The sequence below is a fragment of the Mesotoga prima MesG1.Ag.4.2 genome, from assembly GCF_000147715.2.
Taxonomy (GTDB): domain Bacteria; phylum Thermotogota; class Thermotogae; order Petrotogales; family Kosmotogaceae; genus Mesotoga; species Mesotoga prima.
This window is the reverse complement of the sequence record NC_017934.1, coordinates 2,652,893-2,768,235: the sequence shown is the minus strand read 5'-3', so window position 1 is coordinate 2,768,235 and position 115,343 is coordinate 2,652,893. Positions and strand designations below refer to the sequence as shown.

98 protein-coding genes, 1 tRNA gene and 5 pseudogenes (2 of these 104 running past the window's edge) are annotated in these 115,343 nt (G+C 47.9%); 48 read left to right on the top strand and 56 right to left on the bottom strand.

The window, feature by feature from the left end:
• Positions 1-947 carry the 5' portion of a LacI family DNA-binding transcriptional regulator gene (locus THEBA_RS12695; protein WP_014731873.1) on the bottom strand. The gene continues 64 nt to the left of window position 1, outside the view, so only the first 947 of its 1,011 coding nucleotides appear in the window; it begins with the start codon at positions 945-947; its stop codon lies beyond the left edge, outside the window.
• A gap of 250 nt (positions 948-1,197) precedes the next feature.
• On the opposite strand from THEBA_RS12695, the gene deoC reads away from it, so the two are divergent.
• Genes deoC through THEBA_RS12680 form a run of 3 tightly spaced genes read left to right on the top strand, consistent with a single transcriptional unit; the run spans position 1,198 to position 4,140 of the window.
• Positions 1,198-1,896 carry a deoxyribose-phosphate aldolase gene (gene deoC, locus THEBA_RS12690; RefSeq protein ID WP_014731872.1) on the top strand — a complete coding sequence of 233 codons (699 nt, stop codon included), beginning with the start codon at positions 1,198-1,200 and terminating at the stop codon, positions 1,894-1,896.
• A 22-nt stretch (positions 1,897-1,918) separates the two neighbouring features.
• A complete protein-coding gene (locus tag THEBA_RS12685) occupies positions 1,919-2,587 on the top strand; it encodes a transaldolase family protein (RefSeq protein WP_014731871.1) in 669 nt (222 codons plus the stop codon).
• 32 nt (positions 2,588-2,619) lie between these two features.
• A complete protein-coding gene (locus THEBA_RS12680; protein WP_014731870.1) occupies positions 2,620-4,140 on the top strand; it encodes a xylulokinase in 1,521 nt (506 codons plus the stop codon).
• 653 nt (positions 4,141-4,793) lie between these two features.
• Here THEBA_RS12680 and THEBA_RS12675 read toward each other — a convergent pair.
• From THEBA_RS12675 to THEBA_RS12595, 17 genes and pseudogenes are all read right to left on the bottom strand, one after another.
• Positions 4,794-5,746 (bottom strand): annotated as a pseudogene (locus THEBA_RS12675) (linear amide C-N hydrolase).
• Positions 5,747-6,148: 402 nt separating this feature from the next.
• The gene (locus THEBA_RS12665; RefSeq protein WP_014731869.1) at positions 6,149-6,685 is read right to left on the bottom strand and encodes an HdeD family acid-resistance protein; all 537 of its coding nucleotides are present in this window, start codon (positions 6,683-6,685) and stop codon (positions 6,149-6,151) included.
• Between the two features lie 47 nt (positions 6,686-6,732).
• Entirely contained in the window at positions 6,733-6,987 is a 255-nt protein-coding gene (locus tag THEBA_RS12660) for a hypothetical protein (protein WP_041928314.1), read from the bottom strand.
• A gap of 19 nt (positions 6,988-7,006) precedes the next feature.
• Positions 7,007-8,218: a phytoene desaturase family protein gene (locus THEBA_RS12655; RefSeq protein WP_014731868.1), complete on the bottom strand. Its 1,212-nt coding sequence runs from the start codon at positions 8,216-8,218 to the stop codon at positions 7,007-7,009.
• Between the two features lie 185 nt (positions 8,219-8,403).
• Positions 8,404-8,703, bottom strand: a pseudogene (locus THEBA_RS15025) (fasciclin domain-containing protein); the annotation flags it as partial.
• A gap of 108 nt (positions 8,704-8,811) precedes the next feature.
• Positions 8,812-9,266: pseudogene (locus THEBA_RS15020) on the bottom strand (fasciclin domain-containing protein); the annotation flags it as partial.
• A 367-nt stretch (positions 9,267-9,633) separates the two neighbouring features.
• Positions 9,634-9,813, bottom strand: a complete 180-nt coding sequence (locus tag THEBA_RS12645; protein ID WP_041928313.1) for a hypothetical protein — start codon at positions 9,811-9,813, stop codon at positions 9,634-9,636.
• Between the two features lie 360 nt (positions 9,814-10,173).
• A complete protein-coding gene (locus THEBA_RS12640) occupies positions 10,174-11,298 on the bottom strand; it encodes an RHS repeat domain-containing protein (protein WP_236609165.1) in 1,125 nt (374 codons plus the stop codon).
• Positions 11,299-11,315: 17 nt separating this feature from the next.
• Positions 11,316-11,960, bottom strand: a complete 645-nt coding sequence (gene dhaL, locus THEBA_RS12635; RefSeq protein ID WP_014731866.1) for a dihydroxyacetone kinase subunit DhaL — start codon at positions 11,958-11,960, stop codon at positions 11,316-11,318.
• A 3-nt stretch (positions 11,961-11,963) separates the two neighbouring features.
• Complete coding sequence (dhaK, locus tag THEBA_RS12630) at positions 11,964-12,956, bottom strand: dihydroxyacetone kinase subunit DhaK (RefSeq protein ID WP_014731865.1); 993 nt, start codon at positions 12,954-12,956, stop codon at positions 11,964-11,966.
• Positions 12,957-12,980: 24 nt separating this feature from the next.
• Positions 12,981-14,525 carry a sugar ABC transporter ATP-binding protein gene (locus THEBA_RS12625; protein ID WP_014731864.1) on the bottom strand — a complete coding sequence of 515 codons (1,545 nt, stop codon included), beginning with the start codon at positions 14,523-14,525 and terminating at the stop codon, positions 12,981-12,983.
• Positions 14,526-14,570: 45 nt separating this feature from the next.
• Positions 14,571-15,530, bottom strand: a complete 960-nt coding sequence (locus THEBA_RS12620) for an ABC transporter permease (RefSeq protein WP_014731863.1) — start codon at positions 15,528-15,530, stop codon at positions 14,571-14,573.
• A gap of 15 nt (positions 15,531-15,545) precedes the next feature.
• Positions 15,546-16,529 (bottom strand): ABC transporter permease, encoded by a 984-nt coding sequence (locus THEBA_RS12615; protein WP_041928310.1) that lies wholly within the window; start codon positions 16,527-16,529, stop codon positions 15,546-15,548.
• An 85-nt stretch (positions 16,530-16,614) separates the two neighbouring features.
• Positions 16,615-17,967, bottom strand: coding sequence for a sugar ABC transporter substrate-binding protein (locus tag THEBA_RS12610; RefSeq protein WP_014731861.1), 1,353 nt, complete (start codon positions 17,965-17,967; stop codon positions 16,615-16,617).
• Positions 17,968-18,063: 96 nt separating this feature from the next.
• Positions 18,064-18,702 (bottom strand): ureidoglycolate lyase, encoded by a 639-nt coding sequence (locus THEBA_RS12605; protein WP_014731860.1) that lies wholly within the window; start codon positions 18,700-18,702, stop codon positions 18,064-18,066.
• Between the two features lie 331 nt (positions 18,703-19,033).
• Complete coding sequence (locus tag THEBA_RS12600; protein ID WP_014731859.1) at positions 19,034-19,627, bottom strand: ANTAR domain-containing response regulator; 594 nt, start codon at positions 19,625-19,627, stop codon at positions 19,034-19,036.
• A 52-nt stretch (positions 19,628-19,679) separates the two neighbouring features.
• Positions 19,680-21,542: an ATP-binding cassette domain-containing protein gene (locus THEBA_RS12595; RefSeq protein WP_014731858.1), complete on the bottom strand. Its 1,863-nt coding sequence runs from the start codon at positions 21,540-21,542 to the stop codon at positions 19,680-19,682.
• A gap of 459 nt (positions 21,543-22,001) precedes the next feature.
• On the opposite strand from THEBA_RS12595, the gene THEBA_RS12590 reads away from it, so the two are divergent.
• Together THEBA_RS12590 and THEBA_RS12585 are read left to right on the top strand one after the other, a co-directional pair.
• Positions 22,002-22,214: a hypothetical protein gene (locus THEBA_RS12590; protein WP_006489546.1), complete on the top strand. Its 213-nt coding sequence runs from the start codon at positions 22,002-22,004 to the stop codon at positions 22,212-22,214.
• A 164-nt stretch (positions 22,215-22,378) separates the two neighbouring features.
• On the top strand, positions 22,379-23,623 hold the full coding sequence (locus THEBA_RS12585) for a hypothetical protein (RefSeq protein WP_006489550.1): 1,245 nt from the start codon (positions 22,379-22,381) through the stop codon (positions 23,621-23,623).
• A gap of 56 nt (positions 23,624-23,679) precedes the next feature.
• Here the strand turns inward: THEBA_RS12585 and THEBA_RS12580 are convergent, their stop codons facing one another.
• From THEBA_RS12580 to THEBA_RS12560, 5 genes are all read right to left on the bottom strand, one after another.
• Entirely contained in the window at positions 23,680-23,865 is a 186-nt protein-coding gene (locus THEBA_RS12580) for a hypothetical protein (RefSeq protein WP_006489552.1), read from the bottom strand.
• A gap of 206 nt (positions 23,866-24,071) precedes the next feature.
• On the bottom strand, positions 24,072-24,512 hold the full coding sequence (locus THEBA_RS12575) for a hypothetical protein (RefSeq protein WP_006489554.1): 441 nt from the start codon (positions 24,510-24,512) through the stop codon (positions 24,072-24,074).
• Between the two features lie 94 nt (positions 24,513-24,606).
• Positions 24,607-24,993: a hypothetical protein gene (locus tag THEBA_RS12570; RefSeq protein WP_006489556.1), complete on the bottom strand. Its 387-nt coding sequence runs from the start codon at positions 24,991-24,993 to the stop codon at positions 24,607-24,609.
• A gap of 59 nt (positions 24,994-25,052) precedes the next feature.
• Positions 25,053-25,430: a hypothetical protein gene (locus tag THEBA_RS12565; RefSeq protein ID WP_158309315.1), complete on the bottom strand. Its 378-nt coding sequence runs from the start codon at positions 25,428-25,430 to the stop codon at positions 25,053-25,055.
• Positions 25,431-25,810: 380 nt separating this feature from the next.
• Positions 25,811-25,960: a hypothetical protein gene (locus THEBA_RS12560; protein WP_006489559.1), complete on the bottom strand. Its 150-nt coding sequence runs from the start codon at positions 25,958-25,960 to the stop codon at positions 25,811-25,813.
• Between the two features lie 303 nt (positions 25,961-26,263).
• Between THEBA_RS12560 and THEBA_RS12555 the strand changes: the two genes are divergently transcribed.
• On the top strand, positions 26,264-26,872 hold the full coding sequence (locus tag THEBA_RS12555) for a DUF6305 family protein (protein ID WP_236609164.1): 609 nt from the start codon (positions 26,264-26,266) through the stop codon (positions 26,870-26,872).
• Between the two features lie 343 nt (positions 26,873-27,215).
• A complete protein-coding gene (locus THEBA_RS12550; protein ID WP_014731857.1) occupies positions 27,216-27,677 on the top strand; it encodes a hypothetical protein in 462 nt (153 codons plus the stop codon).
• 104 nt (positions 27,678-27,781) lie between these two features.
• Here THEBA_RS12550 and THEBA_RS12545 read toward each other — a convergent pair whose 3' ends face one another.
• Positions 27,782-28,624 (bottom strand): formylglycine-generating enzyme family protein, encoded by an 843-nt coding sequence (locus THEBA_RS12545; protein WP_014731856.1) that lies wholly within the window; start codon positions 28,622-28,624, stop codon positions 27,782-27,784.
• Between the two features lie 99 nt (positions 28,625-28,723).
• On the opposite strand from THEBA_RS12545, the gene THEBA_RS12540 reads away from it, so the two are divergent.
• The 5 genes and pseudogenes from THEBA_RS12540 (at position 28,724) to THEBA_RS12515 (ending at position 33,167) form a co-directional block, all read left to right on the top strand.
• A complete protein-coding gene (locus THEBA_RS12540) occupies positions 28,724-29,023 on the top strand; it encodes a hypothetical protein (RefSeq protein WP_041928308.1) in 300 nt (99 codons plus the stop codon).
• 176 nt (positions 29,024-29,199) lie between these two features.
• Positions 29,200-30,558 (top strand): FGGY family carbohydrate kinase, encoded by a 1,359-nt coding sequence (locus THEBA_RS12535; protein ID WP_014731855.1) that lies wholly within the window; start codon positions 29,200-29,202, stop codon positions 30,556-30,558.
• Positions 30,559-31,105: 547 nt separating this feature from the next.
• Positions 31,106-31,309, top strand: a complete 204-nt coding sequence (locus THEBA_RS12530; RefSeq protein ID WP_006489575.1) for a hypothetical protein — start codon at positions 31,106-31,108, stop codon at positions 31,307-31,309.
• Positions 31,310-31,577: 268 nt separating this feature from the next.
• A pseudogene (locus tag THEBA_RS14755) lies at positions 31,578-32,471 on the top strand (carbohydrate kinase family protein).
• Positions 32,472-32,540: 69 nt separating this feature from the next.
• On the top strand, positions 32,541-33,167 hold the full coding sequence (locus THEBA_RS12515) for an SGNH/GDSL hydrolase family protein (RefSeq protein ID WP_014731854.1): 627 nt from the start codon (positions 32,541-32,543) through the stop codon (positions 33,165-33,167).
• 15 nt (positions 33,168-33,182) lie between these two features.
• On the opposite strand, the gene THEBA_RS12510 is transcribed toward THEBA_RS12515, so the two are convergent.
• From THEBA_RS12510 to THEBA_RS12435, 15 genes are all read right to left on the bottom strand, one after another.
• The gene (locus THEBA_RS12510; RefSeq protein WP_041928299.1) at positions 33,183-33,731 is read right to left on the bottom strand and encodes a peptide deformylase; all 549 of its coding nucleotides are present in this window, start codon (positions 33,729-33,731) and stop codon (positions 33,183-33,185) included.
• On the bottom strand, positions 33,721-34,350 hold the full coding sequence (locus tag THEBA_RS12505) for an NUDIX domain-containing protein (RefSeq protein WP_014731852.1): 630 nt from the start codon (positions 34,348-34,350) through the stop codon (positions 33,721-33,723). Before THEBA_RS12505 ends, THEBA_RS12510 begins: the two co-directional genes overlap by 11 nt.
• 114 nt (positions 34,351-34,464) lie before the next feature.
• Positions 34,465-36,081 carry a phytoene desaturase family protein gene (locus THEBA_RS12500; protein ID WP_014731851.1) on the bottom strand — a complete coding sequence of 539 codons (1,617 nt, stop codon included), beginning with the start codon at positions 36,079-36,081 and terminating at the stop codon, positions 34,465-34,467.
• Positions 36,065-37,036, bottom strand: coding sequence for an SDR family NAD(P)-dependent oxidoreductase (locus THEBA_RS12495; RefSeq protein ID WP_014731850.1), 972 nt, complete (start codon positions 37,034-37,036; stop codon positions 36,065-36,067). Before THEBA_RS12495 ends, THEBA_RS12500 begins: the two co-directional genes overlap by 17 nt.
• 9 nt (positions 37,037-37,045) lie before the next feature.
• Positions 37,046-37,489, bottom strand: coding sequence for a nuclear transport factor 2 family protein (locus THEBA_RS12490; RefSeq protein ID WP_014731849.1), 444 nt, complete (start codon positions 37,487-37,489; stop codon positions 37,046-37,048).
• A gap of 227 nt (positions 37,490-37,716) precedes the next feature.
• Entirely contained in the window at positions 37,717-38,574 is an 858-nt protein-coding gene (gene lipA / locus THEBA_RS12485; protein WP_014731848.1) for a lipoyl synthase, read from the bottom strand.
• Positions 38,549-39,256: a lipoyl(octanoyl) transferase LipB gene (gene lipB, locus THEBA_RS12480; protein WP_014731847.1), complete on the bottom strand. Its 708-nt coding sequence runs from the start codon at positions 39,254-39,256 to the stop codon at positions 38,549-38,551. The genes lipA and lipB overlap by 26 nt, the downstream gene beginning before the upstream one ends.
• 2 nt (positions 39,257-39,258) lie before the next feature.
• On the bottom strand, positions 39,259-40,500 hold the full coding sequence (locus THEBA_RS12475; protein WP_014731846.1) for a penicillin acylase family protein: 1,242 nt from the start codon (positions 40,498-40,500) through the stop codon (positions 39,259-39,261).
• A 381-nt stretch (positions 40,501-40,881) separates the two neighbouring features.
• Positions 40,882-42,909 carry a 5'-nucleotidase C-terminal domain-containing protein gene (locus tag THEBA_RS12470; RefSeq protein ID WP_014731845.1) on the bottom strand — a complete coding sequence of 676 codons (2,028 nt, stop codon included), beginning with the start codon at positions 42,907-42,909 and terminating at the stop codon, positions 40,882-40,884.
• Positions 42,910-43,945: 1,036 nt separating this feature from the next.
• Positions 43,946-45,346, bottom strand: coding sequence for a dipeptidase PepV (pepV, locus tag THEBA_RS12465; protein ID WP_041928297.1), 1,401 nt, complete (start codon positions 45,344-45,346; stop codon positions 43,946-43,948).
• Between the two features lie 11 nt (positions 45,347-45,357).
• The gene (locus THEBA_RS12460) at positions 45,358-46,569 is read right to left on the bottom strand and encodes a MalY/PatB family protein (protein ID WP_014731843.1); all 1,212 of its coding nucleotides are present in this window, start codon (positions 46,567-46,569) and stop codon (positions 45,358-45,360) included.
• A gap of 1 nt (position 46,570) precedes the next feature.
• Complete coding sequence (locus tag THEBA_RS12455) at positions 46,571-47,038, bottom strand: RidA family protein (RefSeq protein ID WP_014731842.1); 468 nt, start codon at positions 47,036-47,038, stop codon at positions 46,571-46,573.
• Positions 47,039-47,066: 28 nt separating this feature from the next.
• The gene (locus tag THEBA_RS12450; RefSeq protein WP_014731841.1) at positions 47,067-47,549 is read right to left on the bottom strand and encodes a helix-turn-helix domain-containing protein; all 483 of its coding nucleotides are present in this window, start codon (positions 47,547-47,549) and stop codon (positions 47,067-47,069) included.
• Positions 47,550-47,953: 404 nt separating this feature from the next.
• The gene (locus THEBA_RS12445; protein WP_014731840.1) at positions 47,954-48,661 is read right to left on the bottom strand and encodes an SGNH/GDSL hydrolase family protein; all 708 of its coding nucleotides are present in this window, start codon (positions 48,659-48,661) and stop codon (positions 47,954-47,956) included.
• Between the two features lie 320 nt (positions 48,662-48,981).
• The gene (locus THEBA_RS12435) at positions 48,982-50,208 is read right to left on the bottom strand and encodes a DUF5050 domain-containing protein (protein ID WP_014731839.1); all 1,227 of its coding nucleotides are present in this window, start codon (positions 50,206-50,208) and stop codon (positions 48,982-48,984) included.
• Between the two features lie 300 nt (positions 50,209-50,508).
• On the opposite strand from THEBA_RS12435, the gene THEBA_RS12430 reads away from it, so the two are divergent.
• Positions 50,509-52,494 carry a S9 family peptidase gene (locus tag THEBA_RS12430; RefSeq protein WP_014731838.1) on the top strand — a complete coding sequence of 662 codons (1,986 nt, stop codon included), beginning with the start codon at positions 50,509-50,511 and terminating at the stop codon, positions 52,492-52,494.
• A 153-nt stretch (positions 52,495-52,647) separates the two neighbouring features.
• Positions 52,648-54,468: an MGH1-like glycoside hydrolase domain-containing protein gene (locus tag THEBA_RS12425; protein WP_014731837.1), complete on the top strand. Its 1,821-nt coding sequence runs from the start codon at positions 52,648-52,650 to the stop codon at positions 54,466-54,468.
• 245 nt (positions 54,469-54,713) lie between these two features.
• On the opposite strand, the gene THEBA_RS12420 is transcribed toward THEBA_RS12425, so the two are convergent.
• Positions 54,714-55,022, bottom strand: coding sequence for a hypothetical protein (locus THEBA_RS12420; protein WP_014731836.1), 309 nt, complete (start codon positions 55,020-55,022; stop codon positions 54,714-54,716).
• A 999-nt stretch (positions 55,023-56,021) separates the two neighbouring features.
• On the opposite strand from THEBA_RS12420, the gene THEBA_RS12415 reads away from it, so the two are divergent.
• Complete coding sequence (locus THEBA_RS12415; protein ID WP_014731835.1) at positions 56,022-56,810, top strand: alpha/beta fold hydrolase; 789 nt, start codon at positions 56,022-56,024, stop codon at positions 56,808-56,810.
• Between the two features lie 21 nt (positions 56,811-56,831).
• Positions 56,832-56,996 carry an ATP-binding protein gene (locus THEBA_RS14185; protein WP_321162749.1) on the top strand — a complete coding sequence of 55 codons (165 nt, stop codon included), beginning with the start codon at positions 56,832-56,834 and terminating at the stop codon, positions 56,994-56,996.
• Positions 56,997-57,208: 212 nt separating this feature from the next.
• On the opposite strand, the gene THEBA_RS12410 is transcribed toward THEBA_RS14185, so the two are convergent.
• On the bottom strand, positions 57,209-58,984 hold the full coding sequence (locus THEBA_RS12410) for a transporter substrate-binding domain-containing protein (protein ID WP_014731834.1): 1,776 nt from the start codon (positions 58,982-58,984) through the stop codon (positions 57,209-57,211).
• Between the two features lie 240 nt (positions 58,985-59,224).
• Here THEBA_RS12410 and THEBA_RS14180 point away from each other — a divergent pair, with 240 nt between their 5' ends.
• Genes THEBA_RS14180 through THEBA_RS12400 form a run of 3 tightly spaced genes read left to right on the top strand, consistent with a single transcriptional unit; the run spans position 59,225 to position 60,854 of the window.
• Entirely contained in the window at positions 59,225-59,515 is a 291-nt protein-coding gene (locus THEBA_RS14180) for a DUF362 domain-containing protein (RefSeq protein ID WP_014731833.1), read from the top strand.
• Positions 59,516-59,533: 18 nt separating this feature from the next.
• Positions 59,534-60,493, top strand: a complete 960-nt coding sequence (locus THEBA_RS12405; protein ID WP_041928293.1) for a radical SAM protein — start codon at positions 59,534-59,536, stop codon at positions 60,491-60,493.
• 4 nt (positions 60,494-60,497) lie between these two features.
• The gene (locus tag THEBA_RS12400) at positions 60,498-60,854 is read left to right on the top strand and encodes a NifB/NifX family molybdenum-iron cluster-binding protein (RefSeq protein ID WP_014731831.1); all 357 of its coding nucleotides are present in this window, start codon (positions 60,498-60,500) and stop codon (positions 60,852-60,854) included.
• Between the two features lie 1,373 nt (positions 60,855-62,227).
• Here THEBA_RS12400 and THEBA_RS14915 read toward each other — a convergent pair.
• Positions 62,228-62,470 (bottom strand): annotated as a pseudogene (locus THEBA_RS14915) (FAD-binding oxidoreductase); the annotation flags it as partial.
• A gap of 10 nt (positions 62,471-62,480) precedes the next feature.
• On the bottom strand, positions 62,481-64,589 hold the full coding sequence (locus tag THEBA_RS12385; protein WP_014731830.1) for a beta-galactosidase: 2,109 nt from the start codon (positions 64,587-64,589) through the stop codon (positions 62,481-62,483).
• Positions 64,590-64,721: 132 nt separating this feature from the next.
• Here THEBA_RS12385 and THEBA_RS12380 point away from each other — a divergent pair, with 132 nt between their 5' ends.
• The 14 genes from THEBA_RS12380 (at position 64,722) to THEBA_RS12315 (ending at position 86,660) form a co-directional block, all read left to right on the top strand.
• Positions 64,722-65,738, top strand: coding sequence for a LacI family DNA-binding transcriptional regulator (locus THEBA_RS12380; protein WP_014731829.1), 1,017 nt, complete (start codon positions 64,722-64,724; stop codon positions 65,736-65,738).
• Positions 65,722-67,779 carry a glycoside hydrolase family 3 N-terminal domain-containing protein gene (locus tag THEBA_RS12375; protein ID WP_014731828.1) on the top strand — a complete coding sequence of 686 codons (2,058 nt, stop codon included), beginning with the start codon at positions 65,722-65,724 and terminating at the stop codon, positions 67,777-67,779. The genes THEBA_RS12380 and THEBA_RS12375 overlap by 17 nt, the downstream gene beginning before the upstream one ends.
• Before the next feature lie 149 nt (positions 67,780-67,928).
• Complete coding sequence (locus THEBA_RS12370) at positions 67,929-70,019, top strand: beta-galactosidase (RefSeq protein ID WP_014731827.1); 2,091 nt, start codon at positions 67,929-67,931, stop codon at positions 70,017-70,019.
• A 14-nt stretch (positions 70,020-70,033) separates the two neighbouring features.
• Positions 70,034-72,415 (top strand): GH36-type glycosyl hydrolase domain-containing protein, encoded by a 2,382-nt coding sequence (locus THEBA_RS12365; RefSeq protein ID WP_014731826.1) that lies wholly within the window; start codon positions 70,034-70,036, stop codon positions 72,413-72,415.
• A 20-nt stretch (positions 72,416-72,435) separates the two neighbouring features.
• The gene (locus tag THEBA_RS12360) at positions 72,436-73,746 is read left to right on the top strand and encodes an ABC transporter substrate-binding protein (RefSeq protein WP_014731825.1); all 1,311 of its coding nucleotides are present in this window, start codon (positions 72,436-72,438) and stop codon (positions 73,744-73,746) included.
• 65 nt (positions 73,747-73,811) lie between these two features.
• Positions 73,812-76,562, top strand: coding sequence for an extracellular solute-binding protein (locus THEBA_RS12355; RefSeq protein WP_014731824.1), 2,751 nt, complete (start codon positions 73,812-73,814; stop codon positions 76,560-76,562).
• A complete protein-coding gene (locus tag THEBA_RS12350) occupies positions 76,555-77,451 on the top strand; it encodes a carbohydrate ABC transporter permease (RefSeq protein ID WP_049794066.1) in 897 nt (298 codons plus the stop codon). Before THEBA_RS12355 ends, THEBA_RS12350 begins: the two co-directional genes overlap by 8 nt.
• 4 nt (positions 77,452-77,455) lie before the next feature.
• A complete protein-coding gene (locus tag THEBA_RS12345; protein ID WP_014731822.1) occupies positions 77,456-78,325 on the top strand; it encodes a carbohydrate ABC transporter permease in 870 nt (289 codons plus the stop codon).
• A gap of 8 nt (positions 78,326-78,333) precedes the next feature.
• Positions 78,334-80,316, top strand: a complete 1,983-nt coding sequence (locus THEBA_RS12340; RefSeq protein ID WP_014731821.1) for an NHL repeat-containing protein — start codon at positions 78,334-78,336, stop codon at positions 80,314-80,316.
• The gene (locus THEBA_RS12335) at positions 80,306-82,435 is read left to right on the top strand and encodes a DUF5696 domain-containing protein (RefSeq protein WP_014731820.1); all 2,130 of its coding nucleotides are present in this window, start codon (positions 80,306-80,308) and stop codon (positions 82,433-82,435) included. Before THEBA_RS12340 ends, THEBA_RS12335 begins: the two co-directional genes overlap by 11 nt.
• Complete coding sequence (locus tag THEBA_RS12330; protein WP_014731819.1) at positions 82,432-83,301, top strand: carbohydrate ABC transporter permease; 870 nt, start codon at positions 82,432-82,434, stop codon at positions 83,299-83,301. Before THEBA_RS12335 ends, THEBA_RS12330 begins: the two co-directional genes overlap by 4 nt.
• Positions 83,298-84,203, top strand: coding sequence for a carbohydrate ABC transporter permease (locus THEBA_RS12325; protein ID WP_014731818.1), 906 nt, complete (start codon positions 83,298-83,300; stop codon positions 84,201-84,203). Before THEBA_RS12330 ends, THEBA_RS12325 begins: the two co-directional genes overlap by 4 nt.
• Positions 84,204-84,207: 4 nt before the next feature.
• On the top strand, positions 84,208-85,464 hold the full coding sequence (locus THEBA_RS12320; protein WP_014731817.1) for a glucoamylase family protein: 1,257 nt from the start codon (positions 84,208-84,210) through the stop codon (positions 85,462-85,464).
• Complete coding sequence (locus THEBA_RS12315) at positions 85,461-86,660, top strand: glucoamylase family protein (RefSeq protein ID WP_014731816.1); 1,200 nt, start codon at positions 85,461-85,463, stop codon at positions 86,658-86,660. The genes THEBA_RS12320 and THEBA_RS12315 overlap by 4 nt, the downstream gene beginning before the upstream one ends.
• Before the next feature lie 1,561 nt (positions 86,661-88,221).
• Here THEBA_RS12315 and THEBA_RS12300 read toward each other — a convergent pair.
• Both THEBA_RS12300 and THEBA_RS12295 read right to left on the bottom strand, forming a co-directional pair.
• Positions 88,222-89,055: a mechanosensitive ion channel family protein gene (locus tag THEBA_RS12300; protein ID WP_014731814.1), complete on the bottom strand. Its 834-nt coding sequence runs from the start codon at positions 89,053-89,055 to the stop codon at positions 88,222-88,224.
• 165 nt (positions 89,056-89,220) lie between these two features.
• Positions 89,221-90,159, bottom strand: coding sequence for a 4Fe-4S dicluster domain-containing protein (locus tag THEBA_RS12295; protein ID WP_014731813.1), 939 nt, complete (start codon positions 90,157-90,159; stop codon positions 89,221-89,223).
• A gap of 475 nt (positions 90,160-90,634) precedes the next feature.
• On the opposite strand from THEBA_RS12295, the gene THEBA_RS12290 reads away from it, so the two are divergent.
• The 5 genes from THEBA_RS12290 (at position 90,635) to THEBA_RS12270 (ending at position 96,363) form a co-directional block, all read left to right on the top strand.
• Positions 90,635-92,032 carry a mercuric reductase gene (locus THEBA_RS12290; protein ID WP_014731812.1) on the top strand — a complete coding sequence of 466 codons (1,398 nt, stop codon included), beginning with the start codon at positions 90,635-90,637 and terminating at the stop codon, positions 92,030-92,032.
• Between the two features lie 421 nt (positions 92,033-92,453).
• Entirely contained in the window at positions 92,454-93,368 is a 915-nt protein-coding gene (gene osmF / locus THEBA_RS12285; RefSeq protein WP_041928283.1) for a glycine betaine ABC transporter substrate-binding protein OsmF, read from the top strand.
• A 59-nt stretch (positions 93,369-93,427) separates the two neighbouring features.
• Positions 93,428-94,549: an ABC transporter permease gene (locus THEBA_RS12280; protein WP_014731810.1), complete on the top strand. Its 1,122-nt coding sequence runs from the start codon at positions 93,428-93,430 to the stop codon at positions 94,547-94,549.
• Positions 94,542-95,636, top strand: a complete 1,095-nt coding sequence (locus tag THEBA_RS12275; protein WP_014731809.1) for an ABC transporter ATP-binding protein — start codon at positions 94,542-94,544, stop codon at positions 95,634-95,636. The genes THEBA_RS12280 and THEBA_RS12275 overlap by 8 nt, the downstream gene beginning before the upstream one ends.
• Positions 95,620-96,363 (top strand): ABC transporter permease, encoded by a 744-nt coding sequence (locus THEBA_RS12270; RefSeq protein WP_014731808.1) that lies wholly within the window; start codon positions 95,620-95,622, stop codon positions 96,361-96,363. Before THEBA_RS12275 ends, THEBA_RS12270 begins: the two co-directional genes overlap by 17 nt.
• An 18-nt stretch (positions 96,364-96,381) precedes the next feature.
• Here THEBA_RS12270 and THEBA_RS12265 read toward each other — a convergent pair whose 3' ends face one another.
• Positions 96,382-97,710: a mechanosensitive ion channel family protein gene (locus THEBA_RS12265; RefSeq protein ID WP_014731807.1), complete on the bottom strand. Its 1,329-nt coding sequence runs from the start codon at positions 97,708-97,710 to the stop codon at positions 96,382-96,384.
• Positions 97,711-97,885: 175 nt separating this feature from the next.
• Between THEBA_RS12265 and THEBA_RS12260 the strand changes: the two genes are divergently transcribed.
• From THEBA_RS12260 to THEBA_RS12250, 3 genes are read left to right on the top strand one after another with little or no spacing between them, the layout of a single operon-like run.
• Entirely contained in the window at positions 97,886-98,335 is a 450-nt protein-coding gene (locus THEBA_RS12260) for a hypothetical protein (RefSeq protein WP_014731806.1), read from the top strand.
• A complete protein-coding gene (locus THEBA_RS12255) occupies positions 98,328-99,590 on the top strand; it encodes a M48 family metallopeptidase (protein WP_014731805.1) in 1,263 nt (420 codons plus the stop codon). The genes THEBA_RS12260 and THEBA_RS12255 overlap by 8 nt, the downstream gene beginning before the upstream one ends.
• Positions 99,568-100,557: a 1-aminocyclopropane-1-carboxylate deaminase/D-cysteine desulfhydrase gene (locus THEBA_RS12250; RefSeq protein WP_049794065.1), complete on the top strand. Its 990-nt coding sequence runs from the start codon at positions 99,568-99,570 to the stop codon at positions 100,555-100,557. The genes THEBA_RS12255 and THEBA_RS12250 overlap by 23 nt, the downstream gene beginning before the upstream one ends.
• A 19-nt stretch (positions 100,558-100,576) precedes the next feature.
• Here THEBA_RS12250 and THEBA_RS12245 read toward each other — a convergent pair whose 3' ends face one another.
• Positions 100,577-100,939, bottom strand: coding sequence for a PadR family transcriptional regulator (locus THEBA_RS12245; RefSeq protein WP_014731803.1), 363 nt, complete (start codon positions 100,937-100,939; stop codon positions 100,577-100,579).
• Between the two features lie 20 nt (positions 100,940-100,959).
• Positions 100,960-101,331, bottom strand: a complete 372-nt coding sequence (locus THEBA_RS12240; protein WP_014731802.1) for a NifB/NifX family molybdenum-iron cluster-binding protein — start codon at positions 101,329-101,331, stop codon at positions 100,960-100,962.
• Positions 101,332-101,498: 167 nt separating this feature from the next.
• On the opposite strand from THEBA_RS12240, the gene THEBA_RS12235 reads away from it, so the two are divergent.
• From THEBA_RS12235 to THEBA_RS12230, 3 genes are all read left to right on the top strand, one after another.
• The gene (locus THEBA_RS12235) at positions 101,499-101,855 is read left to right on the top strand and encodes a hypothetical protein (RefSeq protein ID WP_006489852.1); all 357 of its coding nucleotides are present in this window, start codon (positions 101,499-101,501) and stop codon (positions 101,853-101,855) included.
• On the top strand, positions 101,840-101,962 hold the full coding sequence (locus tag THEBA_RS14895) for a hypothetical protein (protein WP_259459479.1): 123 nt from the start codon (positions 101,840-101,842) through the stop codon (positions 101,960-101,962). Before THEBA_RS12235 ends, THEBA_RS14895 begins: the two co-directional genes overlap by 16 nt.
• Positions 101,963-102,053: 91 nt before the next feature.
• Positions 102,054-102,129: transfer RNA gene (locus THEBA_RS12230), tRNA-Pro, on the top strand.
• Positions 102,130-102,382: 253 nt separating this feature from the next.
• Here the strand turns inward: THEBA_RS12230 and THEBA_RS14745 are convergent.
• From THEBA_RS14745 to THEBA_RS12215, 3 genes are all read right to left on the bottom strand, one after another.
• Complete coding sequence (locus tag THEBA_RS14745; RefSeq protein WP_014731801.1) at positions 102,383-103,903, bottom strand: formylglycine-generating enzyme family protein; 1,521 nt, start codon at positions 103,901-103,903, stop codon at positions 102,383-102,385.
• Between the two features lie 56 nt (positions 103,904-103,959).
• Positions 103,960-104,766 (bottom strand): SHOCT domain-containing protein, encoded by an 807-nt coding sequence (locus THEBA_RS12220; RefSeq protein ID WP_014731800.1) that lies wholly within the window; start codon positions 104,764-104,766, stop codon positions 103,960-103,962.
• Positions 104,767-105,068: 302 nt separating this feature from the next.
• The gene (locus THEBA_RS12215) at positions 105,069-105,890 is read right to left on the bottom strand and encodes a formylglycine-generating enzyme family protein (protein ID WP_014731799.1); all 822 of its coding nucleotides are present in this window, start codon (positions 105,888-105,890) and stop codon (positions 105,069-105,071) included.
• A 434-nt stretch (positions 105,891-106,324) separates the two neighbouring features.
• Here THEBA_RS12215 and THEBA_RS12210 point away from each other — a divergent pair, with 434 nt between their 5' ends.
• Positions 106,325-107,026 (top strand): hypothetical protein, encoded by a 702-nt coding sequence (locus tag THEBA_RS12210; RefSeq protein WP_041928278.1) that lies wholly within the window; start codon positions 106,325-106,327, stop codon positions 107,024-107,026.
• A 71-nt stretch (positions 107,027-107,097) separates the two neighbouring features.
• Here THEBA_RS12210 and THEBA_RS12205 read toward each other — a convergent pair whose 3' ends face one another.
• From THEBA_RS12205 to THEBA_RS12190, 4 genes are all read right to left on the bottom strand, one after another.
• The gene (locus THEBA_RS12205) at positions 107,098-107,355 is read right to left on the bottom strand and encodes a hypothetical protein (RefSeq protein ID WP_014731797.1); all 258 of its coding nucleotides are present in this window, start codon (positions 107,353-107,355) and stop codon (positions 107,098-107,100) included.
• Positions 107,352-107,588, bottom strand: a complete 237-nt coding sequence (locus THEBA_RS12200) for a hypothetical protein (protein WP_014731796.1) — start codon at positions 107,586-107,588, stop codon at positions 107,352-107,354. The genes THEBA_RS12205 and THEBA_RS12200 overlap by 4 nt, the downstream gene beginning before the upstream one ends.
• Positions 107,589-108,685: 1,097 nt before the next feature.
• On the bottom strand, positions 108,686-109,204 hold the full coding sequence (locus THEBA_RS12195) for a GrpB family protein (protein WP_006489862.1): 519 nt from the start codon (positions 109,202-109,204) through the stop codon (positions 108,686-108,688).
• Between the two features lie 33 nt (positions 109,205-109,237).
• Positions 109,238-110,446, bottom strand: coding sequence for a GNAT family N-acetyltransferase (locus THEBA_RS12190; protein WP_006489863.1), 1,209 nt, complete (start codon positions 110,444-110,446; stop codon positions 109,238-109,240).
• Between the two features lie 681 nt (positions 110,447-111,127).
• Between THEBA_RS12190 and THEBA_RS12180 the strand changes: the two genes are divergently transcribed.
• From THEBA_RS12180 to THEBA_RS14470, 3 genes are all read left to right on the top strand, one after another.
• Positions 111,128-111,544 (top strand): hypothetical protein, encoded by a 417-nt coding sequence (locus tag THEBA_RS12180; RefSeq protein WP_014731795.1) that lies wholly within the window; start codon positions 111,128-111,130, stop codon positions 111,542-111,544.
• A 698-nt stretch (positions 111,545-112,242) separates the two neighbouring features.
• Positions 112,243-113,859: a hypothetical protein gene (locus tag THEBA_RS12175; RefSeq protein ID WP_014731794.1), complete on the top strand. Its 1,617-nt coding sequence runs from the start codon at positions 112,243-112,245 to the stop codon at positions 113,857-113,859.
• A 710-nt stretch (positions 113,860-114,569) separates the two neighbouring features.
• A complete protein-coding gene (locus THEBA_RS14470; protein ID WP_006489873.1) occupies positions 114,570-114,713 on the top strand; it encodes a hypothetical protein in 144 nt (47 codons plus the stop codon).
• A 465-nt stretch (positions 114,714-115,178) separates the two neighbouring features.
• Here THEBA_RS14470 and THEBA_RS12165 read toward each other — a convergent pair whose 3' ends face one another.
• Positions 115,179-115,343, bottom strand: partial view of a hypothetical protein gene (locus THEBA_RS12165; RefSeq protein WP_014731793.1) — the 3' portion only. The gene runs 15 nt beyond the window's last position; the window shows 165 of its 180 coding nt (coding positions 16-180); the start codon falls outside the window, past its right edge — the gene reads right to left on this strand; it ends in the stop codon at positions 115,179-115,181.

The following is a 115,343-nucleotide window of genomic DNA, read 5'->3' as shown; positions in this document are numbered from 1 at the left end:
TTTTCATATCTCTGACCTCTGATATTCATCAGTATCCTTTTCGCGGCCATACTGCCAATCTCTCTCGTATCCTGAGCCACAGATGTTATTGGAGGATTACATAGATCAAACCAAACAATATCATCGAAGCTAATGACCGATATATCTCGCGGAACCACAATTCCCATGTCCTTCGCAGCAAGAAGGAGTCCCGCCGCCATATAATTGTTTGTTGCTATTACCGCTGTAATATCTTTGTTCTGACCCAGGAGAGAGACGCCGCTTTTGTAAGCTCCCTCAATCGTAAAGCCGCCAAGCTTGACCCACGACTGTTTTTCTTCTATGCCATACTTTGAAAGCGCTTCCCTGTATCCAGCAATCCGATCGTAGTTTGTACTTATGTCGAGCGTATCCGAAAGGAAACCGATTCTCCTGTGACCAAGCTCCAAAAGATATTGAGCTGCCTCAAAACCTCCACCGAGGTCATCGCTTACAATCATGTCAACATCAAGGCCTTCAATGATTCTGTCAATCAGCACTATGGGTATCTCGGACTTCACAAGATCCTTCAAATGATCGGAATTGCTACGCGAAACAGGAGCGAGAATCAAGCCATCTACCTGCTTCTGAAAAAATCGATCTATAGATGTCTTCTCGACCTCCACTTTTTCGTCGGTACTTGTGACAATCAAACTGTACCCTTCGGGAACAATGACATCGCTTATCGCTCTCGCTATCGTGGAGAAAAAGGGATTCTGAATATCGCCCACGATCAATCCGATATTCTTCGTCTCACCGGTAGCCATGCTCTTGGCAATGTAGTTTGGCTTGTAGTTAAGTTTCTTTGCAGCCGCTATGACCTTTTCTCTCGCCTTCTTGCTGACGTATCCATATTTCCCGATCGCCCTCGCTACCGTTGCCCTCGAGAGGCCCGTCTCTTTTGCAATGTCGTCCAGCGTTGTTGCCATAACTCATCACCTGCTCAAAATCCAGATACATGATTCATTATGATACCGCTATCATATATTAATTCATTCTATCCCAAAATCAGATATCATGTCAAGTTTTTTTCTCGTTTTAAGTTAGTTCATGGATGGGTATTTAATTTCTCTCAGTTTTTTGTTATATAATTGACTCAAGATAACTATGATACCGCTATCATATTTTTTGGTGGCTTTGTTCGATTCTCTCGTTAATTTTGCTTACGGAGGTGCCTCTTTGGAAAGGATTGACAAATTCTCTAAAAGGTTCGACAGTACGCTTCTGAAAGCGACCGCTACAATAAAAGAGTCAGAAGTCTTTATAGACGATAGCGTATCTTGTGATTTTAGAGCGATTGTTGTTCCGTGGTATTTGATGGACAGAGTGGTTAAGAAGGTCAGAGGTACGGATATTTCGGCGGCCTGCGGTTCGGGTTTTCCCTTCGGGTTCGAGACAACGGAAACTAAGGCTTATATGATCAGAGAGTCGCTTCGGCTCGGCCCCGAAGTGAGAGACATAGACATAACAGCCAACATCTCCGCTATGAAGTCCGGAGACTGGGATTACTTTGAAAGGGAGGTCTCTTATCTTTCCGGTCTCCTGAAGGATGTCACCTGCAAGGTAATTATCGAAGTATCTTATCTCGATACAGTCGAAATTGAAAAGGCTTGCTCTATTCTGATGAAGCTACCTCACGTCGATTTCGTAAAGACCGGTACGGGATACGGTTCGAGACCCACTACATTAGAGGACGTCAGGATTATCAAGAGAGTCGTGGGAGATGAGAAAGGAATAAAGGTATCAGGGGGTGTGAAATCTCTCTCTCAAGTTGAGGATTTCATCGCTGCGGGAGCGGATATCTTCGGTTCCAGCAATGCGGTAGCAATATACAGGGAATTTACCGAAAAATACCCTGGGAGAACCGATCTTGCATGAAAAAATAATAATGGAGGCATAAATGAGACTGTTTATAGATGATGGAAACGTCCAGGCAATAAGTGAGTTGTTCGATTTAGGGTTCTTTTCCGGGATAAGCACTAATCCAAGTATTTTGAAGAGAACGGGAAGAAAACCGCTCGAAGTCATAAAGGATATGTTGAATAGGTTCACTGGCTCTCTTTTTGTCCAGTGTGCCTCTAGAGGTCACGATGAAGTGCTAAAGGAGGGACAGGAACTCTTCGGGCTAGACCCCGAAAGGATAATTCTCAAGATCCCCTTCTCGCGAACGGGCATAAGGGTCTTGAGAGAATTCAAGAAGATGAATATAAATACTTTGATTACCGGTGTTTTCTCCGTTCCTCAAGTGCTGATGTCTGCAGAAGCAGGCGCCGACTATGTGGCGCCATATGCGAACAGGATCGAAAACCTGGGAATAGATCTCTCTGTTGTCGGTAGTATGCAGAAAGTCTTGTCCAACGGCGACTACGAGACGAAGTTGATTGCCGCAAGCTTCAAGACCCTGACACAGATCTCCAAGATGGCCGAGCTACCTATTTACGGAATGTCGCTTCCTGTAGGTATGTACAACGAGTTCTTCTCACACAGCGGCACATTGAAGGCGATCGACAATTTCGAGGCCGATTGGGATTCTATTGAAGACCGTGAATGGGTCCCTCTGAAATCATGAGATACCATTCTATCTGAAAGCGAGGTTTTGCCTTGAAGTATATAATGGCACATGATCTGGGAACAACTGGAGATAAAGCGACTTTGTTCAGCCAAACAGGTTCTCTCGTTGCTTCATCATTCGCCGGTTATGAAACCTTCTACCCCGGGCCCGGAATGGTTGAGCAAGATCCCGAGGCATGGTGGACTGCCTTCTGCAAGACTACTTCCGAAATCGTTCAGATGGCGGAAATCGACAGAAAAGAAATCTCTGCACTCAGCATTAGCGGCCAGATGATGGCAGTGGTGCCTGTAGATAGATCGGGCGAACTGCTCAGAAGGTCAATAATTTGGGCAGATTCGAGAAGCACCGAACAGGTAGAAGAACTTTTAGCGAAAGTTCCGGCAAGCGATCTGTACAAAATAACCGGTTCCAGGCTCTCACCAACCTATCAGGGGTTGAAGATAGCCTGGCTGAAAAAGTACGAACCCGATCTCTATGAAAGAACTTTCAAGTTTCTTCAAGCAAAGGATTACATCAATCTTCGCCTTACAGGAAGGTTTGCGACAGATTTTTCCGATGCCGTCATGACAGCTCTATTTGATATCTCTAGTCTTACGTGGTCTGAAGAACTGATTTCCGCTCTCGGAATTGAAGGCTCAAAGCTTCCAGATGTGTACGCTTCCATCACCGACCTGGGAGAAATAAGGAAAGAAGTGGCGACAGACATCGGTCTTCCAAACTCATGCAGAGTAATACTCGGGGCAGGAGACGGTTGTAGTGCGGCCGTGGGAGCAGGTGCAGTTGAAGTGGGCGATACTTACCTTTATCTAGGGTCCTCGGCCTGGATTTCCACAATTACAGAAGAGCCTCTACTTGATAAGGAAATGCGAGTGTTCTCTGGGGCACATGCAGTAAGAGGCCTCTACTTTCCGTCCGGCACTATGCAGGCCGCCGGAACCTCATACAGCTGGATTAAGGATACTATGTACTGTGATGGATCCATGAAAGAAAGCGATCGTGATATCTATTCTTATCTCGACACCCAACTCTGCCAATCTCACCGTCATAGTGAATCAATACTATATCTTCCGTATCTGCTTGGAGAGAGAAGTCCGATATGGAATTCCAATGCAAGAGGTACTTTCATAGGATTGTCGGCCTCCCACAAGAAAATCGATATCGTGCGAGCGGTAATCGAAGGCGTTTCTTTGAATCTGAAATGGATTCTGGAAAGCTTGGAAGAATCTTTGCCGATAGGTAAGATCAGGGTCATTGGAGGAGTAATAAAAAGCAGAATTTGGAAGCGCATGATTTCAACTATTCTCGGAAAGACTATCACCATTCCGCAGAACGTCGATGAAGCTACTTCGATCGGCGCGGCCATGATTGCAGGTGTGGGGGCCGGTCTTTTTGATTTCTCAGCGGTTCGGAATTTCGTCGTTGATGTCGAAGAGATCGAACCGATCGGGGAACAGCAAGAAGATTACCTGAAACTCTATGGTCTCTTCAAAGAATCATATCATGCTCTAGAGAAGACATTTGAAGAGCTTAATGGAGTCAGAAGGGGTTAGACAACGTAACGGGAGTTGTACCGAAACAGGGTGTCGCGGATTTCTTCATAATATGGCTGCGACACCCTGTTTTTTTGTTTCTCCTGGAAACCGCCTTCAAAAAAACCTCATTTCAGAGAAATTTCCTTCCTAAACAAACCCAACTTTTGAACATACAAAGTTCATAACCCTTGCTTTTCGACAATTATCTCCTTGAAATAGCTCCCTGAGCATGTTCAAAAGTCTCGTTCTCTGGCTCAATTACAGAATCATTTTGCTGCATTTCTCCCTTCGGATAAACTCTTTTTGAACATTACTGCCCTACTAATTCTCAACGATTCATGAATACAAGTTGTATATCCAGCCATAATGGCTAATTACAGCTCTTAAGATTTTGAACAACCTGAGAACTCTCTCCTAAACAGCCATTTCAAAGTTGTCTACATACGATGTTCAAAGCCAAAAAGTTTTGAACATGACCTCAAATACTTTGCAGAAAAGAAGTCTGTGAGTTTTCAACGAGTTTTGAACATACCTAATTATTATTATCTATAAAGATATATAGAATAAGAAAAAGACCTATAATACACTCCATCGAAACCAACTATATTGAAAATCACCAAGCATAATTGATTACACAACAACCTCGAAACTATTGCAAACATTGACATAAATCAAAAAGCATCTATGACTGAGAATTCTCTATCTACAATTATCGATTCATGATCATTTCCATTGGAGAAATCGATCTTATTAAGATCTACAAGAAACAGAGAGGAACAATCATAAGACCTGAAATACAGTTTGAGATTCTTATTGTCCTTTACAGTAACCCACTGAGTGTTCTCAAAAGCTGCCGGACCACTTCCTTCTCTTTTTGAAACTCCTGCAGGAATATCCACTGCATTTAGAAGATGAAGGGCAACTATTACTCGTTCCTCTTCGCTTTCAACGGGATTTGAAGACTCCCTTAAAAGAGTTATCCTAACAAACCTAGAGGGAGGAGTTCCATCACCTGGAATCCCAACGTAGCCACTGCCAAAACCCATTCCTTTATATGTTATCCCGTTGATTTCAGCTTCTTTCATATATGCACTTAGATTGACGTAGTTTCTCAGATTCTCCAGATGCCAGGGAAGCTCTGGAGCATTCGTGAGAACTCCATTTGGATTATCATAGATTTTCATTTCACCATCTATGAACTCCACAACCATGCTTCCACCATACTTGTCATGCAAAGAGAGGTGAAGAAGGGGAACTTCCCCAAGCAGTTCGTTTTCTTTGCCCCATATTGTCATACTTTCAAGAGCTTCTCTAACTGATCGAGTGTGTCAAAGTTTCCAAGAATCCAGGAACGAAGATCGAACAGCTCTATAACCTTTGTAGGATCTGAATCGGGAGAGACTTCTTCATACTCTGTTCCCGTTAACCAAAGGGCGCTTAAAGACAATCCCTTTTCATTCAATCCATCTGAAATTGCTATGGGAATATCAAAAGCATTAAATCCCGCAAATGCATATTTATTTTCCCACGAGACGGCTTCAGACCCATCAGGCATGTGGCTGTTAAAACTATCATCCCTGTTGAAGAATACAACTTTCGAGTTCAGAGGATATGAGAACTCCATACTTCTAACAGAGATAACTATACCGTTTTTTCAGGCGAAAGAAGAAACTCAGTACATCCAAGCGAAACGGAAATGAAAGCTAACAAAAGAAGAAAGACCAATGCGATTTTTCTCACCTAAATACCTCCTTTTTGCGGCAAATCTGACAACTGCAGTAACTATATGACCATGAACTCCATGAGAGGTTTCCAGAAATCAAATGCAGAAAACAAGAGTGTGATTATGAAGTATAAACAATATCAGGAGCCATACATAACCATTATACCCGAACTGAACTCGAGAACTTGACTTTCTCAGCAGTAAAAGAACAAAAAGAAAAGATGGGATATAGGTTGATGCATCCTTACCCCATCTCAAATTCAAAGAACTCATCCAGTCTTAATTACGAAGAAATCACTTCTTCTATGCAGACTCCTTGCCCATAAACGCTAGAACAATGTGGTTTACACCAAAAACAAGGAGAGTTATCCCAATAATTACGGCAACCGACAGACCGGCAATGAGCGGGTGTAGAACGAGTATTATTCCTCCAAAAAGAACAAGAACATTGAAGACAATGCTCAGAAAGTAGATTCCCTTTCCCGCAGGTTTCAGCCGATCGGCGTTTATCAGGTTGTTGATGGCATCAACGATGAACCATATCGCTATTACAAAAGCAAATATATTTGCGGCAAAGAGCGGCCTGAAGAGAAATATTACTCCTGTGATAGCCAGCAATATTCCTAGAATCAGTGCGAAGAAAACCTTAGCTCCGGTTCGGTTTTCAAGTTTGAAGTAGGCAACTATCAACATGATTCCACGAACAAGAACAACGATACCTAACATTATTGCAAGGGTAAGGAACGTTGCAAGAGGATTGCTCAGAGAAAAAATACCTCCAATTATGAGCACGAAACCCACAAGAAGAGAGATCCAGTCGAACTTCTTTGCTTCTGCCATACTATCCACCACCTTCACCCGTTAGCATATAACGGGTCTATTGTAAATCAATTGCTCTTCGTAAGTATCAGACGCCATTGTGTTCCATGAAGCCCAACCCAACTCCACTTGAATTCCTTCATTACAACAGTGTTCATTCCGCGTGAAAAGAAACTGTATTCTCCCAACCCGGATTCCTTCTGAGATATCTCGCTACCCAATACTCTTAGCTCCTCAAAGGGCTCGTAAAGCTTGTCAGTAAAGAGATTTCTGCCTATCTCCATTTTATCTTGATCATAGAATATCAACCCATCTGGCTGCATGACCCAAAACTCATAAGGTTCATAGTTCTTCGGGATTACTAGCGGCGCGAGGCGTCCACTTTTTCTTTGAGGGAGCTATCATGGACATCACGTGAGTTCCTTCTGGACATATCGAAGGTTCGTCAATCGAAGGTATGTATACTGTGACATCGCTTTTGGCTATTTCGTCAAATTCCTCGACAAGCATCTCCAGCGGATTAGTTCCGGCCGGGATAGCAGAGGAATCTACGGCGGCGTACACGACCATGGCGGGAAAAGTCGGCTCAAGGGACTCCACCCATTCAACTCTTTCCTGACTAACATGTTCCTCGGGAATGATTCCTCCATAGAGATTCCAGACCGTTCCGCCGTAAATCACGAAGTCAGATCTAATTTCGCTCCCATCTTCCAGCTTTATCCCCGATGCCTTCCCATCATCAAAGAGTATTTCATTAACGCGATTTTCGTATAGCATGTAGCCGCCGTTTTTCTCGATCGCCTTTTCGAGTTTGCTCGGTATCATCTGAGAAGAACCTACGGGGTAAAAGCCGCCTCCTTCATGATTGTCTATGAACATAGTTACGGCCAGTACGCCGGGGGTTTCCTTTACAGTCGTATAGCAGTAGGTGGAAGTAAGAACATCGAAAAACTGATAAAGCTCCTTTGCCTCGGGGTCGATAAACTTTTTCATAAGTTCTTCAGTGCTTTTGAATAATAGCCTGATCATTTTGGCCTGTCGTACAGGATGCTTCAGCAGAGATCTGAGACTATCGCTTCTCTTCATTTCAGTGGGAGGGACGATTACACGATCAGCAACTATCACTTCGTGATATAACTCGGCTAGATAGTTGTAGAACTTCCTTAGCTGTTCTTCATATCCAGGAAAGTTATTTCCAAGCTCTTCTATAAATCGGTCGAGATCTGGCCAAAAGACAATTTTCTTCTCTCCGAAGGTCACGGAGTATAAAGCCTCGTGTCTTACCATTTCAATGTCTTCACCGATCTCGTTGAAAACAAACCTGTGAGAATTGAAGCCGCGGTTTCCGAATCCGAATACCATGCCAACTGCAGAATCAAACGTGAAGTCACTTCTTCTGAAGATCGAGCAACATCCTCCGGGAAGATAATGCTGCTCTGCAACGAGCACTTTTAGTCCCTTATTAGCTAGCATAGAGGCAGCCGATAAACTTCCGAGTCCAGATCCAATTACCGCAACGTCGTATTTGCTTTCGGGAAAGAACTTACCGTTCATATACACCCCCCGATCAATAAATACATCTTGTCTATTAGAATTCTAAATTATTGGAATGCCCTTCTCCTAGAGTTTTATGCAGCTTCGGAAAAGTAGATTGGCAGAGGATAAGCAATAGTAAAGGCGGAGCAAAATGCTCCGCCTGAAAGATCTGCTTATCGCTTGATAGTGGTACGAGGTTACCTTTAAGGAATCATCACCGTATCTATTACATGGATTACGCCATTTGCCGCAATTATATCCGTTACGATTATCCCAGATCCTTGAATCTTGACTTCGTTTGGGTTTATCATCAGCTGACCGCCATTAAGAGCAGTCAAAGATCTCATACCCAGTACATCTTCAGCCATGTATTCTCCCGATACGACATGGTATAGGAGGATGTTCTTTAGAGTCGGTATATCCTTGAGCAACGATTCGATAGTCCCTTCGGGTAATTTTGCAAAGGCTTCATCATTTGGGGCGAAGACTGTGAAAGGCCCATCACCCATAAGCGCTTCGACTAGACCGGCTTCCTGAAGTGCTGTTACCAGTGTTGTAAAGGAGCCCGCATCGATAGCAATTTCAGGGATTCTCCTTGTCTCTCTTTCCGGGGGAAGGATGACCGTGTCAATAACATGAATTACTCCATTGCTTGCCTCAATATCAACTGCCGTTATCATTGCATTACTGACGTAAACCTTGCCTTCTTCTACTCTTATTGGTATAGAGCTGCTTTCTACGGACTTGAGCGATTCAAGAGATACCACGTCTGAAGACATATACTTTCCAGGAACCACATGATATGTAAGAATTCTCGTAAGCGCCGGTATATCGTTTAGGAGACTTTCAACAGTTCCTTCCGGAAGCTTTGCAAATGCTTCGTCAGTTGGAGCGAACACAGTAAAAGGTCCATCTCCTCTATTAGAGTCTCCACTAGACCTGCCTTTTCAACTGCCGCTACGAGTGTACTGAAATTGCCTGCTGAAACCGCTACTTCTACTATGTTCTTGGAGAAACCAGTGAAGACTAATCCTATTAAAACTAATACCAGAAATACCTTTTTCATCACTATCACCTCAATCAGAATTTTTCATACTACATTTTTCAAAACTATATCGTTTACAATTTAATTTTATTCTGCCATACTTGCCGTTGTCAATAGGGTTGTGCACAATGGAAAATCGGAGATTGCGATTTCTCTTTGCCTCTTTGAAAAAGCTACACAGAAATAATCATACGAATATTTAACTACTTCTTAATCTCCGCTTTACTTCGATGATCATGGTTATCTTGAGAGATTAGTAGTTGACAAGAGATAAGCGACTTTGGAAGTGAGGTTTGATAAGACAATGATTGGTTCCTCAAATTGGCTATCACTTACGTGTAGATCTCAACTCGGCCGAGCCCTTTTCGGTAAGCTTGAGGTGTCCGTCCTACTCGGTTATCAACATTTCCTTGTCTAGCGCCTCGAGGGCGGTCTTAACTATCGATTCGTCAGACTGCGAATCGGAAATTTCAGAGGCTCTGAGTAGTTCAATATCTTCATAAGCCATGGATGCCTTTGCTTCGCACTCGAGCTGATCGCGAGTCTGTATCTTCTCTTGATCGATCATGAAAAGTAACCAGCGCTTTAGCTGCTTCACTCTGAACTTGTTGAAGAGGGAAAGCCATATCTTTCGAAGTCGATCCCCTCCTTCTGATTTTGAATTAGGTCACCAATGGGCCTTTATGTGAAACATTCTGTATAAACAGCAAAATTTCGATCAGATTTCCAAAGAAAAAGCATAAAGGTGCCCTATAACTCAAGGCACCCATAACCTCTAAGCTTTAAGCTTTTCCGTCGCGCCAACCATGAGCGCGAACGATTTTTTATTTAATTTTAGTTGTCTTATTCCCAGTGGTTCTAGCACAACCCATTAGAACAGTTCTGATTTTGGGAAACAGTGTAATGGTTTCATTCTCAAAGTCTCTTCTCACTCATAATAGGTGATTAGGTATACAGTCTTTGTTATCGGCTTCCACAGGTCCTTGTCTTCAAGGTAAACGAAGTACTTTTCCTGAATACAGTTTCCTCTATCGTCGTAGAGGTATTCATAACTGTAAGTGAGCGGACTTCCACTGATATTTCTGTTATAGTTGGTTTCTTTTAGCTTTAGTCCTTCACTATTGTATTCAGCCGAGTATACAAGATTGCGCGACTCAGAAAGGCAGTCGACCTCGAGAACCATATTGCCATTATCGTATTGAGCTTCATGCTCGGATAAGATCTTTCCACTTGCATCGGATAGGATAAATCTTACTAGATTCCCCTCATCATCGTAAGAAGCTTCGTAAACAGAAACGATCGTATCGCTCGCACTGTAGCTGTATGCCTTTATCAAATTACCTTCTTCGTCGTATTCATAACCGTACTTATAAGAGAAGTCTCCGTACTTGCCATAGCCGATCTCCAGAAGCAAGTTGCCGAGGTCATCATATCGATACTCGTTTCTGAATTCAGTTTGAAGTCCTTCCTTTTCTTTGTACTCATAGACAATATACTTGGTTTCCTCAGTCATGTAACCGAGTTCGTTATAGCCAGCTAAATATCTAGTACTGTTTGATGAATCATACTGAACATCGTTCCCTTCGACGAAGTTTCCACTTTCGTCGTACTTTGCAGAGTATTTTGAGATTATCGAACCATCTGAGGCGTACTGAATTCCTTCGATCTGTCTCCCGTTCTCGTCGTACTTGTATTCATAGCTATGTTCTAATGCTGAGTCGTTTACTATCCTCTTACCTTGCATGGTGAGCATATTACCTTCACTATCGTACTGATAGGAATAGTCAAACTCCAGAACACCATCGCCGGAGAGTTTGCCCTCACGGATGGTGTTTCCCGATTCATCGTACTCAGCGGTCAGAGTGGCAAACTTTATCCATAACTCCCCGTCCTGAGTATTATAGTTTCTTATCTCAATCCTTTTCACTCCGGATGTATTGATCTTGTCCAGGTAAGAATCAACCCAGAAGGCTCCACAAAAGCTTCCTATAAACAAGGAGACGATAAGTATGAAACAACTAAGTCTGAAAGCACTTGATAACAATTTAATCACCTTCCATCGACGCAGTTTCAGTTTGTTTTATTGAAGAAGTTCTTTTGAATATCTGAGAGAATGACTGCAACCGCTCTGGCCCCCGCGTCATATGCGCCAATGCTCCTGACACCCAGATATCTGGCCCTTCCTTTCGTCGCAACAATCGTTTTTGTAGATTCAGCTCCTTCTTCTGCTTTGGTTGCGGCCTTGTCAAAGGCCGCTTCTATTGGTTCGTTCAGCTTTGCACTTTCCTTCAAAGATTCTTTGAAGGGGATAAGCGCATCTAGAAGAGTTTTGTCACCCAATTGAGCTTTACCGACCTTCTGTACTCCATCTACCATTGCCTGGAAGAGTTCAGCAATGTCGGCTATTTCGAGAGTCTCCTTTCCTTTAGAAGCTCTAGAAGCGCTCAAAAAAGCATTGCCCCAAATTGGGCCAGAGGCTCCACCACATTTTTCCATTATTATCATGCTGCAGTCTCTCAAAAAGGTTCCAACATTGCTCTTTTCGAGATCCTTCCATTTTGACTTGACTTCAGAGAAGCCTTTCGCCAAAGAAGCTCCGAAATCACCGTCTCCGGCAACAGAATCGAGATCACAGAAGTACTGTTCGTTTTCTAGTATAGAATCGACAGCGATTCCAACTATTTCTATGAATTCATCCTTCGAGATTACGGTCATCTTCTAAGCCTCCGTTTCCTTCCAGGCAGCGGTTTCACAGGGTGCAGAGAGAAGTCTCTTCATCTGTTCGTCGAGCATAAGAACGGAAATCGACGCACCTTCCATATCTATAGACGTCATGTAGTTTCCAACGAGAGTCTTTGCCACTGCTATTCCCTTACTGTTAAGAATCGTGGCTACCTCATTGTTCAGAATAAAGAGCTCTTGCAGCGGAGTTCCACCAAATCCATTTACCAACACGGCAACCTCTTCATCCTTTGATACGGATAATTCGCCAAGTATTCTTTCGATAATCAATTCAGCGGTTTCTTTCGCCGAGAGTAATCTGTCTCTAAATATTCCGGCTTCTCCGTGAATTCCGACACCAACCTCAATCTTGTCCTCTTCAAGGTCGAAAGTCGGTTTTCCTCTTGCTGGGACGGTACAGGAAGTCAGTGCAATCCCCATAGTTCTAACATTGTCGATAACTCTTTGGGCGATCTCCTTTACCTGCTTGAGAGAAGCTCCCCTTTCTGCCAGAGCTCCAGCAATTTTGTGAACGAAGATCGTTCCAGCCACACCCCGTCTGTCTTCCTTCTTTTCGATTGATATATCATCATTCACACAAACGCTATCAACTCTAATATCGTAGTCTTCAGCCATTGCAGCAGCGCTTTCGAAATTCATGACGTCTCCAGAATAATTCTTTATAACCAGCAAGACCCCTTGTTCTGAATGGTTGTGTTTTATAGCGTTGAAGACCTGCATTACGGACGGTGAAGCAAAGACATCACCACATACGGCCGCATCAAGCATTCCCCTGCCTACGAACCCTGCATGAGCAGGTTCATGACCACTTCCACCGCCACTAATTAGGTTAACCTTGTTCTTGTTGGGATTCTTTCTCGAAATCACCATGAATTCCTCGTCGAGTGCAAGGTTCTCCGGGAAAGCCTTCACCATTCCCTGACACATTTCGATTACCACGCTTTTGGGATCATTGATCAGCTTCTTCATCTCTCTACACCACCTCAGCTATTCTTATACCATATCTCTTACTAGTTCTTGCTCGGTTGGTTTCCGCCTCTTATCGGCATCTACGATAAGCGAAATGTTTCCATCTTTCATAATTACTATCCTGTTGCTCAATCCTATGAGTTCGAGCAAGTCGTCTGTTATTAAGATGATGGCAAGGTTCTTATTTGCCGCTTCTCTTATGAAGGTGTATATTTCCTCTTTTGCTCCGATGTCTATGCCTCTGGTGGGATTGTCGAGAATCAGAATATCGAGATTCTTCATAATCCATTTGGTCAGTACGATTTTTTGTTGGTTTCCTCCACTCAACGAAAAGCACAGATCTTCGCTAGTTGCCTTAATTCGGAACTTCTCTATTCCCTCTTTGATCAATTTGGATTCTTGCCTGTTGTTTATAAAGCCCAGGCGACTGCTGAACTCACCAAGTCTTGTAATCGTAAGATTTTCTGCGACCGTTGACAAGCCGATTATTCCGTTTTCCTTCCTTTCGGAAGGAACATACCCGACTCTTAGCTTGGTCATATTTCTTATCGTGGCTTTAGACACGGAATGGCCATCTATAATGATTTCTCCTTCTGTTGGCTCTCCCACCCCAAAAAGGGTCTCGCCCAGGAACTTCTTTCCAGAGCCAATCAGTCCACCTATTCCAAGGATCTCCCCACGACGGACTTCCAGAGAAACAGAGTCATAAAGGCCCTTCTTGGAAAGATTTCTCACCCTCAAGACGGGATCCTCATCCCCATTGAATTCCTTTTGATCTTCAACTCTGTAGGTGTCGGCACTTAACTCTCTTCCTACCATAAGCGGGTGGATCTCTCTCTCTTCCGAGACCTCGGGATCAACTTCTCCAACCAGCTGCCCATCTTTGAGAATTAGAATCCTGTTACAGGCATTCATCAGTTCTGAAAGACGGTGTGAGACAAATATGAATGTTGCCTTGTTTGAAAAACTCTTAATTCTGTCGAGAAGAATCTCTCTTTCCTTTTCTGGGAGCGCAGCAGTTGGTTCATCAAGAAGTATTAGAGGGGTCTCGATCTTGTACATGTCTGCTATGACAAATGCCCTGATGATCTCAAGCATCTGACGCTCGTGAAATGAGTATTGGGAGACTTCTTTTCTTGGGTCGATATCGAGCCCAAAACTCTCCAGATAACGTTTCGCTTCGGAGATCATCTGCCTCTTCTTCAAAGTACCGGCCACCTGGAATCTCTTCTCGTGTGAAAGAAAGAGATTTTCGTAAACAGTCAGGCTTTGGACAAGGTTCTGCTCCTGGAAGACCATCGAAACTCCAAGTATGTTAGCCTCTCTGAAGCTTTGAGGAGCATACTTTTTTCCTTCCAGAAACATCTCTCCTTTATCGGGTGGTTCAACTCCCGCTATAAGCTTTAGCAGAGTTGACTTTCCCGCCCCATTTTCACCGGCGAATCCAATAACGTCGTTCTTATTGATCTTGAAGGTAACATCTTTCAGTGCCTGCACACCAGGATAGTTTCTATCGATTCCCTTGATCTCAAAGAGGATTTTGCTATTTTCTTTTACTTTTTCATCCATAAAGATAAACCTCGCATTCTCAGTATCACCTTTTTGAATCGAAGATCACTTAACGGTGATCATCTTCGGTCTTCCAACATTGGACATAAGCGCACCGGCAATTATCAGAGCACCCATTGCAACGTTCCTGAATTCAGGCGTTACACCCATGAAATTCAGGCCGCTTATCAGAACGGTAACCAGCATCGCTCCGAGAACTGTGCCGATTGGTCCTCCTCGACCTCCGCTAAGAGGAATGCCGCCCATGACAACGATTGCTATTACGGGCAAGGTATAAGTATCACCAGTATAAGGGCATGCAGCTTCAAGCATAGATGCGTCAAGTGCCCCGGCTAGTCCTACGAGCGAACCATGAATCATAAATACAAAAGTCTGAATCTTTACAACGCTGATCCCTGAATACTGGCATACGTACTCGTTGTTGCCGATGGCGTAAATCATTCTGCCAAGCACTGTTTTCTTGGTTATCAAAAGTGTTATAAGCACCACAATGATAGGTATGGTGATCAGGTTTGATATGCCGTCTAGAAAACTTCCCCTTGCAACTGCGAGAAAGGATTCAGAACTGACGTTGTAAGGAGACCCTTTTAGCATCAAAACTGCAGTTCCATTTAAGATTCCCATCATGGCGATAGTGGATAGAAACGTCGGGATTTTCAGGAAAGTAGCCAGAAAACCGTTTATCAGACCTACCAGAGCCCCTACTATCATCCCCACAATAATCGATGCGCCACCTAGCGCAGAGCTAGCCATTGCGGATGCCACGGCAGTAATCGTTATCGTCGCTCCGACTGATACGTCAATACTTCCCATCAGAACGACCATAGACATACCCATCGATGCAATCAGCAGAATGGCCATCTGTACGAGCAAGTTGTTGAAGTTCTTTGCAGACAAGAATGTTGGATACTGCAAACCGAATATCAAGAACAAAACCACAAGTAGTAAGGGAGTCCACAGCTTTGAAAGTGGGAACTTTCGCTTCCTGTTTCGATTATCCATCATCATCCACCTCCCTGCCTACTTGGTAAGAAGTAATCTTCCGCGTCGATGAGGAAGCATTACGAGTGAAATGGCTGCGATTAGCAGTATGCCTTTTGCAATGTTTTGGACATTCGATGTACTTCCAATTAGACTCATTCCATTATCGAACATACTGATGAGAAGAACCCCTATGAGTGTCTTCAATAAACCACCAGAACCTCCCATGATGGAAGTCCCACCAACGACCACGGCTATTAGCGTATTGAAGAGGTACTTGTCTCCAAGTCTTGCTGGTGCCATTCCTAGATAAGAAGAAAGTAAAACAGAGGCAATACCGACCAATAACCCGGAGAATGTGAACGCGATTATCCTATATTTATTTGTATTGATTCCCATTTTCTTCACGGACTCTTCGTTGCTTCCTATTGCCAAAATGTATCTTCCCACTACTGTCTTCCTGCTTATGAATACGAAAACTGCAAATACAATGAAGGCCCAAATAATGACATTTGGAATGCCTTCGATCATCTGTCCCGTCGAAATCCAGGCAAAGTCCCTGTTTCTAATGGATATGTTATAACCATTTGTTAGACCAGTAGCTATTCCCACATAGACATACATCATCGCCAGTGTAACGATGAAAGACGGAAGTTTCAGAAGTACCACCAGTAGACCGTTAATCAGTCCCGAAAGGAATCCTACGACTATCGCAAGAACTATCATCCCTAATCCACCCTGAGGAAAGAAGTAAGCGGCAACAATCGCACAGGATGAAAGCATGGCGCCCACAGAGAGATCTATGCTTCCCATGAGTATGGGAAAAGTCTCTCCGGCGGCAACCAGAAGGAAGACGCTCGAGACTGTCAGAATACCTGTGATATTCCTTATTCTTGAGAATGGCGGATATAAGATTGCGAAAACCACAAAGATTCCAACAAGCAACAAGTAGGGAAGTACTTCAATAAGGTTCTCTGCTTTTAGTCCTTTTTTAAAGAGATTTTTGAGAGCCAAATTCCTCATCCTTCCAGAAAGAGTAGACTGATCCCCCGTCGCTGGAACAGTCTACTCCAGCATTCAAAAGTGTTTTTTAAGATTCATACGGTGCTTAGTTATTACATCCTTCTCCAAAATCTGGAATGTCGAAGCGGTAGGGAACGTCAATAACTTCATGAACAAGCACATCGTTTTCCATTCTCTTTACGATATCTGCTCTGAGACCTTCTTCCAGGTTGTTTGCAACAAATACGTAGTTGTATGGGGAGCTCTCGAATGGAGGTACGACCCACGCGGCTGTGAACTTTTCAAGGTAAAGCTCGTAGATCTCCTGGTAAAGACCGGATTCCATAGCTTCCTTGTATTCCTTGGGAACTTCGTAACCTCTGGGCTTGTCAAGGTAAATCCAGTTGGTAAATCTCTCGGGGTATATGGGAACTAGAAGTCCCTGTGGATCCCAGTCGTCTGGATGAAGCGTTCTTGACATCTTCTTCCAGTCGTAGTCATATGGAGCGTCCTTTCCGAAAGTCTCGATGTACCAGTCAACGTTTTCAGGGGTAATGAAGGTCTGCATTGTTGACATCATCGTTTCAGGAACGGTCGGTTTCCAGCCGTTCTTCATGTCGTATACAGTAACGGCATGTCTTCCAGCCATCCAGAATCCGTAAATTCCAGCGACAACGTCGAGACTTCCATCCTTGATATCGACGAGGTTGGACTTGTTAGCATCGGTTGTGACCTGGAAAACGTGGTCCAGTCCGGCCTCTTCACAGGCAATTGCCGCACCAACATTCATGCTGGTATTTGCGCCAAATATTCCGTCTATCCTGTCACCGAACTTTGCGATCCAGTCTTTGGTAACAGAGTAGCCCTTGTCTCTTATGAAGTCTGCATATTCCTCTCCGATAACAGTGATATTCGGGAAGTTCTCCATAAGAGCTGCTTTGTAGCCTCTAACTCTGTCGTTACCTGCTTTGGAGCCGGGGAATCCCCAGAGAACACAGGTCTCGCCCTCTCCATTGAGAAGTCTGCCCATTTCCAGACCGCCTAGATAACCATCGACATAAGCGTCAGGTCCAATGAACTGACCGTAGTATGGACCAGCGTCTAGTGGTGTCCACCAGTCGGCTATCTCTAGGATATTCGCGTAATAGACTTTCTCTCTGTTGACGAAGTTCGATGCCTGAATAACGGATTCGATTGTTGGTGAGTAACCGAATATCATCTTGACACCGGCGGCAGCGAAGGACTCGATTTGGAACAGGAACTTTTCGGGGCTCCTGTCGTCGCTGGCTGCTATGTACATGTTTCCAAGAGCCTCGACAGCCTCCCTTGCGCCTTTGTCAAAAGTAAGGAAGAAGTCGTTCGCCATCTGTGCATAAGTGCATACCATTGTTTCCGTTGAAAGTGCAGTAACACCAAACAAAGCAATAAGAGCAATTAACAGAACACTGAGCTTTTTCACCTGTCTTATCCTCCTTCAAAAGAAGTACTCTCATAGATCAAAACATTTACACGAACAGCTTTTTTCTTTGTGTCAACCTCCCTTCAAACAAACGAATCAAAGAATGATTCTTATCTTGTATTCGCCTCCGTAACCTTCGCCATAGTAATCGGTTTTCAAAGCGTGCAATTGTCCTTTGAAATAGCGGTTTCCAACAGGAGTCTCCCACTTCTTTCCATAGGCCTCAGTTACGTCGCCGGTGACTTCTCCAAGTTTTCCAAAGCGAGGCATTAAAACAGGGGTAGGGCCGTCAATTGCGAAAGGCGGGTAGTGCCATGTTCCTTTGTTCAAAAGAACGCCTTCATTCGGTCCAATGAGGAAGGCTCTGGTCTTCTCCGCTTCGGGGATCTTCGACTTCGGAGCAAGAACAAAGATGAACTGCTTTCCACCCAGAGGGAAAAAGAATTCGTAAGTTTCGTAATGAACCTCAGTCCAGTTTAGAACCTCACCTATTGGCTTAGGGTAGACAAAGAGCATACCCATCGAAAAGCGGTCTTCTTTGTTGTCCTTGAAAGGAATTAGATCCCAGTATGCCTTGATCATGCTGTTTTCGACTGCGGGTTTTGCGTCCACAGGATGCAACTCATACTTACCTTCTTCCGTGTCTTCATCTCTACCGATGATTCTGCCAAAGGTGCTGAAATCTCTCATACTTACTTCACTTAGTTTTTCCAGTTTTACGTCAACCACTGCCATAATCTCTCTCCTCCATTCTCAGATTTTTTGCTCACACGGTGAACAGAAATCTATTTTTCAGAAACTTAATGCATGGAACTCCAAAACAAAAAAGGTGCCTGCAACTAGTCAGGCACCCATAACCTTTATATTTCCTTACTCAGCAACACCAATCATAAGCATTGCTTTTAAGTATATTCACTTTTCATATATTCACTTAACAATTATGCACAAAACGATGCGTTTAGCAAAGTCCCGTGTGATGATTTCTATCCTATTTAAGACGTATTAATAACGATTATGAGAAAAAAGCTCAAGCGTTCGCGAATTCTGTACAGCTGGAACTACGGACCTACATACCGTAATGCAGAGTATTGTCTGCTTCTATGATTTCCCTTGCAACAACAACAAGCTTCAGATTCTTATCTCTACTAATCTTCTGGAGCAACTTCATCGCCTCTGATTCCTTGATCCCATTGCGGTCCATCAAAATCCCCTTTGCCCTTTCTATGAGTTTTCTTGCCTCTAGAGCCTCTCCCTGCTCTTGGAGTTCCTTCTTAAGAAGCACAAACTCCTTAAAACGGCCCATCGCAATCTCTATGGCGGGCTTGAGTTCCTTCTCATCAACGGGTTTGACGAGATAGTTAAAGACCCCTGCAGAGTTCGCCCGCTTGACGGTCTCTTCGCTGCTGTAACCAGTAACGATTATCGAGGGTACGAGTTTTACTTTTCCTATTCTCTCAATCGCTTCAATTCCGCTAAGCGCTGGAAGGTTAATATCTACGATCAGTAAATCCGGATCCTTTTCAAGCGCTAGTTTTACGAAGGTTTCGCCATCCATAGCCTCTCCTATAACATTGTGACCGAGATCAGTCAGTGTTTCTTTGAGCCCTCTAAGGACTATGTACTCGTCTTCTGCGATTAGTATGTTTAAAGAATTATCCATAGGAACTGACTCCCCTTTCGGCTAGGTTTAGCGCATAATTGCTAATATTCTTTTATGAGCCTCTCGTTAGCAAAAGGCTCTCTTTTGGAATCAGGATCTTTACTCTTGCTCCTTTTTCCGAGGAGATTTCAAGAGTACCGTCGAACTGATTTTCAACGATAGATCTCGCTAGAGAAAGCCCCAGTTTTTCGTCTTTTTCGGAGAAGGATCTATTGGGAAATCCCGTACCATTATCCTCGACGATTATTTCCACATTATCGTCAAAGCTCTTGCAGGAAATCGATATTAAACCGTTCTCTAAATCTTTGAAAGCGTGTTTCACGCAGTTGTTTATCAATTCGCTTATCGTCAGCGAGATCCCGCTTGCTTTGTCGTATGGAATAAAGATGTCATCGAGATCTTTCCTTACCTGAAGAGTACCATCTACTATGTTGAAACGCACAATAGTATCTACGAGACTCTTCAGGTTTATTATACTTCTACCAAGCTCGTCGTGAGAAAGAAGATCATGAACGGCGGCGATACTTTTCACCCTGGAAACAACATTGTCCAGAAGATCCTCGACTTCGCTGCCTGTCTTTCTATCCAAACTCCTCTTCTGGATATTTATAAGACTTACAATGGTCTGAAGATTATTCTTTATCCTGTGGTGGCTTTCCTGAAGCAACACCGAACTCCCCATAAGCCTGGTATTGTCTATTGCAAGGGCGACCTGCCTCGAAAGCGTATGAAATATCTTTTTCTGCTTTTCAGTTGGCTCATAGAATTTACGATAGCCTACCTGAAACAAGGCGGTGTGGTGAGATCTTACTGAGACTGGGTCACAAACAATTGTCTCGGTATTTCGAATGCTCTTAAAGAGCTTTTCAAAAAGCACATCATCGAAATTTGAAACAAAGAGCTTCTTGTTGTCCATTATTCTCATTACAACTTCGTCATTAAGGGCGGCTTCAACTAACTCAGTCTCTTTGTGTTTTATTGTGTCCATAATCGTTCTGGTCTTTTCATCGACCAGGTACACATAACAGGAGTCGGACTCCATAATTTTGCATGTGTAGTTTTCAAGCATTTTCAAGACATCATTAATCTCGTAATTAGAAGTAAGATACTCGGCCGCCCTCAAAACGGCGTCGATAATGTCCTCTGTTTCTATTTCCTCGGTCTCTCGTTTTATCGAATCTGATTTTTTCCATCCGAGTATGAGTCTTAGAAGTTTCTCCGGCTTGTCTTTCGCTTCTTCGGAGCTTAGAGTTCCACAAAGCACCCCTTCGGATAGAACACTTATTCTGTCGGAGTATTTCATTGCCTCGTCCCACTTGTTTGTGACATAGAGTATTCCCGTTCCCTTTTCCTTCAGTTCGGTGAGTATTCTAAGAAGAAGATCCTGTGACTTGGAACTTAAATTGGCAGTAGGTTCGTACAGAACCACCAACCGAGGCTCATAAATACATAGCCTCAGAAGCTCTATAAGCTTTTTCTCCTCGGTCGAAAGCTTATACACGTGAGTCTTCTCTGAAATGCCAAGGTCGAATCTTGCGATGAGTTCTTTCACAGTGTGGTTTATCTTCGAATGGTTAATCAGCTTGATAACATTGGAATGACTTCTCAACATGTACATGTTCTCTGCCACGGTTAAACCCTCTGCAACCATAGGTTCTTCGAGGAGGAACATGATGTCCGTCGAACCTCCGATCTTGATTTTGTTCGTGACATCTATTCCATCAAAAAACACTCTTCCGGAAATCTTCTTTTCAGCTCCGGTGAGAACATTAACAACAAGCTCCTTTCCGGCACCATACTCTCCAACAAGGGCGTGAACTTCAGAAGAGTTGACTTCCAGATTGATCTCCTTGAGATTGACATTGCCCGTGTCATTGCTACTAAGTTCTTTGATATCAAGAATACATTGCTCCATAGCGGATCCCTCGAATTCTGCAGCCTTTTTCCTTTCATACAGCTGCAGCAACAATAAATAGATCACGGATCAGAAAAGAAAGTCGAACAAACATTTGCTTGTTGAGAATGAGTCTCATAATCATTCTACAACACAATGTATCGAAACTATATGTATGTGTAGGTTTCTACATTTTCAGAGTCACATCTAACTCGAAAAACAAAAAACCTTGATCAGCATTAAGAATAGTAGGATTCGAGACTCGCGAAAACTAATGTTATGTGAAGTACAACTTTTGAAGTAAAAACATCACAGTAGAGAATGATAATAAAATATTAATTAGTGTTAAAATTTATATGTAAAGCAGATTGACGAGTCTCTTCATTTTGAACGAGATTCGGTTGGGTCTGCCTGCGTTAGAATTGACGTCCTGATGCTTAACTGGTTCGGCTTATCTGTCAGGTCAAGGAGGAATCTGAAATGTCTTACAAGCACTACTATGTTGGTGACTCCGTTTTGTCGACGGGTGACTACGAGGTTCACACTGGTGATTGTGTTGAGCTGGCAAGAGTAGAGTCAAAGACTTATCTTGGCTATTATGATAACTGTCAGGATGCGATTAGGAAGGCAAGTGATATCTATCCGAACGTAAGCGGCTGCAAATACTGCTCTCCTGGTTGTCACAGGAGATAATTTTCCCTAATTGCGGGGGCTATCGATTCTTTACTGCAACACTGTAGGTTGGTACGTGTGCGATCTGAAAAACTATTCGAAAACGCTGCTTGTGATAAAATCAGTCGAACCTGGATGGTTATCGATACCAGATAGTTATGAACTTTTTAGAGGGAGAGACCTATTTGAATGACGGCAGAACAAAGGTTGGAATAGGTTTTGCGACGGGGCGAAGGCATTTTCAGAGAGTTTTGCGTAGCTACGTCTACAACTGGAAAGAGTCTGAACTGGTTGACAGCAGAGAACTAACGCTGAATCTATTTGTTGCGTATGATCTGAATTACAAGAATACAAAGAAGGCAAATTACACCAAGATTAGTTCTGGTGTGGACGAATTACTGTTCTCCAAACACTTCATAGGTCAGAAGGAAGTTGAAGAAGAAAAGAGGGAGCTCATTAAGCGCGGGATTGTCGATTCGGAAGAAGCTTCTTTGGTTTTTGGAAAAGGATATGCTTCCCAAAGAAATATTGTTCTGTACAGCGCTCTAAAGAATCACATCGATTGCCTGCTCTACCTTGACGATGACGAGTATCCAGTTGCCGTTACGAACGACATGGGCTCTGTTTCGTGGATGGGCCAGCATCTTCTGAAAACTCACTTGAACTACATTGATCAGGCCGACATCACCTACGGTTATCACTGTGGATACATTTCTCCGATCCCCTTCATAGAGTTTTCTCCAGCACTACCCGAGGATACTTTCAGACTCTTCATTGAGGCGATTAGCAACGACATAGTCAAGTGGGAGACTCTCAAAAGACTTATAGTTGCTGGAGGAGTATCGTACGCCGATCCGAAAATACTGAACAGTGGTGAAGTCTTTGAAGTTGAAGAGGTAAATCATGCCAAATTCATCTCTGGATCGAATCTCTGTCTAAATCTAAAAGATCCGGGCAGACTTTTCCCCTTCTATAATCCACCTGGAGCAAGAGGTGAAGATACTTTCTTGAGTACCTGTCTGAGCGACAGGAGGGTGCTCAAAGTGCCAAGTCACGCATTTCATAACGCATTCTCAACGTACAACCACATTTTGATGGGTGTTCTCCCAACCAGTCTCAGACCTATAAGAGCCGATTCGAGAGACATAGTTAGACGTTTCTACAGATCCTGCATTGGATGGATCAGATACAAGCCTTTGCTTCTTTACATAACCGATCGAAACAACTATTCGAAGAAGATTGAAGAGATGAAGATCAACCTTAGGGAAACATTACCTTCTATTTCATCGTACTTTGGTACCGATTCGTTCTACAACATTTCCAAAGAGCTGAACAAGTATCATAAGTCGGTCGAGAAACACTATGAGCAGTTCGAAAGAGTAAAAGAGATTTGGTCGAAGATATCGGATTATCTCCGCGAAGCTCATTAAGGTTCTTGAATAGAAGTTTAATCTGAAGCTTGTATGGAACCCCTAAAGAGCAAAGATCAGAACTTGTCGGGCTTTTCTGCCTGAAGATCGAAAATATGTCCGCATTCTCTGCAAACGCGCACAATAACCTTGGATCCCATCGAAAGAGGCTTTCCTAAAGGCATAAGGGCCGCATAACCTGACCAGTAACCCTTTCCAATGTCCAGTGAGCCGCAATTTGGGCATTTGTCCGTTCGAATCATCGAATACCTCCAGTCATCATCTAGAATCGAAATGTTTCTATCCTCTATTAGAAGTTACAAAAAAATTGGGAGTCTTGGTTTTTTTTCTGCCGCCATTTGACTCTTCAACCTTGCTGATAGTTCGCTCACCATGAGTATTGCAGTCATGTCATGCGCGTCGTATAGATATCATTTGAAAATCCTAACCAAGGCCGGAGGTAAGCCCATTATTCTTTTGAAGAAATGAAGGCAGCGAAGAGAACCACAACTCCTCCTGCAAATAGGATTGTCCACCCAAGCCAGTGAAGTTGCGGTCCACCGATGATATTCGCTATTTCCTCTCCAGAACTACCGGGAACATTGCTCTGAATAAGCGCTTTAAACTGTGTTCTCAAAGAATTCTCATCGGGCAGGTCCCTAATCACGGTAATCAACCTCGCTACTACAACGCCAATCGAAGCAAGTCCGGAAAGAAAGACCATAGATCTCATTTTCACGATTCCCATGATACCCGCAAAGATAGCAATTGCCATTGTTAGTGCGCCATATAGATCTCCGCCGTTGAAATAGGTTGCTTCGCCTCCCCCTGGGAAACGTACTATCGGCAGGAACAAACCAGCTATAATCATTGCCGCTCCGACTATGGCGAGAAAAATCCCCTTTTTCATAATCTCCACCTCTTTTCTAATATCCTACGAGCATAAGACTTTAATCTAGTCTAGGCCAATGATATCAGAATACCACTTCAGGGTGTTGTATGTTTTATCTCATCAAGAGAGCTCTGATCGTAAAACTGTCGGTTATCAGATCGTTAACTCCAAGGTTTTCATTTCCGAATTCGCTCTCGAAAAATGGGAGCTGCATTACCTTTTCCAGAGACTGAACTTCCTTCGGTCTTTCTTCTGGTATCGTGTCAACTGAATTTTGAATTACCATTCTCAGCGGATCGAAGTTCCCGAAGTAGAAATCCTTATAGATTCTGCTCTCTTCCTCAGTCACTCCGACAGAGTACATTACACCCTGTCCTACTGACGCATCTACTTGAATCCACCCGTAATTGGGGAGATGAAATTCAGCCCGGAAAAGAGAGGTGAACCCCCGGGTTTTCTCGGCGGTATTCCAATTGAGCGGCAGAAAAATTGATTGCATTTCATAATCTCCATATCCGTGTTCCATAGCAAAAAGGCTTTCTGGAATACCTTCCGCCTCTAGAGAAGCTTGGGCAATAAGGCTGTAGACGTATTCTCTACGACAAAATCGTAAAGGAGTCTGGCCTGAAGATATGGTTTTTTCTCTTCTCCGACGATCCTTCCGGCAAGGTCCTTCATCTCTTCGTTGTAATAAATTGATTCCGTAGAAAGGGTACTCTCTATGTACATAGGGCTTTCTATGTCATATTCTCCGATTTGAGAAGGATCGATATCGAATTCCTGCCTGAAATGCCTGAAAGAGAAGACTATCTGTATGGACAGAGCTTCCTCCAGAGAACCTAGATTATAAGAAAGAAGCGTGCAGGCAATCTTCCCATCGGTCCTAGGATAGTCGACAAGGTTTTCGACCGGGACTATGCCAATTATCTCGATCATGTCCTGTCCTAACCTGTTCAGCTGAAGGGGAAGCAAGATCTTTAGATTGTCTTCATCCGGAAGATCTGACTTTGAAACCTCGACCGAGTATTCGACCAGAAACTCTCTGGCATAGAAGAAACCGCTTCAGTGGCGTTTGAACTCGACAAAGCCCGCCTGTCTCTTCCGCCCATATTATGAAAGAACGAATTTTACAGCTTCGGTGAAGTGATCGGCCCAATCTGGATTCTGCTCCACTAGATCGAGATCCCTGTGAAAAGATTTCTTTCAAAGCCTGTGAAGAATATCTCGGCAGTCCAATATCTTTCTTTGAATGTCTCTTTCTTCAACGAAATCATAGAGCTTCTCATGTGAATCTATCTGAGGATAGTTACTCTTGATTATTTCTCTTTCATCATCGAATGGATAGTGAATTCCATTATGGATTTGGTTTCTTTCTGTGATGTATAGTAATCCGGGCTCTTTTCAAGTGCTATTACCGCCGCCGTCGCAAACAATACAAATGCCAGTAATGTAATCAGTCTTTTCATAAGAACCTCCTTGCGAACCGTCAATAAAACCGATAAAAAATATGTTAATTATATAATTTATGTATTTTGTAGCGAAGACATCTCACCTATCCATATTGTACGGATTCTTGCTGCTTCTTTTAGAAGTTTGAACTCTGCTTGAGAAGGTCATAATCAGGATTTCAAGCGAAGAAAGCTGTCCTTGTGCAGATAAGAGTTAAATTTGATAAAATTAGTCATATTAAATTCTTTGTTGTTTGCATGAGAAGGACAGTTTCTATGCTGCATCTTGACTCTGCCATCGAAGATTGTGGAGGGGAATACATGAAACCAAAGATATCATTGTTTTTATCGGTCATATTCATCACGTTTCTAATCTCGCCGCTTTACGCAAACGCTATCGAGCCTCTTGCAAGACCCCCGATTATTGCAACGGCGATAGGCGACGGTGCTGCATCAGACGTTCTCGCTCTAGTCTGTGAAATCCACGGAATTGATTACGAAAACATCCTTCAATTGAAACCCGAAGAGTTCATGGAGAAGCTCGATTCGAAAAATGCGCCCGGAACTCTTGCTATTGCCCCTGGTGCCATGGTCGAGGGGGATCTATATACCTTATGCGGTGTTGAGGAAATCGATGTAGGGCAGGAGATTTCCAGAATAGAGGAGCTTATATCGATTGCGAAAGCGCGAGGAGTTCCCGTCGTGGCAATTCATATTGAAGGTGGCTTCACTTCACCAGATAACGATCCGAGGCAATCATTCGATTTGCTTATGCCAAAAGCCGACTACATAATCCTGGTGTCACCGGAAGGGCCGAGTGAGTATTTCTCCGCGCTCTCGGAGCAAACAGGAGTACAGCTGATAGTGGTCGACAAAGCCGAAAGAATTCTCGATGCTCTTGATCTCTTATTCTCAATGAGTGGATCTTGATGTAGTGCTTTAAACATAGTCTCACTGGATCAGTTTGAAATTTCTTTGATGATCTCTGAATAGTTCTATAGTTCTCATAAATCAGTCTTCTTAAGGGATTGAGTTACAGAATGGGATTAAGGATTCCGTGTTGTTCAATATTGGAGCATGCAAATCACCCTCGAGATTTTTCTCTTGCACAATAAGGGCTTTCCAATTCGCCGAATGGTTATTGCTACTAATCTAGCCTCTTCAGGTACCTTGAATTCTTAGTGAGTCGCTCCAGCTAATTGCTCTCCTTGTTACCAGTGATAGAATTGGGATGCGGGAGGAAGACAGAATTATCCTGGAAAGGATGGTTGTTATGGATTCCGAAAAGCTTACGGAGCAGGAATGGCACAAAAAGCAGGCGATAGTGAACTTCAACCTTACATGGGACCTAATAGATAAGAAAGACAGAACTGCAGAAGATGACCTTCTTATGATACATGCCGCTCACGCATCTCGCTTCCACTGGGGAGTAGTAGGTACCCCGATCGAATTTGCAAGGGGTGAGTGGCAGGTGTCCAGAGTTTACTCTTTACTCAACATGGCAGAGTCGGCCTTGTATCACGGAGAGCTTTCACTTAAGTATTGCACCGATAACGCGATAAGTGGTTTCGATCTTGCCTTTGGCTATGAAGCCGTTGCAAGAGCCTACATGATCGCAGGAAAACGCGACCGTATGGATGAGTATATGAAACTGGCAAGAGAAGCAGCCGATCTGATCGAGGATGAGCAGGACAAAAACTACTTTCTTTCAGAGTTGGAGTCGATCTACCTTTAATGAAAGGGTAAGAAGTTCTATTCTAATGGATCTAAGCCTTATGAGCTAGACGAACTGAACGAGGGTTTCACAATGAAGAGTCTGCATAAGATTTCATTGATAAATCAGTTAATAACGCTACAAAGAGTTCTACAAACTCTGAACCCAACATCATATGCTGCACCCGTAGGCGTGTAAGCACTTCTTGCAGAGACTCGCAGATATCTTTCGAAATCGTGCCAGGATCCGCCTCTGATAACTCTATAGTTACCCTTAGAAAGAACACAGGGATCGCTCTGCTCTGAATCCGGATAACTCTCATACCAGTCAAAACACCATTCCCAGACGTTTCCACTCATGTCGTAAATCCCGATTTCATTTGGTTCCTTCATTCCAACTTCAGAAGTCTTCCAGTCGGAGTTGAGATTGTACCAGGCAACCACTCCCGGTTGATCATGTCCGGAATATATAGTATCTCCGGCCGAATCGCCTCCTCTGGCTGCATATTCCCACTCTGCTTCGGTAGGTAGTCTATACCCAACAGCCTTAGAAGGCGAAGAAACAATCTCTCCCTTTACGTCAATAAGATCTCCGAGAGAGTTGTAGGCCGGGGGCAGACCCTGCTTCTCACTCAACCAGTTGCAGTACTCTACTGCATCCCACCAGCTTACAAATATCACCGGCCTCTCTCTTCTTCCCCAACCATTGTCTGGTGATTTCTCCCGTCCGGTTTCTGCACAGAATTCATCAAACTCCGAAAAAGTAGTTTCGTACTTCGAAATCAGGAAATCGTGGCTTATATTAACAAAGTGAGGTGACCATTCATTGTCAAAACCGGACTGCGAAAGATCACCCATGACGAATTTTCCTCTGCGGACTCGTACAAAAGACGAGTCGTCCAGTGATCTCGCAAAGATGTACAGGTATGTGAGCATCGACACGAGCATAAGAAGTTTGATCTTCCTCATATAAGGCCTCCATTAGTACCTTTCGTGATCACCACGAAAAGCCTTCTATGACAACCCAATCAATAATATATCCAAACAGCCAATAAAGATCCTTCAGAAATGAAGGTCAATTCTCTCTTCGGTTCCGACAAGAAGGCGGCCGGTTACAGTCAGGAAGATATGTTCGTTGTAGGTGTTGATTGGAGCGATAGAAACATAGAGATGATAGCTGCGAACAACACTGCCGTTGTCGCCACGATTCTTCAGCCGTTTGGAGACTCGGCGCTAATAGCGGCCGATCTTATCAACAAAATAGTTGTAGAAGGAAAGAGTCCCGAGGAAGTTATCGGCACCGTCAGGGTAATATACATGGACGCCCCGCTGATTATCTCAGCGAACGCTCAGGAGTACATCAAGTAAGAGTTTTCACAACGTGTAGGTAAAAGTAGTAAAGGGAGTCTGCCGCGACAGTCTATTATTTAACATGGTGTTATTCTCATTCGCAAGTGGTGAAGTGCCTGAGCAGACTCCCTTGCCTAATTAATGTCTTCCAACGTTATCATCATTGGAAGACTTTAAAGGAGCGGTTATCAAAAATGAATTCAAGTGTGCTTTTCGCAGGATATGATATTGGAACGACTTCGAGCAAGGTTTCTATTCTAAACGCTGAAGGTCATATTATCTCAAATGCCAAGGTAAACCATCCTCAAGAGTTCTCGATAGATGGTTTTCCCGAACAGGATGCTCAGAACTGGTGGGAAGACTTCAAAAAACTGACTTCGATCGTTGGCAAAGAGATCTCGCTTTCGAGAACAGAAGCGATTGGACTCAGTTCAATGTGTCCATGTGTGCTTCCTGTTTCAGATGAGGGAATTCCACTGAGAAAGTCTCTCATGTACGGAATAGACCAGCGTGCTTCAAAAGAGGTTGAGCTTCTTAATGAATCCTTTAGTCGCGAGAAAAACAGATCAATTTATACGGATTACTCCAGCCAGTCGATTCTCCCTAAGCTTCTCTGGTTAAGAGAGAACCAGCCGGCGATTTTCAAGAGTACTTCGCGAATCCTTACTGCGAACGGCTACATTGGATCTAAACTTACACAGTCATTCGTAATGGATTATTTTTCAGCTTCGGCCGGTAATCTGATCGATCTAAATAGCCTCGAGCTCTTCGAAGAGCCTTTTGATCGTTTCGATCTATCGACGAGTCTCTTCCCGGAAATAAGATGGGCACTGGAGCCAATCGGGAGTTTAACTCGTAGCGCCTCGCTGGAAACAGGACTGAAAGAGGGAATAACGATATTTACGGGAACTGGCGATGCTTGTGCGGACGCGATCACCAATGCCTGCATAGAGCCCGGTAGTGTTTCGGTTTCACTCGGAGGAACATCGATATTCATTCAGTCTCTGGAGAAACCGGTATGGTCTCCAGATCTATTTGTCGAGACCGGAGCAACTCCCGGTTCCTTTACCATAGGAGGTGCAACGAGCTGCGGGGGCCTTCTGACAGACTGGATAGTTGAGCGATTGTTTGGTCTCAAGGCATCGGAAAAAGAGGTTCTTTTGAGGGATTTCGACGTCAAGAAGTATAGACCTTCTAATCTCATTCTTCTGCCTTTCTTTGGGGGAGCCCGAACACCCTTCAACGATCCAGGGGCAAAGGGTATCTTCTTCGGCCTTTCTATGGAAGCGGACAGGGAGAATATTCTCTCTGCGCTGTTTGAGTCTATTGCAATTGATATCGGCATGATAAGCGATGAGATCAAGAGGACGGCACTTGAACCAGGCCAAATCTGTGTCTCAGGAGGAGGAACCAGGAGCGAGGTTCTCCTCGGGCTGATTGCCACTGCTCTAGATCGTGAACTCCTGGTTTGTCCGCAAGAATACGACTCTGCTAGCGGTGCCGGGCTCATTGCTTTGTGGCGTTTTCGGAATCGAGCCTCTCGGAAGTCGTAGACAAAATCAAAGAGAGATATGTCATTGTTGAACCCTGGAATGAATTCAGAGAATACATTTTCGAGAGGAAGGAAGCTTTCAAGGAGCTGTACAACTGCAATCGAGATCTCTTTTTGAAGAGATGAAGTTTCTTTGAGAACAGAGGAAGCATCTTAGAGATGCAAAAATCAGCCGGGGAAATCCCCGGCTTGATTATATACTAAGAAATTAACAGGAACGAGCGCTTCACAGAAAGATTGCGCTAGTTTTCTGTATATTATAAGTCTTTAGAAGCAAAGTCTTGCAAGGGAGTTAGCGGTCATGAACTTGGGATTTGCTCTTATCTTAATTGGCTTGGAATTTGCAGGATCTCGCTTCAAAAAAGGTTGAAAGAATATCGCCCATTCAGGATGCATAGATCCGAAAGATTCGGAAACGACGTCTTAAATCTACGTGGACCTGATCTCATTCTTGCGAAGAGCACGAAGTGCTATAATTTTGGTGTGAGACGTTCTAGATAAACTCTTTCTACGGCTATGAAGTATTTGTTTGAAGGAGGTGTTGTGAAGTGATTTACTACGTAGATGACAACGCAAAGCCGACCGGAGAACATGAAATTCATACGGAGTACTGCGATAGGCTCAAAGAGTTAAAATCGAAGACAAGGCTGGGAGATTTCGTTAACTGCTTCGGAGCCCTTCAGAAGGCGAGAGAGATATACCCAAATGTCGATGGCTGCATTCATTGCTGCAGTGAATGCCATAAGGGCTGAAGCGTCTTCATAAATTTCAGATTAATGGTCGCTTGTAGGGAATAAATGAATCTTTCTTGCAGATTCGTTAGCTGGCGTTTTTGCTTTTTCTAGTGATTTCTCCGGCCATAGAGCATTTTGTTAACTTTCACTTTAACAGTCTCTTTTGTGATGACGGCCTGCAACGGTTAATAACACTTCATTTCAGAGTTCCGCATTCTTTTCCGATGCTATAATGATTCGGAACTGATGATTCACACCCGCGGATATCGGAGAAGAGAGTGGTGAAATGGACAGAGTAGTTATAGTTGGCAACGTTGATGTCGATATCATAGCAGGTCCGATTGACGACTGGCCAGAATGGGGAACGGAGATAGGCGTAGATACTGTTGATATGCGTATCGGCGGGCAGGCTGCCAACACAGCTGTTGTGCTCGCCGACCTCGGAGTACCTGTGGAAATAGTTACTGTAGCCGGAAATGATCTCTTCGGGAAGGCCTTAGAGCGAAGATTTATTGAAATGGGAATTTCCGTCGAAGGGCTTGACCTCATCGAAGGCAAGACTCCTCACACAGTTGCGATAACTCATAAAAGCAGTGAGAGAAGCTTCTTGAGCGACGAATCTGTCATGCGTTTCATGGATGTTGACTTTGTTAGCAATAAGCTTACTAATGTCAAAGGTGCACATATCCTGTTTTGTGGAATCAATGTTCTTAACGGTTTGAGAAGGGGAAACCTGAAAGTACTTCTGGAATCTCTCAATGAGGATAACGTTATCTACATGGATCCGGGATGGCCTCCCGACGGCTAGAAGTCATTCAGACCTCAGATAAGGAGCTTGCTGAATTCATTAGACTGGTTCCTACCCAACGAAGCCGAACTAATTGCCGTGACACAGGAAACTTCGATTTCCAGCGCCGTTGAAAGCTTTCAGAGGGACTTCCGTAGTAATGCGATGGTGAAGATGGGCTCTGAAGGTTCGCTCATGATCTCTAGAGAGAGTTCAGAAGAGTATTCGACCGAAAGGTCAGAGAACGTTGTGGATACGATTGGAGCCGGGGATTCCTTCAATGCCGGTTTTATCTATTCGGCGGCCGTCAAAGGAAGCTATGATGTCGACCTTGCCCACAGGATCGCCAGAGACTGGATCGAGGGAAGATACAGGGAGAAAATTTCCTTGTAGGTTGCTCTGATTAGTTTTCGCAGTTTTTTGGAAGTATACTGTCTATTCATAAGCAGGGGGATGAAGAGAGTGTTTCTTAAAGAAGGTCAAAGAGTGCTCTTTCAAGGGGATAGCGTAACTGATACTGATAGAGACAGAGAGGACTTCTTTTCTCTTGGGGACGGTTATCCTGCAATTATCTCCGGACTCTTGGGTTCTGCGCATCCGGAACTGAGAATCGAGTTTCTGAACAGAGGCGTTGGAGGAGATAGGGTACGGGATCTTCGCAGACGCTGGGAAGTTGATTGCCTTGATCTCTCTCCTGACTGGGTTTCGATACTTGTGGGTATAAACGACTGTTGGCGCCTCTACGACAGCAACGATAAAACGGAGCCGGAGAACTTTGAAAGCGACTACAGGTATCTGCTGAAATCGGTCAGGTCAAAGGGAGCATCTGTGATAATAATGGAACCCTTCTTCCTTCCAGTCTTCTCTGGGATGGAGAGATGGACTGAAGATCTTGGACCGAAGATCCAGATAATCAGGAGAGTTGCGAGGGAATTTAAAGCGATTTATCTTCCGCTCGATGGAATTTTCGCTGCTGCAGCCGCGAGACGTGAGCCGGAATTCTGGGCCGAAGACGGTGTTCACCCCACTCCCGAGGGCCACGCCCTGATTGCCCGTTACTGGCTTCAGGCAATGAATATCACTCTTTGATTCGGGTAGTTAACCTCAAATTGTCGGCTCGATGCTGTAGTCGACAAGGTGATCGTAGTATTCGCGATTCCTTTCATATTCCGAGCGATATATGATACTTTTGGCATCTAATGCGTGATCTATTGCGAGAATGCCGTCGAGGTGGTCTATCTCATGCTGAAGCAGCTCCGATCTTGCCTGATCGACCCCCTTCCATTCGTATTCGATTCCTCTTTCATCTTCATACACGACATCTACCGAAAGGCTTCTTTCGAGCCTAATGAGCAGATGTGGAAATGACATGCAGTCATCCCACATTGTAAATGTAGCCCTACTGCGGTCGACTATTCGCGGGTTTGCAATTACAAAACTTCCTTGACCTAGATTGAGCGCAACGATTCTCTTGAGAATGCCGATTTGCGGGGCTGAAATTCCGCGACCGAAGCCATTTTCTTTTCTGAATTCATCAAGGGCCTGTTTGAGCATGACGATCTGCCCTATCGTCTCCTGGCTTCGAAAGTCAGAGACGGGAGAGGATGTTTCGCGGAGCAACGGATTTCCAAGAAGCAATACTTCACACGTCATCATCAACATCCGAAAGCTCTTTGGCTCTTTTCAAGAGATGTGCAAGAGCCGCTGCCGTTCCTAGGGGGAAGAGAAAAGTTCCGGTCTCTAGAGAGCCGGCGACAACCTCTCCCCCTGAGGAGATTATATCTTCAAGTGCTATCTTGCGCTCAAGACTTTCGCAGAGCAATTCCTCCGGTATGGCAATTAAAGCGCTGACCTCTTCGGGGTCGAGTTCGAAGGGAGTGTCATCTGCAAAATGCGCATTAAAGCAAGCGATGAAGTATGGCTCTTTCTCGGGTAAGTCTTTTCGTCGATCTAACATTTCGTAGATCATTCTGGGAGCGGGTGATGTAAGTTCGATTGTGTCAACAACGCTTCCGTCCGGTTGAACTATATCCGTCCTCGCTGAATGAATTATTTCGACGGCCTTTCCAGTCTCTTCGACTGCTTCGCGTTTTGCTGCTTGGATGAACCCCTCGCCTTCTTCACAGTGGCCACCGATTCCGGCGAAGAACCTTTCTCCGAACTCTGTTCGATGCTTCCTTCCAGAAACCTGAAAGAGGTAAAGACCCCGGTGCTTTATAATCAGTCCAGTGCCCTTTTCGGAATTATCTGGAACCAAACTGTTGATATTCATAGTATTCTTTCCTTCATTACTCGATTGTCGAGACAATCATCTATTTATCCAAAGAGGCGATCTTCTATATGTGCGAAGACCACTGTCGCTGGTCTACAGACAACGTAATGGTCTTTAGCCGCCGGATCGATCCTTATTCAAATTCTTTATCACGGAATCGGCTGCCAGCTTTCCCGTAAGGATGCTTATCGGTACACCTGCAGGGCTATAAGCCCACTGGCCGGCCTGAAGAACATCCGGTATTTTCGTTTTGACCGAGCTGTTTACCTTCATCATACTGGCTACAACTGGTATCGGTTCCTCGAAAGACCATCCTACAATCGAGCCTTCAGTGCTGCCGGAGTAACTCTCTATTGAAAGCGGGCTGCTGGAAAATGAAAAGAGAATCCTGTCTTTCAGAATCGGGTAGATTGAATTAGATAGAACTTCGATTATTCTCTTTTCTAGCTCTTCTTTCAGCTCTCCGTACCAGCCGGACTCATACGCTTTCTTCACTATATCGTATTCGAAGAGTGTGCTTACAATAAGACCGGTCTTTCCTTGTGGGGCTAGGTCTCTGTCCTTGAGAACGGGGATCGAAATCTCGTAGGTGCTCAGTTTGCAGAACCTGTCAAGCCAGCTCAAGACTTCTTCTCTTGAATTTACAGACCAGTTCTTCAGAATGGACTTCATTTCGCTGCGATGAGTCTCGCCAAGGCCTTTCTTTGAAGGGGTATAGAAGAAGTGCCCGCTGGAGATCGCTTCAAATTTCTCAGGCGGTTCGTCGACCGCGATGAAGACGCTGAAGATAGAATCGGTCCCATGTTTCTTCGATATCTCTGATCTGAATGCGTTGACCGTTTCCGTTGCGGTCTCTTGCAGGCCGTCTGTTTTTACAATGGAGTAGAGCTTCTTTAGGTCGGCAGCCCACACAAGCTTCTTGTATTTATGGGATCTTCCATTGCTATCCACGATTACTTTTTTCTCGGCATGGACCTCTGTCACTTCCCTACCTGTCTCTATTTCCCCACCGAACTGGATTATCTTTTCTTTTACGCGTTCCGCCATAGCTCCAACTCCACCCTTCGGATAGAAGTAATCCTGATATAGGTAGAAATAACTCATGGCGAAAAAAGTCGGTGTGTTCTTGAAGAAGTGCTGATCAATGATGTCTCTCAAAGAACTGTCTTGGACAATCTTCTCGAGGAACTCCTCGACCGGCATCCTGAATTTTCCAATTCTTCGGAGGGTGAAAAGGAACTTGAACAGCCAGGGCAGGTACACTTTGACAAAATACGACTTGTTGTTCTTGAAGTCCATGAAGAGGGGATTATCGACTCCGTAGAGAATCTCCATGTCCTTCATGATTCTCTTTATGAATGAAACGACTCTCTCGATTTCATCCTCGCTTCCAGGATACATCTTCCTAAGGAGATCAGAATACTCCTTCAAACTTTCCTTCGAGGTCACACGTATAACACTGTTTTCGATCCCCACAGATACCGGACTCTTGACTCTTTCGATTTCAATCCCAAGCTCCCTCAGCATGGGGAGAATAATTCCCGCGCTTTCGAGCGCCCTCACACCGCCGTCGAAGAGGAAGCCATCTCTCCAAAAGGAGTTGATCAGGCCCCCACACTTCTCGTTCTTCTCCAACAAAAGGACTCTAGCTCCGTGCTTTGCAATATATGCGGCACTGGTCATTCCGGCTATTCCACCGCCAACTATTATCGCGTCATAGATTTCCGTCATCGATGCCCCCCATTCGTAGGCTTTCCTGCCAGAGTTTTTTAGCTGTTTCCATGTCGAGTGCGGGAGGGGCGGGAATCTCTTCCGTGGTTAGATTGAAGAACTTTCCGCCGACATCCTGGAGATCACCGGAAACACCAAGATAGTAAAGGGCTTCTGCCGAGATTTCCGGCGTACGGGAGAATCTGTCGACAACATTTCTCTTATACCATTTGTATAGTGCTCCATTTTCCTTTCCCGTACCCGTCTTGACTGCACCGGGGTGCATTGCGTTTATTGTGACCCCACTTCCTTCGAAGTACTGATTAAGAATAAGCATGCTAAGCAGCTGGCAAGTCTTTGCAGAGCCGTAGGCCTTAAGGCCAGTGTAACGTCTCTTCTGCCAGTTAAGGTCCTCCGTTTCTATTCCCCAGACGGCAAATCGATGGCCTTCCGAATTCACAATCAGAATGCGTCCGCTTCCCTGAGCTTTCATCTTCTCTCTTATTAGATAGTTTATGACGAATGAGGAGAGATAATTGACTACGAAAGTCGTTTCAAAGCCTTCCTTTGTAAGTTCTTTGCGCTTCAGAAAGACTCCAGCGTTGTGTATCAAGACATCTATAGCATCTCCCATCGTAGAGAGCTCTTTACCGACTCTCAGGATATCGTCTAGACTGCTGAAGTCGGCTATCATATATGAACATTGAACGCCGAAGTCGCGTTTGAGTTCGTCGCAAAGCCTTTCCGATTTTTCCCTGTTTCGATTTATGGAAAGAATCCTCGCTCCGTGGCTTGCATACTTCCTGCATGTGTAGTATCCAATACCCGAAGTGCCTCCGGTAATGACCATTAGGCGACCCTCAAAATCATCATTGCAGATCTTTGGATCAGACTTGTTGTTCTTCATCATCGCGCGGATGTTGGACCATTTGTATTGCTTCCAGTATTTGCGGATGGGGCTCTTGCGTCTCTCCATGTGCAAAACCTACCCGAAGTGTTTTCTCATGAAACGCCTGTAAGGCTTTCTGAATGAGGGTATGTTGTCGAAGATATCACCCCAAAGGTCATAGTAATCTCTCTGCTCGATTATCTTTCCCCCTTCACTAATAGAGAGACGGCTCGCACCATAAATCACGGAAGTCCTCGTCTTCTTGAAGAGTATCGTCATCTCCCATTCGACAAAGACCACGTTGTCTTCCTTAATGACTCTAAGAACGGCCATTTTCAACTCTTTGGATCTCTCGGCAAGTCTTTCGGTCATTTTCTTGAATTCTTCGATTCCCCGGATTTCCTGGATCGTGTCTTTGAAGAGAATGTTGTCGTCGTAGTACGGTAGAATGTGGGACCAGTCAGGTTTCCCTTCTGTGTTGTAAGTCTTTGACCATAGTTCTCGAATTTGATCGGCACTCTCTATACAAAATCCATCCATAATCACAACTCCCCAAAACGGTCATTAGAAACATACAGAGTCCTGTATTCACTCAAGTAACTAGTCAAACATAGAGAATATCTTAAGCAAATCGTATCACGGCGACTCTTGCGAAGCAAATATTTGGAGGATTACAAAATAGCAATCTTCAATTCTGCCCGACAAACTGTGAACGATAGATTTGAAAGTAACAAAAGTTCAGAAACAATGCTGTTGAAAAACGCTCTCTAGCGCAAACTTGAGAAGCCAAGAGCGGCATGATAGGAGCTACGAACGAGAGGACCCGATGCGACGAACGAAAAGCCTCTCTCAAGAGCGAAGATTCTGTAGCCTTCAAACTGCTCCGGCGTAATATACTCCACTACCGGAAGGTGCTTATGAGATGGCTGCAGATACTGACCAATAGTCAACATTCTGCAGCCTGCATCAGATAGGTCCTTTATTACTGACTTAACCTCGTCTTCGCGCTCACCAAGGCCCACCATTATTCCAGATTTGGTAATTATCGAAGAGTCAATTTCCTTCACTCTCCGCAGGAGACCGATAGAACGCTCGTACGTTGCTCCGGGTCTTACATTGGCGTACAGAGAAGGTACGGTCTCTATATTGTGATTCAAAACGTCCGGATGCTCTCTAACGATTCTTTCGAGAGCCTTCCAGTTACCATTTAGGTCAGGAATCAGTAGCTCGATTGTCGTATTTGGACAGTTCTTTCTCAGTTCACGGACTACATCGACGAATTGAGAAGCGCCACCATCGTTAAGATCGTCCCTGGTAACCGAGGTGATCACAGCATGTCTCAGTTGGAGAAGATGGACGGCGTGGGAAATGTTCTCCGGCTCCTTTGGATCTGGAGAGCCTGGTATTCCCTTTGAGACTGCACAGAATCGACAGTTCCTTGTGCAGATATTTCCAAGTATCATGAATGTAGCGGTTCTGGATGCAAAACACTCTCCCATATTTGGACATCTCGCCTCTTCGCACACGGTATGAAGACGCAGGCTTCGCAACATGACCTTTATTTCGCTAAGCTTACTCCTGTCGGCATTGAGCTTCTTCTTAAGCCAGTCTGGTTTCTCCTTCACTTTGACCACTCTCCAGCCATTCTCTCGAAACTTCTATCAGTTTGCTCTTAAAGACAAGAGAAAATTTTTCTTCCACACTCTTTATGATCTCATGTAAATCAACACTATCCACAAAATCGTCCATCGATGCAATCGTATAGTCTTTTATGCCGCAGGGATTGATCAGTTTGAAATGTTCCTTATTCACCCGTACGTTCAGGGCAAATCCATGCATTGTGAACCATCTTTTTACGGCAATACCGACAGCGGCAATCTTTGTTTCTTTTACCCAGACGCCCCTGTATTCCGGTTTCCTTCCGGCTTCAATGCCATAATCTTCCAGCACTCTAATTACTACCTCTTCGAGAGAGTGCACGTACCATGGAAGATCTTTCTTCCATTTCCCAAGGTTCAGAACGGGGTATGCAACAACCTGTCCCGGACCGTGATAAGTTATGTTTCCTCCCCTGCCGGTACTTTGGAGCTCTACCCCCAGTCTCTCAAGCTCGCTTTCATCTACGAGAAGATTCTCTCTTCCGCCCGATTTGCCCACGGTAAGGACTGGTTCATGTTCAAGGAGAATCAGTATGCAATCGGCCTTCCCCGACATAACCTTTTCAAGAGCTAGATTCTGCAGATTCAGCCCTTCAAGGTATTTTGTGAGCCCGTCCAGTCTAAGTGAAAAGCAACTTCGATTCTCCATTTTCAGTCGGACCCCGATTGACGCATAGTCTTATTAATTGGCGAAAAAAGTGTTTCAATCGATTCTACATATTTAGTGACTTCTTCTCGACTCAGAGAAGCGGGTCTGGTTTCTCCGGTAACCCATAGTTCGACTTGATCGAAGAAATGAGGGCTGCGTGGACCTTCTGAAGCTCCTGGTGTCAGAAACGCTCTGCACTTGTCTATGTTTGAAAGGTCGACGATCTGTGTGTAAGAGTTTCCCAGTTGCGACCAGATGGTATTTCCCGAGGTGGTTACGAGATCGGGCGCTTTTCGATTCGCATCTGGGTAAATCGAGGGGAGGCCTTCAAGATTAGTCTGATAAACCATAACCACCTTTCTAACTTGAGAAACGGCCTCTCGAAGACTGCCAGCCGAAGCCTCAAGTAACTGGTTGACCCAGACTGCCAATTCTTCCTCTTCCGGCAACTTCTGAGTTCTTTCAAACTCTTCCAGGGCAGAACGAAGTAGGAAGATATTTCCGGAATGGCACCCGCCGTATTTCGAGGCAACAAGAGCAGTGACCGTATTGGGCCGCAGACTGCGATGCATTTCCCGCACTACAGTCTCGGCAACATCGGCCGCTCTGCTGTTCTTCAAAAGGCGATAGTCCCAATGACTCAGGGCTTTAAGAAGCCTCGTTGAATTCTGTGACAGAAGGTTCTTCTCAGACAAAATGCCTGCGAGAGATAGAAAATCTCTGGCAATTGCCGAGACATTATCTCGATGAATCTCCGAAAAGCTCTCGAAAGTGAATTCGTTTTGATCATCAAGGGGCTCGTAAAGCCTTATACTTCTTGGGTTATGGCCGGTTTCTCCAGTTCCTATAGTTAGAGAATACGGGTACCAGTCTCTGACGGACAAATGACTTGCACTGGCAACTAATCCCGAAAAAGGATTCTGAACATCAGGAAGCTCCTGCGCGTGTTTGTAGAGACCGAGTGTGCGCATGAGCTTGTCGGACTCGAGCAAGTCCTTGCCGTAAATCTCGGATAGCGTCCCGGCAACTTTTCTCCTTGAAAGTTCCATTTGAAACGTGCGATCCCCCGCAGTGGCATAGCCCGCCCCGAAAAATAGTTCAGAGTCATTGTCGGCATAGATGTGTGCTACTCCCCATGAATCACGTACTATCTCGATTTGACCGGCAAATATTCTTACGGGAAGAATAGAAAGAAGCACAATGATAGAGATTAAAACCATCCACAACGTCATTTGCTTCCTCATATCTGCCCCCTTTTGCTCACTGTCTGGCGTGACCCTCCAATTATAGATCACTCTACTGATGGGAGGAACTTCAAGTTACAATCCGTCATCCAAGGCGATAGTGAATATATGAAGTGTCTTTCAGAAATCAGCTATCAGATGAGGCTCCATAATTGGAGATCTGATTTCGAAACGTAAACAATGATTCCAAGGTATCTGTGAAGAAGAAAAACACATGAAAGTAATGCAGTTATTGAAGCGCTGGATGTCAATCACTCACTTTTGCTACTGAAGGCTTCTCTAAAACGGTAGCTTTACCTGGCAGAATTCAGATCGTATCTCCAATTTGCAAGCCAAAGAAAAACGGAGAGGTTTCCCTCTCCGTTCGACTGGCGATTCTGATTAATTGGCCGGGTTGATAATAGTTATTCTTCCCTCGTTGACGGGAGCGATTGTTCCGTGTCTTTCGATGTATTCTGCAAATGCATCTCTGAGGAAGGACTTTGTTTCAATGACTTTCTCCATCCCCAGGAACATGGTGAACTTGTCACCGCCGCCCGTTAGGAAGTCGTTGGCGGTGAGTGTGTACATCTTATCCGGATCGAGTGGAACACCGTTGGACGTAACAGATATCAAGCGCTCATACGGTGGTTTCGATGCGTCGAAAGTGTATTCGAGGCCCGATACCTGTAAGAATTGGCCGGCAGCGGCCGGATAAGCCGAAATTCCGTGTTCGAGGACGTCCCATATTTGCTTCCCGGTTGCTCTTACGGCGACGACAAGGTTGTCGAATGGTAAGACCGTGTAGACATCCTTTATCGTAATATCTCCAGCTGGAATACTGGCTCGAACTCCTCCACCGTTCTGTATGGCAAAGTCAGTTCCAGTCATCTCTCGAAGGCTATCGGCAATCGCGTTTGCAAGGTTGGATTCCTTCAGTCTTACCGTGCCCCTTTCCCCATCGAGATCAACCTCGGTTTTTCCAATCACCGTACCGAGCTTTTCGTCAAGCTGAGAAACATAACTCTGAACCACTTCGACTACTTCTTCATCCTGCGGAAGGTTCTGACTCATGAATACGTGGGCGAAGTTGATACCTATTAGTTCTCCGTTGTAGATGTTGAGATTCGTCTTTGAAATCAGCTCCGCATGTTTTCCTGAAGAGATCACCCAACTACCGTTTATCTTTTCCGGGAAAGCAACAACGTCTCTTCCTCCTTCGAATATAAGATCGTAGCCGGGAACCTTTGCTGGTAGTACTCTGTTGCCACCGTGCAGATGGGCGAGGGCGACCACCAAATCTGCCTGTGGAGACACTTCATCCAGGAGTCTCTTTGCAGCAGAATACTGTTCTTCGAAGGTAATTCCCGCTACGTTCCTTGGATGGGTGTACCAGGCGCTGCTGTCGTCAGTAAGCCCAACAATGGCTATCTTTATCCCGTCGACTTCTTTTATTATGTATGGCTCAAGGAAATAGGGGGATTCTCCAAGGTATAAAGTATTTGCGCCAAGGAATGGGAAATTCGCAAGTTTGCTGTTTCTTTCCATCACGTTGAATGGGAAATCGAAGTCGTGATTACCGAGAACCATGGCGTCGTAGCCCATCATGTTCATGATCTTAATTACCGGCTCTCCTTCGAAGAGGTTGGCGACGTTGGTGTTGTAAGGAGCGTCTCCAACGTCCAGAAGCAGAAGATTTGGCTGAATTGCTCGTTCTGTCTTAACGTAGTAGGCCATCCTCTCCATCGCGCCCACTGGGTACTTCGCCCCGCTTGGTAAATAAGGCTCTATGTGCCCGTGTATGTCTGCGGTTGCGAGCATTGTGATTATCTTGAAATCTGGATTGTCGACGAAGTTCGAAAGAATCTGAGCGGCTTCTTCCCTCCTCAACGGTCTTTCCAGAGAGAGCAACTGGGACGGCACATAGACAAGTTGTGAGAGTTTTGCCGAATAGTCTATTGGTTCATCAACTCCAAATAGAACCTTGGCTACTGCGAGCGCGAATTCGGCGCCCGTTACTGCTTCAAATGGTCTGTAAAGCCCATCGACGACATCTTCGGCTCGTACCTTAATGAGCCCCTCGATGTACTCCTCTCCTTCGATATCGATGATATCTTTGGCAGACGGAACGACGAAAGCCTCATCGATTACTCCTAGTGGATCGGTGTAGACGAACTTCTTCTCGACCTCTTCTTCGAGCTTCATGGACTGGATTGTCGACAGCTTGAATGTCTTTACTATCCACTCGGCAGCGTCGGCTCTTGAAAGCGCTTCGGTCGGACTGAAGAGATCGTCCTCTGCCTCAACAATCCCCGCGGCAAATAGCTTTTCGATCGCAGCCGAATATGGGCTGGCCGAAATGTCTTTGAGCCCGGCAAATGAAAGCGCACAGATCAGTAACGCTGCAATCAGGATGATTCTGTTCCTCAATGTAGTATCCCTCCTCATAGTAAAGTTATACGGAAAAATCAGAAAGAGATTAGTGAAAAACTGCTGAAGCTCACTTTATCACCAAGACTATTATACGTCAGCCAATCAGTTTGACGGACGGTTTTAGAGGGATGCGATGAAGAGAATCCGACCTTTGTTTTTTTGGATGGTAAGCTTTTTACAGGGACTACAGCTGTTTACCATGCACAAATTCTTCGAAGGTGATTCTCAATTTTAAGCTGGTAAGACCATTCTGTTGAATACAATCTGTTGATTGATGAATGCGGATTCGATTATGCGCACTTGTTATATCTATCGAAGGGGTCACCGAGCGAAATAACAAGATTCGACAAAAAGAATGATCGAGATGCTGAATCAAGTTCATGACGATATCTGACGTTTCTTTACTCTAGAGCTTGGCACACTGGAACAGACAACTTGCAACTGCTCTTTCGAAGGACGGGTTTCACGATCCCGAAGGACCGAGGACGGCTCCTACTCCTATTTGTTGTCCGTCAACGGTCCACCGTCCTCCGAGAAGATCTTTTCTAGAAAGTCCAGATCCTGAACAGGATCACGAGGATGACAAAATGAGTTCGTTCTGATCCGAGGGCGTAATTTGTTTCTTGAGGACTGGGTCAAGCTCTTGTTTTTTGCTCCCGACCAACCCCCGACCTTCGACCCCCAACCACGGTCTTACAACTCACAACTTGCAACCGTTCCTTTGGTCTTTCAAGAGTTCAGCGTATCATAGCAAGTGTCCAGCGCAAAGTGTTTTTTCCAGCGATTAGCGGATTCTCCGTTTTTAAGCGCATAGCGGGTCCTATGCTTGCAACTTGGAACAGACAACTTGCAACTGTATGTTCTTCTCGGCGGACGGAGAACTGCTCAACGGTCAACCAGTTTCTCTTACTCTTCAAACCTCTGACCACTGACCTCTAACCTCGGTTACAACTTGCAACTGTTGTTATTCCCGGAGAACGGAGATCCCATAACGGACAGCCCTTATCGTTTCTAGCTAACAGAACAGGTTCGTTCACCCGCATAGCTCTATGATTGCCTGTGTGAAAATCTTGGCGCTCGTCAGGAGATCTTCAATGACAGCAAATTCATCGGGGCCGTGCATATTGTTTTCGCTTCCGGGCATAGTACAGCCAAATGCCACACCGTTCTTCAGTCGATGTACATACGTTCCGCCGCCCATTGAGATGCAGTACCCCTTCTCTCCGGTGTAACTTTCATAACATCTCAGAAGTGTCTTGACGAACTCGGAGTCACCCGGTACGTGATGAGGAGGTTTTATGTCATCGTTTTGTAGATCTATGCCATAGCCGGCCAGTTTTGCCTTGATAACGTCAAGAAGGTTCTCTTTCGTTGCACACAAAGGAGCCCGGCAATCGAATGTCCCGTTGAGGCTGGAACCATCGTACTCCAATATATTGAGGCTTATTGTAAGCTTGCCGGATAGTTCATCACTCATCGCCACACCGGCAGCCTCACCGAGCCAATCTCCATGAGGAAATACAGAGTTTAAAGCTCGAAGTCTTTCAAAGCCGGTGCTTTGAGAAGCCGGAAGCCTTGAGATTACCTCCAGCAAACCTGTCAAAGCATTTCTCCCCTTATCTGGAGTCGAAGCGTGGCCTTGAAGTCCTTTGGCCTTGATTGTAGTCTTGTCTCCCTCGGTGGATAAGTTGAACGAGATGCCGCTGATCTTGTCGACGGCTTCACAGCAATCGCGGATCTCTTCGGGATCGATCCCCTCTACAACGGCAGTTGCTTCACCGGGAATCACATTACTCTTGATCCCGGCCTTGAAGCTTACAATTCGGGGAGTTTCAGTTGACTCTTCAAATCTCGATTCGAACTTTCCCTGTAGACCTCCCTTTTCTATGTTCACAACCGGGAAACTGGCGTCCGGCGAGAAGGTCATCGGAGCCTCTTCTTCGATCCCATAATAGTATCTTATATCGGACGATCCACACTCCTCGTCGGTTCCAAGTATCAGTCTTACACTGGCCTTCAGTGGAATATTGAGATCCTTGACAGCCTTCATGGCGTAAAGAGCTGCTACGGCGGGGCCCTTGTCGTCTATCGTTCCTCTGCCATAGAGCCTTCCGTCCTTGACTACCGGGTTGAAGGGTTCTGTGACCGACCAACCATCACCTCCCGGTACCACATCGAGATGAGCAAGAATGTCAAGCTTGTTTTTTTGATCGTCGAAGTCAATCGCTCCTACATAGTTGTCGTAGTTTTTGGTCTTGAATCCCATCTCAGATGCCATCTCAAGGGCCACAGCCAGCACTTCGGCCGGTCCGTCGCCGTATGGCTTGCCCTCTTTCGCCTCTTCTTTGTCGCTCTTTATCCTTACCAGTCTCATGATATCTCTTATCATGAGCTCCTTATTCTGTTCGAAGTATTCTTCAATCAGTTTCTTCATAGGAACGATCTTCACCTCCACCTGTTCAAAGTCTCGGATACTGCGTACCCACGTCTCGCGGCAGCTTCGAAAAGGAATCCCAGTGACTCTTCTATCTTCCTTCTGGGTGCAGCGATGTTCATTCGCGTAAAACCCTCACCACCTTCTCCATAGTTTATGCCTCTATCCAGATCGAGATATGCCTCGTTCAGCAGGAATGAGTGCAGCTCCTCATCATCTAGTTTAAGCCTCCGCCAGTCTATCCAGATTACAAATGAACCCTCTACTTCGGTCATTGTAACTGCCGGAATATTCCTGGTGAAGAAATCCTTCATTATGGAGACATTCTCCCACACGTACTCCCTCATCTCTCTAACCCAGTCGGCCCCGTCGGGTCCGTAGCCTGCGCATACTGCCGCATGAACCATGGGATCTATGCTTCCGTAGTGATCTGCGTCTCGCTGGATCCTGAATCTCTTCCTTGTGGAGGGGTCGGGTATAACTATATTTGCGCTGTTGACGCCAGTCAGATTGAAGACCTTTCCAAGTGAGGTCGCAACTATCGAGTTGCTTTCATCTCCGGCAACAGTGGAGTACGGAATAGCCGAATTGCCGTTGAAGGTTATTTCTCCGAATATTTCGTCGCTGAATACAAGGACGTTATATCTCTGTGCAAGCGAGGAGATTTTCTCCAGATCTGAACGCTGCCAGACTTTTGCAATGGGGTTATGAGGATTGCACAGTAGGAAAAGCCGGTTTTTCTCAACCCTCATACATCTCTCTAGGTCATCGAAGTCCATTGAGTACTTTCCGTCCCCGTAGATAAGAGGATTGCTCACTATCTCTCGGTTTGTCCTTCTTACAGCCTGTTCGTACCTGTTGTATACAGGAGGCTGTACGATTACACCGTCTCCCTCTTTCGTGAATGCCCTGATGGCCGTCGCAACCGAGTGAATAGTACCATATGTAGGCACAATCCAGTCTCTCTCTATCTCCCAGTTACGCATGTTCTTCATCCACCACTGTACGCTGGAAAGATACTTTTCGTCGGCAAGTGTGAATCCAAGAAGGCCATTCCTGGCCCGCTCAACAAGAGCGTCGATTATTGCAGGAGCAGTCTTGAAATCCATCTCAGCGCCGGCATAACTGATCAGATTCATCTTCTTGACTATATCGGGAGTGAGCATGCATTTCATGTTCCCCTGATTCTCCCTGTTTACCAGAGTATCGAAGTCGTAGTCCATATTAATCGTTCTCTCTGATTTCGATTACTGCCTCGATCTCGACCGTGAAATCCAACGGCAGCTGGTTCGTTCCAATTGCAGTGCGCGCGTGCCTTCCAGCCTCTCCGAATATTTGATAAAGGAGTTCCGAAGCCGCATTAGCAACGATATGCTGCCTGTCGAAGCCTGTTTCGCTGTTCACAAAGGCCTGGAGCTTCACGATGTTTACGACCTTGTCGAGATCACCGAGGTAAGCCTTGACGGCTGCCAGCATGTTGACAATAAACAGTCTGGCCCCTTCCTCGGCGTATTCGATTGATCTCTCCTTTCCCACTTTCCCTGTGTAAGCAGGCTTTCCGTCCTTCATCGGTACCTGACCCGAAACGAAAAGAGCGTTTCCGAGCCTTTTGACGGGAATATACATGGCTCCTGGCGGTGAAGACGGCGGTAGCTCGATTCCCAGTTCCTTTATCCTCTTCTCTATAAGCATCATCTTCTCCTCTTTTTCTTTATTTATGTCAGCTGATTTCCTTTATGTATTTGTATATCGTGTATCTAGATAGATTGAGCCTGCTTGAAACGTACGGGACTGCCTTAGAAAAGTCGAAAGCCTTTTCTCTTTTGAGCAGACTTATCAGTCTCAACCGGTCCGATTTATTCATCCTTTCGATGGGCTTGCCTACAGCCTCGAGACAGCTGTCAAAGATCGAAGAGAGCTTGTTCTCTCCCGCCTCGCTTATAGCAGACTGCAAATCGGATTCGACCTTCATGAAGTTCTCCAGAACGTTTGAAAACTCCCTCATGTAGGTGAAGTCATAGTTTATACCAAGCGCATAGTGATAATCTTCGCCCTTTAGATGAAAGGTCGTTGACTTTATGAATTTTCCGGATTTGTGCACTGCTAGATGATTTATGAAATCACCTTCCAGATATGATGACTTGTACTTGGCAAGATCGCCGTATACGTCCCCAGATATGAACCCGTTCTTCGCTAAAATCAAAGGCCAGATTCTGGAACGGATCTAAAGATGAAGTTCTCAATAGCATTTAAAATAGTGAACTGATAAATCTTCGCCAGACTCCAGACCCGAGGCCCTCTTTTTTGGATTTGTTCTTTGACTCACAACCTGTATTTCGGAACTTTTAACTACTCGCGTTTTTCGCGCCTTTTCGGGGTCATCCTCGTGAGTGCTTCTGCACAGGATCTATTGGTTTTTGATGAATCAAACAGTCGATATTGTTCCGTTATCAGCACTCTCTTTCGGTTCGTTCTAGACGATTCGTTCTAACATGTTTATGAAGAAGGAAGAGCTCCCCTAAACAGGAACGCGATCGAATTGGATAATTGAACAGCAAATGATCACTATTCTAAGTATGTGCGTTGAAGAAATCAGCTATCTGGAGGCTAAAGCCTTTTCAAGAACTCCGAGGCACAATCTTTGATCAAAGCTGCTCCCGTGCTGTTTTGATGAACATGATCTACCGTCAACAGAAATCCGTTTTCCTGCGATAGTGCGTCCCAGCTCTTTCTTAATAGGATATGCTTGAAGATGATCCGTAATGTGAATTCCCAGGAGACTTCCCGCCCTGAAGAAGGACTTTTCTTATTCTTTGTCAGATAATCACGTTGACGTTCATTGAGATCTATATAGCACAAGTCCATCTGAGAAGTTATCTTCTTAATCAGTTCAGAGTATTCCACGCTTCTCTTGAAGAGAATATGTTCGGGTTCTTCTGTAATCAAAGGAAGCGACATCACTCCTATATGAGCAATGGAAGCGGTCTTGAGCCTTTGCAGGATTTCAGCGAAGTTTCTGGCATAGCTCTCTTTTGAAGGTCTCTCGGGTAGTCTATTCTTTCTGATATAGGCTTTCATGGTTTTTTCTGAGTAGGTCGCCCACACGTCGTTTGTTCCTACCAGGAGAACAGCAATATCTGGCTTCAAACTGGTTACTCCGTCGATTCTCTTGAGAACGTCGTAAGAAAGATTTCCGTTTATTCCACTGTTAATAAACCTATACTTTCCCCCGAATTCGCTTTTCAGCATCTCGAAGTAACTCACACCCACGCGGCCATAGGTGATACTATCTCCAATACAGACAACAGTATTCATGTGTAGTCTCCTCATCCTCAATTCATAACTATTATAGTCTTTCATGCGTTTTACCCACTTCGATAATCAAATCTACCGGCTTGAAGGCCTATCATCTCTACGAGGATAGTATGAAGTGAGAGACATGCAAGACAGGAAGAAAGGAAAACACACTTCTCCCGTCCTGGATAGTTCCTATCTTTGTCTCCACTGCATAGATTTCAGCGTTGCCGGAAACTCATACAGCAAAAGAACAAGGATTTCGAACCTGCGGGTCTTCGTCAAAAACAAGGTTGTTGAAGATGATAAGCGGAATGTGTAACCCGGTCAAAAGAAAGGGTTCAGTTTATTCTGGTGCCTACCGAGCCATCTAGCTTGACGCGATACCTGGGGCCGGCATAGTCAGTAATGTACATCCAGTTTCCGGCTACACCGTCGAATTGCCAGATGTTTATTTTATTGAGTCTCTCTCTTTCCGATCCATCTGGCCTCATTCGGTACAGACCCTTTTCTGAATGGAGAACGTAATAGAACCAACCGTTATCGAAACAAGAGCTGCTAACTTTGTTCACAGAGGAGAGAACCGTAATTTCGGATCCGTCTTTCTTCATACGGCAGATCTCAAGATCATCATAAGCTCGAGTTTCTGGATCGAGAACCGATATGAAGTAAACCCAACCATTCTCAACGAAACCCAACCTCCCCTTTTCAGAGATCACAGTGTAATCTGATCCATCGATCCTTACTTTGCACAGCTTCTGATAGTCTTCGAAGTATATCCACTCTTCGGATATCATTACCCTGCCCGGCTCCAGGGAGACTTTGCAGAGCGCGATTTTTTTCGAGCCGTCTGTTTTCATCATGTATAGTGTCCCCACATCGCTTTCCACTGTTGCGTCTTCTGTATTTAGCGCTTCCTTCTTTATTTCGTTGAACTCGGCCAGCGTTTTCTTCGTGCTATAGGCAATGTGATCACCTAGAACGTAGAAATGAGCGACATTGTCCTCACTCAGTTTCATTTGCTCGCTTCCGTCCTTCTTCATTCTATACAGGTTGCTCACATCGCGATCGTTTGTGAAGTAAATCCAGTCACCGGAAAGAAAGATAGAACTGACCGGAGAATCCGTTACCTCTCTGCGATTCGTCCAGTCGATGTTTATGGTGTACAGCCTGTTCTTTTCTACGAAAAAGATCTGCTCTCCTGACTGCGAAATATCTCCGAGATTCATTCCGTCTCCGGACATATCGTTTCCTTCCGCCTTCTCCAGGTAGTCCTTCGCAACGGGAAAACCTTTGAAGAGGTCGGTAGACATGACCAGTATCGATCCAAAGACGAAGATAATAACGGCTCCGATAATTATGGAAAGCAGTGTTCCCAATGCTCTATCTCTCTTTATAAAAGCGATGATAGATAAGACAAAGCCGGCCACTCCTAGAGCCATAACAGAGAAGACTGGCAGAGGAATCAATGAGAACTGTATTTGGGCAAAGAGCAAAAGGATGAAGGCCAGACTCAGAGAGAAGCCCCACTTGCCTAATCGAGAGTGAGGAAGGAAGGTAATCTTCATGCCAACATCTCCTTTGATTCATTCAGTCGGGATTGACACCTGCTATCTCAAGTCCGAATGAATCCTGCCAAGAGAATGGACTCAATAGCAAATATGAACGATAGAGAAAACCTCTCCTACGTATCTTCTTCAAGATTATATATCTGTGAGCCGGAATCTAGTGTCTTAAAGTGATGTCATGACATGGCGCATGAAATAGACTTTGATTCGGAGAGAAGGCTGTTGGCAGGCCTTTTGTTTGTTTCCAGTGGATAGACTATGATAGTATTGTTTTCTTATCTTAGATGGGAGGGGTATGATTTGAGCGACAGATATCTCACGATTGAAGAGCAGCTTTCGCTTCCGATCGTAAACAATCCGGTCATTTCGCCCGATGGAAAGAAACTTGCCTATATACTGAAGCGCGCCGACTGGAACACAAACAAGTATTTGCAAACAGTTGTGGTTTATGATGCAGCAATTAAGACCGCTTTGCATGTCTCGAACGATGAGTTCGACTGCTCTCTTCCCGACTGGTCTCCCGATTCAAAGAAACTTGCATTTCTACAGAAGACCGGCGGCGAAAACAAGAACGACGTCATGATCTTCGATTTCGAAGAGAAGCGAACGTTCAAGCTGCTGACTTTCGAAAACGACATTAGTCAGATAAAGTGGAGCAGAAAGAACGACGGGCTTTACCTGGTTGCCGCCTCTCCTGAAAGCGATGAACTGAAAAAGAGGAAGGAGAACTACGGTGAATTCGAATATATAGACGAGGAACCGAAAAACAGCTCTCTTTTCTTCATTCATCTCTCACGAGCGATGAAGAAGTATTCTTCGAGGTTCGAACTGCCCAAGGATATGAGATCTGAAGAGACCCTTTTCGACAAACTGACAGATGAGAAGGAATTCCATGTTTCTTCGATCTCTCTTTCTCCGGACGGCAATTACGTGGCACTCATGGCTCCGCCAACAAGCGACGTCAACGATTTCGATGAAGCCAGGGTCATGCTTATCGACAGCGAAAGAAAACTGAAAGAACTACCCTTTAAGCATCCGAGAGGCTTCGTCTTCTCTCCTGACTCGAAGGAACTCGCCGTCGTGGTGCCAGATGGAGAAGACCCCTGGATGGATAACGGTGCTATCGAGATTGTAGATCTCTCCAATCTCTCAAAAGAGCGGATCAACGTCGAAGACGATCTGAACGTTGAACTGGTCTCATGGACAGAGAGGGGCTTCTTCGTAAGCTGGATCGAGAACAGCACAATTAGCCTTGGCCTTCTGGATATGAACGGCCATCTCGAACGTCTGACAGATCAGGACGAGTTGGTTCTGGCCTCCAGCGTTACCTATGATGGTGAACATATAGCCACTGCTATGGGGACCAATGCGGAGCCTCTTGAAATCTATTTAAATGGAAAGAAAATCACGAAAACCGCCGTTTCCTACCCGGAGAGGAAAAGGGTGATGAAGGAACGGATCTCCTGGAAAAGCTACGACGGTACGGAGATACACGGTGTCCTCAACCTTCCAGAAGATTTCGACAGCTCCAAGAGATACCCGCTCGTCGTGCTTGTACACGGCGGTCCGACATGGACGGCCCTAGCGGCGATGATCACGAGCAGCTACTATCCTGTGGAGCAGCTTGTGTCCAAAGGAGTGCTCGTACTTGAGCCGAATTACCGGGGCAGCGAAGGCTACGGGAGAGACTTCAGAAAGCTGAATTACAGAAACCTGGGTGTTGGAGATTACGAAGACGTGGTTAGTGGCGTCGATCATCTTATCGAAAAAGGTTTTGTGGACAAAGATCTCGTTGGAGTTATGGGATGGAGCCAGGGAGGTTACATCTCGGCCTTCTGTGCGACTTACGGGAACAGATTCAAAGCCGCTTCGGTGGGAGCCGGAATATCCAACTGGGTTACCTATCACGTTAACACCGATATTCATCAATTCTGTCACCGCTACCTAGGCAACAACCCCTGGGAAGATCCTCAGATATATGAGCTGACATCGCCGATGACTTACATTAAGAATGCTTCGACACCTACCCTCATACAACACGGCGGCTCGGACACGAGGGTTCCACCACCGAACGCCTTCGAGCTTTATCAGGGGTTGAGAGAGATGAACGTTCCCGTAAGGCTGGTGATATACAAGGGAATGGGGCACGTCGCAGACAAGCCCGGTCTCCATAGAGCGATAATGAGACAAAATCTCGCCTGGTTCAGTCACTATCTACTCGACGAACCGCTCGAAGAGGCGTTAATGCTTAAACAGTCAGAGATTGAGAAGACCGAAGAGAAGTAACCAATAGAAATACCTATCATAGTTGTTTTATTTGATTTCGAATCGGAAATGCCGGCTGGTCGAAATTGTTGAAAGCAAAATCCTGAAAGCAGCCAATTTTGATGCAAAACAAGATTTCGGAATCTACGAGCGGTAGGCAAGAGAGGTGAACTCGTGAAGATCTTCAAGAACGGAAATCTCATGGCAGTTACCGATGAAAGAGGGATTATAGACTGTGAGAGCGAAAAGGCGGCCGGCCTTTATCTGGAAGATACCCGCTTCATATCCAGGATAATTCTGAAAGCCTCGATTTACCTCAAGAGACTCCATGTAGATTTCTCATGGGATCGAATAGAAGTTATCTATCTGGGAAGGTCAAGGCCCGAAGTTCCTCATTTCGATATCCTTCTGTCTGAAACCCTACGTGTGGAAGGAAACACGTTGTACGCAGAAATGACGGTAAGAAACTATTCGCTTGAAGAGGTTCAGCTGACTTTCAATTACGAAATCAGCTGCGCCTTTGAAGATATCTTCACGATAAGGGGAGAGAACGATGCTTACAGTGGGCTGGAAACGTCCAGAACGGTATCTGCTTCTTCACTCAACAGCCTCGAGTATGAAAGCGACTACGAAAAGGATGTCATAGAAAACTCGCTACCCTCGCTCTCTCTAAAGCTCAGGCCGGGGCAAAGCGCGACGGTCTCGGGTAAACTGAGATTGAGCAAGGCCGTGAAGAAAGAAGAGATCTTCAAGGATATGCTTTCAGAGAGACCTGTGGGGAATCTCCAGTTGACTAGGAACGTCAATCAAATAGGCGAAAGTGAAATTGGAGATCTGAAGATGCTTATGATTCCGACGGTCTATGGCGATTTTCCAGGCGCAGGACTTCCATGGTACGCCACCGTCTTCGGAAGGGACAGCCTAGTCTTCGGGCTACAGACAGTCGATCTTCTTCCAGAGATCACGAGGAACATACTGAAGATCCATTCTCTTCTCCAGAGCTGTGAAGAAGAGACTCATTCCGAGGCTCAGCCGGGAAAGATTGTCCACGAGACCCGCCTGAACGAGCTTTCTCTGTCAGGAAGATTGCCTTTCGAAAGATACTACGGAACGATCGATGCGACCCTTCTCTTCATAATGCTATCTCAAAGGTACTACCGGCGAACAGGTGATCTTGACTTCATGAAATCTATCGAGAAGAACATCATGGCAGCCGCAAAGTGGATCGACGAATATGCCGACCCCGATAACGACGGATATGTCGAATTTGCTCCTTCTGGCGGCGGACTCGTGAATCAGGGCTGGAAGGATTCTGCCGATTCGGTGAACTTTGCAGACGGCAGGTTTGCCGAACCGTTCCTTGCCCTCGTAGAGGTTCAGGGCTATCTGTACGAAGCTTTCAAATGCCTCGAGAAGCTCGTTGTTCTCTTTGACAAACAAGAGATGGCCTCTCTTTATGCTTCGAAAGCGGCAATTCTGAAGATCAATTTCAACCGTGATTTCTGGCTCGAAAATGAGAGCTACTTCGCTACGGCTCTCGACAAGAACAAAACTCCGGTAGATTCGATAACCTCTAACCCCGAACATTGCCTTATGATTGGAATAGTGGACGAAGACAAAGCAGATGCTCTGGCAGACAGACTCTTCTCAGAGGATATGTACACAGGCTGGGGAATAAGAACTCTCTCGAGCAAGATGAAGCGCTACAATCCCTTCTCGTACCATAACGGAAGCGTCTGGCCGCACGACAACTCACTGATTCTGCTTGGGCTTATCAATTACGGCTTTTCCGAAAAGGCAAAGAGGCTCGCCTCAGATCTCTTGAGAGCGAAGGAAAAGTATCGTGACAATCGCCTCCCCGAACTCTTCAGCGGTCTCTCCTCATCTGAAACAGCCGGGAGTCTTTTGGAATATCCCGCAAGTTGTTCCCCTCAGCTCTGGTCAATTGGAACGCTCTTTGTGATTTCAAGTGTTGTGGCGCCTGATTCGGCCTGAAATGAATCTCTAGACATTCGAAAGATCTCAAAAACCATTCTGGCTATCGAACTAACTTAAGAGAACTATGATAGTTTCCACTAGCTGTAGAGGCTTTTGTTCGGAAGATCTTTCATCTCGGAGCTATAGAAGAGCCTGTGATTCCATTTACGCTTACTTATCCCCATTCTCTGGAGATTAGAGAACCAATCGGGATCTGTGTTATTTGATTGCCATAGAGCTTTTCACAACTATGATAACGACCTTCAGTCTTGCTTATCTGATTTGTCGCTGTCATCCAGTCGAGACGAACTGTCGGCCAACTTCTCACTTTCTTTCCGCAATCGGTTTGCCTTAGCTTTTGCTTTCTTTGCGCTCCTCTCTTTCATGTCATCGTACATATCTCTTATCCAGACATCGACGGGCGCCTTCCATTTCTCCGCTTTGTTGGGTATATTCTTTATCATCGTCCTTGGATTTATACCCAGTTCCTTCGCCATTCGTATCGTTTCGTCACCGACCTTGCACTTCTTCTTGACTTCTTTCCATTCATCTTCTCTTTTCTTGTTAGCCATAATTACCTCCCGGGGCTGTTATGAATTCACGAATCGGTTATGAGTATATCTCGCTAATGTATTCTTTAGTATCTGCTGCCTAATGCAACTTGAATAATCTCGGCTCTTCGGGAAATCATTTCAGATTTCCGATGTGTAAGAACAATTCAATGACCGACAAGGGTAGTCTAGCACACGAAGCTTTCGACAAGTAAAACCACCTGAAAAAGAAACTCTTATAGAACCATCTTCGTACCCAATGTGAATCCGAACCAACAACGAATACACGTGTGAAGAAGCCACAGACTCGAAGTAATCTGAGAAAACGTCTTCTAAATTGGCAGAGACATCATTATCCGCCAGCTCGACACCACGAAGACAATTGAAATGCATGAGTTCATTACTTTGAGAGGGTTAAAGCCAAAAAAACCGCATAATTATAACTATTAATCAACAAGCAGATTTAGAGCGTTTTGGATAAGGCGCTGGGATTTTGTAATCTCGTTGAGAATATGACCATATCTTCCCAAATAGTCGACTCACACCATAGTTCCCATCTCGAGGACAGCTTTCTAACTGAATAATCCTTATTCAGTCAAGTATCCTTCAATTTCCTTCTCAGTACACTCATTAGGAAAATAGAAGAATTTAAGAGAGAGTCTCCCATCCATTGATTGAAATTAGCGAATCTCAAAGCGTTTCGTGTCAAGTTTTTCTTCTGATCCTTGATACAGGCTCTTTCAAGGACCAAAACAACGGGCAATGCTCATGGTGCTTTCAAAGAACCCAAAACAAGACCACCGGATCTACTCAAAGATATTTCATAGTTGACCACTGTGGTGGTAAGTTTTTTTCTCTTTTCATTTTCCAGCTTGCTAGGCTATCTTCAGATTCCTTGCTGTCAAAGTTGAGTTAATATAACGCCAGTATCATGTCGGTCGAAGGAGGAGTAGAATACAGCAGTGAAAGAGACGTAACTGCAAAGCGCAGAGAAGAACACTCCAAACTGGAGGCGAAAAAATGGAAAATCTCAGAATGCACGGCGATCCTCCATTCAGAGTTGTAGTCGCTCACGGAGGGCCAGGAGCGGCCGGAGGAGTCGCGCCTCTTGCGAGAGAGCTGGGGAAGAAGCGGGGGATTGTAGAGCCCTATCAGACAAAGAAGACAGTATCCGGACAAATAGAGGAATTGAGGGAGACTGTCGAGAAGTATTGCTCTCCTCCGGTTATTCTTTTGGGACATTCTTGGGGTGCATGGCTCGTCTTCTTGTTTGCGGCAAAGTATAGCGATCTTGTGAATAGGATAATACTCATAAGCAGCGGTCCTTTCGAACAGCATTACGCTTCTGGTATTATGAATACTCGCTTGAACCGTCTTGGCGCAAAAGAAAAGGCTAGAGTCGAAGAGCTCATGAGCCTCTTGAGCAATGCAGAACTTAAAGATAGAGAAATGCTATCTGAATTCAGAAAACTCATGGCAAAGACAGACCACTTTGATCTTCTCGAAGATGCAGAAAGAGTAGAAGTCAATATTGATGCAGAGATATACAAGAGCGTTTGGACTGAGGCCTCAGAGATGAGAAGCAGCGGAGAGCTTCTCGAGAGTGGCAAGAAAATTCGCTGTCCCGTCCTTGCAGTCCATGGCGATTTCGACCCCAATCCTGCAGAGGGTGTTGAGATCCCGCTTTCAAGGATAATCAAAGATTTCAAGTTCAGGCTTCTGGAAAGATGCGGCCACATGCCCTGGATGGAAAAACATGCCAGAGAAGAGTTCTACAGAATTGTAGAAGCCGAGTTCGAAGAAGCATAGCCTCTCAAGAATACTCTTCTAATTGATATAAGACTCGCTGAGAAAATGGCAGTGATAATAACTACAGACATTGGATTCAGAAAATGGGAAAGCGTATTCTACGGCGACAAACTGACAAGCGCAATAATTGAAAGACTAGGTCATCATTGTCATTTGATTTCTTCTCGGATAGAGTTGCAGATTTAAAGATTGGAGACTCTATCATTAGAGGCTAAACAGTTAATCCCGGGTTCTGGATTTTTATTTGACCAAATACTGTATTCCTAGTTGCCAAGAACATGCCTTAGCTGGATCGCAGACTTGACAAGAGCTGTGTACATCTTGGTGTTTAGATTGCTATACTCATAAACAGGAAGGATAGACATCCTTCCTGTTTTTTCATCTAGATTTTATTCGTCTTACTCGACTATTATGTTTATCGCAAAGGTCTGTATTGGATGAACGCTCTCCCAGGGGCGCCTTAGGGAGAATATGACAACTGTCTCTCCGGGTTGTTTGGCTTCGAATACCCACTTGACATTATAGGGAGCTCCAACGAGTTCTGAATCGTCAAGAAACTTCCCTTCGAAGATCGAGCCCTCGTAGATCAGCGAAACGACGTTTGGATTGGTAATCTTCACGTCCCAGACATAACCGGTCGAGCCGTTCTCCTGGAGTTCCATGGTGGCTATCTCTCCTACAGAGAGGGTGTTCATGGAGGTTCGAAGACCCTTTACATCGAGCTGGGAGGAATTCCAGAGCAGGGATGTCACGAGCATGTTTGGCACGAATTCTCTGATTGTCTCTTCGAAGCTTCCATCTCGCTTCATTTCGTTGAGAGTCTTCTGGAAGTTCAAAATCAGTCCGAGATTCGTTCCCTTTGAAGCCGCGATGTAGAAGTAGTTTGTTTGGAGCTCCACAAGAGCTTCCAGGTCGTCGATGCTGTAGCCTGCTTCATCTGCCAGTTCTGCTACAGTAAGGTCTGTGAAGACCGCGAGATCGGTCTCGCCTTCGACAAGTTGCGCGACGGTGTCCAGAGGATCGAGAGAGCTAACGAGGTTCTCGAAGCCCATTTCCTTTAGGAGCTGTTCGGTCCACCAGTTCGTCGTCGTACCTATGGCGTCGACTCGCTTTGCTGACTCGAGGTCTGTGGCTGGAGTGTCTTTGCGGCCGTAGAGGTAAGCGGTGTTCTTTCCTACCGGTCCGATCCACTCGAAGTTTTCCTTTCTCTGCTCGGTCTGGTCCATGCTGAATAGGAAGACATTGGGCAGATTCGAGGCCAGTTCATAACCGAGGGACCATGGAACGATAAGGATCTCGGCAGACATGTCGTTTCTGCGTAGGATCTCCTTTACCATTTCGGTCACGAAGCCCGTCGGTTCTCCGTCTTCGCCCCTGAAGGTTACCGGCGGGTACTCTTCGGTCAGGAAGGTGTAGATGCCGGGAACGGGCTGTCCGGGGAACCATTCGCTGTAGAGCTCGGAGAAGGAGCCGGATGTCTTGAGCCCGTCGAGGGCCTTCTGGAATGCGTCTACGATTTCAGTCGGGACTTCCTTCGAGAAACCGAGGTATGTCATATCCAGGTCGATCACGACTGTCGATACGGGACTATAAGAGGCTTGTTCCCTTTTGAGAAGTTCCTGGAGAACTGCCGAGTTGAAAGGCGCCAGTTCGATCTCTCCTTCAAGAAGGGCTTCAAGCAACGACCCTTCGTCTTCAAAAACGATAAGGTTGTCGAATCCCTGCCCCTCCAACAGTTTGTGGGAATAGTATTCGCTTACCACACCGACGGAGTTTGCGTTTCTGGCGTCCTCGAGTGATTTGAATTCACCCGAAAGTTCCTCGGTCGTGTAGAGGTAAGTGTTCGTTATGGCAACGGGACCCGCCCATTGATAAAGAGCTTTCCTCTGTGTCGTGAAGACAAGAGAGGGAATGCAGTAACTCCCTTCGCCCTGTAACATCTCGAGGGCTTCGTCAAATTTGACGGGCTTCATCTCGACATCTATGCCCGTTTCGCTTTCAAGCGATCCGATCAGATCGACGAGGAAGCCCTTCAGATGGCCTTCCTCAAGGTAGCTGAAGGGATCGTAATCGGGATTCACGAGGAAGGTAATTGGCTGAGCCAGCGCAATTGATGAGAGAAAAAGGACAAGAATAATGGAGAAAACGACTTTCTTGGGAATAGAAGATTTCATTCTTACACCTCCAATTGAGTCTGTCAATGATTCCTATTCTAGACGATATATGTCCTTTCACAAGCAACAATCAATACTGGCAAAGCTGAATGGCATGTGATCGTCTCACTTGGGTAGTTTATGGAAGCAGCTTCTTATCTGAATGTTAGTCGGAGTCTTCCGGAGATTTGTGAAAGCAGATTTTGTAGTGATATAATATATATGCAATAAACATATATAAAGAATTAGGAGGTGTTTTAATTGCCTTGGGTACGTGAAGATCTATGCACCGGCTGCACTCTTTGTTTGAAGTCCTGCCCTGTGGATGGAGCTATAGTGATGCAGGGAGGCAAGGCACACATAAACAACAGTCTTTGCACCAGGTGCGGGGACTGTTTCAGCGCATGCCCCGTGAACGCCATAAGGCCTAACTCCGAGAATTCTTCTCTTCGAGCGGGTGGGGGAGGATACGGCATAGGACGTGGAGCCGGCATCGGCCGAGGAAGAGGACTTGGACGAGGTATGGGAGGAGGAAGACGGGGAGGTCGCTGAGACAATGAACGGAAGGAAGTGCTTTTTTTGAGTCATGTATATGGGGTTGTCCCTTCAAGAAGGCTAGGAAGATCTCTGGGGGTTTGCACTATACCTTTCAAGACGTGCAATTACGCTTGTGTCTACTGCCAGCTGGGAAGAACGACGAATATGACAAACACGAGACAGACCTTCTACCCGCCTGAGGAGATTCTCTCAGAAGCCAGGAGGTTTATCGAGGCGCACGGTGAAGAGTCGTTCGACGTTGTGACGGTTGTCGGAGAGGGCGAGCCGACCCTCTACAAACCGCTGGATGCTATAGTGAGGGGTCTTAGAGAAATGACGGGAAAGCCGCTGGTTCTTATAACCAACGGCTCTCTTCTATTCGATAGAGAACTGGTGGAAGAGATAAAGGATTTCGATATTGTGATGCCCACGCTCGACGCGAAAGATGAGGAGAGCTTCAAAAGAATAAACAGACCTTTCGGGAAGCTGACTTATGAAAAGGTCTATAAAGGTCTGCTGGATTTCTCGAAGGAGTTCAAAGGGGAGATCTGGCTTGAAGTGATGTTGATAAAGGATTACAACGACAGCGATGGCTTCCTGAGGGAGCTAAAGAAGAAAATCGATCAGATTAAGCCGGCCAGAGTGTATATCAATGTGCCTGCAAGGCCTCCCGCAGAAAGCGGCATAGAAGTGCCTTCAGAATCGGCGATAGAATTTGCGAGGACTCTTCTTAATGCAGAGAGCATCGAGAACCTGCCAGTCAGCAGTTTTACTACTTCTGAGAAAGAGGCGCTGGATGCAGTGATAGAGATCATCAAGCGTCATCCAATGTCGGACAAGGACATAAGGAGCTTTGTTGAGTCGCAGTTCAAGGAGGAGTCGGTCACGGGTCTTCTGAAGAGGTTGGCCGAGAATCCGAATGTCGAGAAGAAGACTTATCACGGAAATAACTTTTATAGATACGTCCTGGCAACAAGGCGATCGGGAGGATGAAAAAATGGGAAAGCTAATCGCAATCGGGACCAATGACGGTTTCAAACTGAACGAGGACCACTTCGGGCAGTCAAGGTACTACGACATCTATGAGCTAGACGAAAGAAAGTGCGCCATTAAGGTTGAAGCAAGGCCGAATCCCTATTATGAGAATCATAAGCATGCCGAGGTTGACGAGATCCTCCAGGTCATCGGCGACTGCCCAGTCTGGATCGGCGCAGCCATGGGAAAGGGATCGTTGAAAAAACTTGCCGAGATGAATTACGAGCCGGTGGTTCTGGAACCCATGACGATCGACGAGGCACTGAAGGCGTATCTCAATGAGCAGAAATACGATGGCAAGCACAAGGCAGTTCGCTGAATAAGTTCGTCCTTCTGGACAGCAAAGTTGTCCGTCAGCGGTCAACCGTTCTCCGGGAAAACAGAAGTGATGCTGGGAAGACCATCCCAGGAAGTGATGCTCGCTAGCGCGAGGAAGAGCAAAAAGGTTAGACACAATTCCCGCTGCGGCGGGACGCAAGGCCAGTCAAAAGGCGAGAATCATCGCCGCCAGTGAAGGCTTCGCCTTCGCCAGTGCCACTTCGTGGTGCCAGTCTCAGCTTAACGCTGAGGCCAGTCACTGCAAGAAGTGGCAAGAAAAACCGAAAAACACAATTGATGCAGAACATCAGGACCGTCGCACTTTGTGTGGCCAGTTCCGCTGCGCGGGTCACAAGATCCACTGAACGCTGTGAAGAGACATCCTTCGTTGCTCGTCCAAGATCATGGACCCGTCCTTCGAGAAGACCTGTTCTTCGTTCCGACGCTACGCGTCCAGGTTGTTCGTTCTTGGAACCAGATCCCGGATCAAGTCCGGGATGACAGTGTTACGTGATTGCGAGAACGGCACTTACAGTCATGCTGAAAGAAGCCGTCCTTGGTCCTTCAAGAGCAAGGATCCGTCCTTAGAAGAGCAGTTGCAAGTAGTCCGTTCCAAATTGCGAACAAAAGAACCGCTGAGCGCTTAAGAGCAAAAACCCGCTGGTGGCTGATGAAAACAGCGTTATCCGTCAACGGTCCACCGCCGCCAAGAAGCACCTGTTCTTCGTTCCGACGCTACGCGTCCAGGTTGTTCGTTCTTGGAACCAGATCCCGAAACAAGTTCGGGATGACAGAGTGAGGGGCTTCCACAAACCGCTGCCTGGACAACTTCCTCAGCTGCATTGAAACCCTGAATCGATTGCCGGTTCTTTTCGCGAGACCCCATACCCTGTTATCGATACCCCGTGCTTGGCGTCATGAACTTGCTTCAGCATCTCGAGGATCCTAAAGAACCACAGTACGATGATGAAAACAGCGTCGCCGGTCAACGGTCCACCGTCTTCAGCTGAGAAAAAACCGAAGCCCAGATCCCGGATCAAGTCCGGGATGACAGTGTTACGTGATTGCGAAAACGTCACATACCGTCATCTGAACGTGATTCGGCACTCGATGCTGTCTTGTTGAATGCCAAAAACGAGCTTACCTCATCGCCCTTTAGAAAAAAGTCTTCTTTCTTCTTGTTGCAACTTGCATCTTGGAACTTGCAACAATTCTTTTCGGAGAACGGTGAACCATTGAACGGCGGACCAGCTCTTGCTCTTCCAACCTCTGACCACTGACCTCTACCCTCGGTTTCTTTTCAAAGATCCACTATTTTCCCCGGATTGAGTATGTTGTTTCGATCAAAGGCCTTTTTTATGCCTCGAATCAGGTCATCATGTTTGCTTCGTCGAACTTGAGAATCCTGTTCATCTTCTCGAAACTCATGACGATTCCACGGTATGAGGGCACCGCGCCTCCCGAAAGGCCCGTTGCCGCACCTCTTGGGGTAACTGGAATCAAGTGCCTGTTTGCAAATTTCATGATCTCCGACACTTCCTCATCGTATTTGACGGGGATGTTGAGTAGTGATTGTAACTCTTCGATCAGGTCTGCGTTGAGCCGTCCGTAATTCATCTCTTCACCTTCAGGGGTAACGCATCTCCACAGCCACCTCCCTAGCCCTGAGAAGTAGCTCCTTCCCCCCGAAAAGCGGCTCCTCTTCGAAGCGGAGCCCAATACGCCTTTCGAAGTTATCTTCGTTGAAGACGTAAACGAGTCTCTCTCCACGATCACCGACGCTCACGACGGGGAAAACCCCGAAGGAATCGCCCGTCATGGAGATCTTCGGTTTCAATCCGTAGCCCTCGAGAATTCGGCCGAAGAAGCCAGTGTTGCAGTTGAAATGGGCAGTTATGACCGTTGTGCTTCCGACTCTGGCGGCGCACGTTTCGCCCTTCTGGGCTATTACGGCGAGCTCTTCGCCCCCTTCTATTCTGAAGGCCCGGGCGAAATGCGTGGCCAGTTCCGGCAAACCCAAAGGTTTCACCGAGAGGAAATATTTGCTAGAGGAACGGTAAGCTTCCCCGGGAGTTATGCCGAGAGCCTCAATCAGTTCCCTGCAAACTCTGCCGGTCATATCGAAGAGAGGCACCTCCCCGTAAATCAGCAGCCTTCCCCCGCGTTCGACATGATCCGCGATCTTTCTCTGGATCGCAACGTCCAGATACCTCGCACATGGAAGGATCAGCAGCCTTTCGGGATCGATTTCTCCATCCTGTATATTCTTCACGTCGTAGCGGTATCCCAGCAGCAGGAGTGCCTTGAGGAAGCTGTCCCAGAAGTTGCCCGCCCGGTGAGTTTGGAGATCGGAAATCATCTCTCCGGATCTCGTCCCGTAACGGTACTCGCTCATGAAATAGTCCGGAATGAAGGCCACCGTCAGAGGATCATGGCTTACCGAGAGATTGCCCATGTTTCTCGTCAGTGGTTTGAGGGAGAGCGTCGCTTCCTTCAGGAAGCCGTAGGTGTAGTTTTCCGCGCCCGTAGGAGAGATCGGGGCCGCAAAGCCGTGGAGCTCGCCGGTGAAGGCTATCCTTCCGTTGCCGTCGAGTGGCTCGGGATCAAGGACATAGTTTCTTCCTCCCGAGAAGAGGTAGTAGTTGATCAATCGGTTCCCCTGGGCGATGCAGAGCTTTAGCTTGTGCTCCAGCGAGTAAGGGTCAATCCTCTGCCCGTAGTTGTCCCCGTAATTGCCGTCGCCGCACTCGAATTCCATGGAACCATAAACTCCCCCGCAGGCGGCCGCGAGCGTTTCGTTTATCGTGTAGAGGTCCTGGAAGTTCCTCAAGGAGAGATCTCCCAGATAGATATCGCTAGAGGGGAAGACCTCCTCGTCGTCGCAGGCTTTGTAAAGCTGGCTGATGCCTATCGGGAAGGTGAAGCCCCTTCCTTCGGACGTACCGTGAATGTTGACTATATAGGGGATACCTTCGAGGCCGGCCCTCTTGGCCAACTGTTTCAGGTTCTGCACGTACTCTCTGTAATCCTCGCGCGTGAACTGGCCGAGGTCGCGTATGAACTCCAGCGAGAAATCTTCTCCCGGGCTGCGGAGGAGCCTGTAAGTTTCATCGCGCTTCTCAAGCGCGAAGCCGTAGGGCTCCCGGCCGCGCTTCTCCGAGACCCGGTCGTTGAACCTCGCGAGCGTGAAGTCCGAAAGATCGGGCGTGTTGTTGACCCACTGAAGCATGCCTATCTCATTATCCAGCTGGACGGCCACAACGTTTCCTCCCCTACCGACCAGCAACGGTCCGAGGATCTCCCCCACTCTGTCGTACCATTTTTCGACCTCTGCGAGAAAGTCCGGGTGGTTGTAGATGACCATGGCGCTCTCGACTTTTCTTCCTTCCCAGCTGAGGGGTCTGAGATGTGGGTGCTTATCGTACAGCCAGTGTGGGATCCCTTCGTTTTTTAGCTCTGCCATGACGAAGGGACCCGGTCTGGCTATGAAGTAAAGCCCCAAATCCTTAGCAAGCTCCACGAAGGCTCTCAGGTCTAGCCTCCCGGTGAAATCGTATCTTCCTTCGACGCTCTCGTGACAGAGCCAGGGAATGTAGGAAGCTATCGCGTCGCAGCCGGCTTCCTTCGCTTTTTCAATCCTCTCTCTCCACTCTCCGGGCTCGAGTCTGAAGTAGTGGATCTCGGCCGAAATCAACCGGGGAGTTCCACAGATCTTCGACCAATTCTCTTTTTTCATTCTTCATCACCTTCGCAACGGCCATTGAAACCTTTAAACAATTATAGCCCAGGTATTTCCCGCCGGGATTTTGGCCGGAGTGAGAAAAACAGTATAATTTGTTGAAACGTTTCAATGAAAGAAGGGATAACCTTGGCGACTATAAAAGACGTGGCGAAACTCGCGGGGGTTTCGATCTCCACCGTTTCCTACGTCCTGAACAACAGCAACAGGATAGGCGAAGAGACCAGGCAGAAAGTGTTGAAGGCCGCGAAGGAACTGAACTACGTTCCCAATACCTTCGCCAGGAGCCTTAAGAAGGAAAAGTACGACCTCGTATCGCTCATCGTCCATGAAATAAAGGGTCCCTTCTACGATTCTCTGGTGAAGGGCATTCAGGATGTTCTTCACAACATGGGCTACAACCTTTTGATCTACTGCACGCTGGAGAACCGCCGTCAGGATGTCGCCAAGTTTCTCAAAAACGATATCGTCGACGGCCTCATCATCATGACGCCGACGGTCAAATCCGAGGATATAGAAGGCTTCTCACGGGACTTCCCTGTAGTCACGCTCGACAGGGTGTTGAAAAGCGAGAGGGTGAGGAGCGTTCGGATAGGCAACGAAAGGGGTTCTTACGAAGTCGTCAGACACCTCCATGAACTGGGCCACAGGCGGATAGGTTTCATAAAGGGGTCGAAGGACACTCTGGATGCCAGAGAACGGTATTCCGGCTTCACCGGAGCCATGAAGAAGTTCGGACTCAACGTTGTGGCCGGGGACGTTCTGGAGGGCGACTTCACCGAAGAGTCCGGTCGGAGCTCGATGAGCGGTTACCTGGAGGCGAATCGTGGCCGGAAGATCGCGACGGCCTTCTACTGCGCCAACGACGAAACGGCCATAGGCGCGCTCAAGGCGATAAACGAGTACGGGTTGAGAGTGCCGGAGGATATATCTCTCGTCGGCTTCGACGATATAGAACTCTCCTCGTACATAACCCCGAAACTGACCACGGTGCGGAGACCGATGTACCAGCTCGGCTCACTGGCCGCGCACATGCTTATCAGCCTGATCTTTGGCAAGTACGACGAGGTGAGCAATATCAATCTCGATGTTACGTTGGTGGTGAGGGATTCGACCGGGAGGGCTGCACATGAAGAGATTGAGTGATATGACGCTCGAGGAAAAGATCGGTCAGCTGGTGATGTACGGCAAGTATGGAGAAGCTCAACAGAAAGCGCTGGCCGAGGGAAGAATCGGTTCCTTTTTGAACAACAGGGGCGAAGAGACGCAGATGAGGCAGAACCTGGCCCTCGACTCGCCAACTGGCATCCCCCTGATAATGGGCGACGATGTCATTCACGGATTCAGGACGATCTTTCCCATTCCCCTCGCTCTGAGCTGTTCCTTCGATTTGGGACTCATAGAGGAAACGTGCGCCCTGTCGGCGCGCGAGGCGGCCATGGAGGGTATAAACATGATATTCGCCCCCATGGTGGATATCTCGAGAGATCCGAGGTGGGGCAGGGTGGCCGAAGGGGCCGGCGAGGACCCCTATCTGGGAAGCGAAGTGGCGAGGGCGAGGGTCAGGGGATACCAGAGAAACGACTGGGAGGACCTGCCGAAAACCGCCGCCTGTGCCAAGCATTATGTTGCCTACGGGGCACCGCAGGGCGGAAGGGATTACGATGGGGCCGATATCTCTGAGAGATCGCTCCGGGAGATCTACCTGCCACCCTTCGACGCGGCGGTTAAAGCTGGTGTGATGTCGGTGATGTCATCTTTCAACGATCTCAACGGGATACCCGTCTCGGGCAACGAGCGTGCGATACGGGGGATCCTAAGGGGCGAGCTAGGCTTCGGGGGAGTTGTGGTGAGCGACTGGGAATCGGTGGAAGAGCTGGTGAACCACTCGATAGCCTCCGACGGGAGGGAGGCGGCCCGTCTCGGCTTCAAAGCCGGGGTGGATATAGACATGAACTCCGGAGTCTACGAGAGATATCTGAAAGAGCTCGTCCGCGAGGGGAAGCTTACGGTCGAGGAGATCGATCAAGCGGCTGGGAGAGTCCTGAAACTGAAGGAGAGACTAGGGCTCTTCGGCAAAAAAAGGTTCAGGATAGAAGACGCACGCCGGCTGAGCCTAGAAAACCTCGCGGCGAAAGAACTGGCCTTGAAGGCGGCGCGCGAATCCATAGTCCTGCTCAAGAACCGGGATCTCCTGCCGTTGCGAAAGGGGACAAAACTTGCGGTTATAGGCAAGCTGGCAGACGACAGGCCCGACATGCTCGGCTGCTGGGCCGGACAGGTCGAGGTGCAGGAGAGTGTGACCGTTCTCGAAGGTCTGGAGAACCTTGGAGAGGAGTTTCGCTACGAGAGGGGCTGCGAGATAAACTCCGACATAGAGGGCGGCATCGACAGGGCCCGCGAGATCGCGTCGAAGGTGCAGGTCGTGCTGATGGTTTTGGGCGAGACGTCCTCTATGAGCGGCGAAAACCGCTCCAGGGCGGACATAACGATACCCGCGGCCCAAAGGAGGCTTCTAAGGTCGGTCATGGAAGTCAACGAGAATGTAGTGCTGGTCGTGGTGAGCGGCCGGCCCCTGGTTTTGAGCTGGGAGGAGGCTAACGTGCCGGCGATTCTCCAGCTCTGGCAGCCCGGCCATCAGGCCGGCAACGCACTCGCCGAAATCCTCTACGGCATTCACAATCCCTCGGGGAAACTGACGCTGACATTTCCGGCCTCCGTCGGTCAGATACCGGTCTACTACAACAGGAAAAATACGGGCCGTCCGCTGTTCAAGAAGTATATAGATATCCAGGACGAACCGCTCTTCCCCTTCGGCTGGGGTTTGAGCTACACGGATTTCGATTACGAAGATCTCGCGCTCTCGAGCGGTTCGCCGAAGATGGGGGAAGAGCTTAAAGTGAGCGCGCGTGTCACCAACCGCGGAGATCACGACGGCTCGGAGACGGTTATGCTCTTCGTAAGGGATGTGACGGCCTCCGTCACCAGACCGGTGATGGAGCTCAAAGGTTTCGAAAAACTCTTTCTGAAGGCCGGTCAATCGAAGAACGTACAGTTCGACATAACGGGGGAGATGCTCTCTTTCCTCGATGAAAATTTGAAGCCGGCTCTCGAGAAGGGGCGGTTTGAGGTCTTCCTCGGGCGCAACAGCGTCGAACACCTGAAGGGCTATTTCGAACTGATCTGAAGAGACACAAAGGATTTTTCATTTATTCAACCGTGAGCGGGAATATACATCCTTCTTCGAAGTTTACGGGATTTTCTTCGGTCCTCTCCGGTATGATAAGCTTGAAATACCGTTGAAACGTTTCAATTAGTTTCAGCAGGAGGTGCGTGGTGAAGCGCGTTGAATGCAGAGACGGGAAGTTCGTCATCGACGGGCGGGAGAGGTTTCTCTTCTCGGCCGAGATGCATTACTTCAGGGTTCCGGCCGGCGACTGGTTCGACAGGCTGGAAAAGATAAGGCGGGCCGGCTTCGACACGTTGAGCTTCTACGTACCATGGTTCTGGCACGAGACAAAAGAGGGCGAGACAGACTTCGAAGGCCGGACCTCTCCAGAAAGAGATCTGACGGGTTTCACAAGGCTGGCCATGGAATACGGTTTCGACCTCATAATCAAACCCGGTCCGTACATAATGTCCGAGCTCAAAAACGAAGGGCTTCCCGACTGGCTCTACATGAAACACCCCGACGGAATCGCGTTGACGAGCGAGGGAAAGCCGCACCCCACCAGAGTCTTTTCGTATCTGCATCCGGGTTTCCTCGACTGCGTGAGAAAGTGGTACGCATCAATCGCGAAAGCTATCCGGGAGAGCGACGCGATAATGATCCAGCTGGACAACGAAGTGGGCATGCTCCACTGGGTGACCTCCACGGGGGATTACAGCCCGGTTGCCCTCGCCCATTTTCGCGAATACCTCACCGCCAGGGCACCTGAGCTTCTTGCGGAGTTAGAAGCCTGGAGTTACGGCAAACAGTTCGGCTTTCCCCTGAACGTAGAATATCACAGGTTCATGAGGCAATACTTCAGGGAGTACCTCGAGACCCTCTCCCGTTTCATGGATGAAGAGTGCATCGATCTGCCGAAGATAATAAACATACATGGCTTTGATACGCTCGAGTACGCCAAGAGAGGCAAGAATTACCCTATCGGCGTCTCTCAGTTGAAGGCGGCTGCCGACATACCGCGGGCTGTTCTTTCGGGCGACTACTATATAGGCAACATAGTACACGAGAACTTCACCGATATCAGCATCTCAAATTCGATCATGACGGCCGTCGAGAATCCTGCCCAACCGCTCTTCTCGGCCGAGTTTCAGAGCGGTTTCCAGCACGATAGGCCGAAACTCATGCCCTCCTCGATAGATCTCTCCAGCCTGCTCTGCATAGCAGGCGGAATGAACGCGATCAATTACTATCTCTTCGTCGGGGGGAGAAATCCCGAGGGGAGCGGCCTCATGGGAAGCGCGCACGACTGGCAGGCGCCCATCGGAGCCAGTGGAGAGCTCAGGGGGAGTTATAACAAAATCAAAGAATTGATAAGTACCGTAAGACCGTCCGAGAAAGAGTTGCTGAACGCCAAACCGGCCTTCGATACGTGGTTCGGTTTTATCTCCTCTTACTATGCGGGCGAATTCTTCGCCCAAGACGGATACCCCTTCGCCCGGACCAAAGCGCACAGGGACATGGCTACGTTCGACGGGCTGCTCAGGGGGCTCTTCCTTTTGAACTATACCGCTGGAGCGGTCGATCTGGAAGCGGTCGAAGAGATCGATCCGACGAAACGGCCAATTCTCTGGGTCTTCTCCGGTCCCTTCATGCCGGCCGGTGTTCAGAAAAAGCTCGTCCGGTATATGGAAAGCGGCGGGAGGCTAGTTCTCTTCCCCGCGCTGCCGGAGCGGGAAGAACACGGTAGAGAGTGTGCGATCATACGCGACCGCCTGAACGTCGAAAAAGGTAAAGAGAGGGACTGGTCGATGGCGCGGATATTTGGCCTTGAAATAAACGCCTTCTACACCGAGAGCTACCGTGAACTTTCGGGCTTGTCGCCTTTCGGGTTCGACGAAGAAGGTTCGGCCTGCGCCTTTTACGGTTCTGTCGGGCAGGGCGAGATAGTCATGCTCGGCTGCGGTATAGAGCTTGAGAGGGAGTACAAGCTCGAAGTCCTCCGCAGGCTCTGCGAGCATCTTGGAATAGAAAGAAACGTCGAGATAAAGGGAGAATTCATCGATGCCTGGCTCAGGAAAGGGGAAGGCGTGGATTTTCTGTTCCTCAACAACTACGATGACTACGACAAAACAATCACAGTGAAGACCGGAGATCTTGAATTTGAAGCGACGGTCAAGGGGCGAGCGGGCCTGATCGTCCGGCTCGACGGGAGTTTCCGGGAGCGGAAAAAGTTTGAGGCCCGTAAGGCCGTCTTTTGAGGAGCGTGTGGAAAGTGAGGCTTTTCGAGAGCAAGTACGGATATTTCACCCCGGACGGGAGGGAATACGTGATAGTCGATCCACGAACTCCCCGCCCCTGGGTGAACGTTATAAGTAACGGAGATTACTCCATGATCGCCTCCCACACGGGGAGCGGTTACTCTTGGCGGGGCAACGCTGGCCAGAACCGGATAACCAGATCTTACCAGGACCTGATCAAGGATAGCTGGGGCAAGTACTATTACATACGTGACAGGGAGAGCGGAAGATTCTGGTCGGCAGGCTGGAAGCCGGTAATGGCCCAGTACTCTCTTTACGAAGTGGTCCACGGGATGGGCTATACCATCTACCGCCACCGCGTGGAGGATATCTACTCGGAGATGAAAGTTTTCGTATCGGCAAAGGCGCCGGTGGAACTGGCCGAGATAACCCTGAAGAACGAGGGCGCCACCAGCCGGAGACTCGATATCACATCGTACTTCGAGTGGGTTCTCGGGAACTTCCCCGATGAACACAGGGAGTTTCACAAGCTCTTCATAGTACCGGCCTTCAGAGACAACGCGATCTTCGTAAGGAAGTATCTAGGACAGTTCCCCGACGGGAAGGGAAGGTGGAACAACACCGACTGGAACCAGATCGCCTTTCACGGTGCGAGCGAGCCGGTGAAGTCCTACACCTGCGACAAGGAATCCTTCATCGGGATGTACGGCACCCAGGAGAGACCGGCCGCGCTTTTTGAGGACGAACTGACGGGAAAGTGCGATAGGTTCGGCGATCCCTGCGCCGCCCTGCAGGTGGAGATGGTGCTGGTTCCGGGACAGTCGAAGAGCGTCGTATTCACCACCGGCACCGCGATCATCGGCGAGGAGGACCCGGAGGAACTGCTGAAGTCTCACAGCTCCGTCGGGGCTTCCAGGCGACTCTTCTCGGAATTAAAAGCGATGTGGGACGGTTTGCTCGAGGCCGAGAAGGTCGAAACGCCCGACCCGGGGCTGAATATAATGACCAATTACTGGTCGAAGTACCAGGCGATCTCGGGCAGATTATGGGGCAAGTCCGGGTATTACCAGGTATCGGCCGGTTACGGCTTCAGGGACCAGTTACAGGACTCGCAGATCTTCCTTGTTGCCGACCCGGGCCTCATGAGGAAACAGATCCTACTCCACGCACAACACCAGTTCAGAGAGGGAGACGTCTTTCACTGGTGGTTTACCATAGGCGGTGGCGGTCCGAGGACAGGCTGTTCGGACGACCTTTTGTGGCTTCCCTTCATCACGTCGCAGTACGTGAGGGAAACCCTCGATTACGGCATACTGGATGAAGAGTTGTCCTTCGTCGACGGCGGTTCAGCGACGCTTTATGAGCACTGTAGGCTTGCCATCGAGAAGTCCTTCAAACGTTTCTCGCCACGTGGGCTGCCCCTTATAGGAGAGCATGACTGGAATGACGGAATGAACGCCGTGGGCAGCGACTGGAAGGGAGAAAGCGTTTGGCTTGCTCAATTCATGTACCTTCTGCTCGAGCGGTTCCTGCCTCTTTCAACGAAGCGGGGAGATGGGGTCTTCGCCGACAGGTGCCGCGACGTGATGCAGTCGCTGAAGGACGCCGTGAACGAATACGCCTGGGATGGCGAGTGGTTTATCCGCGCGACCAAAGACGATGGCGGCAAGATTGGCTCGAAGGAGAACGAAGAGGGAAAGATCTTCCTCAACGCCCAGACCTGGGCCGTGATAAGCGATATAACCGATTCCGAAAGGAAGGCCATCGCCATGGACTCGGTCGGAAGGATTCTCCTCAAAGACTTCGGCGCCCTTCTGCTCTACCCGGCCTTCACGAAACCGGCGCCGGATATAGGATATATAACCAGATACGCTCCCGGGCTGAGAGAGAACGGCGGCGTCTACACACACGCGGCCGCCTGGGCGGTCTGGGCCTTCGCACTCATGAAAGACGCCGCCAGCGCCTACAAAGCCTATTCAGGTATCTGCCCGCCCAACAGGAGCGTGGATATAGACAGATACATGGCCGAGCCGTACGTCACTTGTGGCAATTCCGACGGACCGGTCTCGCCGATGTACGGAAGGGGAGGCTGGAGCTGGTACACTGGTTCGGCCCAGTGGCTCCACAAAGTGGCCGTCAGCTGGATACTCGGGATAAGGGTGGAAGACGGCTTCATGGAGATAGATCCCGTAATTCCCCCACACTGGAAGGGTTTCAAATATACGAGGAAGTTCAAAGAGACCGTGTACGAAATAGAGGTAAGAAATCCCGAAAATCTTTCGCACTCAGTCGCAACCGTAACGGTCGATGGGAAGGGAGGCGGTCCGAAGATCTCGATCGTAAACGACGGTAAAACTCACAAAGTAGTGGCTATATTGGGAAGAAGTAAAGACTGACTGAAAAAGGAGGGGAAAGTATGAAAAAGCTAGTGATGATAGGTCTCGTGATCCTGCTCGTTACGGCGGCCATGGCCCAGGCCGTAACGATCGTCTATGCCAACTGGAACCTTAGTCTTGACGTCGAGAAGAAGATAGTCGAGGAGTTCATGAAGACTCACCCGGATATCAAGGTAGAGTTCGCCGATCTCGATTACGGCAAGTACGAAGATTCCCTGATCGCCGCGGCCGCCGCTGGAAAGCTGCCCGACGTCATAATGATTCCGAACATCCCCATGGCTCTTGTAAACGACTGGGCGCTGGACATAACGGCCATGACGGCTAAAGATGCAGAGTGGGAAAACATACCCGCCCCGCTGAGGGGAGCCACCGTTTACAATGAAAAGGTCTTCGCCGTTCCTTCGGGCTTCTATATGCTCGGATACTTCGTCAACGAAGATCTCTTCACCAACTACAACGTTCCGCAGCTGCCTTACGCTCCCGACTGGAACACGATGCTCTCGGCGATCAGAAAACTCACCATCCCCAGGGACGGCGTTCTCGGGATAGCCGAAGAGGTCCAGATCCCCGAGTGGTTCCCGGCGACCAAAGATCCCGCGCTGGGCTACTTTACCTGGGACGGCGAGAAGTACAACCTTGATCACCCGGCCTTCATAGAAGGCGTCAAGATCGCCAAGCAGTTGTTCGACGGCAAATTCGTCTTTGACAGCCTTCCGGAAGAGCAGAAACAGCAGTACAACGCCGGCTGGTACGGAGATGTCTGGAACCAGGGCAAGATAGCTATCAGATGGTCGGGCACCTGGGACACGACCTCTTTCGCCACGCTACCCTTCCCGAGCCGCTTTATCGGCGTTCCCGAAGGTAAGGTGACCATTGTGGGAGATTTCTTCATCATCTCTAAGACGACCGAATACCCGGAGCAGGCCTACGAATTTGCCAAATACATAACCTTCGCTAAAGAGGGTATTCTCAAGAGACTGGAGATCGACACGGCCAACCAGTGGACCTCTTTGCCGCTGACCACAGAACAGGCCGTTCTAGACGAATACTTCAAGGTCAAGAAACTCTTCCCGGGAATCGACGAAGCCTTCGCCAGGATCTCCGAGGGTATAGTCGAAGGCGTCAAGATAGTCCCAGGCTATATCCAGTCACGCTGGACGGCGCCAACCGGAATCAAAGTCGGAGACAACGACAACGCCTCTATAGGCGACGTGATATGGAACAGCATGAGGGGTAACGTGAACATAGCCGACTACGCGGGTCAGTTGAACAAGCTGGCCAACGAGCAGTATAAGAACGCTATCGAGAAGATCGCGGTAATGACCGACTGAATGGAGGCTGAACCATAAGCAAGGGCGGAGCGCTGCTTACCTTTTTCTTTTTGGCTCTCGTTTCAATGGGCGCGAATCTCGCGGTTCCGTACTCCACGCTCTTGCCGGATATTGAACCTTCTTACGGCGGTGGGACCGTCTGGGCCTCGCCGCCCCTTTCTGAAAACCTCCGGAGAAACGACGGCCTCGAGTTGAAGATAAGTCTGAGCGCGCGCGGCCACTACGTCATCAGGCTCGGTTACACGGTTACCGGCTCTTCGATCCTCCCACCCGAAGTTTCAGTCGAGATAAACGGCGCTTACCAGTTCCTCGAGGCGCAGAGAGTTCCGCTCGTTCAGTACTGGAAATACGAGACGCTGGATTTCCCGCTGAACAGATATGGAGACGAAGTCCTACCCTCTCAGACGATGCTCTCGACCCGGCTCGATTACACGCTGCGTGACTCCTCGAGCCTTTTCAGGGAACCGCTGCTCTTCTCGTTCGAGGAGGGTGAAAACACGGTGAAAGTGACACTCCTCTCTGGAGAGATAACCCTGCACTCGCTGGAAGTGCTATCGCTCGAGGTAATTCCCGATTACACGAAACCCGACGCGGACCGGCCGAAAGATGATTTTATCACGATAGTGGAGGCCGAACACCCTTCTTACAAGAGCGACACCACCATCAACTCGGCCTCGAGCAGGAGTCTCGATGTCGTTCCCTTCGACACTTACCGCTCGCTTCTCAATACCTTTGGCGGGGTCTCCTGGAAGAACGGTGGACAGACCGTCTTCTACGAATTTGAGGTACCCTCGGACGGCTACTACAGTATAGCCTTCAAATATATTCAGGATTCGAAGTCGAAGATGAGAGTCTTTAGAAGGATAACGATAGACGGCACCGTGCCATGTAAAGAGCTCGAAAGCTACCCCTTTGACTCCTCGACCGACTGGAAGATAGAAACTCTCCAGAGTGGCGGGGAGAGCCTGGAGCTCTACCTCGCCGGGGGCAGGCATACGCTCGGAATTGCCGTCGACGTGAGCGTTTACGAGAGCGTCCTGATGACTTTGAAAACTATGATAGCCCAAATAAACGACTTCGCCTTGCAGATAAGATACCTCACGGGCGGGGGCGAGATCGACAGGAACGTGGAGTGGGAGATCGAGGACTACTTCCCCGGGATAGATGAAACTCTGGCCGCCATGAGAGAGGCACTCATTCGGGAATACTCGGTGGCCTCCCGGATAAACGGCAACGAGCACTCGCAGGAATTGACCTCTTTCAGAACGGCCATAATGTTCTTGGAGAGGCTTATGAAAGACCCTGACGATATACCGAAAAAGCTCGATTTGCTGGTTGGAAGCGTCGGGTCGATCGTCTCGGAACTCTCCGTCGCCCTGAACGGTTTCCAGAATATGCCGCTCACTCTAGACCGCGTATACATCTACTCCGGTGAAGCTGCCCCCACCTTCAAGAAGGCCTCCATCTTCGCCTCTCTTTGGGAGGGGATCAAGAGGTTCGTCGATTCCTTCAAACCGGTCCGGTACAAAGCCGTGGGGAGTGAAGGGTCGGTGGTTTTGGAAGTGTGGATAAACAGGGCCAGACAGTACTCTGACATAATCCAGCAGCTCGTGGACGACGATTTCACCCCCAGAACTGGGATAGCGGTGGATCTATCGATCATCAAAGATGAACAGAAGCTGATCCTGGCCAACGCGGCGGGTAAGTCGCCGGACATCGCCCTCGGGATAAGCAACTGGATACCCTTCGAGATGGGGATAAGGGGCGCGGCCCTTGCCCTCTCGGATTTCGAAGACTTCCCGCTCTTCGCCCGCAACTTCATGCCCGGAACCTTTCTTCCCTTCATGTACGAAGGTAAAGTCTACGGTCTCCCCGAGACGCAGGATTTCTATCTCACCTTCTACAGAAAAGATGTGCTCGGTATGCTCAACATCACGGTGCCCTCGACCTGGGAGGAGGTAAAGCTCATACTACCGGAGCTGCAAAGAAACGGCATGAACTACTACATTCCGATCGGAGGGATGGCCTCCTCCAAGGCCTTCATGACCACGGCTCCCTTCTTCTTCCAGCACCAAGCGCGGCTGTACAGCGAAGACGGTCTTAGCACTGCGATAGACAGGAAGGAAGGTCTGGAGGCGATACGCGAGATGACCGACCTCTTCACCATATACGGCATGCCCCTCCAGGTATCCAGCTTCTTTGAGCATTTCAGGAAGGCCGACATCCCAATCGGCGTAAGCAATCTTGCAACCTACGTCCAGCTGATGATAGCCGCTCCCGAGCTGAAAGGCCTCTGGGCTCTGGCCCCCTCGCCCGGGGTCGATCAAGGTGACGTCGAGAGGTGGCAGACCGGTTCGGCCCAGGCGGTGGCGATCTTCGCCGATACCGCTTACCCGCAAGAGGCCTGGCAGTTCCTCAAATGGTGGCTCTCACGGGAGACTCAATCTCGCTTCGTCTTCCAGGTTCTCAGCACGTACGGGCTCGAGTATCTGATCCTCCCCTCGAACAGGTTCGCCTTCGAGGACGTGCCGCTTCCCCATGAAGACAAAGAAGCGATACGCGAACAGTGGAAGTGGCTCCAGGAAGTCCCCAGGAGTCCCGCAACTTACATCCTGGAGCGCGAGATAAGCAACATTTGGAACAGAATAGTTCTCGAAGGAAAACCTATAAGGGTGGCCGTCGACGAGGCCGTGCAGAGGATCAACAGGGAGATCCTCAGGAAGATGGAGGAGTTCGGTTACGTCGTGGACGGGAAAAAAGTCAAAGAGTACGATATCCCCGATCTCGAAAAAATACTGGCCTGGTGGAGTGAGTGAGCTGAAAAGATCCGACGGAAGATGGATAGTGGCCTTTCTGGGGCCGTACGCGGTGATCTTCACCATATTCATAATCGTACCGATAATAATCGCGGTACTGCTCTCGTTCACCAATTTCAACACGATCCAGTTTCCCGATTTCGTGGGGCTGAAGAACTATATCTCCCTCTTCACCTACGACGACGTTTTCATGCAGTACGTTCTTCCCAACACCATCAAGTTCGCGCTCATAGTCGGACCGTTGGGTTACGCCCTCTCCTTCTTCCTCGCCTGGATGCTGGCCCAGATTCCGAGGGTGCCCAGAACGATTCTGGCCCTCATCATTTACTCGCCTTCGATGACGGTAGGGGTGGCCATGCAGGTAATCTGGCTGACGATCTTCAGTGGTGACAAGTCCGGTTACCTGAACAGCCTCCTGATGAACCTTGGTCTCATAAACCAGCCCGTGCAGTGGCTCCAGTCGCCGCAGTACCTCATGATCACGATGATAATAGTGACCCTCTGGAGCAGCATGGGCGTTGGTTTTCTCGCCATGCTCGCAGGTGTGCTCAACACCGATCCGGAGCTTTATGAGGCCGGTTACGTCGACGGGATCTCTAAACGCTGGCAGGAGATCTTCTATATCACCGTACCGCTCATGAAGCCCCAAATGCTTTTCGGGGCGGTGATGTCGGTCGTCTCGACCTTCCAGGCCGGTTACATAGGCGTTCTGCTTTCCGGTTCGAACCCGACGCCCCAGTACGCCGGCCAGCTCATAGTCAACCATATAGAGGACTACGGCTTTTTGAGATACGAGATGGGCTACGCCGCCACGATATCGGTCGTACTTCTGCTCATGATATGGATCTCTTCGAAGTTCGTCTGGTCGATCTTCGGGGAAAGGGAGTGAAAAGATGGCCTTTCAGGGCACGAAGATAAACCCGCGGAGGTTTCACAGGAGCCAGATAAAGTTTTACGCGATTCTCATACCTCTGGCCCTCTTCATGTCGCTTCCGATAATCTTCATCTTCATGAACGCCTTCAAGCCGCCGAATGAACTATTCGCCTTTCCGCCGAGAATCTTCGTGAGGAACCCCACCTGGGACAACTTCAAGGCTCTCTTCAACACGGTCACCCAGTCAGGCATACCGGTGAGCAGATACCTCTTCAACAGTCTGTTGATCTCTCTCCTCACTGTTCTGGCGACTATCCTGGTTGGAACGGCGGCCGGGTACGTTTTATCCAAGAAGCAGTTCAGGCTCAAGAAACTGCTCTTCGAAATCAACACGCTGGCGCTCATGTTCGTGCCGATCGCGGTAATGATACCACGCTACATAATAATAGCTAGGACCGGGCTGGTGGACAGCTTTCTGGTTCACATACTGCCCAACCTAGCCATGCCCGTCGGCCTCTTCTTGGTGAAGCAGTTCATAGACCAGATACCCGACTCGCTCATAGAGGCGGCAAGACTCGACGGCGCCAACGACTGGTTCATATACGGCAAGATCATACTGCCCCTCACCAAACCCGCAATCGCAACGATTGCCATACTCTCCTTCCAGACGGCCTGGAGCTCTGTGGAGGCCTCCAATTTCTATATAAACCAGGAGAGCCTGAAGAACTTCGCCTATTATATGTCGACGCTCACCAGCTCCACCAGCGCCATAGCCGGCCAGGGAGTGGCTGCGGCGGCCGGCCTCATAATGTTCCTGCCCAGCCTTGTCATCTTCATATTCACCCAGAGCAAGGTGATGAACACCATGGCTCATTCCGGTATAAAGTGAGGCCCGCGATGAAGAGGCTGATCACTCTCGTATTCCTTCTGGCCGCGGCGGTACTATGCGCAAGCGTTTCCTATAACACGTACACCGTCGGGATCGGCTCATTTCTCGTCAAATCCCAGGAGGCCTTTGAGCCGACCGAAGTGCTTTACGGGGAGTTTCTCTCTCCGGAGGACCTCTTCGTCAGGGACGGTAAGCTGTACGTCGCCGACTCCGGCAACTCTCGGATAGCCGTGCTCGACGGGAAAGAAGTTAGCTACCTGGCCGAATGGGAGGTGCTGAACCCGCAGGGGATCTACGTGGATGAGACGGGAACGCTCTACATCGCCGACTCCTGGGCCAGAAACGTTTACAAATACGACGGACAGGGAGTCCAGACCGGTGTGCTGAGCAGACCAGACTCGCCGCTTTACGGCAAGAGCAACGACTTCATCCCGCTAAAAGTGGCGGCAGACAGGCGCGGGAACGTCTATGTGCTCAGCCAGGGCGTCACGAACGGACTCGTCGTTTTCAACAGAGATGGAAAGTTCGTCGGTTTCTTCGGAGCGAACGAACCCGACGTAACGCTGAGGATGATCCTCCAGAGGCTATTCTTCACACAGTCTCAGAAAGAGCAGCTTCTCCGCATCAAGCCGCCCTCGCCAGGCAACCTGGTGGTGGAAGACTCCGGCCTGGTATGGACGGTAACCACCGGTCTCACAGATAAGGCGATTAAGAGGTTCAACGTCGCCGGTACCAACATATACGGCGACCTCGACTTCTCCAGTTCCGATTTCATAGATCTCGACATAGACGCGTTCGGGAACGTGTACGCCCTGAGCTCGACGGGCCTGATCTTTATCTACGACTCGTATGGGAATCTGCTCTTCCTTTTCGGCGGTCAGAGCTACTACGAAAATAGGAGGGGGCTGCTCAGGTCTCCGGTGGCTATCGACGTGGCCGGGGACGGCAGGATCTACGTTCTCGACAAAGAGGACGGAACGATAACGGTTTTCTCGCCCACGGCCTTCGGCAGCCTGGTGCTGAAGGGTGTCAGTTATTACAACCAGGGGATGTATCTGGAGGGAGAGGCTATCTGGCGTGAAATACAGAAGCTGAACAGCAGTTTTCTCCTGACTTACAAAGTGCTGGGCAACATAGAGTTCAAGAGGGACAACTACGGGCAGGCCTTCGACTACTTCTCGCTGGCGCAGGATAAGCGCAGCTACTCCGAGGCCTTCTGGCATCTCAGAAACGACTGGCTCCAGAAGGTCGTCGGTCTTCTCTTCGTGGCGCTTGTGGCGCTGGCCGTTTTCGATCTCGTCCGTTCGGTCCTCAAGCGGCAGGGGAAGATAAAGCCGCGGTCCAGGGCCGGCAGAGAGATAAGGTTCAGACTGTTCAGGGAGTTGAAGGCTTCGCTGAAGTTCCTGAAGAACCCCTTCGACGCCGTTTACGAGATGAAGAGAAACGGGGCGGTTTCCTTCTCCACTGCCACGTTGCTTTACATATGGATGTACGTTCAAAACGTATTGATTCTCTATCTGGCGTCGCCGCTCTTTGTGGGCTTCAGGGCGCGCAACATCGATTTTCTGGCGCTCTTCTACGACACCTACAGGCTGCTCTTTCTCTGGATAGTGGGAAACTTTCTAGTGAGCGAGATCTCCGAGGGCGAGGGGACTTTCAAACACATCTACATAGGCACTATCGAAGCCTTCCTGCCAATCCTGCTCTTCGCCCTGCCTCTGGCGCTCGTGACCAACCTGCTGACGCTCAACGAGGCCTTCATATACACCTTTTCGATGCAGGCCCTGAACGTCTGGTCGCTCGTTATGCTCCTGATCATAATTTCTCAGGTTCACAACTTCACCTTTGGCGAGACGGTGAAGAACGTTTTGCTGACGCTCTTCGCGATGCTTCTTCTCGCCCTGCTGATCTTCCTCGTGATCATACTTCTGCGCGAGGAGATCGATTTCTTCGTCTCGATCGTCCAGGAGCTGATCTTCCATGCGGGTTAACAGGGCAGTGGTCGGTTACGCGATAAAGATAGCGCTTCTGGTTCTGGCGACGGTCCTTCTGGGCCTTCTGCTCGATTATGAGCCCGGCGAATCGTTGGGAACGCCCCCGGTGGCCTTCGTTCAGAGGCCGTACACCTTCGAGAGCCCGGTCTTCGAAAAGATTCTTGGGAACGAAAATCTGGAGCTGTACTTCGACAAAAGGTCGGCCGGGATAAAGCTCGTCGATCTGAGAAACGGCAAAGTCTGGCATTCGGTTCTGGAAGAGGCCGATAGATCGCTAAACAACGTCTGGCAGGCCTTCTTTAGCTCGGGCGTCACGCTCGAACACATAGACGCCAGGAACACCGTCAGACGGCTGAACTCAGTCAGGGACGGTGAGACTGGCTTTGTAGATCTCTCTTCGGATAGCTTCAGCGTGGCCATCGCTTTCCCCGATGTAGGGGCCGCAATCGAGGTCAAATATACACTCGGGGTCGATTCTCTGGATATATCGGTCACGCGGGTCGAAGAGGGCGCGATCAAATTGACTTCACTCTACCTCTACCCATTCATGGGCGCATCGAAAGGAACGGTTCCCGGAAGCTTCCTCATTCCCGACGGTATAGGCGCGGAGCTCAACCTCTCGAAAAAGACGATCGCTACCTCGCCCTTCATCGCGAGGGTGTATGGACGGGACGAAGGCTTCACAGATATTCCGACTACTTTCAGCCTGGATATGGTGACCGATCCAGAGAGAATAACCCTGCCCTTCTTCGCGATAACGGCCGGCGACTCGGCTATGCTAGGCGTGATAGCGGGCGGCGATCTCTACGCCGAGGTCCAGGCCTACAAGTCTGGCATAGTCACCCCCTTCAACTGGATAACCACAAGATTCATATACAGGGAAATGTACAGAAAGCTCCTGAACAAGAAGGGCGAGGGCGTAAGCATACCTCAGGCTCAGAGGAACGCCGTGTCGCCGACGTTGAGATTTTACTTTCTCGACGGCAAGAACTCGTCCCCGTCGGGGATAGCCGCCAAAGCCAGGGAGGATTTCCTTCGGAGGGGACTCATCCCCTCGCGCCGGCTCGAGCAGGTCGTCCCGCTGAAGCTGGAGTTCCTGGTTTCGGAAAGCGAAAAGACCACCTTCGGCAGAAAGGTCCATATAATGACTCCACAGAGCGAACTGGAGAAAATACTTACCGACGTCAGGAGATACTCTCAACGGACCGTGGTCGTTTTGAGGGGCTACACCTCCGGCGGGCTCTCCACCTCCTCGCCCGATCACCTGCCCCTGGAGAGGAAAGCGATAGAAGATATATCAAGGCTAAGCGACTTCTATTTCTATGTGGACTATCTGACGGCTTACGAAGGATCCGGGGGCGTATCGAGAGCCCGCTACGCTCAGAACAGATCTGAACAGATCATGATCGACGGTCCGAGATTCATCATAGATCCGCGGGAAACGGCCTCTTTCGTGCTCGAAGAACTCGAGAGCTTCTCGAAACTCGGGATCGAGAAGTTCGCCCTCGCCAACCTCGCCGAACTGGCCTTCTCGACCAGGGACAGTAACAGAACTGAAAACGTGGAAGCCCTTTTGGAGACGGTCTCGCTCTTCGACGGGCCGATCCTGTACAACCCCAACCTTTACATGATCTCCAGGGCTTCACACGTCTCCGACATCCCCGTCTCGAACTCGGGTTACCTCATAGAAGACAGCGTCGTCCCGCTTCTGCCGTTGGTGTTGAGGGAGTCCTTCTGGCTCTTCACCGCTCCCATAAACCTCACGTCCGACTTCAGACGTGAACTGCTCAGGGCCGTCGATTATGGGCTCTTCCCTGGCTTCTACATAACTTTCGAGAGTTCGATGAAACTTGTAGAGACCGCCTCGTCCGACCTCTTCTCCACCGGGTACGAAAGCTGGAGCGAGAAGATCGAGTTCGCCTACGACTTCGTCTCGAAGGCCCTCGAAAATACGGTCGGCTCACGGCTCGTCGAACGCGTCGAAGTGGCTGACGGTCTCTTCAGAAACACCTACGATAACGGAACGTCCATAACGCTGAACTACAACGAAAACCCGGCGAGAGCGGGAGATCTCGAAATAGAGCCTCTCTCCTACGTTGTCGAGGTGAGCAGATGAGAATGAAAATAAGGACCAGAGAGGCGCTCCAGGGCCTGGCCTTCATATCACCCTGGCTCATTGGTTTTCTGATTTTCACGCTCGTACCGCTGGTTAGGACTTTCTGGCTGAGCCTCAACGAGGTCAGGGTTACGGCAAGCGGGATCCGCACCTTCTTCGTGGACTTCAAGAATTACAAGGACGCCTTCCTGACCGACGTGACGTTTTCTGGAATGTTGATCGACTACGCTCTGCAAATGGCAGTCTATATACCGGTAATCATCTCCTTCTCTATGGCCGTCGCGCTTCTGCTCAATCTCAAGATTAAGGGACAGGGCCTCTTCAGGACGATCTTCTTCCTCCCCGTGATAATCTCCAGCGGGCCGGTCCTGGCCGAACTGACCGACAAAGGCGCGATGACCTTCGAGGGACTGACAAACCTCGGTTTCCTCGTAAATCTCCAGGCCACACTGCCACCGTCGATCGCCAGGCTGCTCGCCTTCGCAGTCGGCTCTTTCATAGTGATCCTCTGGTTCTCGGGCGTGCAGATTCTCATCTACCTCGCCTCACTCCAGAAGATCGACAGGAGTATGTACGAAGCGGCCAGGATCGACGGGGCTTCCGGCTGGCAGATCCTCTGGAAGCTGACGATTCCTTCGCTCATCCCTATTACCTTCATAAACATCGTATATACGATAGTGACCGTCTCTACCTTCTCCACAAGCGCCGTGATCCAGAAGATACAGACGGACATGTACAGACCGGAAAAGGGGCTCGGCTACGCCTCGGCCCTCTCATGGATCTACTTTCTGGTCATGCTCGCGATCATAGGGATGTTCGTTCTGATCAACGTGATATACAGAAAGAAGGGGGGCGAGAGGTCTTGAACGTTCCGCGACTGAACAGGAAGGTGAAGACTGCGGCCGGCATTGCCTCGGTCTATTTCACCCTGCTACTGATCGGCTTCGTCTTTATATACCCGGTGATATACATAGTATCGTACAGCTTCATGGACACCGAGGATCTCGTCAACCCGCTGGTGAGATGGCTGCCGACGAAGCTCTATATCGGGAATTTCAGCGAGGCGGCCAGTGTGCTGGATTTCGCGCCCACCCTGATGAAGACGCTCATCGTGACGGTCCTGCCCTCGATCCTCCAGACCATCTCGGCCTCGATTGTCGGGTATGGCTTCTCGCGCTTCCGCTTCCCTGGAAAAAAGATAATGCTCGCGGCGCTACTGGCGACCTTTATAATCCCCCCGCAGGTCACCATGATTCCCCAGTTTCTCATGTTCCGCGATCTCAAACTCCTCGAGACGATCTGGGCCTTCATACTCCCGGCGACCTTCACGCAGGGAATCAGAAGCGCCATATTCGTGCTGATCTTCTATCAGTTTTTCAACATGCTCCCGCGCTCGCTCGAAGAGGCGGCCAAGATAGATGGAGCCTCGACTTTCAAGATTTTCTACCGGATAGCCGTGCCTTCGGCTACCCCGGCGTATATAATAGCCTTTCTTTTCTCGCTGGTCTGGTACTGGAACGAAACGACGCTCACGGCCCTCTACCTCGGAGAGAAATGGGCCACGCTGCCGCTTAAGCTCCAGAATTTCGCCGTCACCTTCAGGAGACTCTACCCGGCCGATCCCTACTCGGTGGTGGGCAAGAACCTAAACGAAGCGATAGTAATGGCCGGAACCTTCCTGACTCTGATCCCGTTGCTCATGATATATTTCTTCACGCAGAGCTGGTTCGTCGAAAGCATAGACAGAACCGGCATAACCGGGGAGTGATCGAATGAAAAACCTGAAAAGCTGCCTCACCGCTCTTTTAATACTGCTGTGCGTCTTCGCCACAGGTTCTCAAAATCTTGAGAGGGAATACAAAGGTTCCTTCTATTATTTCTGGGAACAGACAAATACTCTGGATCATTCTCCAGGTTATGGGCTGGTTCGAGACAGGTTTCCCGGTAATCCATCGATAGCCAGCATCGCGGCAGTGGGTTTCGGGCTGACCGCGATACCGATCGGTGTCGAGGAAGGCTGGATCAGCTACGAAGACGGTTTTGAAAGGGCTTCGAGAACTCTGGACACCTTCCTGAAGCTTGAGAATTTCCACGGTTTCTTCTTTCACTTTCTTGATTTCAACACAGGAGAGAGGGCCTGGGATTGCGAAATATCGACGATCGACACGGCTATCTTCCTCTGCGGCGCCCTGACGGCCGGAGAGTACTTCGGCGGAGAGGTCGCCGAAAAGGCATCGGCCCTGTACGAAAGGGTCAACTGGAACAGGATGATCGATTACCGCAACAACTATTTCTACATGGCCTACTACCCGGAGAAGGGCTTTCAGGGATTCTGGGACTTCTACGCCGAACAGCTCATGATGTATGTCCTGGCGGCCGGAGCTCCCAATCCCAAATACAGGATCGATCCGGTCGTTTACTACTCCTTCAAGAGGTACGAGGGCTCTTACAAAGGGGAGCGGTTCATTCACTCCTGGTTCGGCTCGCTCTTCACCTACCAGTTCAGCCACGCCTGGATAGATTTCCGAAAAATCCGCGACAGGGACGGAATCGACTGGTTCGAGAACTCCATCAGGGCCTCTCTGGCCAACTACAACTATTGCAAAGACAACGCCGACCAGTACACCGGCTTCGTCATCGGCTGGGGAGTCACGGCCTGCGACGGACCGGGCGGATACAACGGACTTCTTGGAACGCCTCCCTCGGGAAACAACAGCACCGCTCACAGAGTCGACGGCACGCTCGCCCCGGCCGGCGCGCTGGGATCGATAGTCTTTTTGCCAGACAGGTCTCTAGAGGCTCTCGAGGCCTATTACGAACTGCCAGACCTCGTGGGCGGGTACGGCCTGAAGGACTCGTTCAACCTCGACCTCGACTGGTTCGCCTCCGATTACATAGGCATAGACAAGGGAATAACGCTGCTCATGATCTCAAATTACAGAAACGATCTTGTCTGGAATATACTTATGGAGAGCGAATACATAGTAGACGGGCTCGATAGACTGGGTTTCGAGGTGGAGAGAAGATGAAGTTTGAAGAGATACTGGATCTCGAGGAGAGATCGTCGTTCGACTTCTTCTGGAAGGAGTCCTCCCTTTCCGACAGGGGTTACGGCCTGATAAGGGACAACACGAAAGACAGAAACGTTGCGAGCATCGCCTCGGTGGGCTTCGGCCTATCGGCCCTGCCAGTAGGTGTTGAAAGGGGCTGGATAAGCAGAAAGAGCGGCGAAGAAAGAGCGGTAAAGACGCTGAAGAGCTTCCTGAACAACGTTGAACAGAAAGAAGGCTTCTTTGTGCATTTCATAGATATGATCGAAGGCAGGAGGGCTTACAGATCGGAAGTCTCGGTTATCGACACCGCGCTCTTTCTCATGGGCGGGCTCGTCGCGGCCGAATACTTCGGCGGGGAGACGTCGGAGCTTTTCAGGACCATTTACGGACGGGTGAACTTCCCCTGGTACGTGAATGGGGAGAGAAACTGCTTCTATATGGGCTACAGCTACGAACGTGGCTTCTGGGGAGGGTGGGATCGCTACGCCGAACAGATAATCATGTACGTACTGGGCGCCGCCTCTCCGACCTGCCCGACGGACCCGTCGCTTTATTACTCCTTCGCCAGAGACAGGGGGACCTACGAAGAGCTGGAAGTGATCCACACATACACTGGCTCGCTCTTCACCTATCAGTTCAGCCACGCCTGGATAGATTTCCGAAAAATCCGCGACAGGGACGGAATCGACTGGTTCGAGAACTCCATCAGGGCCTCTCTGGCCAACTGGAAGTACTGCTCAAGCGAGGGGAAAAACTACAGAACCCTGCATGAAAGATCCTGGGGACTCACCGCCTGCGACTCTCCGGATGGCTACAGGGGAGATTTCGGAGCGCCGCCTTCGGCCAAATCCAACACCGCTCACAGAATCGACGGAACCGTGCCACCCTGTGGAGCGCTTGGCTCGATCGTATTCGTCCCCGGGATAGTCGAAGAGACAGTGAAACACTACTTCGAAAACGTGCCGGAACTCTGGAGCGAGTACGGATTTCTAGATGCCTACAACCTCGACAGAAACTGGATCTCGGACAGGGTCATCGGCATAGACAAGGGAATAACGCTGCTCATGATCGAAAACTACAGAAGCGGAATGATCTGGGAACTGACCATGGGTAGCGAATACATAAAAAACGGCCTCGAAAGGCTGGGCTTCTCACGGCGGGAAGAGTGGTAAGAGCCATCCTTGGAAAGAACATAAGAATGGTTCCTCGTTCCGACGCTACGCGTCCAGGTTGTTCGTTCTTGGAACCAGATCCCGGATCAAGTCCGGGATGACCCTGAACAGGAGATCCCAAACAGGAGCCCTGAACAAGAGCATTTCAGGGCAGGCTCATTGGGGCAGGCTCCGTGGGATACCAACATATCGTTATTGCGGAAGGGCTAGATTCTGTCATTCCGACAAAGCTCCTGGTCGGAATCTTGATGCTACTTCTTATGATTTCAACCAAGAACGAAGAACAGATCCTCGCTCTTGAACGAGCAACGGGTTCTCCTCGGAGAACGGAGAACCGTCCAACGGAGAACCGGTTTCACTTCGCTCTTTCCGACCATAACCTCTTACCACCAACCACAATTCCTGAAAAAACCCAGATCCTGAACAGGAGCGCTTCAGGATGACGAAATAAGTTGGTTCTGATCAGATGGCTTTGAATTGCTTCTTGAGGACTGGGTCAATCTCTTTTTTGCTCCTGACCAACCCCCAACCTGCTACCCGCAACCCGGTCTTCCAAGAGCAGATCCCGGATCAAGTCCGGGATGACAGAGGGACTTCCACGAATCGCTGCCCGGACAACTTCCTCAGTTGCATTGAAACCCTGAATTAATTACCGGTTCTCTTCACGAGACCCCATACCCTGTAATCGATACCCTGCTCTTCGCGTCATGAACTTGTTTCAGCATCTCTATCCTAAGAACCGCTGTGCGCTTAAGAGAAAAAACCCGCTGGTGGCTGATGAAAACAGCGTTGTCCGTCAACGGTCCACCGCCGCCAAGAAGCGCTGGTTCTTCGTTCCGACGCTACGCGTCCAGGTTGTTCGTTCTTGGAACCAGATCCCGGATCAAGTCCGGGATGACAGTGTTACGCGATTGCGAGAACGGCACTTACAGTCATGCTGAAAGAAGCCGTCCTTGGTCCTTCCAAGATCATGGACCCGTCCTTAGAAGAGCAGTTGCAAGTAGTCCGTTCCAAATTGCGAACAAAAGAACCGCTGAGCGCTTAAGAGCAAAAACCCGCTGGTGGCTGATGAAAACAGCGTTGTCCGTCAAGGCTCCACCGTCCTCCGAGAGGATCAAAACCAGATCCCGGATCAAGTCCGGGATGACAGAGTGAGGGACTTCCACGAATCGCTGCCTGGACAACTTCCTCAGTTGCATTGAAACCCTGAATTGATTGCCGGTTCTCTTCACGAGACCCCATACCCTGTAATCGATACCCTGCTCTTCGCGTCATGAACTTGTTTCAGCATCTCTATCCTAAGAACCGCTGTGCGCTTAAGAGAAAAAACCCGCTGGTCGCTGAGCGAAAGAATTCGTCATTCTGAACTTGATTCAGAATCTCGATGATGTTCTCTTGTTGAATGCCAATAACGAGCTTACCTCATCGCCCTTTAGAAAAAGGTCTTCTTTCTTCTTGTTGCAACTTGCATCTTGGAACTTGCAACAATTCTTTTCGGAGAACGGAGAACAATTCAACGGTGGACCACTCTTTTGCTCTTCCAACCTCTGACCACTGACCTCTAACCTCTAACCTCGTTTCTCCCTTCTGTGTGGCCGTCCTTTATATGGAGATCGAGCTGGCTGAAAGGAATCTCTATGCCGTTTTCGTCGAATCTGGATTTTATGATCTTTGCCAGTTCGGTGCTTGAGTCTATGAAGTTTGCCTTCTCTACCCAGAACCTGACGACGAAGTCTATGGAAGACGCGCCGTATCCGGTGAACTGTATCATCGGTTTGTGGTTGTCATCGACGTAAAGCTTCTCGTAAGAATTTACGGCTTCCTCCAGGATCTTCATGACTTTGTTCAGGTCGCTCGAATAGGAAACCCCGACGTTGAGATCGTTTCGTCTTATGTTGTCGGGCCAGAAGTGAATAATCGTTGCTGCCCAGACGTTTTTGCTAGGGATCGTGACTAGCTTTCCGTCCCATGTCTTTATGAGCACGTGATTGAGTTTGATCTCCTGGACTCCTCCGGATGTCCCTCCGATGTCAACTGCCTCTCCCTCGTAGATTAGCTTGTTTATCATTATTAGTATCCCGCAGATTAGGTTTTCTAGAGGCTCCTTGACAGCGAGACCGACAATGATACCGGATACTCCGAGACCGGCGAGAACGGGAGCCAGATTCTTGAAGAGAACCGAGATAATTATGAAGGCCGCCAGAGCATAGAAGGCGAGGTTGAACAGCGTTCTCATTGTCTTCCGATATTGAATGGAGACAACGGATGTCTTCTCAGTGAATTTAATGAATGCTTTGTAGAAGATGCCCGAAAGCCATTTTGCAACCAGAAGGATTGCGATGCTGATCCCGATTCTAATCGCCCATTCGATTATTGTTTGGATTACATCATTCATGATTTTCCCTCCTTCTTCCTATATAACAATTCTTACATAGATCCCTGGAAAACCCAACCCCGATGAGGCTGGTGGCTTTTCTGGATCAATAGAAGAGCTGAAATGGAGTTTGAAAGATCTACTGTTTGAGCTTTCCGTCAAGATGATCTTCAAGTTTTGAGAAACCTATACTCTGGAGAATGGACAGACTCTTATGCAAATACCGCAGTCCGTCCCGTTTCTTCTCCAGTAGGAGTAGCAGAGCTCGTGGTCAACCTTCCATCTTGGCGTATCATTGGCTTTTTGTCCTTCGCAGCCGGGAATTGCGGAAACCGGACACTCGCGGGAACAGATTCCGCAGTCGCTGCAGAATCGCTCGAGATTCTTTTCCAGTGGTGGGGTACATTTCAAGGGCATTTCAGTGGTCACAAGTCCCAGCTTCATTCTTGGTCCTAGACTGGAGGAGATAAGAAGGCCATGCCTTCCTATTAACCCAAGTCCGGCGGCGGCACCGACTATCGGTAGAACTGCGAGATAGTTTCCGTCCATATGATTTCTGGCGGAGTAACCCAGCCCCCTAATGAAGTACGAGATAGTCAGTCCGATCATGGCTGCCTTCAAGTATTTCCTGGAGCTTTCGACCATTGCTGGCATGGCCGGTGCAGCATCTATCATTTCGCCGTCCAACTCGACAGCGAAGACTATTCCGAAGGGAAGCCGTAAGCTTATTTCATCCCCATAATTCTCTCTATGTCTTCCCCTGTGGCTATAATAGAACTCGGGTTTCATATTCGTTATGGCTACGAGTTCCGCGCCGCTGTCAATAGCGATGCGTTTGATTGTCTCGGTAGCGGTTGTTATATCTACGTGAAGCTTCTCACTAGATGGTTTTCCATCACACAGGCTTCGTAGACTGGCAACAAGGGAGAAATTCGAACTCACCTCTGAAGCATCTAGAGGATCGTAAGAAGGAGAATTTCTGTCGCAGAGATCGGGTCTTTCGCGAAGCTCGTCATCTATCTCCTTCAACTCGGGATGTCTAGAGTAGTAGTCGCAGTACTCAGGAGTACCGGCTTCATAATTCATCCGAGCAAAAATCGTGTTGCGCTCATCGTATCTGCGCATTCTCTTCACCACCGATTTGCAATATGTCTTTCAATTATACAATCAGTCCCTTTGCACTCTTCGACTGCCCTATAATTGAGTATAGAGGTGAAGAAGGGAGAGAATCTTCATTACGGATTAGCGTCCCGGCGCTGCAGTTTCTCTGCTGAACAACTTTCGGTGTGAGACTGCTAACTGCGGCCGTTTCCGATTCAACGATGCTATACTGTTTTTGTGGAAACGGCTTTTTCCGAGAAGAATCTTCGGAATTCCGATCATTATTTGGAAATCGGCAGAATGGATTTCTTTATACCGATCCTCGTAGTTCTCCCCTGTAAGGGCAAATCATCTGACTTCTTCTTTAGAGGACAACCGGGTATCACATCTTCATTGGGGTAACTGGAAGAGCATCGACTTGTTCCCTCTGTTTCAGATGAACTCTCGAGGGGTCTGCGAAGGACGAAACTACAAGTAACGATATCAGGATGGTGGTGAAATGAAGGATAGGAAAAGGGAATTTGATGCAATAGTCATTGGTTCCGGCCAGGGAGGTACTCCCCTCGTACTCTCCCTTGCAGATGAGGGATGGAGGGTTGCCCTTGTCGAGAGGAAGGCAGTTGGAGGAACGTGTGTAAATGAAGGATGTACGCCAACGAAGACCATGATAGCAAGTGCAAGAGTGGCGCATCTTGTCCAGCGATCAGAGGAATACGGAGTTGTTGCGGGAGAATCTTCAGTCGATATTCAGAAGGTTATTCAGCGAAAGAGACAAGTTGTTGAGAGCTTCAGAGAAGGCAGCAGGAAAAGGATTATTGATTCTCCTAACCTTTCTCTGATTGAAGGCAGCGCAAGTTTTGTTGGTGACAGAGAGCTTGAAGTAAGGCTTAAGGAGGGGGAGACCGAGCTAATTGAGGCAAGGACAATTGTGATCAATACAGGAACGAGCCCGGCAACTCCAAAAATACCTGGTCTTGAACGAGTTGAAGCACACGACTCTACGTCGATAATGGAACTCGACGAACTTCCGGAGCACTTGATAGTCCTTGGTGGTGGGTACGTGGGTCTTGAATTCGGTCAGATGTTCAGGCGTTTTGGAAGCAGGGTAACGATAATTCAGAGGGATAAGCAGTTGCTTTCACTTGAAGATGAGGACATTGCGACGTTGGTTCTGGAGATTCTCAGAGGTGAAGGCATAGATGTTCTACTGGAATCAGAACCGATAGAAATCGATAGTTGTGAAGGCAACAGGAATAGTGTAAGGTTACGTTTTTCGGATAAGGAAAAGCCGGTAGTCGGAAGTCACTTGTTACTGGCGACCGGAAGGGTACCCAACACTCCTGATCTTAATCTCGAAAGGGCAGGAGTTAAGGTTGACGGTAGAGGTTTTATTGAGGTCAACAGTAAGCTGGAGACCACAACCAAGAATGTATATGCCATCGGAGATGTCAAGGGCGGGCCCGCCTTCACCCACATTTCATACGATGATTTCAGGGTAATGAAAGAGAATCTCGTAAACGGGAGGGGTTTGACGATACAAGAGAGGTTTGTTCCATACGTGGTGTTCATAGATCCCCAACTTGGCAGGATAGGTCTTACTGAGAAACAAGCTGTTAGTCAAGGACGTCAATTCCGTGTGGCGACTCTCCCCTTTGATAGAGTGGCTCGGGCGATCGAAACGAATGAGACGCGTGGAATGATGAAGGCTCTTGTAGATTCGAAGACAGACCGGATTATTGGAGCAGCGATTCTGGGAGTGGAGGGTGGCGAGATCATGTCTGCAATTCAGATTGCAATGATGGGTAATCTTCCCTATACTTCGCTGAGAGATGGTATTTTCGCACACCCGACGTTTGCAGAGTCTCTTAACAATGTTTTCATGGGACTGGATACTTAGCGGAAGAAAACGTCATTACTTCATTTTCTATACTGCATTTTAGCTGCAAGGAGAAACTAGAAGTCTTCCTAAGGCAGCAGCGCTTAGTAAAACTATCTCCTCACCGGGAGGAAAATCCTTCGCTTCCCCGCAATTCGCATTCTACCCCTTCTTAGTATTTTTTTGGACAGTCATGGTATTTCGAAAAGAATCTATCCTTGGAGAGAAAAATTCTTATTGGCTCTTTTTCAAGAATGCAAGAAAGGCGATCTCTAAAGACCTTATAAACAAAGTCTGAATCTCAGGATTGAAGCTATTTTCAAATCGTTATCGATTCTGATCTGAGTATTGTGGACCTACATACTCGCCGAAGCATTGAAAATCAAGTGTGATAGTGTACAATTAAATGGAGTATAATTATCGGCAATACAAATGATGGAGGTTGTTTATTGTGAAGAGATTGATTTTAATTGGATTATTGTTCATAGCATTTTCAGGTTTTGCACTGAAGGGGCCGATTACGGTGGCATCGAAGATAGACACGGAAGGCGCGCTCCTGGGCCAGATGATTGTAACTGTCCTCGAGAAGAATGGATTCGAGGTTGTAGACAAGACTGAATTCGGTACGACGAGCGTCATTCGAAAGGCGATCACTGCCGGAGAGATAGATATCTACCCTGAGTACACGGGCAACGGAGGGTTCTTCTTCGATGACACCGATCCCACGGTATGGAAGAACGCGAAATCCGGATATGAGACGGTGAAGACCCTCGATCTTGAAAGGAACGGACTCGTGTGGCTTACCCCCGCCCCGGCAAACAACACCTGGGCTCTGGCTATCCGAAAGGATATTTCCGACGGTGAAGGAATCAAGACTCTCGAGGACCTTGCGAATTATGTGAACGGTGGAGGCTTCATCAAGCTTGCCGCTTCCGAGGAGTTTCTTACGAGAGCCGATGCGATGCCAGCCTTCCAGGAGGCATATGGCTTTGAGCTTTCCAACGATCAGCTTCTGGCCTTCTCCGGAGGAAACACCGCTCAGACGATCAGAGCCGCAGCGCAAAGCATCGACGGGGTAAATCTGGCTATGGCCTACGGTACTGATGGTGCCCTCTCGGCTCTGAGGCTGGTCGTCCTTGAAGATACCAAAGGCGTGCAGCCAGTATATGAGCCTGCCCCGATAGTGAGAAAGGAGATCTTCGAGATGTACCCCGAGATCGGAGAACTGCTAAAGCCGGTCTTCGAATCTCTCGATCTGGAGACGCTTCAGTCCTTGAACGCTTCGATAGCGATTGAGGGCCTGGACGCGGGCGACGTAGCCGAACAGTATCTCAAGTCGAAGTCTTTGATAGATTAAAGCCTATGGCGTCCTTTGCGCGACGAAAAGATATGATGGCCATTCTTGGAGTGGCCATCATGTTGTTTTCTATACTGCTTCCAGGTTTTCTTTCGGTGAAGGAGACGAGAATTTCCGCAGCTTTGCCGGTCAGCCTGGCCAGGGTTTCCGTAATTGGCCTCGTGGTTCTTCTGGCGTTCTCTGGTGTCACCATCTTGCTTTCTTTCAGCGGATACTACTTCTTGATGGGCCTTGCAGGTGGGCTCGCCCCGGTATACGGTTTCTTCCTTGCAGGTAGCAGCGCGATTCAAATCGCCTCGGAAACGGGGCCGTTTGCCAGAGTCTCCCCTTCCACCGGCTTGTGGATTCTCCTTCTGGCCGGTTATGTGGTCGTCTTTGCGGCAAGAAGGAAACTGAAGGATAAGAGGATACTGTCGTCACTGCTCGTTCTGATCCCAATCGCTTCGTTCGCAGTTCTTCTCGGCTCCGGTCATCTCAGGGAGCTAGCGATCATGAAGGAGTACGCAAACAGGAGCGACAGGTTTCTCGAAGAGACTGTACGGCATCTTCTGATCGCCGGCGGAGCCGTAGTGGCTGGGGTGATAATCGGAGTGCCCCTTGGAGTGGCGGCCAACAGCTTGCCAAAGGTCGAGAAACCGGTCTTTGGTGTGGTGAATTTCATACAGACGATTCCGAGCATAGCGCTTTTCGGGCTTCTCATAGCGCCGCTGTCGTATCTCTCTCGGAGTCTCCCCTTCCTGAGGGAGCTCGGGATAACGGGAGTCGGCTGGGCGCCAGCTATGATAGCCCTCGTTCTCTATTCACTCCTTCCTATCGTTAGAAATACTTACTCGAGTCTGAAAGTCATTCCGGCCGATACGGTTGAGGCCGCCAGGGCCATGGGGATGAGCAGGTTGCAGGTCCTAGGAAAGGTGGAGATTCCGATCTCGCTGCCGGTAGTTCTTGCAGGAGTAAGAACGGCGGCCGTCCAGGCGGTGGGCAATACGACGATGGCCGCGCTCATTGGAGCCGGGGGTCTTGGGGTCTTCGTTTTTCAGGGTCTTGGCCAGGCCGCCATGGATCTCGTACTTCTCGGAGCGTTGCCGATCGTGGCGCTTGCCCTGATAGTCGATTCTCTTATGCAATTGTTGATAGCTATTCTGACGCCCAGAGGGCTCGTTTCGGAGGTGGCCGATGATTAGATTCGAGAATGTCACGAAGGAATACGATGAAGAGACCGTAGCTGTGAGAGATATAACATTCGAAATACCCTCGAGAGAGCTCACCGTTCTTATTGGGCCGTCTGGGTGCGGTAAGACGACGACTCTCAAGATGATAAACAGAATCGTTAAACCTAGCGGCGGCAGGATCCTCATCGATGGAGAAGATGTGAAGGAAATGGATGTCATGAGTCTAAGAAGAGGGATAGGCTACGTCATCCAGAACGTAGGTCTCTTTCCACATATGTCCGTGAAGGATAACATCGCGACCGTTCCCAAACTGCTGAAATGGGAAAAATCGAAGATAGAGAGAAGGGTAAGCGAACTGCTCGAATTAGTCGGGCTTGAGCCGAGGTCCTACGCAAACAAGCTCCCCAAAGAGCTTTCGGGAGGGGAAGCCCAGAGAGTGGGCGTCGCGAGAGCGCTTGCGGCCGACCCGCCGATAATCCTTATGGATGAACCTTTCGGGGCGGTCGATCCCCTAACGAGGGTGAGACTGCAGGACGAGTTCGCCAGGATTCAAGAGGAGCTTCATAAGACGATAGTCTTCGTAACTCACGATATAGACGAGGCGATAAGGCTTGCCGACAGGATTGCGGTCATGAGGGCGGGAAGGATACTTCAGTTCGATACCCCCGAAGAGATTCTGGCAAGACCTAAAGAGAAGTTCGTTCACGATTTCATGGGGTCCGACAGGGCCCTAAAGAGGCTCTCCAGAATACCGGTCACAGAATACATAGAAAAGTGCGAGACGATAGACGTCGACGGCAACTGGGACCAGCTTGGTATGACGAAAGAGGAGTTCATCTGGGCGCTGGATGAAGAGAGGAGACTTGTCGGTTGGGTGGATGTCTCGCATTCAAACAGGGAGTTGCCCATCAGGGAGGCATTGACTGAAATGCTCGAGGAGGAGGTTTTGAGCCCCGACAGCACTGTCAAAGAGGCGCTTTCTAGGATGCTTGAGAGCGGTACAGTGGCACTCCCCGTCGTGGAGAAATCGGGACGCTTTCTCGGTCAGATAAGCCTAGCGAAGATTCAGGAGTTGACGAGAAGTGACAGGGAAGAATAGCAGACTTTCGTCATGGATCTTTCTGGGGATCTTTCTGCTGGCGTTCATTCTCCTCATTTCCAACATGGCTTTATGGGAGAACTTTCTAGGCTGGCTCTTTCCGGAAGAGAGGGAGGTCCTCCACCCGAGAGGAACCCTGCTTGAACTCGTGGCAGAACATATGTGGATGGTCCTTGTCTCGAGCGGACTTGCCACGATTATCGGCATATCGATTGGGGTATTGGTCACGCGGCCGATGGGGAGACAGTATCTGCCGCTTGTGTCGAACCTGAGCTCTCTTGGCCAGACCTTTCCGCCCGTCGCAGTGCTGGCTCTCGCCGTTCCCCTACTCGGCTTTGGATTCAAGCCGACAGTGGCCGCTCTGCTTCTCTACGGACTTCTGCCTATAGTGAGGAACACGATTGCCGGCATCGAGAACATTCCTCCCGATGTTCGCGAAGCCGCATACGGTATGGGGATGTCTTCATGGCAGGCGCTGTTCAAAGTGGAATTCCCACTTGCGCTGAAGGTCATAATGTCGGGAATAAGGATATCCGTGGTGATAAACATCGGCACAGCGACTGTCGGTGCAACGATAGGGGCAGGAGGGTTGGGATCGCCCATCATCGCAGGACTCGTTGCGGAGAATCCCGCCTTTGTGCTCGAGGGGGCTATTCCGGCGGCTCTTCTCGCCTTTTCGGTAGACGCATTTCTGGGGAATTTAGAGAAGACTATATCGTCGGGATGACTGCGGACCTGTCGTTAACTAATGATAATCTATTTGCCGGTCTTCGTCGTTGTTTATAGTGGCGGATTTCTCTCCGGCAGACGGGTGCGGAACAGCCATCTTGCCGCTTACGAAAAGTTCGCCCAGAGCCCTCACATCTCTTCCCGTAGGATTCTGGAAGACCCGGAGACCGAAGTGTGGCAGTGCGGCGAAGACGTGATCGAAGATGTCCGACTGCAAAGCTTCGTAGTTCACCCAAGAAGTATCGCTGCTGAAGGCGTATATTTCCAGAGGAAGCCCGGTGTCGGTTGGCTGAAGCTGCCTTACCATGATTATCATGTTCTTGTTCGTTCCCGGGAGATTTCTCAGATATGCCATGAGATAGGCCCTGAAGGTTCCAATGTTGGTCATTTTCCTGCCGTTGACGGGTTCGCTCACATCTACATTGTTTTTCTTGTTGAATTCCTCTATCTCTTTCTTTTTGCTTTCCAGATAGGGTCTGAGGATCTCGATCCTGTAAAGCCTTTCGTAAAGCTCGTCGTCGAGAAAGCGAATCGACGAGGTGTCAATGAAGACCGATCTCTTTATCCTTCTTCCTCCGGCCTGAAACATTCCCTTCCAGTTCTTGAAGGATTCCGAGATTATCGCGTAGGAGGGGATGGTGGTGATCGTTTTGTCCCAGTTCTGGATCCTGATTGTGGTAAGCGTTATGTCTATAACGTCTCCGTCGGCCTGAAATTTCGGAACCTCTATCCAGTCGCCTATGCTGACGAGATTGTTCTTCGAAATCTGTATGCTTGCGACGAGTCCTAGAAGCGAGTCGCGGAAGACTACCAGCAGAACTGCCGTCATCGCTCCGATCCCGCTAAGGATTCCCCATGGAGAGATTCCAGTCAGCACTGATACCGCAATAACCCCGGCCACAATGTAGACCATGATCTTCACTACGGTAATATAGCTCTTTATAGGTTTGTCTTTTGAGGTTTCAAGGGACTGATAGGCGCTCGTCAAGACGTCCAGGAAGGAGTCTATCACGACGGCGACGATGAATATTAGATACGTGGCGACCAGTTTGTAGATCAAGTCCTCTATCGCGGGGAATGCCCGGGCGAAGAGAGCGATAACTATTGCCGGTATCATCAGTGCTATCTTGTAGAGAAGTCTGTGCTTGATTAAATAATCGTCCCACTTGAACGCGGACCTTCTCACAATGATTTCTATGGGCTTGATCAGCAGCTTCTCGAAGAGGAATTTCGAGAGAAAGGCCACGACTACCATTATTATTCCGACAACTATATTGGCAAGTACCAAGTCGAAAGTCTCGCTGAGTCCGAGCGCCGAAAACCACCCGGCAAAGATGTCTATCACCTGATCGCCTCCAGAGACAATGATAACATCACTGGATCGACACAGCTACTTTTACGGCGTTCTGGGTAAGTCTGACTCTTGATAATTGCGGGAGCCTTCCCCCAAAGATTAGTCGGTACAGAGGGTTACAGAGATCGCCACAATGTCGTAAAATAGTGTATTGGAGGTGAGTGAGTTGAAATGTCCCGAATGCTACTCTAGTGATAACAGGGCGACGCCGCTTAAGAATCCCGAAGACTGCCTGTCGAACCATGTTCAATACATCTGTTCCACTTGTGGCAGGGCGATTTGCATGGAGGGCGATGAAAGAGAAAAACACGGTCCCTTATCCTCCTTCGGTTCTTTCAATGACGCAATGCTTTACCTCCGGGCAGCCGAGGCATTATTCAACGGGCCTTGCGGCATCTACGAATTGACTGACGGTGCGAAAGTCTTCTATAAGATCTTCAAGGATAAAGACGGACTGATGAACTACCTGCTGGAGAACCCGGAGAAGAGGTGTCCTTTGGGAGAAGCGCTTCACGAAACAGAGGAATTCAGGCCGGTGGTTGAAGGTCAGATCCGGAGGCTGGACAAGGAAGAGGTCGAAGAGTATCTGAGAGAGAAAGAAGAAGTTGATGACTAGCTTCGAGACAGTCTTTATTCTCGTTGTCTATGGAATCGCTTTCTTCGAACTCTTTTTGCTGTCCCTAAACTTCAGAAATGCGAAACTCTCGAAGGTCTCACTTCCAGACAACTTGCGAGACGTCTTCAGCGATGATCTCATAGAAAAGTCTGTGGAATATTCAAGGGCGAAGAGTCTTTTTGTTATCGTTTCGTCTGTTGTCAACCTTGTAGCGCTTAGCATTGGAATTTTCTGGGGATTCGGAGTAATCGAATCTCTTTCGATGAAGTTGGCCGAAGGTTTTGCGCTGCGTGGCCTCATCTTTTTCTCCTTAATCGCCTCGATTTACTTTTTTATCTCTCTCCCCTTTTCGATATACTCGACTTTCGTCCTGGAGAACAGATATGGATTCAATCGAACAACACCGAAAACATTCGTTTCGGACAAGATAAAAGAGATCCTTCTTGCGGCCGGGATCGGCCTCCCACTCGTATATCTTGCCCTCCTTGCGATTGATTCCTTCGAATACTGGTGGGTCTATCTGCTGATAGGCGTCGTTGGATTCGAGATACTTACTCAGTTGATATTCCCGACAGTGATCCTGCCGCTTTTCTACAAACTGAAGCCGCTTGAAGATGAAAACCTTGCAAAAAGGATAAGAGAAATTGCGGACAAGGCAGGATTCGGAGTCAAGTCGATCCTTGTCATGGACGCCTCGAGGAAGACGGGCCACACAAACGCCTTTTTCACGGGTATAGGCAGGGCAAAGAGAATTGTTCTGTACGACAGCCTCCTGGAAAAGCACAGTTCAGAGGAGATAGAGGCGATCTTTGCCCATGAGGCCGGCCACTTCAAGCGCAAACACATTCTCAAGGGGATGCTCATATCCAACGCGGTCGCAATATTCGCAGTGGTTCTTCTGTGGATGATGGTCGAAAGCGATACCGTCGCTGGTATTTTCGGTGTCTCAGAGAAATACGCGATTCTGCTTTATGCCGGGATCTTCCTGTCTTCGATCTTCACGGTTCTGGACTGGATAGACTCGTTCATAAGCAGAAAGTGGGAATTCGAGGCCGACAGTTATGCGGCAATGATTACAGGCGATACCCAACCGATGATAAGAGCTTTGAAGAACCTATCCGTATCTAATTTGTCTAACCTCAGCCCGCATCCTTTGTATGCAGCACTATATTACTCGCATCCGCCCTCGTGGGAGCGAATTGAAAAACTCAACGGAATAGTCTCTAATATAGATGAAAGAAAGAGTAGGGGGTGAGAACTTGAAACTGAAGTTCATTAACGGTGTTACGCCCGTGAACAGGCTTGAATGGATCGAAGAGTACCTTGGCCTTCCATTCGAACTCTTCTGCAAGCACGACGAGTTGACTGGCTTCATCACGAGCGGCAACAAAATCAGAAAGCTCGAGTATCTTCTGAAAGATGCTCTGGAAAAGAAGGCAGACACCGTCTTCACCTGCGGGGGAATTCAGTCGAACCACTGCAGGGCGACGGCGATGGCGGCGAGATCGCTCGGAATGCAGCCGGTACTCTTCCTCAGGGGGAGGCCGATGGAGATTCCTCAAGGGAACGTCCTTTTAGATACCATGGTGGGAAGCGACATTCATTATGTGACCAAGGAGGAGTATTCGAGAATAGACGAGATCTTCGCCAAGAAGAAGGAAGAGTACGAGAATAAGGGAAGGAAGGTTTACCTGATCCCGGAGGGCGGTTCAAACGCGCTGGGAGCGAGAGGTTACGTGGACGCCGTGAAAGAACTCTCTGGCCAGATCAATCTCGACGGAGTTGAAGCCATCTTCACTGCAGTTGGCAGCGCCGGAACCTATGCGGGAATTCTGGCAGGGCTAAGAATACTTGGCTACAACACCGGAGTCATAGGAATAAACGTTACGAAGGACCCTTCTTCAATTTTCGTGGAAAAGACAAAGAGACTAATAGGCGAGATGAGGGAGTACGAAATAGACGTATCGATAGATGACGGCGAGATCGAGATAGTCGACGACTTCTCGGGCCCTGCTTATGCCGTGCCTTCGGAAGAGGATATAGAGCTTATAAAGAGCCTTGCCAGGGAGAGAGCCTTCTTCCTTGACCCCGTCTATACGGCGAAAGCCTTCAGGGGAATGCTTCAGATCTCAAGGGAAAGGTTTGCCGGGAAGAGAGTTGTTTTCATCCATACTGGTGGATTGTTCAAGCTGTTCGACAATCCGGCCACTTATGTAAAGTAAAGCCCTGCATCGCAGGGCTTTATATTTTATTCAGGTTGTTCAGTCTGTCAAGAAACTTGTCGACGTTCTCCCTGAATCTCTTTATTTTGACCTCCGCTGTTTTCAGGTATTCGAGGCCGGCCCTTGTGATCTTGTAGTTCTTCTTTGCCGGGCCTGCGTCTTCAGTATCCCATTCGGAAGTTATGAGTCCCATTTCTTCCAGGCTGCCCAACACACGATAGAGGCTTCCCATTTGACCGACACCAAAGATCGGTATCTCGAAATCGTTGATTCTAGAAGAAAGCTCATAACCGTGCGCAGGCTTTTCGGCGATGAGAAGAAGCAGATACAGTTCAATCCAGGATCTGCCCATCCCCATTCTTCTTCCCCTCATGTTTCTCATGCCGTACTCCATGTCATTAATTAGTGATTGTGGAACTTTCCGTGGTCTTCGGGCTCGTATTCAAGACTGGAAAGTTCACCTTCGATGTAAGTTTTTACGAGCTCTTCTACAGTCCCGCTGGCTCCTGTAATGGCATGTACGCCAAGAGTCTCGAAGAACTGCCTCGCCCGGCCGCCCATGCCTCTCGTTATGATCACATCGGCGCCTTTACTCTTCACATAACCCGGAATTTCACCAGGCTCGTGCTGTTCAAAGGGATTTACCTCGATTTCGTGAGAGACAATTTCGTTGTTCTCAACAGTCACGAATGCAAAGAACGGAGAGTGACCGAAATGCTCCGATATATGTGACTGGAGTCCTTTGTTATCAATTGTTGGAATAGCTATCTTCACAAACCAACCTCCTTGCATATATTCAACTACCATATATTATAGCATCTGAATTGGACTGGATTCTGACATCATCGACGATCTAGGTTCAACTGTCATTTTAGGAAGGCACAAAACAGCAGCCCTCCGCTTAAGCAATTGTGAGAGAATCTTCATGGATGAGGTCCGGCATGAAGAAGACGCTTGCTTTTTTGATAATTGCGGCATTGTGTGTTACTGCGCTTGCGAATGGTTTGCTGGTCGTAACTTTGAAGGACGGTTCAGTCTACGAATTCTACCTCGATGAAATCGAGAGTCTAGTATACGTTGCGGAAGACGAATTGCCCCTTGAACCTAAGTACATGAGTTTCGAAAAACTTGTTTTCGTTCCCGGTGAAGAGATCAATCTCTACTTCTTTGGAACTTCGGGACTGGGGCTTACGCCTGGATCGGAATCGTTCCTTCGGATATTACGCATGGAAGCGAGTCGGAAAACGACCTGCACGACATTCAGTATGCTTACGTCGGTGGCATGGCAGACGGTTTGATAGTATTCACCGCTCCATGGGATGCCGGATTCTACGACTTCAGGTTGAATGATTCCGAGAGCGGCGGCATCGAGATCGACTTCCTGACCTTCGAGGTCCGAGAGTAGCCTGCAGAGCCAATTTTAATTATCCTAAAGTTGCCCTGGGCGTCGTTCTGCTCTTGAAAGGTTATCCCAACTGTGATAAAATCTTCGAGTACGGGGCATAGCGCAGTTGGAAGCGTGTCTGCATGGGGCGCAGAAGGTCGCTGGTTCAAGTCCAGTTGCCCCGACCACCTGTTAGCACCGCGATGCTAGCGAAAAGCACCATTATAAAGGAAAGACGCGACTGAGGTCGCGCCTTTTCTTTTGTTAGAAAGCACCTTCGAAAATGAGGTTTCTTTTCTTGAATATATTATCTAGCTATTCCTTCCAGAAGTAAGGCTGCCAGTCAACATAGTAAGGATTGCAAACAGAACAAAGGGTGTAGTCTCCACGAAACGCGTCGGATAGTCCCACTTCATGGCAACTATCATCGATTTAGTTTAATCAGGGCTCCGTCCTTGCAATACGGAACCCAAGGCTGCGGTCCGTGCCAGTAGCGGAGGAGCCTGTGCGACTCGCCACCCGTGCGTTCGAAGCAAAGTGGAACCAGCTACCGCCACGAACCACCCGGCTGGAACCACTGGTATTGTAAGGGTTCGTCTGCGCCGAATTGGAGTAAGCTTCATACCAGTCACTGCACCATTCCCAAACGTTTCCAGACATATCGTGAAGTCCAAGTTCGTTCGGCGTTTTCTTTCCAACTTCTTGAGTCATTTCTCCGGAATTCGGATCGTACCAGGCCACATCATCCACACTGTTACTCCCGGAATACTTGTATCCCTTGCTCTTGTTTCCACCCCTGGCCGCGTATTCCCACTCGGCCTCAGTAGGCAGTCTGTATCCGAGTACCTTCGTTATGTCTGCCGTCACTTTTCCGTCTTTGTCCAGCAAATTCCCGCTACTGTCATACGCCTTTGGAAGGTCCTCTTTCTCACTCAGCCAGTTGCAGTAAGCTATAGCATCGTTCCAGCTCACGTTGACAACTGGCCTATTTTCTCTTCCCCACCCGTTATCGCTGGGTTTACTCCTGCCAGTAGCCTCGCAGAAGGTGTCGTACTCGTCGAATGTGACTTCATACTTGCCTATGTAAAAGTTGTAAGTGAACGTCACCATGTGTATAGGTCTTTCATCGCTATCTCCTCCACCCCAGGTGTCTCCCATAGTGAAACTGTTCTTCTCGACAAGTATGAAATTCCCCTTCGGTGCAAAAGTGCTTGTGACGATCGAGGGTATGATGCTATCTGGCACGTAGTAGCCCTCCTTGAAAAATATCCTGTCTATCCTATCCTGATGAACCTCTATCACCGATCCCACGTCAAGCGCGATTTCTATGTCCTCCGTCTCGAGTATCCCCTGCACGGTGTCCCCATTCGTCATCTTCACTGTGGTGAGTAGATTAGCGTCCCCAATGAGAGTTATCGACTCGGTTGTAGCGAAGTCGAGCAGTATCTTCGCGTAAGCTGTGGAGATCGTTATGTCCTTTGTGATTATTTGTCCGTGAAAGTAGTCTCCGTCTTTGAGCTTCATGAACTGCCTCCACTTCATGCCAGCCGTTTCCTGTGGTCTCTGCCGAAAGATTATCTTCAGCACATGCTCATGCCCTATCTCTAGCAGTTGCCCACTCGTAAGCTTAAAGCTTATGAATGCATCTTCTATTAACCCTGAAAAGCGGTTGTTGTTGATAGTTAATATAAATTCTGTGTTGGTAGCCCCTCCTTCGAGGTTTATCCCGGCAATGTATCTGCTCTCTAATGCTATTTGGGCATAGGAGGTTCTTATGGAGAAGCTCTCGTTAAGGACAGTGCCCGTCAGTTTATCCCCGTTTCGCAGTAACAGTATGTCCGCGTTTATAAGTCTTTCAGTATCCAAAACTCTCTGAATAGTAGGCATTACAGTTTCTGTGATTGCCAACGTTGAAGTTGCGAACATCAATATACTTATTACTAGAAACTTCGCAATTTTCAATTCTCTTCCTCCCAATAAGAGATTGTTCTATCTAAAACTACAAGGTAAGATACAAATCACTTGTTTCTGGATAGAATATCCCATTTCTTCATATTGAACTCCGATTCAGAAAGCACATCAGTTTTATAAAGCACGTACAGATTTCTCAGAAGCTTTACTACATAATCACGATCGTCTTTGGGTTTTCCCAGGAAAAGTTCTTTTGCCCTCCCAAATTCATCTTCAGTAATCAATCCCTCCTCCATCAATCGATTCAACTCCACAATTTCCTGAGATAGGTTAGTTGATCCTCGATTAACACCTATTCGTTGTCTTTGAAGAATTTGATCTACTGCTTGCTGAAGCTGGTAAGCATCTTCCTCTTTTTCAGTATACCCGACAACAGAACCTGTCCAGAAGTTGATAGAAAAGTTTTGTCTTCTTGAACCAGGGTTGGTAAATGTGTAATTGACAAGTGTATCACAACCCATAGTATCCTCTCTAGAAAACCGAACTTCTTCGTTTTGCCATGGCCATCTCTGCTTCGGTAAATACATTCGCAGGAAATAGTTCGTGAAGACAAAAAAATATCTCACATACCCTCTCACCTCTTTACCGTCCCAAGTAACTCCCTCCATAAAACGATTAACAAAAACAGAGGAAATTACAACTTCCCCAGGATGAAGCTTGCTCTCTGCAAAAGTAAGGCATTGTTCTGCAGTTGGAAAGTCTTGAGAAGATAACAAGAGTGCTATTGCGAGTAGAAATAACATTATTGATAACAATATGAAAACGGGTATGGCAAATCCAATAAGGAGAAGAATAATTCCTATGAAAATCAGTATAAACCCAATTTTAGCAAAAACACTTTTGTTGAAGTTCAAGATAACCTCCTTGTCAAATTAGCCCCATTGTTCGTGTTTTGGCCATTTAGAAACTTCTCCAAAAGATACTATCTAAGCTAACTTCAACCCAACAGCTCTTTTCTCTAATGATTTATAAGTATGCCCAAGAATCATCGGAAGATGATCTTAATCCCAAACTGTCCCAAAGTGAACCGTAATTATTCGAACGCCATAGACATTCCAATTCTCCTGTGACTCTTCTAGCTTTTGGGCTCATTCATTCATCCATACCTGGGTGATTGGAGGCACAGCAAAGGATAAGAACGTAAAAATACTAGTAATCAGGGTGCCTTCCTTGCAACACGAAACCCCAGGTAGTAGTACATGGAATCAGGTTTGTAGAAGCTGCGAAACGCTACACGCGCGTACGTCGCAAAGTTAACCCAACTACCGCCACGACGCACCCGGCCGCGAGCAAGTAAAGACATGATTGGATTCGTATCCGCCCAGCCGGAGTAGTTTATATGACCGTCGCTGCACCACTCCCATACGTTTCCAGACATATCGTATATGCCGAGCTCGTTAGGCAACTTTTTCCCTACTTCGTGCGTCTTACTCTCCGAGTTCGAATCGTACCACGCAACGTAGCCAACATTATCGCTCCCGGAGTACTTGTAGTTCTCGCTCTTATTTCCTCCTCTGGCCGCGTATTCCCACTCGGCTTCGGTAGGCAACCTGTACCCAACTACCTTCGTTATGTCTGCAGTTACTCTTCCGTCTTTGTCCAACAGATTACCATCATCGTCATACGCTTTGGGGAGTTTATATTTCGCGTTCAACCAGTTGCAATAGGCTATTGCATCCCACCAGCTCACGTTAATAACTGGTCTGCTTCCCCTTCCCCAGCCTTCGTCGTCTGGCTTGACTATGCCTCTAGCCTCACAGAAAGCGTCATACTCGTCGAATGTGACCTCATACTTGCCAACGTAGAAGTCGTAGGTGAACGTCACCTGGTGGGTCGGTTTTTCATTATCGTATCCATCTCCCCACGTGTCGCCCATCGTGAACCTTCCCTTTTCGACCAGTACCAGTTGTCCGCTTCTTGCCAGCATAAGAATCGCCAGCAATAAAATGAAGGCTGTCAACAATACTGCTTTCTTCATTACCCACCTCCATAGGCAAGGGCTCGCACTCGAAGTAAAGACGTTAAGACTCAGGCAACACACGGCAAGCTGTACAATGACCTCACAAGATCAATATACCACTTGTTACATTGATACCAAAACAAGAAAGGGATTGCTCAGAAAGAATCGCGTTTTGTGATAAGCGGTTTTCAGCAATATGATTGCACGTATTTCGATAGAAAATGCAAATTCATCAACGTCACATCGTTCTGCGGTAAATCTTACACACAAAGCGCAAACAGTTATCTGAGTTTTGTCTGAAGTGTAACATGCGGTATCATATTGATATTTCGGGGGAAAAGAAACGAGAATAAGGGGGAGAAATAAAGAGAAGGTTTACGCTTCTTCTGTGTTTACTTACAACTGTTCTTCTTTTCTCGTCAGGTGCAACTGAAGTAAATAAGTACGAGATCATGATTCAAGCGATCAGCGAATGGCTTGATTCCAAAGAGCCCCCGGTGTTCGAATCCGCAGATAAGGAGAAAATTTTCGACTGGAAAGTGGCTCTCGAGAAAACAAGTTACGGTGAGAGGTTCTACACTTTCAGTACAATATTGGACGAAATTGGTGATAAGACCTTCCGTCATGATTACTACTACTATAATGCTTCGTCCTTGAGAGCCGAGATGCTGAAACTATATCCCAAAGACAGCGAAAGAATGCCTGGAGTAGAAGAACCCTCGCTGTTTCTTGAAGACATGTACAATTACTATCTAAGAATTGTGTCAAGCGAACAGGAACAAATGCTATGGCTAGAAAACTTCATGAGATTTCTGGAAGGGCTAAGTAACAAAGAAGCGTTTGACGTATTCAAGAAGCATCCACAAATCATTGAGGATATTCTCCTTCAGTATTTGGCGTTAGCTAAGATTTTCCTTGACGGAAGAGAATCGGACCTCTGGGACATCGACAATGTTTACAAAGCCACAACTACTTTGGCTGCAGATACAGAGCTTTATAGAAATTACCTCTTTAAGCCACTGCTGTTATTTGTGCAATCACCAGTATTTGCCTACTTGTCGAAGAAACATACTGACACTATCATTTGCTTCATTATTCCTGACTACACAGATATTGATACTGCTGTGAAAATCTACGTAGAGTTGACTGAATAGGATTGGTTTCCAACACCTGCAGAAAAACGACCCTCCCAACACGGAAGGGTCATCTTCGGGAAAAGGAGGTGTCAAAAGCGAAACTCAAATCCTATCAGCAGGTCGAAATAGCGCTTGAAATCGAACAGATATTGCCACTTCTTAGCGATTCCTATATGAAAACGCACAGGCGGCTCCACTTCGATTCCTGCCGTCGCTATGAAGTCTGAGACGTCTAGTGCAATGTTGAGGGAGAACCAGTCTTTCTCATACACAGGGTACATCTCGTAGGTGAAGTCTTTCCCTTGAAAGTCGGGAAGCGTTAGGCGAATCCCTGAAACGTTCTTCATCTTTTGTTTATAAACATCTCCAGTGCCGCCTCTACTATGTCACCCAGGGAGGCCTTGTCCTGATCTGTGAGTGAGTATTCGTCGATAGCCGCTAGGTTCTCCAGCAGTCTTATCGCTGCCTCTTTCATCTCCGCATTCATTTCCGTAACGTCCTTGCCTTCGTTCTTCATCTTCGTTTTGATTCCCTTATACTGTCGCTCTAATGAAGAGACGGCAATGACCGCGTATCTCATTATCTTGTCCGTTGAAACATTGCTTGAGAGTTCTGATCTCGGGAGGTACGATTGATTTTGATGAGAAGGAGGTATCATTCTTTCTGAGGTATCTTTGCTAACTCACTATTTACCGATCTTGTTGCCCCGACCAAGAACCCTCGATTCGTTCGGGGGTTTTTTTATATTAGAACGGGTTATACTTAACATGGTCTTCTCAAGAAAGCCCCGGCTAAGAAGTCTTTCCGGAAAGACGGTCGACAAGAGCTTCGCTGTTAATTGACCAGAGTTTCGAGCAATCGACAACGGCAGGCAGTCTGTCTGTCTCTACATAAAGGAGTAGTCATTATTTGATAATGCTAAGTGATTTTGAAATTACGAACAAGAGAATTGAGCTCCAGAGAAGATGATTGGGTAATGATGAGCTCTCGGGAGTAGATTAAGAGCTTTTCAAGATTGCAGAACCTTACCTACCCTCTTTGCTTTTCCCTTCTACTCTCTGAAGAATGGTTTGACCAAGAACGGTTATTCCGAAAAGTCTAGATTCCGTCATTCCGACAAAGCTCCTCGTCGGAATCTTGGTGCTACTGCTTCATGACTTCAACCAAGAAGAGCAGATTTTCGCTATTGAACGAATGAAAAACTCTCCTCGGAGAAAGGACAACTGTTCAACGGCGAACCGGTTTCAATTCGCTCTTCCTAATACTAGATTGCAACGCGCAACCACGGTCTTCTCAAGAGCAGATCCCGAAACAAGTTCGGGATGACAATATGCGGGAGTTCTGAAAAATCATGACGGCTTGACAGCTTTGGTTATTCCGAAAACGTCGCATCCCGTCATGAACTTGTTTCAGCATCTCGATGGTCCTAAGATCCGCTTTGCGCTTAAGAGAAAAAACCCACTGGTCGCTGTGAAGAGCCGTCCTTGGTCCTTCGTTAAACAGCAAGAACCCGTCCTTCGAAAGAGTATGAAGAACAGATCCTCTCTCTGGAACGAACAACTTCTCCTCGACGAACGGTGACCACTCTCTTGCTCTTCCAACCTCTGACCACTGACCTCTAACCTCTACGCGCGTTTCCATTTCCACTACGGGCGCTGTGGTCAAAACGTTAGTTTCCTAAAGTGGATCCTTCTGCCGTCTCAGTATCCCCTGGATGAACTCAGCCTTGCCATTTGTATAAGCTTCTCTGTTATCTCTGTATTTTTCGGCGAGCTCTTTCTTGAGCGCAGCGTATTGTTGTACTATCTCTGGGTTTTCACGCAAACAGTTCCTGAAAAAGATGTGGCCTCTCCAGAACTTGCTTCCAAAAACGACCAAGTGTACGTGGCAGTCAATCTCACTGCCGGATCTTTCAAAGTACCTTCTTTCTGGCATTGAATCCTCGTGCTCGGGTCTGTAAAGATAGCCCGTTCTTTCAATGAATGGCACGCAGGAATCGGCTTGTTCAAGTGATGATACGCCAATCATTATGTCGATCACGGGTTTGGCCTGCAGTCCAGGAACTGCTGTGCTTCCTATGTGCTCGATACTCATCTCAACACCTTCGAGCGCGGCATAGATCAGTTCCGCTTCCCTTCTGAAAAGCTCTGGCCACGATGAATCATACTCAGCGACTATCACTGGCTTTCCTCTCAAGGGATCCCTCCTCAACTGTCCTTCAATTGAACGTTAGTTGGCGTTGTGGGTAATGAACGGGGGAAAGATCGATTCCAAGACCTTCACCTTTTCAGGAACTTCGGAGATCCCCCAAGGAACGTTCTTCCATGAGTCCGTACGAAGCCTTCCATGTCTCCAGAGTCTTGTGGGTGAAAGCCTTCCTGTCAGGAGGGGTGTAAGGTCGGAAATCGTAATCTCCAGATCATTAGGAGCTTCACTCAACCTTGCAGTACCCTTTCCGATTTCGATAGTGAGATTGTTCTGGGGCAGCAGCTTGTCTTTTATCTTGATGACAACTGTTTCGGAAATTGACCTGTTCATAAGTTCCTTGATCACGGGCAATGGATCAAGGATTCTCACCATTCGCGAAGAGGCGTCCTCGATTTTCAGGTCCTTTCCGGCCTGCCATCTGGAATGGAAGAAGAGTTCCACGGGGAAATCGGGAGGCATCCTGTTCATTTCGAAGGTCGCGATCTGGTCTCTGTGATTGAGCATGAATCTCTTCAGTGCGAAGAGACCCGCAAGGTCTATGAAAGAGAAGTTACTGACTTTCATCTTTCTCTCTTTCTTTCTGTAAACCATCATCGCATGAGGCATACCTGCCTTGTCTACGGCCACGGCCCCGAAGAGGTCTTTCATGTGGAAGATCTCCTGACTGCAGGCGTTGATTTCAATGGCTTCGGTGTAGCGAGAGGTTTCCCAGAGGACCTTTCTAGCCTTTTCGATGAGCTCCTGCATCTCGGCGCTATTCAGGAGCTTGCCGGAAACGATATTTAGATTGTCCTCTTCAATTTCATCCGAAAGGAGAGAAAAGTCGAACTTGAAGTCCAGGCTTTCAAACCCAAGGCCGAATCCAAACCTCACATAGAAATCATGCTTGAAGGGGTCGAGCATCAAGAAATTGACGCCGCTCTGCAGCGCCTCCTGTATGTCTTTAAGGAGAATTGCCTTAGTTATTCCTTTGTTGCGATACTCGGGCAGCGTCGCCACAGCCTCGACGTACCTGCATTCAAAAGGCTTGGTGCGGATCTTCGCGAGATACTTGTAGCTTATGTATGCTGCAACCAGTTTCTCATCATCGAATGCTCCCCAGACGTATTTCCAGAGAGACGGATCGGAAAAGAAGAACTCGCTCTCTTCCGGTTCGAAGTATTCAAATGACATCAGGAAGATCTCAACAATCTTGTCTTTGTACGAACTGTCGATTCTTCTTATCTCCATAGTGCACCTCAAACAATCATCTCTACCAATGATACCAGATCGGCTCTCTCAGGCTCTTTATAGACTTGATTAGTAGACTTCTCAATTCTCGAGTTTTCTATATGTTTCTGTCGATCTTTCAATATGGGCAAACAACAACCCCGATTACGAAGCTCGCAATTCAGGAGCAGATAAAGAAAGGTACATTCGTCCGAAAGCTGCGTTTTCTGAGCTTAAAAAGCGCAATGCAACAAAACTCTTAGCGATAAGCATTTTGTTTTTGACAGTTGCAGTATTTTCGCCAGAATAAATCTTAGTAAACATAACGGTAAATTTTGAGAAAGCGAATCGTAGCATATATATCGTAGTTGTGTATTGTCCCCGATTAGTTCTGCAAACGACCAGTAGTATTCCGCCAGATTACTCGGATTTGGTAAGACCGTTTCCGGCCTTTCTTGCTGCCGTAATTCCGAAGTTTGCAGAACTGGCGTTCGATGTTGAGTCAACAATGGGGATTCAGAATCAAGTCTTGATTGAAGATGACCAAGGAGGCAGGAAGGAGAAAGGTCAGAAAAGCTATCGAAAGCTGAAACAGAAGAGATTGAATAGTCCTCTATCCAATGAAATGAAAACCGATGGCGGTTGCGGCAAAAAAAGAGGGTCGTCTCTATCTGCTGACCGGTTAACTGAAGGAGGTTGAAAGTGATTCTGGGGATCTTTCTGAAGGACAGAGAGGTTAGTTTCTTCGATGGTTGTTTAGAGGTGAAGATCGACAGAATGGAAGCTTTTTACGCAAAAGTTGTACTAGGAGGTGAAACGCCTGGAGTTTCTTTTGAGGATTACATGACTACTGCGTCAGTAATTGTGAAGAGAGATGAAAACAATATGGTGATTCTCGATTTTGAAGACTTCGCCCCTCCGGGCGAGATTAGAGAGCTTCGTTTCACGGCGGATGATATTACATTGTCAGTTACCCTTGAAGACAAAGAGACGGAGGAAATCTCGCAGGGTTTTAGGGATTATCGTCCACCGGAGGATTTCCTATCTTATCTCAAGAGGAATATGAAAAAGAGCGATAACCCCCTCGTGACGGGAGAGGTCGAACAGGTAGCAAGCTGATGATTGAAATGTCAACGGCCTGTTGATCCATCTGAACGAAAGAACAACAAGGAGAGCCTCATTGATACTAATCAAAGCTATACTTGCGACATACCTATCTTGTTTGTCTCTCCGATCGACTTCTTCATTATCTCCCTACCATGTCAGAAAGCGACTTCAATCTCTCAATTTGCTGTAAGGACTTCGTTTTTTGTGGGAAGGCTACTGTAGTGAGTCAGCAGGGCCTTCCTTTGCGCTTTTGAATTATATTAACCGGGAATCGGTCAGAGAATCTTCATGAATCGAATCAAGATGGATGAAGATCAGCAAAGATGAAAAACGATCCAACGATCCATCTTTCAAAATCCGTTTGACTTCACGAAGAACAGCTCGGTCATATGCTATTTCTTGAGAGATAATTCTACAGTTCATTCTGTCGGAATTAGTTCAACTAAAGCCTGCTTTTTTGCAGTCAATACTTTCTAAACAATTCACGGGAACCCGGAAAGGGAATTTTTGGATAAACGATAGAGGACGTTGATTTTCCAGTGAGAGCAGGTTCTACTAGAACCTTAGAAGCGTTTGTGAGAAGCATAGATCTTAGAATACCGTCAAAATTTGAATAAGACAATCCAAATAGTCGACTGTCTTTCTATTTGTATATTGTGGAAGTGGCCGGTGCTATACTCGTTCGGACGACTTCTAAAGGGGGTGAAAGTATGTTCAGAAAGGCGCTAATAGCGATTGTTCTCGTAGCCTCAGTATTTGCCTTTTCAACACAATTCAAGCGAACAATCGAAGATAAAATCGTTGTTCAGCAAGACGGATCGGCGATCATCACCCGTACTGAATATGTTCCAGCGTCCGACCTTTCTAAGATATACATCCAACACAGGGATGCCCTCAGAGAAAGAGAGACGGCCAATGAAGCCTTCGCCAACTTCTATGACGAGATTAGCAAGGGATATTTCTTTCTCTACAGATCGGTACCCGGCTTCGGAGACGGGGATCTTAGGTTCAAGATTGAAGGAAATGGAGACTTCACAAGTACAGTTTCGATGAAGGTCACGGGCCTGATTTCGGAATCGAAAGATCATCCAGGAAGCTACCAGTTCTCTAGCAAGAATTTCTCAGAAGAGAAGATCATGCTCAAATACCTGGAGGATCTCATCGATGGCAAGGCCTTCGAGACGGCCTTTCTGGGATCGTCGAAAAACTCGCTTCTTACGACAAAGACGACGACTATCGTCTTACCCGAAGGGTCAGAGATCATCGATCTTCTCTCTCCACATGGTGAAAAGCCTTCCAAAGATTGGTCGATCGATCTTGGCGGGGGGACTAAGTTCAAAGCGAGCTTAGACCTTGAAAAGAATACTATCACTCTGAAGGAAGAGATAATTACCGGGGGTGGCGCTCCAAAAAACCTCATGAATGAAGACAATGAGGAACTCATGGCGAAGCTCAGAGACTATGCCGCATATATAGCGGTCTTCAATAACGAAAAGACCGGCGGTAAACTGTCGCAGCCGGAGCCGTATTTCTTCAAGGAAGACTATTCAGGTTCCTGGAACTTTGGTATTTCACATAACTTCTCGACACAGTTCGCGTATCAGACTTTGAGCGTTGAACCAGGGCTTAACGTGAGCTTCACATTTGGCACTTCTCTGCTCTGGGAGCACCAGTGGAAGAAGGTAAGCTGGTGGAAATACAAATACGTTCTGAAGAAGTTCCAGACGACCGTGAGCCTCAGCCCTTCTCTGACGCCTTATATCGAAGTGAGTTCCGGCGCAGCGCTGAGCAAGACATGGGAAAAGAACATCACAACGAAGACGAAATGGATTACGTTCTGGGTTTCATGCGTGCCGGTTACCCTCGTTATGGAGGTCAAATTCGATGCGAAAGCCGAGGCTGGAATTTCCGGTGTTATAGGTTTCACGGCTTCTACGACGCTTTCTGCAAACACGACGCTAACTGTCAAATATGAAAATGGATGGAGTAAAAATGTAAACTACTCGGCAAATTACTCCGGTCTGCAATTTGATGCAGATGCAAAGGTCAATGCCTGGGCAAAGGGATCTCTTCCTCTTACCCTTTCGGCATACGTTTACTATGTTGCGGGCCCATTCGTGCAGTTCGTCCCATGGCTGAAGGGCGAGACTAACGCCTCTGCCGGTAGCTCTACCCAGGTTGGATACAAAGTAACGGCCGGCTTCGACGTCAATGGCGGAGTACACATGGCGGGCTGGCTCAAGGACCTTTGTGACGGTGTCCCGAGTGTAAGCTATACTTTCTGGAACAAGAGCTGGACAATCGCTAACTCGACACTCACTTTCTAGAGCAATATGACCGTCAAATATTAACAGGGCTCTTTGTCAAGATTGGGATTTCTTATGAATCGCCTGCTGTAGAGATACTGTAAGAATTGACCGATTCCCAGAGATATTGTTTAACGTTGTGCTTCAAGCTCCTTAGATCCAAGAAGCACAAATTGCAATGCTATTTGCTGGATGCAGAATTCGCAAAGTAGATGATTTTGACTTTTCGGCGAAAGATATCCGTGTTGCACAGGAGCAGATCTAGTCTTGCTTAAGGTGACTTGTCCGTGGATGGATGGCAACGTGCGATGCTGTCGAAGTCATAGGGAATTCGTTGAAAAAGAGTATTCTAGCTGATGTAATCAGTATCTAATTTTTTGTTAGGCAGTTATCGAGAGGGTCCGTTCTGAGAAGACAATTACTAAGGGATGCAAGGAGGAAGGAATACCAGATCATCGTCGATTGCAGTATTGAAGCAGGAAGAGCAACCAGCGCTGTTTATACGAGCCTGGACGAATGTTCAGGATCTTCCCACTATAATAGGAAGGTACTACGGAGAGATAGCGGCCTATTCTGGGTAAAACGAAGGGATTTCCGGCAGGGATTCCTCCTGTAGCTTATCACAACATGGATATGGAGAACCTTGAAGTGGAGATTGGATTTCCCATCTCCGCTGATCTTCCGGGAAGAGGAGATACCATTAGGGGATCGATTCCGGGAGGTCTATACGTTTGCTCAGCTTACACGGGACCTTGCAAATGCAGGGTAAATACGGTGAAATGGCCGAGTGGATAGGCACGAACGGATTTGCACCAACAGGTAGTGTCTATGAGAATTATTACAACGGGCCCGAGTTCCCGGAGAGTAAGTATTGACGAAGATTTCGATGCATGTAAGAAGACCTGAGTGAGCATCGGTCTTAGAAGACTTCCTGGATGAGAATGAAGCAGACCTAGATTCAGTATAGTTCTGCAGATTGCCTATGGAAATACTTAAATGAGAATCGGATAGTTAGTTAACAGAGGCCTCTTTCAGGGCCTCTGTTCTTGTTCTTGTCAACTGATTTTGCTCCAGTAGGAGCTCAACCCATTGCTAGTTAAGGATTGCCTTTTTCGAGAATTGGTTACACAAATTTCGGCTTGAAGATCTATGAGGAGGATCATAGAAAGCTAATGTTCTCTGAATCTTTCTACTTGCAGAATTCTTACGCAAGAGAGCAAGAGAAACTGGCTAATGACTTTGCATGAGATTATTCTTTGGTTTGAGATATACAGTATGGGATGAATTAGCTAGATACGTGCCAATCCGTAGGCCTAGAAATAGCAGAATCGTAGAGATTCTTAGGGGTTCGACTCGATAACGTTTGACTCGTCGAGATATTCTCTGAAAGCTTTTGAAGAGGTGTTTGCGTCAGTAAGGTTGATCAGGGCGATTACCATTGTCATCACCGCTATCGCCAAACCAATCGTAAAGACTATCAAGACTGTTTTATAAAACCTGTCCCG

What these genes read in the sequence shown, in the direction of transcription:
- dhaL (WP_014731866.1), bottom strand. Translation starts at nt 11,960, where the DNA reads ATGACCGTAATCTCGAAGGATGAATTCATAGAAATAGTTGGAATCGCT.
- THEBA_RS12290 (WP_014731812.1), top strand. Translation starts at nt 90,635, where the DNA reads ATGAAGGATAGGAAAAGGGAATTTGATGCAATAGTCATTGGTTCCGGC.
- THEBA_RS12495 (WP_014731850.1), bottom strand. Translation starts at nt 37,036, where the DNA reads ATGGAGAGACGCAAGAGCCCCATCCGCAAATACTGGAAGCAATACAAA.
- THEBA_RS12175 (WP_014731794.1), top strand. Translation starts at nt 112,243, where the DNA reads ATGTTCAGAAAGGCGCTAATAGCGATTGTTCTCGTAGCCTCAGTATTT.
- THEBA_RS12200 (WP_014731796.1), bottom strand. Translation starts at nt 107,588, where the DNA reads ATGAGATACGCGGTCATTGCCGTCTCTTCATTAGAGCGACAGTATAAG.
- THEBA_RS12545 (WP_014731856.1), bottom strand. Translation starts at nt 28,624, where the DNA reads ATGAGGAAGATCAAACTTCTTATGCTCGTGTCGATGCTCACATACCTG.
- THEBA_RS12410 (WP_014731834.1), bottom strand. Translation starts at nt 58,984, where the DNA reads ATGAAATCTTCTATTCCCAAGAAAGTCGTTTTCTCCATTATTCTTGTC.
- THEBA_RS12665 (WP_014731869.1), bottom strand. Translation starts at nt 6,685, where the DNA reads ATGGCAGAAGCAAAGAAGTTCGACTGGATCTCTCTTCTTGTGGGTTTC.
- THEBA_RS12255 (WP_014731805.1), top strand. Translation starts at nt 98,328, where the DNA reads ATGACTAGCTTCGAGACAGTCTTTATTCTCGTTGTCTATGGAATCGCT.
- THEBA_RS12385 (WP_014731830.1), bottom strand. Translation starts at nt 64,589, where the DNA reads ATGAAAAAAGAGAATTGGTCGAAGATCTGTGGAACTCCCCGGTTGATT.
- THEBA_RS12400 (WP_014731831.1), top strand. Translation starts at nt 60,498, where the DNA reads ATGGGAAAGCTAATCGCAATCGGGACCAATGACGGTTTCAAACTGAAC.
- THEBA_RS12620 (WP_014731863.1), bottom strand. Translation starts at nt 15,530, where the DNA reads ATGATGGATAATCGAAACAGGAAGCGAAAGTTCCCACTTTCAAAGCTG.
- THEBA_RS12435 (WP_014731839.1), bottom strand. Translation starts at nt 50,208, where the DNA reads ATGAAGATTACCTTCCTTCCTCACTCTCGATTAGGCAAGTGGGGCTTC.
- THEBA_RS12460 (WP_014731843.1), bottom strand. Translation starts at nt 46,569, where the DNA reads ATGGACTACGACTTCGATACTCTGGTAAACAGGGAGAATCAGGGGAAC.
- THEBA_RS12535 (WP_014731855.1), top strand. Translation starts at nt 29,200, where the DNA reads ATGAATTCAAGTGTGCTTTTCGCAGGATATGATATTGGAACGACTTCG.
- pepV (WP_041928297.1), bottom strand. Translation starts at nt 45,346, where the DNA reads ATGAAGAAACTGATTGAAGAATACTTCGAACAGAATAAGGAGCTCATG.
- THEBA_RS12315 (WP_014731816.1), top strand. Translation starts at nt 85,461, where the DNA reads ATGAAGTTTGAAGAGATACTGGATCTCGAGGAGAGATCGTCGTTCGAC.
- THEBA_RS12205 (WP_014731797.1), bottom strand. Translation starts at nt 107,355, where the DNA reads ATGAAGAACGTTTCAGGGATTCGCCTAACGCTTCCCGACTTTCAAGGG.
- THEBA_RS12565 (WP_158309315.1), bottom strand. Translation starts at nt 25,430, where the DNA reads ATGATCGAGATAATTGGCATAGTCCCGGTCGAAAACCTTGTCGACTAT.
- THEBA_RS12250 (WP_049794065.1), top strand. Translation starts at nt 99,568, where the DNA reads ATGAAAGAAAGAGTAGGGGGTGAGAACTTGAAACTGAAGTTCATTAAC.
- THEBA_RS12475 (WP_014731846.1), bottom strand. Translation starts at nt 40,500, where the DNA reads ATGAGGAAGCAAATGACGTTGTGGATGGTTTTAATCTCTATCATTGTG.
- THEBA_RS12335 (WP_014731820.1), top strand. Translation starts at nt 80,306, where the DNA reads ATGCGGGTTAACAGGGCAGTGGTCGGTTACGCGATAAAGATAGCGCTT.
- THEBA_RS12280 (WP_014731810.1), top strand. Translation starts at nt 93,428, where the DNA reads ATGTTGTTTTCTATACTGCTTCCAGGTTTTCTTTCGGTGAAGGAGACG.
- THEBA_RS12595 (WP_014731858.1), bottom strand. Translation starts at nt 21,542, where the DNA reads ATGGAGCAATGTATTCTTGATATCAAAGAACTTAGTAGCAATGACACG.
- THEBA_RS12295 (WP_014731813.1), bottom strand. Translation starts at nt 90,159, where the DNA reads ATGCGCAGATACGATGAGCGCAACACGATTTTTGCTCGGATGAATTAT.
- THEBA_RS12300 (WP_014731814.1), bottom strand. Translation starts at nt 89,055, where the DNA reads ATGAATGATGTAATCCAAACAATAATCGAATGGGCGATTAGAATCGGG.
- THEBA_RS12415 (WP_014731835.1), top strand. Translation starts at nt 56,022, where the DNA reads ATGGAAAATCTCAGAATGCACGGCGATCCTCCATTCAGAGTTGTAGTC.
- THEBA_RS12580 (WP_006489552.1), bottom strand. Translation starts at nt 23,865, where the DNA reads ATGATTCGAACGGACAAATGCCCAAATTGCGGCTCACTGGACATTGGA.
- THEBA_RS12510 (WP_041928299.1), bottom strand. Translation starts at nt 33,731, where the DNA reads ATGACGTGTGAAGTATTGCTTCTTGGAAATCCGTTGCTCCGCGAAACA.
- THEBA_RS12615 (WP_041928310.1), bottom strand. Translation starts at nt 16,529, where the DNA reads ATGAGGAATTTGGCTCTCAAAAATCTCTTTAAAAAAGGACTAAAAGCA.
- THEBA_RS14895 (WP_259459479.1), top strand. Translation starts at nt 101,840, where the DNA reads ATGGCAGACGGTTTGATAGTATTCACCGCTCCATGGGATGCCGGATTC.
- THEBA_RS12190 (WP_006489863.1), bottom strand. Translation starts at nt 110,446, where the DNA reads ATGGAGATAAGAAGAATCGACAGTTCGTACAAAGACAAGATTGTTGAG.
- THEBA_RS12605 (WP_014731860.1), bottom strand. Translation starts at nt 18,702, where the DNA reads ATGGCAGTGGTTGACGTAAAACTGGAAAAACTAAGTGAAGTAAGTATG.
- THEBA_RS12360 (WP_014731825.1), top strand. Translation starts at nt 72,436, where the DNA reads ATGAAAAAGCTAGTGATGATAGGTCTCGTGATCCTGCTCGTTACGGCG.
- THEBA_RS12575 (WP_006489554.1), bottom strand. Translation starts at nt 24,512, where the DNA reads ATGAAAAAGGGGATTTTTCTCGCCATAGTCGGAGCGGCAATGATTATA.
- THEBA_RS12490 (WP_014731849.1), bottom strand. Translation starts at nt 37,489, where the DNA reads ATGGATGGATTTTGTATAGAGAGTGCCGATCAAATTCGAGAACTATGG.
- THEBA_RS12340 (WP_014731821.1), top strand. Translation starts at nt 78,334, where the DNA reads ATGAAGAGGCTGATCACTCTCGTATTCCTTCTGGCCGCGGCGGTACTA.
- THEBA_RS12445 (WP_014731840.1), bottom strand. Translation starts at nt 48,661, where the DNA reads ATGAATACTGTTGTCTGTATTGGAGATAGTATCACCTATGGCCGCGTG.
- THEBA_RS12505 (WP_014731852.1), bottom strand. Translation starts at nt 34,350, where the DNA reads ATGAATATCAACAGTTTGGTTCCAGATAATTCCGAAAAGGGCACTGGA.
- THEBA_RS12540 (WP_041928308.1), top strand. Translation starts at nt 28,724, where the DNA reads ATGAAGGTCAATTCTCTCTTCGGTTCCGACAAGAAGGCGGCCGGTTAC.
- THEBA_RS12500 (WP_014731851.1), bottom strand. Translation starts at nt 36,081, where the DNA reads ATGACGGAAATCTATGACGCGATAATAGTTGGCGGTGGAATAGCCGGA.
- dhaK (WP_014731865.1), bottom strand. Translation starts at nt 12,956, where the DNA reads ATGAAGAAGCTGATCAATGATCCCAAAAGCGTGGTAATCGAAATGTGT.
- THEBA_RS12590 (WP_006489546.1), top strand. Translation starts at nt 22,002, where the DNA reads ATGTCTTACAAGCACTACTATGTTGGTGACTCCGTTTTGTCGACGGGT.
- THEBA_RS12560 (WP_006489559.1), bottom strand. Translation starts at nt 25,960, where the DNA reads ATGAAAAGACTGATTACATTACTGGCATTTGTATTGTTTGCGACGGCG.
- lipB (WP_014731847.1), bottom strand. Translation starts at nt 39,256, where the DNA reads ATGGAGAATCGAAGTTGCTTTTCACTTAGACTGGACGGGCTCACAAAA.
- THEBA_RS12235 (WP_006489852.1), top strand. Translation starts at nt 101,499, where the DNA reads ATGAAGAAGACGCTTGCTTTTTTGATAATTGCGGCATTGTGTGTTACT.
- THEBA_RS12645 (WP_041928313.1), bottom strand. Translation starts at nt 9,813, where the DNA reads ATGATCGATCAAGAGAAGATACAGACTCGCGATCAGCTCGAGTGCGAA.
- THEBA_RS12655 (WP_014731868.1), bottom strand. Translation starts at nt 8,218, where the DNA reads ATGAACGGTAAGTTCTTTCCCGAAAGCAAATACGACGTTGCGGTAATT.
- THEBA_RS12420 (WP_014731836.1), bottom strand. Translation starts at nt 55,022, where the DNA reads ATGGCTAACAAGAAAAGAGAAGATGAATGGAAAGAAGTCAAGAAGAAG.
- THEBA_RS12355 (WP_014731824.1), top strand. Translation starts at nt 73,812, where the DNA reads ATGGGCGCGAATCTCGCGGTTCCGTACTCCACGCTCTTGCCGGATATT.
- THEBA_RS12275 (WP_014731809.1), top strand. Translation starts at nt 94,542, where the DNA reads ATGATTAGATTCGAGAATGTCACGAAGGAATACGATGAAGAGACCGTA.
- THEBA_RS12210 (WP_041928278.1), top strand. Translation starts at nt 106,325, where the DNA reads ATGATTCAAGCGATCAGCGAATGGCTTGATTCCAAAGAGCCCCCGGTG.
- THEBA_RS12330 (WP_014731819.1), top strand. Translation starts at nt 82,432, where the DNA reads ATGAGAATGAAAATAAGGACCAGAGAGGCGCTCCAGGGCCTGGCCTTC.
- THEBA_RS12215 (WP_014731799.1), bottom strand. Translation starts at nt 105,890, where the DNA reads ATGAAGAAAGCAGTATTGTTGACAGCCTTCATTTTATTGCTGGCGATT.
- THEBA_RS12245 (WP_014731803.1), bottom strand. Translation starts at nt 100,939, where the DNA reads ATGAGAAACATGAGGGGAAGAAGAATGGGGATGGGCAGATCCTGGATT.
- THEBA_RS12550 (WP_014731857.1), top strand. Translation starts at nt 27,216, where the DNA reads ATGGATTCCGAAAAGCTTACGGAGCAGGAATGGCACAAAAAGCAGGCG.
- THEBA_RS12320 (WP_014731817.1), top strand. Translation starts at nt 84,208, where the DNA reads ATGAAAAACCTGAAAAGCTGCCTCACCGCTCTTTTAATACTGCTGTGC.
- THEBA_RS12685 (WP_014731871.1), top strand. Translation starts at nt 1,919, where the DNA reads ATGAGACTGTTTATAGATGATGGAAACGTCCAGGCAATAAGTGAGTTG.
- THEBA_RS12555 (WP_236609164.1), top strand. Translation starts at nt 26,264, where the DNA reads ATGAAACCAAAGATATCATTGTTTTTATCGGTCATATTCATCACGTTT.
- THEBA_RS12570 (WP_006489556.1), bottom strand. Translation starts at nt 24,993, where the DNA reads ATGCAATCAATTTTTCTGCCGCTCAATTGGAATACCGCCGAGAAAACC.
- THEBA_RS12660 (WP_041928314.1), bottom strand. Translation starts at nt 6,987, where the DNA reads ATGCAGCCAGATGGGTTGATATTCTATGATCAAGATAAAATGGAGATA.
- THEBA_RS12375 (WP_014731828.1), top strand. Translation starts at nt 65,722, where the DNA reads ATGAAGAGATTGAGTGATATGACGCTCGAGGAAAAGATCGGTCAGCTG.
- THEBA_RS12455 (WP_014731842.1), bottom strand. Translation starts at nt 47,038, where the DNA reads ATGCTTATAGAGAAGAGGATAAAGGAACTGGGAATCGAGCTACCGCCG.
- THEBA_RS12625 (WP_014731864.1), bottom strand. Translation starts at nt 14,525, where the DNA reads ATGGATGAAAAAGTAAAAGAAAATAGCAAAATCCTCTTTGAGATCAAG.
- THEBA_RS12600 (WP_014731859.1), bottom strand. Translation starts at nt 19,627, where the DNA reads ATGGATAATTCTTTAAACATACTAATCGCAGAAGACGAGTACATAGTC.
- THEBA_RS12345 (WP_014731822.1), top strand. Translation starts at nt 77,456, where the DNA reads ATGGCCTTTCAGGGCACGAAGATAAACCCGCGGAGGTTTCACAGGAGC.